Raw genomic sequence first — 94,828 nt, 5'->3', positions numbered from 1 at the left:
CCCGGCGCGATGGTCTGCGGCCCCGGCGTCACCGCGATGCCGCGGTCGGCGAGCAGCGTGTCCTCCACCGTGACATTGCTGAGCGTCACGGCACCGGTGTTCTTCACCACGAAGGAATAGCTGATCGTCTCGCCCAGATCGATGCGGTTATCCCCGTCGAGGTCGTTGAGCGTGCCGGTCTTGTCGATGGTCAGTCCGGGCGTGATCTCGGCAATGACCTCATAGGAATCGGGCTCGCTTTCGACGGGCGTGTTGTCAGGCGTGACGCCCTTGGCGACCGCCGTGTTGAGCACCTTGCCGGCGTCGATGTCGGCCTGGTCTGGCGTGTAGGTGCCGTGGAACACGAAGGTTCCGCGCGGTCCCAGCACTTGCGGGCCTTCCACGACCGCCACTAGCGGATCGTCGATCGTGACGTTCGAGAGCGTGACCTTGCCCGTATTGGTGACGGTGAAGGTGTAGGAGATCGTCTCGCCGAGATCGAGGAGCTGGTTGCCGTTGCTGTCGTTGAGCGTGCCCTGCTTCTCGAGAACGAGCCCCGGCGCCTGGTCGGGCGGCACCGTGTAGGAATCGGGCTCGCTCCGCACCGTATCGCCTGACGGAACCGTGCCGATGGCATGGGCGGTGTTCTTGACATTGCCTGCGTCGATATCCGCCTGGACGGGCGTATACGAGCCATGGAAGGTGAACGTACCGCCGGGCAGAAGCGTCTGCGGGTCTTCGACCACCTTCACGAGTGGATCGTCCACGGTCACACCGGTTAGCGTGACATTGCCGGTGTTCTTGACGAGGAACGTATAGGTGATGTCCTCGCCCTCATCGATGAGGCCATCGCCGTCCTTGTCCTGGAGCGTGCCGGTCTTGTCGATGGTGATGCCGGGCGTGCGGTCAGGCGGCACCTGGCTGGTGTCTTCGGGGCTTTCGACGAGGTTCCCGTCGGGGTCAGAACCCGTGGCGGTGGCCGTGTTCTTGACCATGTTGCCGTCAATGTCGGCCTGCGTAGGCGTATAGACGGCGGTGAAGACCGCCTGTCCGCCGGGCGCGAGCGTCTGCGGACCCGGCGTTACGGAGATGCCGCGCGCGGCCAGCAGGTCGTCCTTTACGGTGACGCCGACCAGCGTGACATTGCCGGTGTTGCGCACGGTGAAGGTGTAGGTGATCGTCTCGTCCGGATCGATCTTGTTGTCGCCGTCCTTGTCGTTGAGCAGGCCGTCCTTGTCGATGGTCAGTGCGGCGCTCTGGTCGGGCGGCACCGTTTCCTCGTCGGGGTTGCTCTCGACCGGATCAGCTGACGGCGTCACGCCCTTGGCGGTGGCGGTGTTCCTGACTTCGCCGGCGTCGATTTCGGCCTGTACGGGCCTGTAATCCGTCGCCGTGAAGACGAAGCTCGCGCCGGGCGCCAGCGTTTGCGGGCCTTGCACGATAGTCACGCCCGCCGCCGTCAGCTTCGGATCGTCGACCATGACGTTGTTGAGCGTCACGGCGCCGATATTGGTGACGCGGAAGGAATAGCTGACCGTCTCGCCCGGATCGATCTTGTTGTCGCCGTCGAGATCGTTGAGCTTGCCGATCTTGTCGATGAGCAGCCCGGCATTTTGCGCGGGCGGAACGGTTTCCGTATCCGGATCGCTGCGGAAGGGGCTGCCCTGCGGCGTCGTGCCCGTGGCCGTGGCCGTGTTGACGACCTGGTTCGCGTCGATTTCCGCCTGCTCAGGCCGGTAGCTGCCGGAGAGGTGGAAGGTGAAGCTCTGGCCGGGCGCCAGCGTCTGCGGAGTCTCGACAACGCTCAAGCCCGCCGCCGCCAGCTTCGGATCGTCGACGGTGACATTATTCATCGTCACCGTACCGGTGTTCGTCACCGTGAAGGTGTAATCCACCGTCTCGCCGGGGCCGACCTTGCCGTCATTATCCGTGTCGTTGAGCGTGCCCACCTTGTCGATGGTGAGGCCGGGTGTCTGCTGCGGCGGCACGGTCTCGCTGTCGGGATCGCTTTCCACCGGCGTGCCCGATGGCGTCTTGCCGATGGCTTTCGCCGTGTTCACGACATTGCCCGCGTCGATGTCGGTCTGCGTGGGCGTGTAGGTGGCGGTGAAGGTCACCACGCCGCCGGGCGCCAGCGTCTGCGGGCCGGGATCGATGCTGATGCCGCGGTCGGCCAGCAGCGTGTCCTCGACGGTGACGTCGGTGAGCGTCACCGCGCCGGTGTTGCGCACGATGAAGCTGTAGCTGATCGTCTCGCCCAGATCGATCCTGTTGTCGCCGTCGAGATCGTTGAGCTTGCCGATCTTGTCTATGGAGAGGCCCGGCGTCTGGTCGGGCGGCACCCGCTCCGAATCCGGATCGCTGCGATAGGGCGTGCCCGATGGCGTGTTGCCTGTCGCCGTCGCAGTGTTGATCACGAGGTTGGCGTCGATTTCCGCCTGCTCCGGCTGATAGCTGCCGGAGAGATGGAAGGTGAAACTTTGGCCGGGCGCCAGCGTCTGCGGGGTCTCGACCACCGCCAAGCCCGCCGCCGTCAGCTTCGGATCGTCGACGGTGACATCAGACATCGTCACGGTGCCGGTATTGGTGACGGTGAAGGTGTAGTTCACCGTCTCACCGGGATCGATGACATTGTCGCCATCCGTGTCGTTGAGCGAGCCCACCTTGTCGATGATCAGGCGCGGCGTCTGGTCGGGCGGCACGGTTTCCGTGTCGGGCTCGCTGTCGATGGGCGTGCCTGATGGCGGGGTGCCCGTGGCATGGGCCGTGTTCACGACATTGCCGGTGTTGATGTCCTCCTGCGTCGGCGTGTAAGTGCCGTGGAAGGTGAACGTGCCCTTCGGCGCAAGCGTCACCGGATCTTCCTCGACCTCGACCAACGGGTCGTTGACCGTGACATCGGTCAGCGTGACCGTGCCGGTATTGGTAACGAGGAAGGTGTACGAGATCGTCTCGCCGAGATCGATAAGGCCGTCGCCGTCCTTGTCGTTGAGCGTGCCCTTCTTGTCGATGGTCAGGCCCGGCGTCCGGTCGGGCGGAATGGTGGCCGTGTCCTCGTTGCTGTCAACGGGATCGCCAACGGGCGGCGTGCCGGTGGCGGTCGCCACGTTCACGACATTGCCGGCATCGACATCGTCCTGCGTGGGCGTGTAGGTGGCCGTAAAGGTCGCCTTCCCGCCGGGCTCGAGCGTCTGCGGGCCCGGCGTGACCGTGATGCCGTTCTTCTGCAAGAGGTCGTCATTGACGGTGACGTCGGTCAGCGGCACGTCGCCCACATTCTCGACGACGAACGTATAGGTGATCGTCTCGCCGAGATCGATGAGGTTATTGCCGTTGAGGTCGTTGAGCTTGCCGGTCTTTTCGAGCTTCAGCTCGGGCGCCTGGTCGTTATTGATGATCGTGCAGATCGCATTCTGCCCGTTCACCAGCGTCAACTCGCTATTGGTGAGGATCGTCTCCGCGCCGCCATCGATGGCGCAGCTATAGGTGCTGGCGAGATAGCCCGGCTGGTTGTCCTCACCCAGGACGAAGGTACCCGAGGGAACCGAGGCGTTGGTGACCGCCGGCTCGCCCATCTTGCCCTGGATGACGGTCGTCAGCGGCGACTTGCCCGTCGCGCGCAGGGTGAAGTCGGTGGGGACAGCGGTGCCCTTCTGGTCGTTGATCACTTCCTTGCGCAGCGTGATCTTCGGCTGGCAGATATTGCCGGCATCGATCTGCGCCATGAAGCCGCCCACGCCGCCGGTATTCCGCGTGTGGACGATGATCTCGTTGAGGCCGGTCTTGAAGTTCCTGTTGAGCGTGCCGGACGCGCCCCTGCCGGTGGCATAGGCCGAGGTTGCGGAGATGCCCTGCGCAGCGCCGTTCACATAGACCTGAACGACGTTGTCGTCGGCGTAATAGTTCATCTTCAGGCTGAGCGATGCCGGATCGACAGCCGAATCCAGATTGAACACATAGCGGTAATAGGCGTCGTATGGTCCGTTGGGAGTGCCGTTGGCGCTGCGCGCAATCCAGCGCGCGTTGGCGTAAGGCGAGGTCGCCCATCCCGAGTTCGGGTTATCGACGATGGTTGCACCGGAGTAAGCGGAAACAGGGGGCAGCGTCCCGGTCGTGTTGGAGGCAACCTGCCAGTAGGTATCGAAGCCGCTCGGCTTGGTGCCGCCCGCGCCATTATAGGCGGTGTTGAAGAACGCGCCCGGCGTCGTACAGGAGATCGTCTCCGGGAATTGCGGCGTATAGGGCGGCGTCGGCGTTTCCACCGAGCATTCCGTGCAATCCGCCGGCACGTCGCCGCCGCTGACGAGGTTGCGGATCTGCGAGATGCCGAGCGGGATGGGCGCAGCCATCGTCAGGTCGATCTCGACCTCGACCGTTCCGCCCGCAGGCACTTCCGGCACGCGCAATTGCACCGTGGACGCACCCGCCACCGGAGCGGTGAATCCATCAGCGCCCGAGACGCGGGTCATGGTCGCGCCGTTCGGGATGTTTTCGATGAAATCGAAATCCTTGAAGCTGGCGCCGCTCTCATGGGTGAGCGTCACCCGGTAGGTGAGGACTTCACCCGCCTCGGCCACATTGTTGGCATTGATGCTTTCGTTGATGAGCTCTTTCTTGACCCTGACGACCGGCTGGCTGTCGGGAGGCATCACGACCGTGTCGGGCTCGCTCTCGATCGGGTCGCCCACGGGCGGCTTGCCGGTGGCCGTCGCAACGTTGGTGACCTGGCCTGCCTCGATGTCGTCCTGAACGGCCGTATAGGTGGCAGTGAAGGTCACCTCGGCACCGGGCTGCAGCGTCTGCGGCCCCGGCGTCACCGTCACGCCAGCGCGGGTGAGGAGATCGTCCTTCACCGTCACCTCGGTCAGCGGCACATTGCCGGTGTTCTTGACGAGGAAGCTGTAGGTGATGGTGTCACCGGCATCGACGAAGCCGTCGCCGTCGCGGTCGTTCTTGAACGCGCCGGTCTTATCGAGCGTCAGCGACGGGTTCTGGTCGTCATTGACGATGGTACAGATCGCGTTCTGCCCGTTTGCGAGCGTCAGCTCGTTATTCGTGAGAACCGTGGACGCACCGCCATCGACCGCGCAGCTATAGGCGCTCGCGACATAGCCGGGCTGGTTCACTTCGGCGAGCGTGTAGGTGCCCGCGGGAACGGGTGCATTGGTAATGGCGGTATCGCCCACCACGCCCTGTATGGCATTTGTGAGCGGCGATTTGCCCGTTGCGCTCAGGGTGAAGTTTGCCGGTGTGGCAGTGCCTTCCCCGTCATTGATCACCTCCTTGCGCAGCGTGATCTTCGGCTGGCAGATCGCGCCCGCGCTGATCTGGCCCATGAACGCCTGAGCGCCCGGACCCGACTTCACATGGACGATGATCTCGTTCGCCCCGGTCTTCCAATTGCGGTTCATCGAACCGGCGGCGACACCGTTGGCGGCGAAGCCTGCGTAGAAATACGGGTCCGACGCTCCGAAATTCGACCGGATGTTCTGCGCGACGCCATTTACCCAGACCTGGTAGACGGCATTGTCAGCATAATAGTTCATCTTGAGGTCGAGACTCTTCGGATCGACCGCGGAATCGAGATTGAAACGGAAGCGATAGAAGATGTCGTAATTGACGTTGTTGGGTACGTGCAGAGTGTTTGCGGCGTGCGAAATCCAGTTCGCATTGCCGAAAGGCGACTTGATGTAATTGGCCGGCGTGGTGGACGCGACCGTGGCGCGGCCCCAGGTGAGGCCGGCGGGCGGAGCGCCGGTCACAGCCGTACGCGTCAGCGCCACTTCCCAATAGTCGTCCGTGCCGCTCGCCTTCATGCCGCCCGCGCCATTATAGGCAGTGTTGAAATAGGCGCCTTCGGTCGAGCAGGAGATGGTGGGAGGCGAAACCGGCGTATAGGGAGGCACCGGCGTCGATACCGAGCATTCCGCGCAATCCGTCGGCACATCGCCGCCGCTGATCTGGTTGCGTATGTTGGACACGCCGAGCGGGATGGGCGCGGCGACCGTCAGATCGATCTCCACTTCCGCCGTGCCGCCGACAGGCACTTCCGGCACGCGCAATTGCACCGTGGACGCGCCCGCCACCGGGTCGGTGAAGCCATCGGCGCCCGAGACGCGGGTCATGGTCGCGCCGTTCGGGATGTTTTCGATGAAATCGAAATCCTTGAAGGCGATGCCGCTCTCATGGGTGATCGTCACCTTATAGGTGAGCACCTCGCCCGGCTCGGCGATATTGTTGGTGGTGACGCTCTCGCCAACCAGCTCCTTCTTGACGCGCACCTTAGCCTCGCCGGGCTTATTGGTATCGGTGGCGCTGTTGTTGGAGGGGTCGGAATCCATCAGCGCGGCGGGCGGCGTGACGGTGGCCGTATTGACGAGATCGCCGGTGAAATCCGCCGGCACGCTCATCGTCATCTGGTAGGTCAGCGATGCGCCCACGGGCAGGTCCGCCGTGGTCGACATGGCGCCTGTGCCGCTGGGCGCGCCGCAAACCGCCCCGCCGGTGGCGTTGCCGCAGGTCCAGCTGGCCGTGGTGATGCCCGCGGGAAGCGGGTCGCTGACGACGGCATCGGTGACGGCGCTCGGTCCGTTATTGGTGACTGTTATATTGTAGGTGACGTCAGTGCCCGGCCCATATTCCGCCGCGCCGTCATCCTTGGTGATGGCGAGGTCGGTCGCTGACGTGTTGGTGAAGCGGCAGAGAATATCCGCCTGCGGCCGCACATTCGCAGCCGGAACGGTAAGCGTCGGCGACGCGAAACTGCCGATGACGGTCGGATTGCCCGTCCCGCCCGCGTTCCGGTCGGTACAGACCACCGAGCCAAGGCTCCAGCCGGCAGGAACGGTCTCGCTCAGCACCATGGCGGTGCCGGGGTGCGCACTATAGGCGGGTGACGCAACGGCAGTGCCGGGAGCCGTGGTGGTCAGCGTGGTCGAGGGCACCGCCGCGCCGTTCGCCTGCACCACATTGCTCATGTTGAAACTGAAGCTGCCCGTGCCGTTCTGGCTCACCTTCTCCATGGTGAGGCAAGCAGGGCGGGTGTAGAGGTGGTGACCGATGTAATCGCTGAGCGATACATTGCTCGAGGTCAGGGTGATGGATTTGACCGTCCGCTCGGAATTACCCTGAAGAAATGCGCCCTGACGGTCCGGCCCGGTCCGGACATAGGTCAGCACACCGCCGCTATAGGCAAGCTCGCCGCTCGTGCGAACGAAGTCGGCTACCGTAGCGGTGCCGCCAGACCCGAGTGTGATCCGCGCGGAGGCCGGGGTGGTCTTGTACTGCTCCGCATAATAGTCATAGACCCAGAGCCGTATCCAGTTCGCCGGAACAGGCTGGGCGAACGTCCAGGTCAGCGTGTAATCTCCACCCTTCGTGGCCCAGGGTATGCCATCGGCATCCTGAAAACCATTGGGGGCGGATTTTGTCACCGTGCCCGTGACGCCCATCGGGGCAAAGGAGAAAGTCGCGCCTTGCACCACCTGTCGCGGAGAGCACGCGCCCGAAACCGGCGGGGGCGCGACCGTGTCCGTATCGCTGGCGGTGTTGTTGGTGGTATCAGTGTCGGTAACGCCCTCCGGTGGCGTCACCGTGGCGGTGTTGGTCAGCGCGCCGCTATAGCTCGCCGGTATGCCCATGCTGAACGCATAAGTGACGGAGCTGCCTGCCGGCAGATCCGCCGTGGTGTCGAGCGAACCATTACCACTCGCCGCGCCGCAGACCGCGCCGCCAGTGGCATTTCCGCAGGTCCACATGCCCGTAAAGCCCGCAGGCAAGGGATCGTTGACCTTCGCGCCGATGACATCTTCCGGCCCGTTATTGCTGACGACGATGGTGTAGCTTGCATCGAGACCCGGCGTATAGGTCGTAACGCCATCGTCCTTGGTGATGGACAGATCGGCCTTCGTCTCGGTCACCGTCAGCGTGGCGCTGCCGCCCGGCACCAGATTGCCGACGCTGGACGACATGTTGCTGGCGTCGTTGGTATAGCTGCCTGCCGCATCGGCCTTGACCGGGACGGTGATCGTGCAGGTGGCCCCTGACACGACGCTGATATTGGACGCGCGTATCGCGGTCGCGCCTTCCGCCAGCGCCCCGCCCGCGCCATCAGTGACCGAGAGGCTTCCGCAGGCGCCATTGGTCGTGAAAGCATCCGAGGCAACCGTCATGCCCGCAGGCAGATTGTCGGTGAAATCGAGCGGCGTCAGCGTGACCGATGTCGACTGGTTGGGATTGGTGATCGAAAAGGTGAGCTGGCTCGTCTGGCCCGCAACGATGGTGGCCGGGCTGAACTGCTTGGTCAGCGGCGCGGTCGGGAAGGAGATGCTCCAAGACATGCCGTCATTGGTGCCCGCCGCGCCGGGCGTACCGGCAGCAGGATTGGAATTGTGGTTCATCGTCAGCGACTTGACCAGGCCCGAAGCCGGGGTCAGGCGGAACGAGCCGCAAGCGCCATGGATCGTGTCTGTCGCACTCGCGCCGCAGCCATTGACGGTCGAAGTCTGGAGGACGTTGTTCAACGTCGATCCGGAGACATCCATGTAGGCATTCTTGACGATTGTCTGGAGGCCGACCGCCGCGCCTGATGTGGTGGTGCCGGTGACCACCATCCGCGAGGCATCGAGATTATAGGCATGAAAGATCGGTGCGATCAGCGGCTTGTTGAAGACGAGATTTGAAACGAAGCCGTTGCCGCCCACCACACAGCCATTCGCCATCAGCCCGGCGGCGGTGAAATCCGGTTCGAAATATGTGACGACGTTATCATAGGCATTCAAATTCGACGCGACCGCCGCGCCGCCCATGAACGGACAATTAGTGGACTGAGCCGTACCGGAAACCGATGTGATGGTCTGGACGGCGCTGACGCCCGGGTCGCCGTAAGGACTACTGCCCCACGTAAAAGTGCGGGTGGAGCCGACTGTGGAGCCGACGCCCGCGATGCTCGACGGCCATGCCTGCGCCGGAGCTTCCGCAGCATTCACATCGCTCACGGAGACGAAAGCAGCCAGCATCGCCATGGCAGGCATGAAGGCTTGCTTTGCAATGGCGGGCTTGAAACGGCGCACCATCGTCGGCAGCAGGGCAAAGTGAAACATGAGCGATCCCCTCGAATGCGAACCCATCCGAGACCCGCGTCACCTCCTGCAAAGGGCCGTCCAAACCCAGGCAGCCGCCACTTGCCGCCCGATTCGCTTCCGGCCGAGGCTTCTCGAGCATCGGATAGTCAATCAAGGGGTAGGAAAAGACTGATTTGCGCCGGGCTGTATTTCAACATCCTATGGTTTTCATAAGCATTAACTGAAAAAGGGAGTTCGAACGAAAGGCGGCGTTAACAACAGGTTAATAGAGGGGCAAGAATTTGCGAGGAAGCGTTTGGGATGGGTGGGAGGCCGGAGGAACGGCGGATGTCAAATATTGACATAGAACCCCCGGTGGAGGACACTTCGATCAATATCCCGATAAGGAGATGGGTCCATGGCCAGCAGCCTGCATGTGAGTTTGCCCGACGAAATGCGTGCTTTCGTCGATATGCGCGCCAATGGGAAAAGCCAATACACCACGCCGAGCGAGTATATACGCGCGCTTATCCGCGAAGACATGGCGCGCGAGGAAGACCGCCGTTATGCCATTCGCTCGCTGTTACGGGCAGAAGAAGAATTCCGGCGCGGAGAGATGATGCCTCTTTCGGCTCTGGACGAAGTTGACGCGGAACTGGACGAAGAGCTGCGCTAGTGGCTGCTCATGTCTATATTTTACCGACCGCGCTGGATAACTATCGTCTTGCCATCAGGGAAACGGCCCGAAAATGGTCTCCCCAACAGGCAAAGAAATATGGCCGCTTGCTTCGAGCCGGGTTTGACCGCATTCCAGAAGCGCATCAACGTGTAAAGAACAGGAAAGACGAGCGCGCCGGGAATTCGCTATTTCGGCTTTACAAGATCGAGCATCACTATGCAGCCTACATAGCGGTTGACGATGCAACCTTCGTAATCGCTGCGGTTTTGCATGAGCGGATGGACATTCCGGCGCAGTTGCGGGCCATCGAGCGCTTGACCGACATGGAGTACGAAGCCCTGATGGGCCATCCTCGCCCGAAGCGCTGAGCCGCCGCCCTATTTCCGGCCGCGGATCACGGAAGGGGTTTTCCCCTTCACCTTCTTCATCGCCGTGGTCAGATGGCTCTGGCTGGAGAAGCCGCTCAAATAGGCGACCTCGGCGATCGGCATGTCGCGCTGGGCGAGCAGCCTTTCGGCATAGGCGAGGCGCAGATTCAGGAGATAGCCATAGGGCGCCTGCCCGAAGGTTTCGGTAAAAGCGCTGATGAAATGGCTGGGTGAAAGATCGCAGATCTCGGCGAGATCGGCCACGGTCAGCTTCCGCGCAAGATTTTCGCGCATGAAAGACTGCACCTTCTTCGCATTATAACGGGAGAGCTCGGTCTTGAGCTTTGCCGGCGATTTCTCGTCCATGTCCATCGCACGAACCGCAATGTCGCGGCTGAGACCAGCCTTGCCCCGGCCCTCGACGGAACTGGACGATACCTGATTTGCCGTTGTCACTTTATTTTGAACCGCCCCGGTTGCCACTTCGGAACCGGCCGCCCCCTGGCAAACCGATTCCCCGCCCACATCTTATATTTAAGTATATTCGCATTCTCTGTAAATTGGCAAGAAATTGGGGATAGTTTGGCGAATTTGTGGCAGGTCAAGGAGGCGAGGCCGTGGATGGGAAATAGGGGCGCATCAATTCGCACTTGACCCGCTCCTCACATCGGGAGATGTTTCCAAGATTCGTTCATACAACTCTAAGGGGCGGGGTGGAGACAGGCAGAGGAGGCCCTTCGGCATGGATTACAGCAACCGCTCGATTACCGATGTACAGGTTTCCGGATTGCGGCATCATGAAGGTTCCGATGGCATGACGGTAAGCGGCGTGGTGCGGCTCCAGCTCTCCGCCGGAGATGGCACCGAATTCGGCCCCTGCGCCACCATCGAGCTTGCCGCCGATCTCCCCGAGAACGCCACCTTCGTCGATGCCGAACGCCAGCTCCTCGCCGGTGCCATCGGCGTCCTGGCCCGCCTCGCCTCCTTGAGCCCCGAGGAAGCCAGCGCCGAATTGCAGAAAAGCCGGTTCCGGGACTATCTGCCGGCAACGCCGTAAAATGGCGCTCTAACCGGTCATTCCCCCGACACCCGCCAGATCACGTCGCCCACATCGTCGGCGACGAGCAGTGAGCCGTCCGGGCCGATGGTCACGCCGACCGGGCGGCCGTGGGATTCTTTCTCGTCGGCAGAGAGGAAGCCGGTGAGGATATCCCGCGCCGGTCCGGACGGACGGCCATTCTCGAACGGCACGAACACCACTTTGTAACCGGCAAGCGTGCTGCGGTTCCAGGAGCCGTGCTGGCCGATGACCATGCCGTCGGGGAAACCGGGCAGCGTGCCCGCCGGCATCCAGCAGAGACCGAGCGAAGCGGTATGGCCGCCCAGCGCAAAATCCGGCCGGATGGCTTTGGCGACCAAAGCAGGATCCTGCGGCACGCGGTCGTCCACCGTCTGGCCCCAATAGCAATAGGGCCAGCCATAGAACCCGCCCTCCTCAACCGAGGTCAGATAATCGGGCGGCGTCTCGTCGCCCAGCCCGTCGCGCTCATTGACCACGGTCCAGAGCGTTTTCGTCGCCGGCTCCCAAGCCATGCCGACCGGGTTGCGCAAGCCGCTGGCGAAGATGCGCGTCTTGCCGGTCTCGATGTCGAGCTCATGGATCGCCGCCCTCCCCTCCTCGGCTTCCATGCCCTCTTCGGCGATATTGCTGAGCGAGCCGACGCCGATATAGAGCTTCCTGCCGTCAGGGCTCGGCAGCAGGCTGCGCGTCCAGTGGCCGCCGGGCTTCAGTTCGTTGAGCTTCTTGCCGGAGGCCGTAATCCGGGTTTCGCCGGACTTGTACGGGAACGCTACGACGCCATCCGTATTGCCGACATAGAATGTCTCGCCCAGCAGCGCCATGCCGAAGGGCTGGTTGAGGCCGGCGAGGAAAGTCTCGCGCGTTTCGGCAACGCCGTCTCCGTCAGCGTCGCGCAGAAGCGTGATGCGGTTGGCGCTTTCGCCCACCGCGCCAGCTCGCTTCATGGTGCTGTATTGCGCATAGTCGAAGACCGAGCGTATGCCGCCCGGCGTGCTCAAGGCCTCCGCCGTCAGCACATCGCCATTGGGCAGGACATGGATCCAGCGCGGATGCTTCAAGCCGCGCGCGAAGGCGTTGACCTTGAGGCCGGGTGCGGCCACCGGCGTCTCATGCTCCGCCCAGCCCTTGGCGGTCGGCATTTTCAGCGTCGGGATTCCTTGCGGCTTGGCGGGAGGAATGGCCGGCGCGGTGCCGAAAGCCTGCACCTTCGGCCCGTCCTTGCGGTGGCGCAGATAGACCGCCGCATCGCCCACCACAGCCACAAAGCGCGCGAAAACATCCGTAAAGCCCATAAACCCCTCCATATCGTTGCGGCGGAGTTTATGGGATAGGCGGTCAGAAATCCAGAGTAAGAGCCGCGCTCAGGCGCACATCGCCTTCAGCGCCTCCGGCCTTGCGATGATTACATTGCGCGCGCCGTCAAGGCGGATCTGGCCGCTGCGGCGGAACTTGGAGAAAACCCGCGAGACGGTCTCGATGGTCAGGCCCAGATAATCGCCGATATCGGTGCGCGACATGGGAAGCTCCACCTGCGGCACCCCGCCCTGCCGGTCGGCCATATCGAGAAGGAAGGCGGCCACGCGCTCGGCGGCGTTCTGGCGACCGATAACGAGAAGATGCTCTTGCGCCCGCACCAGCGCCGACACCGCTGCCGAAAGGACATTGCCCGAGAGGTCGGGCTCGACGGGCATGCGGTGGACCCGGATGGCCGAATTGCACAGCGCCTCGGCGAAGAACCGGTGATGCCCTTCGGACTCGAACCCGAACACTTCACCCGGCAGGTGGAAAGCGCTGATCTGGCGGCGTCCGTCCGAGAGGAGGCGATAGATGCGGACGGCTCCGAACTCCACCTGATAGAGCGCGGTCGCCCGCTCGCCCTGCGCGTAAATCTCCTTGTTCGGCGAATAGAAGAGCAGCTGATGCGGTTGCGCGGCCACGAAGGGCTTGGGCATCTGTCTGGAAGCGGTTTCGCTGTAAGCAAGCATCCTGGAACCTCCGATTGGGTGGCCCATCAGTGGCCCGGATCGCCGCGCGAAGAAATTCGGTTATGCCCGTACGGGATACTACTTAGACAGTTCGCCGCATGGTCTTGGAAGTCCGCAGCTTCTACGCATCATGCTGTGGCTCGCCATCGCCCAGCGCATGACGCACCGCCTCGACCAGCGTGCGCCCGAGAAGCGGCTTCTCCACCAGGCGGACGGGATGGCCCACAAGGGTACCTTCGGCGTGGTTGACGAGCAGCACGACGGGCCGCCCCAGCGTGGAAAGCGCGGGCAGGTCGCCCGGCTTCGCCGCCACGGCGCGGTCGTCGGCGACGATGCAGCCATAGCGGATGATGTCATCAGGATGCGGCAATTGCCCCGCCACCTCGACGCGATGCCCCTCCGCTTCGAGAACGAAGCCCAGCGACTGCCGGAAAGCAGAATCCGCCGCGACGACGAGAATGGTGGTACCGATCAGCAAGGCAATGTCCTGGTTTGGCTGGGAATGCGCCATTCGACATCATGTCCAGACGCAACCCAAACCCGCCTTGCGATAAATCAAAGTTTGCGCGCCGGTGTTCTTGCGCAATTTGAAACGGAATCGCGGGGCAACCCCCTCTGCCCTGCCGGGCATCTCCCCCTCAAGGGGGAGATTAGCCTTCATAGACGCACGGCATCAATCGCAAGGGCTGCAGAATGAGCGGCGGAATGTCGTGTCAGCCAATCTCCCCCCTTGAGGAGGAGATGCCCGGCAGGGCAGAGGGGGGTTACTGTCCCGCCAACGCTTCCATCTAAAAACTAAATACCCTACCCACCCTCGCGCACTTCCAGCACCATCCGCACCAGCTCCGGCAGGTTCCGGGCCTGCATCTTGCTCATGACATTGGCGCGGTGCACCTCGACCGTCCGCGGGCTGATATCGAGATCGTAGGCGATGGATTTGTTGGGAAGCCCGGCGACGATGCCCTCCATCACCTGCCGCTCCCGTTCGGTGAGCAGGTCGAAGCGCGTGCGTATGCGGGCGGCCGTGTCGCTGTCGCGCGGCTTCTTTTCCAGTTCGGTCACCGCACGGCCGACCGCTTCGAGCAGAACTTCATCCTCGAACGGCTTTTCGATGAAGTCGAGCGCGCCCGCCTTCATCGCCTCCACCGCCATCGGCACGTCGCCATGGCCGGTGATGACGATTGCCGGCAGCATCGCATTCTCCTCGCGCAGGCGGCGCAGGAGATCGAGGCCGCTCATCTCGGGCATCCGCAAATCGGTGATCAGGCAGGCATTGTCCAATTCCTTCGCGATGGCGAGGAAGGCTGGCGCCGAGGCGTGGACGCGCGCCGCATAGCCCGAAACCGTCAGGAGGAACGCCAGCGACTTCCTCACCGCCTCCTCGTCATCGACGATATGGATCACAACTTCACTGCTCATGGCCTGCCCGCTCCTTGACCGCAGGGAGAGTGAAGCGGAAGCTCGCCCCTCCCTTCTCATTGCGCCGCATCGTCAGCTCTCCTCCATGAGCCTCGATGATCCTTTTCGATATCGATAGCCCTATTCCCATGCCGCCCGGCTTGGTGGTGACGAAGGGCTGGAAAAGCTGTGCGACGATTTCCTCCGAGACGCCGGGGCCGGTATCGGAGATTTCCACCATGACTTCGCCCTCGCTGACAGGCTCGGTGCGCACCACCAACTCGCGCTGCGAGCTTTCCTTCATCGCGTCCATGGCGTTGCGCATCAGATTGATCAGCACCTGCTGGATCTGCACCCGGTCGACCAGGAACAGCGTCTGCTCCGCCTTGAAATCGAAGATCGTCCTAACCCCCAGCTCCCGCGATCCCACCAGCGCCAGCGCGCCCGCCTCCTCAATGAGCTTGTGAAGGTCCTCCGGCTTCTTCTCGGTTTCGCCGCGCGTGACGAACTCGCGCAGGTGACGGATGATCTGACCGGCGCGTAAGGACTGCCGTGCGGTCTCTTCCAATGCCTCGCGCATGCGGGAGGCAAGCGCGTCGTCCATGTTCCGCAAGAGGCGGATGCATCCTTGCACATAATTGGCGATTGCGGAAAGCGGCTGGTTCAGTTCATGGGCGAGCGTCGAGGCCATTTCGCCCAGCTCGTTGAGGCGCGCGAGGCGGGCAAGCTCGCCCTGGATTTCCTCAAGCCGCGCCTCGGATTCGGCGCGTTCGGTGAGATCACGGATGAAGCCGGTGAAGAACACCTGCCCGCCGGTCTTCATCTCGCCCACGGCGAGCTTCATCGGAAAGGTGGAGCCATCTTTGCGCCGTCCGACAACAATGCGGTCGATGCCGATGATCCGGCGCTCACCCGTATTGAGATAACGATCGATATAGCCGTCATGCTGGGCCTGATAGGGCTCCGGCATGAGAATCTTGATATTCTGGCCGATCGCCTCGGCTTCCGTATAGCCGAACTGTCGGATCGCCGCCTTGTTGAAGGACATGATAATGCCACGCATATCGATCACGACGGTGGCGTCGGGCACCGTGTCGAGGATCAGCCGCAAATGGGCTTCACGGGAATTCAGGTTCCGCCGGGCCTGACGGTATTTCAGCCCGGTGTAAACAACGAATCCCAAGAGGACAAGGTCCACCAGGAGCCATGTCATGTCGAAAACGGTCAATTCCTGTCACTCCGCAATGCGCGGCATTCTTAAGGCCCGCGACCGGAATGACCAACATCAAAAGATGAGATATTGTGCCGCGCCCCCGGGAGGGTGGTGACGAGAGTTGCGGAATTGTGTTTTGACGGAATCGCGAGGCAACCCCCCTCTGCCCTGCCGGGCATCTCCCCCTCAAGGGGGGAGATTGGCCTTCATCAATGTGCGGTGCCAATCGCAAACGTCGCAGAGTGAAGGCGGAGGGTAGCGTCAGCCAATCTCCCCCCTTGAGGGGGAGATGCCCGGCAGGGCAGAGGGGGTACTGTCCCGCTAACGCTTCCGTTTAAAAAATGCTCTAAAAACTGGCGACTACTTCCCCAGCCATGGCGTCGAAGGGCTCCAGAAGATGACATCCGCTCCCAGATAATCGTCGGCGAAGCGGATGAACTCATCCTTGGTAAAGCGCTTGCCGGTTTTGGGGTTCGTGTAGGTCAGCGTCGGCTGCTGCACGGCAAAGGCGGCAAGGTCGAGTTTGCCCTTGTAGCGATGGAAGAAGGGATAGGAATTCTTCATCTGCGCCTTGCGGAAGGGCACGATGTCGGGTCCGCCAAGCCCGATCCGGTGCGCCGCCGCATAAGCGAAAATGCGGCCCATATAATCATGATCGTTGTCCCATTCGCATGGCCAGAAATTCACATATTGCACGACATGTGATTTGGTAAAGGCAGCTCTCGCCGCTTTCAGGTTCGCCATTTCCGCGTTGAAATAAGAATCGCAGCTGAAGCCGGATTTGTCGTGTTTCTGGTCGATATCCACAGCCGTTTCCGGCAGATTGATGCCGAACACCCGGCCGTCGAACTTCGCGGCCAGCGCCTTTAAAAGCGCCTGATAGCGTTCGCGTACCGCGGGGTTCCATTGGATTGCCACCCAGCCTTGCGCAGGCGCTCCCATCCCGGGTTTATCCGTCTGCGCTACGAGACCGCCGCCATATTGCGGGTCCGTCAGGAGATAATCGGGAATATTCCGGTCGCCGGGCGAAAAGAAACGGTCCTGTATCTGGATGAAAAGCTTCTTATGCACAGCATTTGCAGCGGCAAGATCGCTCTCGATATGCGAAAAATCATACTTCCCTTTCGCCGGTTCCAGCGACTTCCAGGTGTAAACGACCTGCGCGCCGCCGATATCGGGACGGTTGAGAAGTGTCCGTGCGCCTTCAAGAGCGCCGGAGTCCAGAAAGAGAAAATTCGCCGGCACGGCGGCGGCTGCGCTGCCGAGCGCCAAAAAAACCGTCAGGGCCGCGCTTGAGAGGATCAGCTTCATGTTTCCTCCAGAAGCGCAGCAAACGCTTAAGACAAGCCGGAATTAAGGCGGTGAGGCGGCAGATTCCAGCCAGGCTTGAATGCCGCGCGCGGCGGCCTTGCCCGTGGCGAGGCAGGCGCTCAGGAGATAGCCGCCGGTGGGCGCTTCCCAATCCAGCATCTCCCCGGCGGCGAACACGCCCGGAAGCGGTTTCAGCATGTAATCCTCGCCGATGCTCGTCCATACGATGCCGCCCGCCGAGGAAATGGCCTCCTCGATGGGGCGCGGTTGCAGAACGGGAACCGGCAGCGCCTTGATGATGCGGGCGAGATGTTCAGGATCGAAACCCGTGGATTCAGGCATTACTTGTCGCACCAGCGCCGCCTTGACGCCTTCGAGCCCTGCCCCTTTGCGCAAGCGGTTGGAGAAGCTCGTCTTCGCGCCCTGCCGGGCAAGGTCACGCGCGAGGCGGTCACGCGTGCGGTCCGGCGTAAGGTCGAGATGGAGCGCGGCGCTGCCTTCCTTTTCCAGCCGATCGCGCAAGGCTGCGGCGTGCATATAGACAAGACCGCCCTCGATGCCATCTAGCGTCACCACGAACTCGCCTGAAATCGTGCCTGCGTCCGAGGTCGCTAGCACCGATTTCACCGGCGCGCCGGCGAAGCGCTCCGCGAAATTGTTAGTCCAGCCGGCATCGAAACCGCAATTGGCGGGGCGAAGCGTGTTGACCTCCACGCCCCTGTTCCTGAGCGGGGACGCCCAAGCGCCATCCGACCCGAGCCGCGGCCAGCTCGCGCCGCCAAGCGCCAAGAGCACCGCGTCGCTCTTCACGATTTTCTCGCCATCCGGCGTGCTGAAAATGCAGCCTTCGTCCGCAAATCCCTGCCAGCGATGGCGGGTGAGGATCGTCACCCCCTGCCCTGCCAGCCTCGCCAGCCAGGCGCGCAAAAGTGGCGAGGCCTTCATCATCGTTGGGAAGACCCTGCCCGACGACCCGGTGAAGGTCTCGATGCCGAGCCCTGCCGCCCAGGCGCGGATGTTGGCAGGCGTGAAATCATCGAGCGCGGCGCGCAATCGTTCGGAAGCCGCGCTAAAGCGAGTCAGGAACCGCTCGTGTTCCTCCGCATGGGTGATGTTGAGGCCCGATTTTCCCGCCAACAGGAATTTTCGCCCTACGGTCGGCATGGCGTCATAGACCGTCACGCCATAGCCCCGCGCGGACAGGACCTCCGCCGCCATCAGCCCGGCCGGACCGCCGCCGATGATCGCAATCTGCTTTTTACTCATAAATGCTGCTCTGCCCTGCTAGAGGCCGCGCGGACCATGCCGGGCGAATGGCCGACCACCCGCTTGAAGGCCCGGCTGAACGCCGCCTGCGACCCATAGCCCAGGCGATGCGCCACGCTTTCGATGGGGAGCTTTTCGCGCCCGATCCATTGCGCGGCGAGGCGCATGCGCAGTTCCGTCAAGTACCGCACCGGCGTCATGCCGGTGACTTCCAGGAAGCGCTCGGCGAAGACGGAGCGGGAGGTGCCCATTTCCGCCGCCAGTTCTGCCACCGTCCAGTCGCGGCCCGGATCGCGGTGCAGCGCCGCGATGACGCGGCTCAGCTTGGGATCGCGCAGCGCATCGACCCAGCCCGTCGCATCGCCGCAGCCGCATTCCACCCAGCCGCGAACGATCGACGCGGAGACGACATCCGCCAGCCGCGCCAGAATTCCGGCATAGCCCGCGCGCTCCATCCGCGCCTCGCGCTCCATGGCCTCGAGCATCGGCAATATTTCCGGCTGCCGCCCGAGCAGCGTGCCGACATGCATCATCTCGGGCATGAGCGAGACGAGCGGATGCATGGCGCCCAGATCGAAATCCATGCAGCCGCTGAAGATCACAGCATCCGTCGACCGGCAGGTCTCTTCCTTGCAAGCTTTGATGGCACCGACCGTCGCGCAAAGCGGAACCGCTTCATAGGTGACGATGTCGCGGCTCGGCAAATCCGGCGCGGAGAGCAGTTCGTGCCGCCCGCCGCGCGGCAGAAGCACCGCATCCTGCGAATCGAGCTTCTGCACGGTTCCCGCTGCCGTGCGCACGATCACCGGGCCGCGCGCCACGAAATGGAACTGCGCCCTTCCCTCCGCCTCGCCATAGCTGATGCCGAAGGGCGGGGACATCTGAATCCGCCGGTATTGAATGCCGTTGAGGCGCATGCCCAAGAGCAGTTCGCTGATGAGATCAGGCGAAGGCTGCGGGCGTAAGGCAGAGCGAGTTTCGGACTTTTGATCAATCATTCCGGATTTGTTGGCATAGAAAGTCCGAAATGTCCATCCTATCCTTGTTGCGACGCACAATATCGGACGGGGACCGCGACGACGAAGGATAGAGATCCAAGGCGGATTTATATCCTTCCTGCATAGAAGCAATCGAATTTATGCGGCTAATCGTTCGTCCCCGGCCTTCATATTGTCCACTGTCTTCAGAAAGGACGTTTCTTCCATGAACGAATGGACACCACCATCCCTATCTGGCGACGCGCCGGCCCGGGAAAAACCGGCCTGGGCGGCGGTCGCCTCCATGACGCTCGGCGTGTTCGGCCTGGTTACGGCGGAGTTCCTTCCCGCCAGCCTGCTGACGCCGATGGCGGCGGAGCTGCATGTAACGGAAGGCGCGGCAGGGCAAGCCGTGACCGCGACGGCGATGGTCGCCCTTGTCACAAGCCTGCTGGTCGCGACGGTGACGCGACGCTTCGATCGCCGCCACGTGCTTATGGCCTTCTCGGTCCTTTTGATCATATCCAATTTTCTGGTCGCCTTCGCGCCCAGCCTGCCCATCCTGATCGCGGGCCGCGTCCTCCTCGGCATCGCCCTTGGCGGGTTCTGGACCATGGCTGCGGCAATCACCATGCGGCTTGTGCCCGAAGCGCTCATTCCCCGCGCGCTGTCGATCCTCTTCAGTGGCGTCTCCGCAGCCACGGTGCTGGCCGCGCCCATCGGCAGCCTGCTCGGTGAGGCCATGGGCTGGCGCGGCGTCTTCCTCATCGCGGCAGGTCTTGGCGTGCTGACGCTCATCGTCCAGTTCGCCGCATTGCCCTCGCTTGCGCCGACCGGCTCGGCCCGGCTGCGTACGCTCGTTGACGTGCTGCTGCGCCCCGGCGTCGGGCTGGGCATGCTCGCCCTCACGCTGGAAATAACCGGGCATTTCGCGCTTTTCACCTATGTCCGCCCTTTCCTGGAGACGGTGACCGGCGTCGGCATCGCCTCGATCTCCGCCATCCTCCTCGGGTTCGGCGTCGCCAATTTTCTCGGCACCTATCTGGGCGGCATGATGCTGGAGCGGAATTTGCGCCTTACCCTTTTCACCATGCCGCTGATGATGGGCATTCTCGGGCTGGGCCTGACCATTGCCGGCAGCGCGCCGCTTCCCGCCGCTGCGATGATCGCCCTCTGGGGTCTCGCCTTCGGTGCCGTGCCGGTTGCCTGGTCGACCTGGCTCACCCGTACCGTCCCCGATGAGGCGGAAACCGGAGGCGGCCTCCTCGTCGCCGCCTTCCAACTCGCGATTGCTACCGGAGCCGGGCTCGGCGGCGTCATCTTCGACGCGGGCGGCGCGACCGGCGTCTTCACGGCGGGCGGCAGCCTCCTGCTGGCAGCGGCGTTGATGATCGGGCTTGGCGTACGCACCAGAGTGACCGCAGCCGCGGCGGCCTGACGGGATTGAGACAAAAACGGAAAGCGCCCCTGCCGGGCGCTTTCCTCAAGCCGATATCAACACACCACCCGCTGCGCCGATAAGAACGACGGCCCATGGCGGGCAGTTCCACGCCATGAGCAGAACGAAGCAGGTGAGCGCCAGCGCGAATTCCCGCGGCCCGGTGATCGCGCTGGTCCAGACAGGATTATAAAGCGCCGCGCCGAGAATACCGACGACCGCCGCATTGGCGCCGCGCATCAGCGCCTTTGCACCCGCCTTGCCGCGAAACGCATCCCAGAAGGGGATGATCCCGACAAGCAACAGGAAGCCGGGCGCAAAAATGGCGGCAAGTGCGATCATTGCACCCCAGAGCCCATTGGGCTCCGTATTGAGGACCGCGCCGAGATAGGCGGCGAAGGTAAAGAGCGGCCCCGGCACAGCCTGCGCTGCGCCATAGCCGGCAAGAAACCGGCTTTCAGCCACCCATCCCGAGCGCACCACCTCCGTCTCGAGCAGCGGCAGCACGACATGGCCGCCGCCAAACACCAGAGATCCCGCGCGATAAAAGGCATCGAAAACCGAAAGCCCCTGGCTCGAAACGATCCCGGCCAGAAGCGGCAGGCCGATAAGCAAGGCGAAAAACGCCGCGAGACACAGCGCCCCCGCCACGCGCGAGACCGGGAAACGGATATGCCCTCCGGCGGTTTCGCCGGAAACACGGCACAACACAAGTCCGGCAAGCGCGCCGAGGAGGATGGCGGCAATCTGTCCGAACGATCCCGCTACTAATGTCACGACAAGCACGGCGCCAAGCGCGATTCCGGCGCGGGTCCTGTCCGGGCATAGGGTCTTCGCCATGCCGAACACAGCCTGTGCGACAATGGCCACGGCAACCACTTTGAGCCCGTGTATGATCCCCGAACCAACCGGCCCGCCGAACAGATCCGCGCCATAGGCGAAGAGAATGAGCAGCGCCGCCGAAGGCAGGGTGAAAGCCGTAAATGCCGCGAGCGCGCCAAGCGGGCCGCCGCGCATGAGGCCGAGCGCGAAGCCGGTCTGGCTCGATGTCGGGCCGGGCAGGAACTGGCAGAGCGCCACCAAATCGGCATAGATTTTCTCATCGATCCAGCGGCGGCGCACCACCAGCTCGTCACGAAAATAGCCCAGATGCGCAATCGGGCCGCCGAAGGAGGTAAGGCCCAGTTTCAGGAAAGCGGAAAATATTTCCGTCACCCGCCCACGCCCGCCCAGGCGTTCCTCCGCCGCCGCTCTATCGTTCATGCCATATCCCCGTTTTCGGGGAAGCTATTCTAGTTTTGTGACACTTGTCCAAGCGAAACGGCGACATTCACCGCGGCGGCGACGAGCACCATGTTGAAAAAATAGGAAACGATGCCGTGGATGAGATTGGTCCGGCGCATCTCAGTGGTCGTAATCGCGGTATCCGATGTTTCCGCCGCCATGCCGATCACATAGGCGAAATAGAGGAACTCTATGCCGCCGGGCTCTTTGCCGCCCTGGAAGGCGAGACCGCCTGCATGCTGGCCGCGCCTGCCGCCTTTCCTCCCCGCTTCCCTCCAATAGAGATGCCCGTAATGAACCGCGGCCATCATATGCAGCGCCAGCCAGCCGAGCGGCACCGCCGCAAGCGTGAGAGTAAGTTCAAGCGGGTCGAAACGCCGGGGCGAATTGATGAAGACGAAGAGCGAACCGACCGCAACAACCACCGCGCCGAAGGTGAGCGTAAAGATGAGCCAAACCGGCTCGTCGGACCGCGCGATGCTGCCCCGCAATTGCTCCGGCGTCGACCCCAGCATTTTCGGCAGGGTAAGCGCCAGATAGGTGACAAAGAACATATCGACCGTGACCGCATAAGCGATATGCGGCGCAAATAACAGGCTCGCCGCCAGCACAAGAAATCCGATAGCGGCGGCGAAATAAAATGTATTGTGCCTGCCGTTCAATCCATACTCCGGTAAATATTCGAAACATGGAAACGCTAATACCGTCTCCTTCAATAATCGTTTACATTATTCCAAATTTCACGGATCTCTTTCGAGACCAGATCATCTGGCCATATTAACCTTATTACGTTTCTATGTTCGCCCCAATCAAACCCTGGTTTGGCGGATGACGATATAGACGCCATGGGATTCATACGCGCAGGATATCCGGCTCGTGTTGTATTGAGGCACGCCATCGATCGAGATAAGCCCTTTGGAGAGTATCCTGGATATAGGGCTTGGTCCCATCGAAAAGATGATAAATTCACCCCTATTGATACTTCCCTGCGAGGTGATCTCAAACATTCCACTGGGATAAACCGTGTTGAAGAAATCGAATGGCTGACCATTCCCAAAGCCTTCGAATTTTACCTGGGCTGCGCCTCCTCCAAGAATAAATTGCGATCCCTGCTCAACCGAAACGGAATCGAACATCAATTGTAGTGTGACCGTATCCACCACCTCGATGCGGCTATCACCCTGAAGTGTTAGGAAGGGGCCTGCGAGAAGGCCTGTTGATGCTCCCGCCAGGCGGATACTGGACGTATACAGGATCATTCCTTGCTGGGGATCGAGGCATCGCGTCATCCAGTTCAATGAATAAGTCGAGCCGCCGCTGTTGGAGTTCACATAAACAGTCGCGTTGATCAGTCCAAAAACGGATTGAGAGACGACCCGCATTCGCGCCATGCCGGAGATATTAATTTCAGCAAAGTCCTCCTCGTCCTGGGAAAGGCCGAATGTGTCACAAAAGAATTCAGCGACCGCGGCGTCTTTGAGCGTTAAAACAAACACATCTCCGGTGTACACGACCAGGGCACTGGCATCGGGTGTTTTCCTCGCCGTAAAAGTAGCACTATTTTCTACAGTTAATTTCACTGCCGGCAACATTCCGCCCTCGAAGGACAATACCGCCCATGCGCTAGTACATTCATAAACGAGGTTGCCATTCCTCACGAGGATGGTGGTCGGCTCGTCCGAATCACCGAAGCCCCAGATCGTATCGCCCGGCTGCGGAACCTGAAGAATAAGCGTCGAAAAAGCAGCATCCATCGTGAACGATTTTCCTGCTACCTTTTTAAAGCTCTCTGGCGTGCCCGACAGAGTCAGGTCATCTCCATTATAGGTCTGGTCCGCATTCGGATCCCATTGAAAAGCGGCTTCATTGGCCATGGCGTCCTCCCTTCGGAAACAGTCGGCCTCTATTACAAGGCATATCGTAACACGTCTGTTTGTAATTAGAAATTGTATATATGCGGCGCACAACCATAAATTTATGAAACCTTATGCCTCCACGCCGGAACTTGCACGCAGTTCCCGGAGTGGCGCAGAGTCCTCTCCTCACAATATCGTTCATGGAAGTTGAGCCCGCTTCATGCATTTTTCCACCGGGCGGTGACAGGGCTTGGCGGCGAACAGCCCCCATTCCCCCACCATGTACATGGATGGAGGCGGAAGACTTATAGTGCATTACATCAGTAAAATTACGCCACCATCAGCAATCATGTAATAATAATTGGGAGATGGAGGGTTAACTATGCAGCCAGAACCGTGATTTACATGGGATTTTTTATGCGAAAATAGGGGGACTATTTTCCAAAACGGAGTTATCCCATGAAACTGAAATCTCTCTCCGCCCTTCTTCTGTCCGCGACGGTTGCTTCTTTTGTCGTGGCGCCCGTAACGCAGGGCTTTGCCCAGACCCCGGCGCCGCAGACGCAGGCTCAGGACAAGGGTGCCACGCCAGCGGACAAAAATGCCGCGGCGTCGAAAGCCGCTCTGGCTGAGAAGCTCTCGCCGCAGCAGCAGGCTGCCATGAAGAAGCTGGATGTGGTTTCCGACGAGGGCTATGCCGCGGTTCGCGGAATTGCCCTTGCCAGGCTAGCGATTTTCCAGGGCACACCCGACCGCGCCAAGACCATCCTGAAGGCGGTCAAGGAGAATATCGACAAGGCGCAGGCCGGCACACCCGACCTGGTGCAGAAGCTCAAGCAGGCGAACAGCTCGCAGGACGAAATTGCCGCGGTGCAGTCGGGCCAGGTTCCGATCGATTTTTCCGTCGGCATCAATGACGATTACAATGTGACGCCGGAAAAGGCGAAGCATGTCGAGAATGCCAACAAGCACCTTGGCAGCGGCAAGACCCAGGAAGCGATCCAGGAATTGAAGCTTGCCGAAGTCAACATCTTCGTCACCGAGACCGACGCAAAGCTTCCGGCTCTTGCCAAGGTGGTCGAGACGGCGATGAACGATCTCGACAAGAAAAATTATTATGAGGCGAATCTCAGCCTGATCAAGGCTGATGATGCCATTTCGGTCCGGTCGCTTACCGAGAACGAGCCCAGCACCGCGAGCACGGGAAAGCAGCCGGCAAAGCCTGCTGCTCCGGCCGCCCCCGCGGCGCCCGCTCCGGCGACCAAGCCCGCCCAGTAAGCGGGGCTAACCTCAAGACGGCCGGGCGACATCCCGGCCGTCTTCGCCTCTTGACGTGCGGCGCGGCGCTGCTAAGTAAAAAGAACCCCGCCTCCAGGCATCGGACCGCGGGATGAACAAAGGTGCCGGGCCCCTCTGGCGAGAGTTTACGGCGCTCTCGTGATGTCGGTACCGCCAGCAAAATCAAGCCGGCGGAATTAGCTGCTATGAAAACTTGTCTCATGCTTCACGCATGTGCCTTCCCACGCGCGACTGTTTTTGGGGAGGCCCGTCGGTGATGCTTCATTATTTCAAATGGGCGTACATCGTCACCATCGTTGGGTTGATCCTCGGCGCGTGGCTCGGATGGCAATCCACCGGGACGCTTGCAGGCATCGCCTCGACCTTCTTCATCTGCGCCGTGCTCGCGGTGCTCGAAATCTCGCTTTCCTTCGACAACGCCATCGTCAATGCCAACAAGCTCAAGGACATGACGCCGGTCTGGCAGCAGCGCTTCCTGACCTGGGGCATTCTCATCGCGGTCTTCGGCATGCGGATCGTCTTTCCGCTGCTCATCGTGGTCATTGCCGCCAAGATCGGCCCCATCGAGGCCGTCATCCTCGCCGCGAGCCGGCCAGAGGAATATGCGCGGATCATGCATGAAGCGCATTTGCCCATCGCAGCCTTCGGCGGCACATTCTTGATGATGGTCGGCCTCACCTATTTCTTCGACCATGAAAAGGACGTGCACTGGATAAAATGGCTCGAAAGCCGGATGGCCCGCTTTGCGACCGTCAAGGGCATCGAGGTCGCCTTCGTGCTGGCGCTCATCCTCGGCTTTTCGAGGCTGCTCCCGCCGGAGCAAGCGCAAACCTTCGTTTATGCCGGCATCTATGGCCTTTTGACCTTCCTCGGCGTGGAAGTCATCGGCGGCCTGCTCGACGCCTCGCAGAAAACGATGAGCGAGGCGGCCAAGGGCGGTCTCGGCGCCTTCCTCTATCTGGAAGTGCTGGACGCGAGTTTCTCCTTCGATGGTGTTATCGGCGCGTTCGCGCTGACGCAAAACCTCTTCATCATCGCCATCGGCCTCGGCATCGGCGCGATGTATGTGCGCTCGATGACGATCATGCTGGTGGAAAAGGGCACGCTCGCCGAATACCGCTATCTGGAGCACGGCGCCTTCTACGCCATCCTGATCCTGTCGGTGGTCATGTATTTCCAGACGCTGATCCACATTCCGGAAGTCATCACCGGCCTCGGCGGCGCGGCGCTGATCGGCATCTCGCTCTGGTCGTCGATCCGCTATAACAGGCAGCAGCAGGCGAGCGCCTGATCTACGCGCGATAATCATGAGGACAAGGCCCGGCGGGAACGCCGGGCCTTGTTTCATCTGAGGGTATCGACGGTAAGGGCCTAGAGGGGTCTTTTAGCCGCCTTTCATTCAACGGCGGGAAATTAAACAAAATTGCTAACTCGCATTCTTAAATTGGAAGAGTAATTTACCCCGGCTGATTGCCCGCAGAGGGCAAAGGAATACCCTTTCAGGAATTGAAAATTCGAGGGTATTCATGAAACGATCGCGCTATTTCACCGGTATCGGTTTCGCCGCAATCGCTGCCGCCAGCCTTGCGCTGTCAGGCGCCAGAGCGCAGGAGCCCGTGAAGGGCGGGACGCTTATCTATCTGGAGCCGCTGGCCCATACCAATCTCTATCCGCCGGCAGGCGGGTTCTATCCCAATGGCGGCGTCCTCAACCAGATCACCGACAAGCTGACCTGGCAGAACCCTAGGACGTTGGAGATCGAGCCGTGGATCGCCGAATCCTGGGAGGTCAATGCGGACGCTACGGAATACACTTTCAAAATCCGTCCGGGGGTGACTTTCTCGGACGGCACGCCGCTCGACGCTGCGGCGGTGGCGAAGAATTTTGACGTCTATGGTCGAGGCAACAAGGAGCTGAAATATCCGGTCTCCGAAGTCGTCAACAATTACGACCGCAGCGAAGTCATCGATCCGCTCACCGTCAAGTTCTACTTCAAGAAGTCATCTCCCGGGTTCCTGCAGGGAACATCGGTCATCGGTTCCGGCCTCGTTTCGCCGAAGACGCTGGAACGGCCGTTTACGGAACTGGGCGATGCGACCAAGATCATCGGTTCCGGCCCGTTCGTGGTGGACAGCGAAACGCTCGGCAAGGAGCTGACGCTGAAGGCGCGCGAGGATTATAACTGGGGTCCCAGATCCTTATCCCATCAGGGCCGCGCTTATCTCGACGGTATCAAATATATCATCACCGGCGAGGACAGCGTGCGCATCGGCGCGCTGCTGGCGGGGCAGGCCGATTTCATCCGCCAGATCCAGGCCTATGATGAGCCGCAGGTGAAGGCGCAGGGCTTCCCCATCTATGCCGCCCCGACACGCGGCGTGAACAACAGCGTGGTGTTCCGTCCGGATAACGCGCTGGTGACCGATGTGAAGGTGCGCCAGGCGCTGCTCCATGCCACCAACAGCGGCGAGATCATCGCCACGCTGTTCTCTGAAAATTATCCGCGCGCGACTTCGATCATCGCTTCGAATGCGATCGGCTATACGGACCAGTCCGGGAAGCTCGGCTTCGACCTCGAAAAAGCCAAGGCGCTGCTTGACGAGGCCGGCTACAAGCCGGGGCCTGACGGCATCCGCGAAAAGGACGGCAGGAAGCTCATCCTGACGGCCTATGAATCCCCGCCGCAGCCGCAGAACCGCGCGACGCTCCAGCTTCTCGCCCAGCAATGGGAAAAAGTGGGCGTCAAGCTCAACGTGCTGGCAGGCGATGCAGGCAGCCGCACCATCGACGATCTGGACCCGCAGAAGACGCCCGTTTCGCCCGCCATGGTGGGCCGCGCTGACCCTGATGTGATCAAGAGCCAGTACCACCCGAAGAACCGCGACGTGCTGCGCCAGAAGGATGGCGGCAGCGACAAGGTACAGAGTTTTGCGGATGAGAAGCTGAACGCGCTGCTCGACGGCATCGCCTCGGAACCCAACCGCGAGAAGCGTCTGAAGCTGGTCGATGACGTTCAGGCCTATGTGCTCGATCAGGCCTATGCGATCCCGATCTTCGAGGAGCCGCAGGTCTATGCCGGCGCACCCTATGTCAAGGGCGTCGCTTTCGAGGCGGTCGGACGTCCGAGTTTCTACAGCGTTTGGCTGGAAAAGTAGGGTTTAAGCCCCGCTATCGGTGCTGATGGCGGGGCCAATCGTGGCAATAAGGAGGCAACAGCATGGCGAAATATGTTCTTTCCCGGATAGGACAGGCCGTCATCGTGCTCTGGGCGGCGTTCACGCTGTCCTTCATCCTCCTGCGGGCTTTGCCGGGTGATGCGGTGTTGATCAAGTTCCTCAACCCGGAATATGGTCTCAGCCCCGAACAGATCGCCGACATCCGCGCCGCCTATGCCTCCGATACGCCAGTCATCACGCAATATGTTCACTCGCTGGCTAATTTCCTGCAAGGGCAGTTCGGCTATTCGATACAGGCGGGCGTGCCGGTTTCCGCCCAGCTTGCCACCAATATTCCGGCCACGCTGAAGCTTGCTTTTCTCGGCTTCGCTGCCGCGGTTCTTCTCGCCGGACTGATTGCCTTCCTCTCTTCTACCTTGCCCTTCCGCTGGCTGCGTAACTTCGTCCAGTCGCTGCCGCCGCTTTTCATTTCCGTGCCGGTTTTCTGGCTCGGCATCATGCTGATCCAGATCTTTTCCTTCCGGCTGAAGCTCGTCTCCGTCATCAATCCCGGCCCGTGGGAAAGCCTGATCCTGCCGGTGCTGGCGCTGGCGGTGCCGATCTCCGCGCCGCTGGCGCAAATCCTGATCCACAATCTCGATGAGATCGAAACAAGGCCCTTCGTGGCGGTGGCGCGGGCCAAGGGCGCGTCACGCCTGCGCGTGCTGTGGATGCATGTGGCGCGCAACGCCGTTCTTCCCGTCCTCACTGTCGCGGGCGTGCTCTTCGGCGAATTGCTGGCGGGCGCGGTCGTCACCGAAACCGTCTTCGGTCTCAACGGCATCGGCAGCCTCACCGTGAATGCGGTCAACAATCAGGATGTCGCGGTCCTGCAGGCCATCGTCGTCTTCTGCGCCGCCGTCTTTGTGCTCGTCAATCTGGCGGTGGACCTCGCCTATCCCTTTCTCGATCCGCGCCTGAAAAGCGCCACGGGAGCAAGATCATGAGCAGCTTAGAGACCCTCGGTTCCGGTTTTCCAGCCGTAAAAGATGATTTAGCCCATCTCCCCGGCCGCAGATCCTTCCTCGCGCGCGCCGGGAAGTTCCAGCCCGGCCTCGCCGTCGCATGGTTCATTCTGGCGACAGTGCTACTTTGGGCCATCGTCCCCAGCCTCTTCACCAGCTACGACCCGTTGCAGAGCGTCCCAGGCGGACAATTGAAACCGCCCAGCAGCCTTCACCTGCTCGGCACGGATTCGCTTGGCCGCGATCTCTATGCCCGCATCGTCTATGGGGCGGTGCATTCGCTCTCCGGCGCACTGGCGGCTGTCGGCGTCGGCTTTGCGGGCGGTATCCTGCTGGGGCTCATTGCGGGTTCCACCGGCGGGCGCGTCGACGATATCATCATGCGCGCGGTCGATGTGCTCCTCGCCATCCCCACGCTGCTCCTCTCGCTCAGCATCATCATTCTCACCGGCTTCGGCACCCTCAATGTCGCCATCGCGGTCGGAGCGACGGCCATCGCCGGTTTTGCCCGTCTCACGCGCTCGGAGGTGATCCGCGTCAGGCGCGCCGAATTCGTCGAGGCCGCTTTCGGCAGCGGCGGCACATTCCTCAGCGTCCTCTGGCGGCACATCCTGCCGAATTCGCTCACCTCGGTCATCGCCTATGCGGCGGTGCAGTTCGGCTGGGCCATCCTGCAAATCTCGACCCTCGGCTTCCTCGGCTACGGCGCACCGCCGCCGACGCCGGAATGGGGGCTTCTGATCGCGGAGGGACGCAATTATGTCGCGACCTCCTGGTGGCTCACCGCCATTCCCGGCCTCGTGGTCGTCGCCGTTGTGCTTTCCGCCAACCGCATCAGCCGCTCCATCGGGAGGCAATCATGACCGCTCCGGTTCTCGAAGTCTCCGGCCTCCATGTCGCCTATGGCGATGGTAGCGGATTCACCCGCGTGGTGCATGACGTTTCATTCACTGTCGCCCCCGGCGAGGTGGTGGCTCTGGTGGGCGAAAGCGGCTCGGGCAAGACCTCGACCGCGCAGGCGATCATCGGCCTGTTGCCGGAAAATGGCCGGATCGAGAAAGGCGCGATCCGCCTCAACGGAACCGATATCGCTGGATGGAGCCAAAAGCGGCTCAATGCCATCCGCGGCGCGGTGGTGAGCCTCGTGCCGCAAGACCCGTCGAACTCGCTCAATCCGGTGCTTACCATCGGCGCGCAAGTGGCGGAAATCCTGAAAATCCATGGCCGCGCCACGGGCAAGGACGCCTATGCCGAGGCCGTCGCGCTTCTGCGCCATGTCGGCCTGCCGCAGCCCGAATTGCGCGTGCGCCAATATCCGCACGAGCTTTCCGGCGGCATGCGCCAGCGCGTGTTGATCGCCATCGCCGTGGCGCTGCGCCCGGCGCTCATCATTGCCGACGAGCCGACATCAGCACTCGACGTAACGGTGCAAAAGCACATTCTCGATTTGATCGACAACTTACGCCGCGAATACGGAACCGCGGTCCTGTTCGTCACCCATGATCTCGGCGTCGCCGCCGACCGGTCCGACCGGCTGATCGTCCTGCAGAACGGCCGCATTCAGGAACAGGGCCGCACCGCCGACATCCTCGCCGCGCCACAGAACGCCTATACGCGCCGTTTGTTATCGGACGCACCTTCCCTAGCTCCAGCCGTACCGCGCGTTACGCCCCTCAATGCTGCTCCCGGCGAGGCGGTCACGGTTTCCAATCTCGTGCAGGAATTCCGCATTGGAAACAGCAGCTTCCGCGCGGTGGACGATGTCTCCTTCACCGTACCGCGCGGTACGACGCACGCCATTGTCGGCGAATCCGGCTCCGGCAAGACCACGACCATCCGCGCCATCGCCGGTTTCCAGAAACCGGATAGCGGCAGGATCACGGTCGAAAATCTCGATGTCGGCGATCTCAAGCGCGAGAGCCTGCGGCAGTTCCGCCGCTCGGTCCAGCTCGTCTACCAGAACCCGTTCGGCTCGCTCGATCCGCGCCAAAGCGTGTTTTCCATCGTCGAGGAGCCGCTGCTCAATTTCGAGCCCACGCCCAAGGCGGAGCGCCGCGCGCGCGTCGAGGCGATCATCGACCGGGTCGGCCTGCCGAAAGCAGCCTTGGAACGGCGGCCCCATGCGCTCTCGGGCGGGCAGCGCCAGCGTGTCGCCATTGCCCGCGCGCTGGTGCTGAAGCCGAAAGTGGTGATCCTCGATGAAGCGGTTTCCGCCCTGGATGTCACCGTACAGGCGCAAATCCTCGCGCTGCTTGCGGAATTGCAGCGCGACCTCGGCCTCACCTACCTCTTCGTCTCCCACGACCTCGCCGTCGTCCGCCAGATTGCCGACACCGTGTCGGTGCTGAGAAGCGGGCGGCAGGTCGAATATGGCCCGGTGGAACAGATCTTCCAGAACCCCGCGAGCGATTACACGCGCGAGCTGATCGACGCCATTCCGGGCAAGAAATTCCCCCACCCGATTGCAACAGCAGGATAAGATCATGTCCGAAACATCAGGGCAAAAACGCCTCGGCTTTTTCACCCGTCTTCTCGATGACGCCGAACCCGGCGAGCGCTACCGGCTGGCGGCGGAACAGATCGGCCACGCCGAAGCACAGGGCTTCGACAGCGCCTGGATCGCGCAGCACCATTTCCATGCCGATGAGGGCGGTCTCCCTTCGCCAGCGGTTTTCCTTAGCTCTGTCGCGGCGCGCACCTCGACCATTCGGCTCGGTACGGGCGTCATCACCCTCTCCATGGAAAACGCCATCCGCGTGGCGGAAGACACCGCCGTTCTCGACCTTCTCTCGGGCGGGCGCCTCGAAGTCGGGTTCGGCACCGGGGGCACTCGGGAATCCTTCGAGGCCTTCGGCATCGACGCGGACAAGCGCGGCGAAGTCTACGCGAATAATCTCAAAATCGTGCGTGACGGCTGGGCCGGGCATGATCTTGGTGGCGGCAACCGGGTCTATCCCTCTGCCCCGCATCTTTTGAACCGCATATGGCTTGCCACCTTCTCCGCCACCGGTTCCAGACTGGCGGGCGCAAGCGGCGACGGGCTGATGCTGTCGCGCACGCAGCCGCGCCCCGCCGATCAGCCGGACGCGACGCTGTGGGACATTCAGAACCCGATCATCGACGCCTATCTCGCCGCGCTTCCCGATGGCCGCGCGCCGCGCATTCTCGGCTCGCGCAGCCTTTTCGTCGCGGAAGATCGCAAACGCGCCCTGCAACTCGCCGAAGCGGGGCTGACGCGCGTCGCCGATAAATTCGCCGCGCTCGGTCATCGCATTCCGGGCCGGACGGTCGAAGACCTGATCCGCGCCCTCGACAGCCATGTCGGCACGCCTGACGACGTCATCGCCTCGCTGAAACAGGATACGGCGCTGGCGAGGAGCACGGATATCGTCTTCCAGGTCCATTCCATCGACCCGCTGCATGAGGACATCCTGCGTTCCATCGAGCTGACGGCCCGGTACGTCGCCCCGGCGCTGGGCTGGCACAAACAATCTCCATCCCGCCTCGCGGCGGCAGAATGAAAGTGCAATCATGAGTGAACATGCTGATATCATAGACCATCTGGCCGGCGTCGATGCCGCCTCGCCGCTCGAGGCGCTGCGCGCCCGCCGTCCCATCACAAAGGCGAACGCGCAGGCGAGCTGGAACGCGCTGTTCGAGCCCGTCTCACCCAGCGATGTGACGCTTGCGGAGCGTTTCGCAGTGGCGCTGTTCGTCTCGCTTCTGCATGGACAGCGTGAGGCGGCGGAATTTTATGCAGGAAAGCTCAGGGCGCTGCCCGATGGAACGCCGCTGGCGGATATCGTCACCGTTCTCGCCGATGAGGCCGCAACGACCGGGCCTTACGGCGATTATCCTGCCGGCCCGCTCTCAGCCGAGAACAAGCCGGGCCTTGCCTTCTCGGTTGCCGGAAAAGAGCGGGCCATTGTCGAAGAGCGCCTCGCGGCGGCGCTGGAGCATAGCCATCTCCTGGTCTTCCATCCCCGCGACGCCAATCCCGCACGCTTGCAAAAGCTGCTCGACGCGGGGTGGACTACCACCGGCATCGTCACGCTGTCGCAACTCGTTTCCTTCCTCGCCTTCCAGCTTCGCGTCGTCAGCGGGCTGAAGGTCCTCGCCGACGCCTGAGAGAGAGCCATGACCGAAACAACAATCGAACCGGCAGTCGAAAACGCGCCTGATAGTTTCACGCAAGCCAATATCGGCTGGACGCCATGGCTGACGCCGCTTGCCGAAGAGGACCTGACCGACCGCCACCGCACCGCGCTCGTCGACCCCGCCCGCGTCAAGTCGCCCTATTTCATGCTGCTTGCCCGCGATCCGGACATTCTGGAAGCGCGCACGAAGACCGACAAGGACATCTTCTATAACACCGCCGATGGCCTTCCGCGCGCGGAGAGGGAGCTGGCGGCAACGGCGGCTTCCCGCCTCAATGGCTGCATTTTCTGCGCCTCGGTGCATTCGCGCTTCGCCTCGCACCACTCCAAGCGGCACGAGGACGTGCAGCGCCTGCTCGACGAAGGCGTCGAGACGGACCTTGGCGAGCGTTGGAACGCGGTCGTCGCCGCTTCAGCCGCCCTAACCGCGACCCCGCCCGCCTTCGACCGGGATCACGTGGCGCGGCTGCGCAATGCCGGGCTGACGGACGAGGAAATCTCCGACGTCATCCACGGCGCGGCCTTCTTCAACTGGGCCAACCGTCTGATGCTTTCGCTGGGCGAGCCGACGCCGGAGGGGTAAGCGTCGCGGACGGCGTGCTGCAGGTTTGGTCTACTCAGCCTGCGGCACGGCTTTATTCTTCCACTCGGGCAGCGGAAAGATCCGGTCGTAAGCCCAATTGAACACGAAAGCGTAGCCCATATAGAAAAGCGCGAATGAGACATCCATGATGAAGGCCTGCCAGAACGATACGCCAAGATACCAGGCGATGAACGGCATCAGCACGACCAGAAGGCCGCTCTCGAACAAGACCGCGTGGAAAACGCGCATGAAAGCGCCCTTCTCGGTAGTCCCCGAAAGGCGCTGAAGGACCACGTCGAACAGATAATTATAGACGAAATTCCATGTCGTCGCGATCGTCGCGCTGACGAGGCTGACCATGCCGATATCATGCATAGGCATGTGAAACGCCAGCGCGCCAAGCGGCGTGACGAGCAGGAGTCCGATGATTTCAAAGCTGAGTGCGTGACGGATACGGTCGCTGACGGAGCGCATTTTCCAACCTCCGGAAAGCTCGGGTCGTCCCGAGCAAACGAGCCCGATAAACGGGGGAGGTCGTCCTCACTTTCAAGGGGGCTATATAACGGGTTTGCCCGCATTTTCAACCTGTGTGCCTCACCCGGCGCTGCCAGAACGGCTGGTCGAGCCAGCGGGGCTGAAGGCGATAGTAAAAGTCCCGTTGCGAGACATACGCGGCCCAGAGCTGGCGCTGCTGCTCGTCATATTGATCGATGAATGCGTTGCGGCTGCCCGATGCCGACATGCTCTGCGTGTCGTCGGCCAACGCATAATGGATCATGTGCCCGGCATGGCTTCCACTTTTGAGCGCCTTGTCGATGCCTTGCGACGATAGCGGATCATAGGCCTGCGCCGCGTCGCCCACCGCCATCCAGACGTCACCGCAGAATTCCCGCAGTCGCTGGCTGCCCGCCGGGGCGCCGCGAATGGCTGCCGAGGCGCGATAGCCCCTCTCCTTGAGCAAGGGCGCGATATGCTTGGTGTCCTGGAGAAGTTCATCAAAGCCCTGTTGCGATGCCGCCAGCCTCGCCGCCGGCAGATCCCTGTCCGAATGGAAAACCACCAGGCGCCGGCTTGTCTGTCCATCCACGGCCGGCAAGCGGTTGGTATACCACCAGCCATGCGGCGCGGCCTCGATCCTGGTGTAGCGATCGTCGTCCTCCCCACTGCAGGAGAACCATTGCGCATAGGCGAACAGGCGATCGTCATTGTGAAGGGCCGGGATGCTGAGCGCCCTTGCCACGACGGCCTGCCGTCCGGAGCAATCGACGAGGCAACGGGCGTCCACCTGCTGTACGCCCGTGGGCGAAGCAAACGTCAGCCGCCAATGGGCAGAACCGTTATCGATGCGCGCGCAGGAACGGAGGCTCACGCCCTCAAGCAGGGTTGCGCCTGCCGCAACCGCTTTTGCACGCAGGGCGTCGTCGAAGGCCAGACGGTCGATGCATAGGCCATGGCCCGTCGATGAGAAGAAGAAATCCGCGATTTCAGTCTGCTCGCTCGCCCATAGCGAGATATTTCCCGCCGTGCGAAAAAGGCCGGCAGACTGCTCTTGCCCGATTTCTCCGAGGAAATGCTCGACCAGTCCGAGCGAGGACGGCGGCAGGGATTCACCCAGTTTGAAACCCCTCGCCTCCCGCTTCTCGACCATCAACACATGCCAGCCATAGGCGGCCAGCGTGATGGCGGTTGCGGACCCCGCGGGCCCGGAACCGACAATGACGGCATCCCACACGGCATCGGTCCGGCCGGGCATGGCCTGCACGGCCTATTTCTTCTTGACCACCGCCGGGGCCACGATCCTGGCCGGCGGCTTGTCCAGCGCCGGGTTACGCTCCTGTTCGACGAACACCATCTCGCCATTGTCTTTCAGATAGGTGCCGTCGTCGCCCCTGACGGGCATCACCATCCCCAGCTTCGACCAGGCATAGGGCATCTGGTTGTAGCCATCGGTGGCGGATAGCGGCTCGCCTTCTTGGTCATAGCCGCGAAACCATTCCTTATAGGTGCGGGTCTTGTTCTTCTGGTCGTAATCGAAAACGATATCCGGCCGCTGGACCGGCCACCATGCCGTGTTGCAGGACCAGAAATCGCCCTGCCAGGGGCATGACATATAGGCCGCGAGCGAGCCGGGCTCGATATCCTTACCCACCCGGAAGGCTTCGGCGAAATTCTCCCGGTAGATGATCAGATAAGGAAACTCGATGCCCGGGTGGAAGCCGCCGCCGATGGTGGGCTCCAGCGCCGCCTCATCCAGCGCGCGTGGCTGCGCGGCCACCGGCAGGGCTTCGAGCTCCTGAGGCTCCGGCGGGGTGCCCACTTCAAAGTTGCCGTCCGCCCAATCCTTCATGTGGTTGAGCTGCAAGCCGGTGAGGCTCAGGAACTGGTTGGGGAAGCTGTTGCCCAATTGCTGGTTCTGCAACGGCTTGCCCGCCGTGCCCCACAGCTTGGGCATCTTCCAGTCTTCCTCGTCGCGCTTGAACTCAGCATTCTGCCAACTGGTCGGGCGCTCGGGCGGCGGCGGCATCAGCGAGTCGACCAGACGCCCGTTATTTCCCGCCGCATGGCGCATCAGATTATAGACCATCTGCCGCGTCGGCTGGCTGTTCGCGCCCGGATCGGTGAAAGAGGCCATGTAGGTGCTATCGAGCAAATTGCCGGGCTGCTTCGGTCCATGGGCCGCGCCGTCGGTTTCCGGCGTCACGCCCGCCGCCTCGGCGCTCACCCAGCCATAGTTCACCGCCTTGGCGAAGATCGGATAGACATCGCGATAGAAATTCGTTTTCTGCCCGGCATAGGGATACGCCTCGGGAAACGCCTCATAGACGCGATCCAGTATCGACACCACATGATACATGTGCGGCGCATATTTCGGCGGCGCGGTGACGATCCAGGCACCGGCATGCGGGTTGCGCGTACCTTCGTCCGCTTCGGAGGCGACGCCGTCACGCGTGCTGAGGACGGTGCCGTCCCGCAAGGTGACCGTCACGTCGATTTCGCCGCCGCAGGTGTCGTCCCACCATCCCGGCACATTGAAATAGGCGAACTGGTTGGTGAGCGCGTTTTTGCCGCCCTCCGGGCCGTTCGGCGGATCGACCGTCATGCTTGGATTCGACAGCGCCACCTTGGGTGTCGTGACGCAGCCGCTTTTCCCCGCCCCCGGAATGAAAAGCAGGCGATGATTGGAATCGAGCCGCAATCGTCCGAGCTCGATATCTTTCGCGGGCTTGTAGGTGACCTTGACGTCCTGGGACCGGTCTTTCGGTGTAAATCCTTCGAAGCGCAGGGCGCCCGGCAGCGTGCCGTTAGTAACACCGGTAAAGACATCGCCTTTCATGACAACAGGCTCATCCTGGCCCGGCGCAATGGTGTGCACACCCGGGTCGATGATGAGCTGGGTGCGCTCGATCGGCTTCAGGCCGGGCTGGATCGACGGATTACGCAACTGGTCCGGATCGAACAGATAGGCGCCCTGAAAGGCATAATTCGCCGCCTTCATGTTCCGCACATGAACCCGCCAGCGGAGGGACCTCACATGATGGACGAGGCCTGTAGCGGAGGTGAGCTCGGCGACGACATTGCCGTCGGCATCGTAGCCATAGACCCGGAATCGCTGCGCCTGGCGTTTCAGCCGGGCATTGCTGTCGCGGTATGTCCCGCCCTTGGGCCCCGGGCCATTGCTTCCGCCGGGATCTACCACAATGCCCGGTGCTTCGGGGCCGATGTAGAATTCGTCGCTGTCCCCCAGGCGAGCAACGCCGATGCCGGGATGAATGCGAATGCTCTTGATCGTCTGGGCCACGGCTCAACCTCTAAAAATCAGGCGCTGAAACTTAAGCGAAACGAGGGTTGCTCAGAGAAGACCGAATGATCTCCCACTCCTGCAAATCGGCGGAGGCCACCGCATAGCGGTTACCGAAATGCTCGATCTCGGCGTAGGTCAGCCCGTTTGACTGGGAATAAGACAAGACCGAAAACCCGCCGCCGAAACCCGCCTTGATCGATTTCTCAACCTGCAAATCGAGACCGGCGGTCAGCTCGCTACCCGTGCCCCCATCTGCGGCAGAGGCGGCCACCGGAAGCGGCATGACAGAAACCGCAACACATCCCTTGATAAAATCCCGACGTCTGATGCCCATTTCACGACCTTTGCGCGTATATCTTCGTTATAATACTGCATAATATTTTCGCCATTAATATCTATATAATACTTTACTCTATTCACTGTATTTTGAAGCAATTTGTATAATTGAAGGAATTATCTGCGAAGTACTGTGCCGTTGTTGTCATGGATACGGAGAGGAATGGATCCCAGTGACAAGCACTGGGATGACGAATGGGTTGGCTGTTCTCGATAATCTCCAGCCGTTCGTCTTCCACAACGGTTGTTAGTCGGGTGAAAGCATCTCCACCCCGTCATCCCAGTGCTTGTCACTGGGATCCATTCCTCTACTGCAAAGTTTCACCAACGGCGAAGATCAAGCTTCGCTTCTCGATATAAAATATATGACCACTCCCGCATGAAGCGGATGCGGGCGTTGCTTGAAAAGGAAAAAAATCAGGCCGGGACGGCTTCCGCTTCCGGCTGCGGCCATCGTTGCAACGCTTCGCGTCCGGCGTCGGTCAGGCCATAAACGCCTCTGTCAACCCGCTCGAACCAGCCATAGACATTCGAAAGCAGGATCTTGCCCGCGTCCGGTACGTCGGCTCTGATGTCGCGCACGCGCAGCGGACCGGATGCCAGCGCCGCCGCGCAGGCAAGTGCCTGCTGACGGTAGGCGGTCATGACGGGCATGCGCGTGCTTCCGCCTACGGCCGGGTCGCCGCGCCGCTTCTGGTGTTCGCGCATGAGCCTCGAGCGCCGTTTCGGATCGGCGCGGGGCATTGGCGACACGGAGCCGACGATAATGCTGACCTCGCCGTCATCGGAAACGCCGAGCATGCCGATCCCCAGCCTGCGGCACAGATGGCGATAGCGCTTGTCGGCCTCCCGCCCTTTGCCCTTGGCGGACACGCGCGCCGCGATCCACACCTCGTCGGCGGCAACCGCCCGGTCGACGGCCTGCAGTATGAGCTCCAGATTAAAACTCATTTTCAATTCGCAGATCACGACGACAGGAGGATCGCCATCGCTCAAGCCGACGAGATCGCAGCCGCCGACTTCGCCCTTGACGACGTAGCCGGCCTTTTCGAGAAAGGCTTTGACGGGCAGATAAAGCGACGTTTCCATATGCCTAGCGCTTTTGAGGGCGATTCGGCCTTAAATTACATCGTTCCGCCGCCCGAAGCACGATCCCGAAAAGTCAGAGCGGGGCGCTCTATCTCTTGCAAACCCCGCCGGTATCCAGCGGGGTTTGTCTTCCAGCTTCACGCCTGGAGCGCGGTCACCACCACTTCGATGAGCGCGCCGCCGCCGAGATCCGCGACGCCGACCGTGGCGCGAGCGGGGAGATTGTCACCGAAGATTTCGGTCCAGACCGCATCCATTTCCTTCTTGTGCGAGAGATCGGTGACGAAGATGGAGGCAGAAACGACCTTGGTGATGTCAGTGCCCGCTTCCTTGAGATAGGCGGCGATCTTACCGAGGATGTTGCGGGTCTGCTCGCCCATAGAGACGCTGGTGTCGTCGGCAATGGTGCCGCCGATGAAGACGAAGCCATTGGCTTCCACGGCGCGGTGCATGATGGGCGTGCGGATGTTGCGGGTGATCGTCATGGGATTTTCCTCTTTCTCAGGTTTGGGATGGGGTGAAACGGCCGATGGAGAGGCCATCGATGGGGGTGACGGTTTTGCCGGTGGCGATCAGTTCGGCCATGACGGCCCCGGCAGCGGGGCCGAGCTGGAAGCCGTGCAGCGAGAAGCCGAATTGGTGATAAAGCCCCTCATGGCGCACGCTGGGGCCAAGCACGGGGAGATCGTCGGCCATGCGGGCCTCGATGCCTGCCCAAGCGCGCACGATGGTCGCCTCGCGCATGACGGCGAAGAGTTCGAACACCGTCGCCGCGCTTGCCCGCAGTTTGCGCCAGTCGAGCACGGTTTCGTTGGTGTCGGGGTAGGCCGTCCCGAGATGTCCGCCGCCGATCAGCACAGTGCCATTGCGAAACTGCTTGAAGGAGAGTTTGCGCCCGCGAAGAATGACCACCGGCTTGATGAATTCCGGCACGCGCGACGTGATCATCAGCATCGGCGCGACGGCCTTGAGCGGCACCGGCTCGCCGAGATCAGCGGCGATGCGCCCGGCCCATGCGCCCGCCGCGTTGACCAGAACCGGCGCCTCAAACGTCTCGCCGCCTGCATCGACTCGCCAAAGGCCACGCTCGCGGCGAATATTCGTCGCGGTTACGCCCTCGCGGACGGTCGTTCCCAACTGTTCCGCCTTGCGGCGGAAGGCGGTGGTGGTCCGGGCCGGATTGGCCGCCCCGTCGCGGCGCGAGACGATGCCGCCGGGGCAGGTTTCGGCGACGGCGGGAACAAGGCGGCGCAGTTCTTGGGCGTCGATCAATTCCTCGTGGGTGAAGCCATGCTGGTTCAAGTCCGCGACCCGGGCGCGGCACGCCTCCAGCTCTTCCTGGTTTTCGGCGACCAGAACCTGACCGTGATTGTCGAAGCCGCAATCGTCGTCGAGAATATCCTCAATGCGCTCCCATATATCCATTGAGCGGATGGAGAGCGGGATTTCGGCTATGTGGCGGGCAAGCTGGCGCACGCCCCCGGCATTCACGCCGGAGGCATGGCGGCCCGCATAGTCTTTTTCGATCAGCACCGGGCGGACGCCATTGAGGCACAGATGCAGGGCCGTGGAACAGCCATGAATCCCGCCGCCTATGACGATGGCGTCCCTCCGGGTGATCATCAGCGCACCACCGCCTTCACCGCCTCGTCGGTCTGCGGCAGTGCGGCGAGTTCGGAGAGCATGATCGGCTTGACCGGCGCGCGCAGGCGGTAATAGCCGATTTCGTCAGGCGTCTTGCCGCGCGCCTCCGCCATGAGTTCCGTCACCGTCAGACCGCAGAGCCTGCCCTGGCAGGGGCCCATGCCGGTGCGGCGATAGGCTTTCAGCTGGTTCGGTCCCGTGGCGCCGACCGCGACGCTGTCGCGGATATCCTGCGCCGTCACCTCCTCGCAGCGGCAGACCACGGTGTCGCCCGAGGGGATGCGAAACTGTTTCGCCGGGCGGAAGAGAATATCGAGGAAGACACGGCCTTTCTCGGCCTTCGCTACCGCAGCCTTCAATTCGATCATGCCGGGCAGGTTGGCTCCCGCGCCTGGTTTCAACGCATCGATCGCCGCCCGCGCGGCGACACGCCCGCGCGCCACTGCCGCCAACGCGCCGCCGATGCCCGCGCCATCGCCGGCAATGGAAATGCCGGGCACCGAGGTTTCGGCGTTGCCGTCGAGTTCGGGTGTCCAGCAGAGCTGAATATCGTCCCAGCGGTGCTTCACCCCCGCCGACATGGCGAGGTTGACATTGGGCACGACGCCCTGATGCAGCAGCAGCACATCCACCGGAACAGTCGTCTTTTGGCCCTTTGCCTCGAAGGTCACATTTTGCACCCGGCCTTCACCGGATGCGGCAAGGCCGGTGACGCCGCTGATGACGCGCACCTTGGACCGGACCTCCCGCATCATCGCAAGGCCCTTGAGAAAATAGGGCGAGGTGAGGAAGGGCACCGCATGGGGCAGCGCGCGGCGGTAATTGCCCCTCTCCGTCGTGTCGAGCACAAGGTCGATCTTGCCGCCCATGCGCAGGATCTGCGCGGTGAGCAGCCAGAGCAGCGGCCCCTGACCGGCCACGACGGTCCGCCCATCCGGCAGAAGGCCGGAAGATTTCAGCACCGTCTGCGCCGCGCCTGCCGTCATCACGCCGGGAAGCGTCCAGCCGGGAATGGGAAATGGCCGCTCCAGCGCGCCGGTGGCGATGATGACGCGCTTCGCCCGGACAAGCCGCGCGCCGCCGCCGACCGAAATGCCAATCTCCAGATAGCGATCAAGGCTCCAGACCGTCGCGCCGTGCAAGATTTCCGCTCCACTCCCGCGCACATCCTCCACCAGCGCCTGCCCAGCCCAGTAATCCTTGCCGAGCAGCGCCTTGTCCTGAACCGGCGTGGTGGTGATGGCGCGCCAGACCTGGCCGCCGGGGCCCTGGTTTTCATCGAGAAGCAGGGTGGAAAGTCCGGCTTTCGCCGTCAGCGCCGCCGCTGCGAGACCGGCAGGTCCTGCGCCGATGACGGCTACATCGTATTCGTCCCGCGCGGGTGTCATCGCCCGATCTCCCTCTTGCCCTTCTGGATTTCGATTGTCATGCCCTCGCGCACCGGCACGAGGCAGCCTTGCCGGTTGCCGACGCCGTCGATGGTGACGAGGCAGTCGAAGCAGACGCCCATCATGCAATAGGGCAGGCGCGGTGCACCGCTGACGGCGGTGCGGCGGCGGACATCGAAGCCCGAGGCGATGAGCGCGGCGGCGACCGTGTCGCCTTCACGCGCGACGACGGGTCGGCCTTCGACCGTGATCGTGACCGGCTTTCTCCGGTCCTGTTCCATGCGTTTGAACATGCAGGTTTCTCCCATGCCCATGCGTCAGTAATAGCCGCTCGAACCGGCTTCGTTTTTCTGGAAGCGTCTTGCCGTGAAGCTCCCGAGCCTTGCTGAATCCAGCTGGCCCGCAGCGATCATCGGCGCGATTTCGTAAGCGTGGTTGGCTGCGAGTGTCACGCCGGAATGGCAGCAGGCGACGAAGGCGCCGGGGCAGGTTTCCGACTGTTCGTAGATCGGAAAACCATCCTTCGGCATGACGCGGATGCCGGACCAGCTGCGCACCACATTCAGCCGTCCCAGATGCGGGAACATGCGCCGGGCGCGGTCGGCCATGACTGACGTGATGCCCTTGTTGGTGACGGTGTCATCAAGCAAATCTTCCTTGCTGTCGCCGATCATGACAGTGCCCTCGTCGGTCTGCCTGATGGTCGCGACCGGATGCGGCATGAAAGGCTGGGTGCGTTCGGTGACGATGATCTGCCCGCGCGTCGGCCCCATCGGCGCTTCCAGCCCGACCATCGGCGCGAGCGTCTGATTGGCATTGCCCGCCGCCAGCACGACCTTGCCGGCGACGATCTCGCCTTGCGCCGTTGCGAGACGGAAAGCGCCGTTTTCATAGGCGATCTTCGAAACCGCGTGCTCGGGCCGGTATTCGACCTTGAGATGGGCCAGCCCGGTATGCAGCGCACGAAAGGTGCGCAGCGAATTCACATGGCCGTCGAGCGGGCAGAAGCTGCCGCCGGTCACATCAGGACCGATATGGGGCAGCATTTTCCTGACCTGATCATGGTCGAGAATTTCCACGTTATAATCAACGCCGCCCTGCGCGCGCAATTTGCGGAAGATTTCGGCGCGGTGTTCCAGTTCCTCGTCATTCAAGGTCAATTGAAAACCGCCATTCTGCTGCAGGCAGACATCGAGGCCGGTCTGTTCCTTCAGTTCGGCCGCGAGCCTCGGCCAGATTTTTGCACCATGCACGGTCCAGCCGGTATAGGCGGGCATGCCGAGGCCTTTGGACTGCACCCAGACGAGGGCGAAATTGGCCCGCGAGGCGCGCTTGGCGATGTCACCCTCATCGAGGACGCAGACCCTCTGCCCGATGCGCCCCAGGCCCCAGGCTATGGACGAGCCCAGCAACCCGCCGCCGACGACGGCGACGTCAAACTCCCTAACCATCTTCTTTATTCTCCTTATCTGGTCCGGTCGCTATGCCCGGCGAGCACCCGGTCGAGTCCGTAGAAGCGGTCGAGCAGGATCAGCGCCGCCATGGTGATGGCGATGACGCAGGCGGAAACGGAGGTGACGAGCGGATCGATATTGTCCTGCACATAAAGGAACATGCGGACGGGCAGCGTCTCGGTGCCGGGGGCGGCGAGAAAGATCGTCATGGTGACCTCATCGAAGGACTGGATGAAGGCGAGCGCCCAGCCGCTGACGACGCCGGGCAGGATGAGCGGCAGCGTCACCCGGCGGAACAGGGTCCAGCTTGTCGCGCCGAGCGAGATGGCGGCCATCTCGACCGAACGGTTCATGCCTGTTGCCGCGGCTAGCGTCAGGCGCAGCGCGAAGGGGAACACGAGGATGATGTGGGCGATGATGAGCGCCGTGAACGTGCCGCCGATGCCCGCTTGCGTGAAGAAACGCAGGAAAGCGATGCCCAGCACAACATGCGGGATCATCAGCGGCGAGAGGAACAGCGCCGACAGCGCCTCCCGCCCCGGAAACTGATGCCGCGCGATGGCGAGCGCCGCGGGGATGGCGAAGAGAAGCGCGATGGTGGAAGACGCCGCGCCGAGCCACAGGCTCATCCAGAACGCATCGATGAACTCCGGATACTGCGCGATGGCGCGGAACCAGCGCAGCGAGAAGCCGCCCACCGGCAGGGACAGGAACCCCTCCGGCGTGAAGGCGACAAGGCAGACGACGACGATCGGCGCGAGCATGAAGATCACGAAGACCGTGTGGAAGATAAGGGCGAGCGGGCCGTTTTTGCTCATCGGAAAGCCTCCGCGTAACGGCGTTCGATCAGGGCATTGCTGCTGACGACGATCAGCACGATGGCCACCAGCAAGAGCACGGCGACGGCCGCGCCGAGCGGCCAGTCGAGCGTGTTGAGGAATTCGTCATAGGCGAGCGTTGCCGCCACCTTCAGCCGCCGTCCGCCGATGATCGCCGGGGTGGCGAAGGCGCTGGCGCAGAGCGAGAAGACGATGATGCTCCCTGAGAGAATGCCCGGCATGATCTGCGGCAGGATGATGCGGCGGATAATCGTCAACGGCCCGGCGCCCAGCGACATGGCGGCGTTTTCGATCTGCGGGTCCACCCGCTGCAGCGCCGCCCAGACGGAGAGCACCATGAAGGGCATCATCACATGGGCGAGCGCGATGATGACGCCCGTCTCGGTGAACATAAAAGGGATCGGCGTATCGATCAGCCCCGCCGACATCAGCGCCTTGTTGGCGATGCCATTCTGGCCGCCGAAGAGCAGCGCCCAGCCAAGCGTGCGCGCGACGACCGAGATCAGCAGCGGTCCGAGGATGATGAGCAGGAACATGCCCTTCCACGGCGCGCGCATGCGGTTGAGGATATAGGCTTCCGGCGCACCGCAAATCGCGGTCAGCAGCGTCGCCAATATGGCGATGCGGAAGGTGCGCAGGAACATCTCGTGGAAATAGGAATCCGACCAGATTTCCCGCCAGTTATCGAGAACGAACACCGTTTCGATGCCCGTATATTGCCCCCATTTGTGGAAGGAGAGCATGAGCGTCATGACAAGCGGGATCAGCACCACCGCGATAAACAGCGCCAGCGCCGGAAGGATCAGCCGCCACGGCACGGGGGAACGGGCTTGTGCGGCGGCGCTCATCGGCCCGTCTCCTCGCGGCGCAGGCCCATGTCCGCCTCGCGCCAGACGAGGCGCACGTTTTCGCCCTCCTCCGGCTGCGTCTCGCCGTCGTTCTGGCGCACGACGATGGCCGGGCCGCATTCGGTTTCGCACTGGAAGAGCCAGTGATTGCCCTGGAAGATGCGGCTGGTAACGCGGGCCTTGAGGCCGTTCTGCTCAGGCGGGGCAAAGCCCACTTTCTCCGGCCGCACCGTGACCACCACCGGGCCGGACGGTCCTGCCGGAGCCTCAAATTCGCATGAGCCGAAGACGAGCTTTTGCGCCCGGATTTCCCCGGGGAACTCGTTGGTCTTGCCGAGAAATTGCGAGACGAAGGCGGAGCTTGGGCGCTCATACGTCTCCTGCGGCGTGCCGATCTGCTCGATGCGGCCTTTGCTCATCACGACGATCCGGTCCGACAGCGCCATGGCCTCGGTCTGGTCATGGGTGACGAGAACGGTAGTGGTGCCGAGATTGCGCTGGATCTGGCGCAGTTCGATCTGCATATCCTCGCGCAGCTTGGCATCGAGATTGGAAAGCGGCTCGTCGAGAAGCAGCACGTCCGGCTTGATGACAAGCGCGCGGGCAAGCGCCACGCGCTGCTGCTGCCCGCCCGACATGCGGCGCGGATAGCGGTCGCCATAACCGTCAAGCCCCACCATCGCCAGGGCATCACGCACCTTCGCCTCCCGCGTCGCACGGTCGACACCCCGCATTTCAAGCCCGAAGGCGATGTTTTCCGAAGCGGTCATATGCGGGAAGAGCGCATAGCTCTGGAAGACGATGCCGAGGCCGCGCCGGGCAGGCTTTGTCGCGATCAGATCGCGCCCGTCGAGATGGATGGAGCCCGCGGTCGGGTCGACGAAACCGGCGATCATCTGAAGCGTGGTGGTCTTGCCGCAGCCGGAAGGGCCGAGCAGCGAGATGAACTCGCCCTTTTTCACCGAGAGGGTGAAGTCTTCCACGGCGGTGTGGTCGCCGAAGCGCTTCTGGACATGGTCGAGTGTGAGAAAGGCCATGTGTGGGGGTGTTTCCTGCAATAGGTGAACCGGAGGACGGCGGCCATGCAGCCGACGCCGCTTGCCTGTTGTTCAAAAGAGCGCTGTCAGCGCTCCACCTCGCGGTTCCAGCGCTTGGTCCAATCCTCGCGTTGCGGGTTGATGGCGGCCCAATCCGGGTTGTAGAGCGCGCTCAGATGCTCGCCGGTGGGCGCGATTTTGCCCAGCCCTTCCGGAATCTCGACCTTCTTGTTGACCGGGCCGTAGCCGTAATCGCGCAGGAGGACGAGCTGCACCTTGGGCTCCAGCATCGCCTTGATGAAATCCGAGGCGAGCGGCGAGGCGTCCGGCTTCTCTATCGGGCAGGCGGAGGCGAGGAGCGTCACGGCGCCTTCTTTGGGATAAACGAAATCGACCGGGAAGCCCGTATTGACAAACGACTGGACGCGGCCCGTGCCCCAGACGGCCAGCGCGGCCTGACCGGACTGGAACAGCTCGGTCATCTTACCCGGCGAAGGCTCATAGGCGAGCACATTGGGGTTGACCTCTTCGGTCATGATCTTGAAGCCCGGCTCGATATCCTTCTCGCCGCCGCCATTCATCTTGGCGAACATCAGCAGCGTATAGAGCCCATATGTGTTGTTGATCGGCGGAATGACGATGAGGCCCTTATATTTCGGGTCCTTGAGATCGTTCCAGGAGGTGGGCGCGGGCCAGCCCTTCTTCTCGAAATAATCCTTGTTATACATCAGCCCTGTGGCGACGAGGCCGACCGCAACGGCGCGATCATCCTTGAAGCGGGCCGCGTCATGCAGATCCTCGGTCGCAAGGCTATCGATCTTGCCGCAGAAGCCGAGGTCGATGGCCTGATACATCGGGCCGTCATCGAGGAGGGCCACGTCGATCTGCTGGTTACCCTTCTGAGCCTGGAGCTTGGCGAGCGTATCGGTCGAGTTGCCGGCGATATATTCGACCTTCACCCCATGCTTCTTTTCGAAATCCGGAATGACTTCATCGCGCATCGTCTTTTCGAACGTGCCGCCATAGCCGGCGACGTAGAGCGTCTTGTCCTGGGCTGAGGCTGCCCCAAAGCTTGCCAGAAGCGCAAGGGCGCTGACAGCCGCGAATATTCCAGATCGTTTCATGAGTGTCCCTCTCATTTGTTGTCTATCATTGGCACTTTTTGAATTTTTCGAATGTGCCGTTCCCATGAAACGCAACATTCCAAACGCAGGCTTGACCGTCAAATTCATAATGGTACGCTTTGCATAACCAGATATTATGAGGAGCCGCATGGCGCGGGTGAATCTGAGGCAGGTGGAAGCCTTCCGGGCGGTGATGCTGTCGGGCAGCGTCACGGCGGCGGCAAGCGTCATGGGTGTGACCCAACCGGCGGTGAGCCGGATGCTGCGCGACTTGCAGGGCGCGCTCAAAATGCCGCTGTTCGAAAAGAAGGGCAGCGGCCTGGTGCCGACCGCGGCGGGCAGCGCGCTTTATACCGAGGTGGAGCGGTCGTTCCACGGGCTCGACCGTATCGTCGCGGCGGCGGAGGAAATCCGCACCCGGCGCACCGGCATGCTGCGCGTCGCCGCGCTACCGGCGCTCGCCAACGGGTTCATGCCGCGCTTCGCCGGAGCGTTCCTGATGGAACGACCCAATCTGAACTTCTCGCTGTTCGGCGTGATTTCGCCCATCGTGGTGGACTGGGTGCTCAATCTTCAATGCGATGTCGGTTTTGCCGAGGTGCCGATTGCCCATGCCGGGCTGCCGACCGTCCAGATGCCGGCGCTGCCCCGTGTCGCCGTCGTGCCTGAAGGACACAAGCTCGCGGAAAAACAGGTGATCACGCCTGACGATTTCGAGGGCGAGAACTTCATCTCGCTCACCCACGGCAGTTCAAGCCGCCACCTGATCGACAATATCTTCGCCCGGCACAATGTCTCGCGCACCTTGCGGGTGGAAACGGCGCTTTCCGAAATCATGTGCGGCATGGTGGCATCGGGCCTCGGCGTCGCAATCTGCGATCCCTTTACCGCAGCGGAGTTCTCCGGGCGCGGCGTCGTCAGTCGCCCATTCTTACCCCGCATCGATTTCGACTTCGCCGCCGTCTTCCCCCCGCAACGCGGCCCGTCGCCGGTGGCGACGGATTTCGTCAACGCCTTCGCCGGGCATGTAAGGCAAAGCGTGGCACGATAGGGCCACGGGGAGTGAATTTACCTACGACGTAGCGCCTTGCAGCGACTTGCCATCCCGGTCGAAGATGTGAACATCCTTCGCCGCAGCCGCCAGCGTGATTTTGCCCCGCTTCTGCACATCGGCGTCTCCCGGCAGCTTGGCGATGAACGGTTCTCCCCCGAATCCCAAATCGATATAGGCAAGCTGCACTTCGCCCAATTGCTCCACATAATCGACGGTGCCCTTGAATGTCAGCGGCGCACTTTCGTTTTCTGCGAGGAACAAATCTTCCGGACGAACGCCGAAACTGACATCAGCGCCCTGCCGAGCCGATGAGCTATGCATGGGCAATGTCGCCACCCCGCCGGTCGCAAGTTTCACCGTCGTTGCGGCTCCCGTCGCGGTGATCGAAGCGGGCAGAATATTCATCGCCGGTGAACCGATGAAACGGGCAACGAACAGATTAGCCGGCTTGCGGTAAAGCTCCATCGGCGCTCCCACCTGCTCGATGCGGCCATCCCGGAACACCACAATGCGGTCGGCGAGCGTCATGGCCTCGACCTGATCATGGGTGACATAGATCATGGTCGTATCGGGCATGGTTTCCTTGAGCTTGGCGATCTCGATGCGGGTGGCGACACGCAGGGCGGCGTCGAGATTGGAAAGCGGCTCATCGAAAAGGAAGACCCTGGGGTCACGCACGATGGCGCGGCCGATGGCGACGCGCTGGCGCTGGCCGCCCGAAAGCGCCTTCGGCACCCGTGCCAGATAATCGGTCAGTTGCAGAATATCGGCGGCACGGCGCACGCGCCGCTCGATTTCGGCCTTGCTCATCCCGGCGATCCTGAGGCCGAAGGCCATGTTCTCGAAGACCGTCATGTGCGGATAAAGCGCATAGGACTGGAAGACCATCGAGATGCCCCGCTTCGACGGCGGCACATGGTTCATCAACGCCCCGTCGATGCGCAATTCGCCCGCCGTGATCGGCTCCAGCCCGGCAATCGAGCGCAGCAGCGTGGATTTTCCGCACCCAGAAGGGCCGACAAAGACGATGAACTCGCCCGATTTGATCTCGAGGTCGATGCCATGCAGCACGTCGAGGCTGGCATAGGATTTGCGAATGTTCTTCAGGCTCAATCCGGCCATGTTCCCGCTCCTTTTATGATCCCGTTCCGGGACGGCTTATTCGCTACTGTTCCCGGGCATGAAACCGGCGACGAATTCCGTCAGCCGGTCCGCCCTTTTGTTCTGGATTTCCAGATCGTTCTTGCGGCGGACCGCCCGGCGCACCAGCTTTGCGCCGAGATAGCGGAACGGCTCCGGCGGCAGGGCCTTGCGCCGCTTCAAGCCGACCAGCCCGCTGGCGCTCCAGCGGTCCTGCCGTTCCAGTACGAGGCTGGCGAGGATGCGGCCTGCCACGGGCGTCTGGGCAATACCGGTGCCGTTGAAGCCCATGGCGTAGAAGACGTTGGGATGTTCCCTCAGATGATCGAAGACCGGCACATGCTCCGCCATGCAGTCGATCGGCCCGGCCCAGTCGTAATCGACCGCAACGCCGCGCAAGGCGGGATAGACGCGGTGGAGTTCGCGCTTGTTGTCGAACCCGCGTTCGGGGCTGCGGTTGAAGCTGGCGCCGAAATCGTCGCGAAAGGCAATGTTGCCTGAGCCGCGCCCGAATATCACCCGCCCCGCGGGCGTGCGCTGGTAATAGAGCACATGGGCCTGCGCGTCGCAGATCGATGCGCCATTGCTCCAGCCGATGCGGTCGAGCAATTCCGGCACCGGCGCGGTGGCGATTACCTGGCTGGCGACGACATAGAGATGGCGGCGCAATTCGGGAATGGCGGCGAGCCAGGCGTTGGCCGCAAGCACCACTTTCTCGGCTTTCAAAGCGCCGCCGGCCGTGCGCAACTCGCATTGCCTTCCGGGCAAAATCCCGAGAACGGGGGTTTGCTCGTGGATGACGACGCCGCGCGACAGGGCAAGATCACGCAAGCCTGCCACGAGCTTCGCGGGTTGCACGGTTCCCGCTCTCTCCTCGATCATACCGGCATAGGAGACGGGCGAGCCGGTCACGCGCTCGATTTCCGCCGCGTCTAGGAAGCGGAACCGGTCGATGCCGAGGCCTCTCGTCGTCTCGAACGCCTTTTCCCACGCACCTTCCTGTGCGATGGAGCTTGCCGTCCAGAGCCAGCCATCGAGCCGGAGATCCATGTCTATGACGCCGCTCGCCTGCAGCGCCGCAAGCTCCTCGATCGCCCCGGCGGTATCGGCACAAAGCTGGCGGGCTTCCTCGATGCCGGTCACGGCGGCGATCTGGTCGATCTCGGCAAACCAGCTATGCACCTGCCCGCCATTGCGGCCCGACGCGCCGGAGCCGCAAAAATCGGCTTCCAATATCGTCACCCGCGTCTCGGGGGACTGTTCCTTGATGCGCAGCGCCGTCCAAAGCCCGGTATAGCCGCCGCCGACAATGGCGATATCCGTGTTCGCCTCGCCCTTGAGCGGCCCGGTCTTCGGCCCCGCACCGATATCCTGCAGCCAGAAGGAGCGGTCTTCCCGCGCGGCGATATCAGGCTGCCGCAAACGAATTTCGGCCATGTCAGACGTCCTCCACCTGCCGGATGATTTCCACGTATTTTTCCCTGAGCCAGCCGGGGATGGGCTGAACGGGCTGCGGAAAGCCGCCCGGATGCATGCATGTGTCCGCTGCCTTTGCCGCCGCATGACGCAGCGCCGCTTCCGCCTCCATCTTTTCGAAGAGATAAGCGGTCAGGAAAGCGGCGATGAAGCTATCCCCGGCGCCGCATGTATCGACGGGTTCGATGTCGAGCGCGGGAGCAAAGAAAATTGCCTGCCCATCATGGAAGAAGGCGCCGCGCCGCCCGCACGTCACCAGTACCTGCGCGGCGCCGGATCGGTGCAAGGCCTCGATCAGCGGCTCCACCGGAATATCTGGATCATCCGGCCCGGAAGCGAAGACGAGCGGAACGCCCGCAAGCGAGAGGGCGAAATGCGCGGTCGAGACATCGACGCTGAAGGCAATGCCGTCGCTGACGAGCCTGCGCACCAGCCTTTCATCGGCATTGGTGCCGAGATGCACCCAATCGGCGTCCCGCATGGCCTGATAGCGCTGGTCGTCGGGGATATAATCGATACCGACGCCCAGCGATTCCAGCAGGATTTTCCGCTCGCCCGCTTCGTCCTTCAGCAAGGTCACGGCGGTATCGCCGGGCCGGATTTCCACATCCGCGCGCGCGAGGCCGGTGGGTGTGAGTGCGTCCAGCACTACCTCGCCTTCGGGATCGCCGGCCACAGCGCCGAAATACCGCCCGTTCCAGCCATTGCGCTGCCATTGCACGGCGACATTGAGCGCATTGCCGCCCACGGTCACGGTATCCTTGGAAAGCGAGACGTCGAGGCAATTGTCGCCGACCGCGACAAGTTTCGGTTCGTGCTTCATGCGGACTGCTCCGCACTACCGAACCAAGGCCGCGCGGCCTCCAGATTGCGCTTCCACGCGGCAACCGGATCGAGCGCATAGGACGCCTGTCCTAGCGGCTCGAAGGTCATGGTGCCCGAGAAGCCCGCCTCACCTAATTCCTGCAGATATTGCCCGAGCGGCAGATCGCCGTCGCCCCAGACGAGATGGCCGGACGGGGTTCCATCAACGATATGGACATGGGTGAGCCTCTCGCTGAAGAGCGCTATATAATCGGCGATGCTATCGCCCGCTGCGGCCATGGCGACGAGATCCAGCACAATGTCGATATTGTCCGCGCCGATCTCGTCGAAAAAGCGCTTTAGCCCGCGCGCATCGGTGACGATATTGCTTTCGGTACGCTGAAGCGGCTCGAGCAGGCAGCGGATGCCGAGACTTCCGGCATAGTTTGCAATCTGGGAAACAGCTTCTACCGAGCGCGCCCATGCCTCTTCCGCCGGCTCGTTCTCGAATCCGCGGCCCGGCGTCAGGAACAGATAGTCCGCCCCGAGCCTCGCGCATATGTCGGCCCCGCGGCAGAAGCGTTCGATGCTGGCTTCGCGCAGCTCCTGATCGCCCGAGGCGATGTTGATGGGATAAAGCACCTGCTCCGGCGTATAGGCCCGCACGGACAGACCGTTATCGTCAAGGATGCGCGCGACATCATCGAGCCTGCGTTCGCTCATATGAAAGAGATCGAGATGCGGCGCGATCCCCCAAAGCTCCATCCGGTGGAAGCCGAAGTCACGGAGCGCGGCGGCCACATTCTCGAAAGGAAAATGCTGGAAGGCAAAGTTTGCCCCTATCAGCTGATCCGGTTTCAATTTGGACATGTCATGCCTTTCAGAGACTATTTGCCGATGCCTTCCGCGAGGCCGCGGATGAAGTAGCGCTGGGCCGCGAAGAAGGTGATCACAATGGGAAGGGCCGAGATGGTCATGGCCGCGAAGACCACGGCATAGTTGGTGCCGTGCTTCGCCATGATAGAGGTGAGCCCCACCGGCAGGGTTTGGACATCGGCGCCGCTGGTGAAGATCATCGCGAAGAGATATTCGTTCCAGGCGAAGAGCACGTGCAGGATGACGCAGGAGACAATGATCGGCTTGCACAGCGGCAGGATCACGCGCCAGAAGATCTGGCTCTCGCTCGCCCCGTCCATGGTCGCCGCCTCATCAAGATCGCGCGGCAGGTCGAGCATGTAGGCGCGGATGAGGAAGGTGGTGAAGGGGATGCGGAACGCCGTATAGAGCAAGATCAGCGCCCAATAGGTGTTGTAGAGCCCAAGGTCCTGCATCATCCGCACCAGCGGGATGACCGCCACCGTCGGGCTCAGCATCAGTCCGCCAAGCACGATGGCGACAAAGAGCGGCTTGCCCGGCATCTTCGAGCGCGTCAGCCCATAAGCCGTCCAGGCGCTGATGAGCACGGTGGAGACCGCCGAGGCAAGGGTGACGATGACGCTGGTGGCGACGTAATTGCGCACGCCCTGGTTCCAGGCGGCGACATAGTTCTCCCATGTCAGGCGCTGCGGCAGGGCGAAGGGATCGCCGAAGATTTCCGCATTGCTCTTGAAGCCGTTCAGCGCCATCCAGACGAGCGGATAGAGAACGACCACGCCAAGGCAAACCAGAAACACCACAAGGCATGTCCGGCCAAGAAGGGCAAAGAAATGACCCGACCGGCTTTCGTTGTAATGGTCAACCATTGTCACAGCTCGACCCTCCGGCGTTTCGTGTACCAAAGCTGGGCGAAGCCGGTCGCGAGCGTCACGATGAAGATGACAGCGGCGATCGCGGCCCCATAGCCGAAATTGTTTTCGATAAAGCCCTGCTGATAGAGCCATGTGCCGAGAACCTGGCTGGCATTGTTCGGCCCGCCGGCGGTCATCACCATCACCTCGTTGAAAACCTGGAACGCGCCGGTGATCGTGACGATGATCATCAGCCCGGTCATTTCCCGCGTCAGCGGGAAGGTGATATTCCACAAGCGCCGGAGCGGGCCTGCCCCATCCATGATGGCGGCGTCGTAGAGCTCGCGCGGGATTTTCTGGATGGCAATGGCGAAAAGCAGCGTGGAATAGCCGAAGCCCTGCCACTGGCTCATCGCGATGATGGCGTAGATCGCCGTGCTCTCATCTCCCAGCCACGCCCGCGCCAGGCTGCCGAGACCAACAGCTCCAAGCGCGGCGTCGAGGAGCCCGGTCCCCGGCTGGTAGATGAAATAAAACAGCAGGCCCGCCACGGTGATCGATATGGCCGATGGCACGAAATAGATCGCGCGCCAGAAGCGCCGCCATCTCTCATCCTGCAAGCCCTCGATGAGCGCCGCAAGGATGAATGCGCCGAACACCTGGAAGACGACGGACAGGAGTGCGTAGAGCGCGTTGTTTCCCAGCGCCGTCCAGACCACCGGGTCGTCCATGAGCCGCTTGTAATTGGCGAGGCCGACATTGGTGGTCTCGCCGGTGAAAATATCCTGATCGGTGGTGCTGACGAGGAAATTATCGACGATCGGATAATAGACGAACCACGCAATAATGATCAGCGCCACCGCCACCCAGCGGAGCGAATAAAGGGCGGACAGGGCGGATGTGCCCTTCCCTGCCGCCCCCGCGATGGAGCCGTAGGCTACGGCTCCATCGGCTGTGCTTTCCCTGTTCAAGGCCATCGGCTTATCTGCCCTATGCAGGTCACTTGGCTGCCTTCGCAGCGTCCTTCACCTTCTCGATCACCTCTTCCGGCGTCATGGAGCCGCCGATCAGGGCCTGCAGGCCGGAGAGCCATGCAGCGGCGATGCGCGGCGGGTTGGCGGTGTCGAGCCAGGGCATCAGATATGAGGCGGAGGCGATGTCCTTGAGCCCGCCGACGACGGCCGGGTTCATCTTCGCCGGGTCCACGCCGCCGATGGTCGCGCTCGGCTGGCCATAGGGCGGGGCGGAGAGGCGGCGCGCATTTTCCGGCGAGGTGACGAACTTCATGAAATCGATGGCCAGCGGGATGTTGTCGGAGGCCGTGTTGATCATATAGCCTTCCGGCGCGCCTTCGATGGCCTTGGGATCGCCCTTCGCGCCTTCGGGCACCGGGAGCACGAAATAGCCGAATTCATCCCGCTTCACTGCACCCTCAGGCGCCGTGCTCTGGTCGAATTCGATGATCTCCTGATAATACATCGCCGACTTGGCATTGACGAAGGCCTGATGTGCCGAGGCATAGGAGGTGCCGTTGGTCGCGGCACCGTCCGTGCAGCGGTCGATCAGCTCCTTCAACTGCTTCAGCGTTTCCACATAGCCCGGATCGGAATAGTCCGCTGTCTTCTGATCGAAATCCTTTTCGAGCGTTTCGCGCGGGACGTTATAGGCAAGCAGCTGCCCTGCGAAGTGAACCGCTGGCCAGCCCTCCTTGTTGCCGAAGGAGATCGCCGTTTTGCCCGCCTTACGCAAAGCATCGCAGCTTTTCAGAAGCGCGTCGAAATTCTTCGGCTCGCTTAATCCCAGCTCCGCGAACATGGTCTTGTTATAGCCCATGAACTTGGCGTCGAGATAAAGCGGGATGCCATAATATTTGCCGTTGTACTGAAAGGCCGAGACGGCGGCGGGGGCGAATGTCTTGCCCCATTCGGTATCCGGCCCGATGACCTTGCTCAAATCGACGGCGCGCTTTCCGCGCACGAAATTGCCGCCCCAGCTTCCGGTCCAGGTGAAATAGATGTCCGGCAGGGAATTGGAAGCCACCAGCGCCTTGGTCTTGCCCTTCACGCTGTCGTCGCTCTCCTGGATGAGCTCGACCTTCACATCAGGATGGAGCTTCTCATATTCCTTGGCGAGATTGACGAAATAGGGCGAAAGGAGCTGCAAACCGAATTTGGTCAGGACGCTGAGCGTGCCCTTATATTCCACTTGCGCCCCCGGTTCGGCGACGACTTCCTTGCCCGCTTGGGCAAAGCCCTGGCCCACGCCACCCACGGTGAACGCGGCCAGGGCGATCGACAGGATTTTCGTTCTGCGTTTCATGTTTCAGTTCCCTTCTGTGGTTTCTTTTTGTGTTTAGTATTCGACGCGCTTGTAATAGCGCCGGGTGGTCAGCGGATGGTCGCGCAGCACCTCCAGATGCGCGCTCAGCCGCTCGAGCAGCGTTGCCAGGATGACCGGGGAAATCAGGCTGCGGACGGAAGGCGAAATGCCCGGCAGTTCGACGGAGGCGCTATCGAGAACCCTCACCTTGTCGGTGTAGCGCTTGGCGAAGTTTTCCACCCGGTCCGACAGCGGACGATAGGCGTCCTCGCCCTTGAAGACGAAAACGCTGACGCCCGGCTCGACGAGCTCCAGCGTGCCGTGGAAGAAATCGGCCGCATGGACGGGCCGCGTGCGGATCCACTGCATTTCCTCCAGAATGCACATGCCGTAATAATGCGCCTCCGGCCAGACCGAGCCGGCACCGGTGAAGATGTGGTAGGTCTCGTCCTTGATGTCCTTCGCCAATTGCGCGGCGGCGGGCTCGAAAGCGGCCTTGGCATCGACGAGCAGGGCGGGAAGCTTCTTCAATTCCTCCACCGTGGCGTCGTAATCGGCATATTCGCCCCGTTCGGCGAGAAGCGCCAGGACGATCAGCAGGGTCTGCAGATAGAAGGACTCCGACGACGTATCGTCCTCAGCGAAATTGGTGAAATTGAAATCCGCCTCGCGGGCGAGCGGCGTATCGGCATGGCCCGTCAGGGACAGGGTTTTCACGCCTTTCGCTTTCAGGAACGAAAGCAGTTGCACGCTCTCCTTCGTCGTGCCCGAGAGCGACGGAAGAATAGCGAGCGCCTTTTCATCCAGCCCTGCCGGCGGCTTGATCACCGTCTGCGCGGGAAAGGCCGCCGAGACCGGGAACAGCGACGCGCCTGCCGCGAAATCGATTGCCGGCAGGGTCAGGAGCTGGACGCCGCCCGTGCCCATGAAGAAGACGCGTTCGAGCCCTTCATCAAGCAGCTGGCGCATCAGCGGGCGCATTTTATCGGCGATAGCGACAGCGCCGCTCTGGATTTTGACGAAGCGCTCTTTGTCGAAGTTGAGCATAAAAACCTTCCCATCTGGTAGTCGCAAGGCAAGGCGATCCCGTTCGCTGAAAGGCGTATTTCGCCCCAGCGTCCAGCCGGCCAAGCCAACGGATGCAAATCTATGAGATCGATCTCATACGCATATGAGCACATGTTTTGCCGGTTTTGGCAAGAGCCAATCGCGACATTTTTTTAAGGCCGCTTATGCGCCTTCGCGGCGGGAGACGGAGCCGCGGACGATCAGCCGCGTGGGGAAGCTGACATTTCTCGGCGCGTCCTTCTTGCCTGACAGCCGGTCGATCAGCATTTCCACCGCGAGCGGGCCGATATCGGCGATGGGCTGCGCGACGACCGTGATCTGCGGGTCGGTGAAGGTGGCGAGATTGAAATCGTCGAAGCCGATGACGGAGACATCCTTGGGGATGGAGAGTCCCATGGCGCGCAAGCCGAGCAGCGCGCCCTGCGTCATCAGGCTGTCCACGGTGAACAGTGCGGTGGGCGGGTTGCGCTGGCTGAACAGGCGGATCGTCGCCTCGACAGCATGTTCGACAGTGGAACGGGACACGCTGATCAGCGAATCATCGAGCCCGATCCCATGCGCCTCCAGCGAGTTGCGATAGCCGGCCAGACGCTCCTGCGAGGTGAAGATACGCGTCTCATCCTGCAGGAGACCGATACGCCGGTGCCCGTTCCTGATGAGATAATCGATCGCCTGCCGCGCGCCGCCCTCGTTGTCGACGACGACGCTGTCGCACGCGAGGTTCTTCACCGCGCGGTCGATGAGGACCACCGGCACCCCTTCCCGCACCAGCTCTTCCAGATGGGCATTGTCGTCAGCCGATGTGGGCGCCACGATGAAGCCGCGAATGCTCAGGCCCCGCAAGCTCTCCAGCAGCGCCTTTTCCTGCGCGGTGTCTTCCTCGCTGCTGGCGATCAGGAGATTATGACGGCGCTTTCGCAACTCCACTTCAAGATCATGGGCGATGCGGGCGAAGAACGGGTTCTGGATATCGCCGAGCACAAAGCCGATGATCGGCAGCTGCCCGCGTCGCAGCGCCTGCGCCACGCGGTTCCCGCGATAGCCGAGCCGTTCCGCCGCCTCCTGCACGCGAAGCGCGGTCTCGTCGCCCACATAGCCATAGCTGTTGAGCGCCCGCGCCGCTGTGGCGCGCGACACCTTGGCCTCCGCGGCGACGTCCTTGAGAGTTACCACGGACCGCTTCAATCGAATTCTCCCGATTCACCAACGAACACCGAACCTTATCGCATCTGCAGGCTAAGGTCGTGGGGAAGAATGGGTAGGTTACGAATGTTGTAAAGCAAAACTTTCCGGTACGCCGTTACGGAGCCGGATAGAACTGACGCCCGTATGGGTGAGGAAACTTTTGACATTTGTCAATTGATGTGAATATTGTCAAAATAAACAAAACCGAGGAATTCCATGCCGATCAGGTCCACCGATCAGATCCTGCATAAGGCCGCCTGGCTCTATTATACCCATGGCATGCGGCAGGATGAGGTGGCGAAGCATCTCGATATTTCGCGGGCGTCGGTAGCCACCTATTTGCGCAGGGCGCGCGAGATGGGAATTGTCACCATCTCCACCTCGACGCAACTTTTTTCGAACGATGTGCTGGCGCGCGAGCTGGAAGATGCCGCGGGGCTCGATGCCGTCTGGATCGTGCCGGAGGATCGCCAGGCGCTGGATCCGGCGGCTGAAATGCCTGTCGTCGCGGCGGCGGTGTTTCTCGAACTCATCAACAAGGGCGACCGGATCGGCGTCGCCTGGGGCCAGACCGTTTATCACATTGCCGATGTCATGCCCTATGCGGATCTCCAGGGCGTCAAAGTGATGCAGCTTTGCGGCAATCTGGGCGCGCCCTATGCCTTCCGCCCCGACCAATGCACCACCGAAATCGCGCGCCGGCTGAATGCCGAGGGCATCAATTTGTACGCACCCCTCGTGCTGAGCAGCGAAGAACTGGCAGAAGCACTGCGGCAGGAGCCGGTCGTGCGCGACCAGCTCGCCGGCATTCCGCAGTGCCAGCTGGCGCTTTATTCGGTCGGCGGCATCGAGGCGGACAGTCATCTGGTCATGTGCGGCGCGCTGACCGCCGAGGAGATGCATGCGGCGGGGAAAATTGGCGCAGCGGGCGTCATCGCGGGGCAATTGATCGACGGGGACGGCCAATGGCTCGATTGCGCCTATAACAGGCGTTGCATTTCGGCTGACCTTGGATCGATCCGGGCCATCGCCAAGCGGATGATGGTGGTGCAGGAGGACAATAAGTTCCACTCGCTCGTCGCGGCACTGCGCGGCGATCTCGTCTCGCATCTCGTGGTGACCGCCTCGATGGCACGTCGGCTCCTCAAGCATGGGAAGCTGACGCGGGCGGCCTAGAGCAGATTGTGTTTTGACGGAATCGCGAGACACCCCCCTCTGCCCTGCCAACGTTCCGTTTAAAAAGAAAATACTTGTCCAATATTATAACGAACGTTGGGTGCTCCACGCTGTACGCTTCGGCGAGTTCAACGGCTTATTTTAGCCGTACTTTAGCCGTATGAAATTGTCTGAAATACGCAATATATACCTAGAAACATATTTATACCTACAGTTGCGCAGGATTATGCCGCGCTGATCGGGCGCTAATTTTGAGTGCACTCATTACCTAGGGAGGTCCGCTATGGTTATCAAAGTACTTTCTGTTTCTGCCGTCCTTGTCGCTCTGTCCGCTTATGGCGCACAGGCAAAGGTCGTCACTGGTAAGGTGGTTGCATATAATCCGCCCTACGAAACGCTCACCTTGGAAGGCGGCGATTCCTATGCCGTGCGGCCTGGGTGGAAGCCAGTCGTTCATGTCGGTGACCGTGTCGTGGTTACCTCCGCCGATAATTACAACGGCACACATTTCGCCGATTATGTCCGAGCGGTCGAGACGAATGGGTTAATTCATTATGGCCACGCCGGCACGATGGCGCGTTTCTGATAGGTTGTTTCGGCGTTGCATCAGATAAAAAGCGGCTCCGGGGGAGAGCCGCCAGTTTCGTTTGCCGACTATTGATTATTGTTTCAGCCAAGTCCGGACGGAAAAATTCACATTTTTCCTGGATTTGGCCCTACGGCTTCGGCATCCATGCGGGCATGGCGACATCGGCATGGGCGAATTGCGGCATCTTCGCCGCGAGTTCTTCCATGTTCTTGATGTCGTTCTCGTTGAGATCCGCCTGTGTGATGAGGGTCGGCGGCACGATCACGCTTTTGCCGGGGTCTTCTCCCGTCAGAAGCATCGCCAGGGCGCGTACCGAGACCTGCCCGACCACGGCAGGGTTCGTTGCGGCGGTGGCGGCCCAGGCGCTGCCCGGCTCACGCATCGCCGCGATGTCTGAGGTCGAGATATCGGCGGAGTAGATTTTGACGCTCGACGAAAGCCCCGCCTCGTCGACCGCGATCTTCACGCCCTTGGCGAATTCGTCATAGGGAGCGAACATCACGGTGATGTCAGGATTGGCCGAGATCACCGAGCGCGCCTGATTGGCCACCGAATTGGCGATTGGGTTATCCATCGTGCCGAACATCGCCTTTTCCTCGATGCCGGGATATTTCTTCTTGAATTCCTTCCACGTCTCGTCGCGGCGGTCGAGCGGCGCGATGCCGGCGACATAGACATAACCGGCCTTCCAGCTCTCGCCATTGTCTTTGATCGCCTGCTCCAGCGCGAGGCGCGCAAGATCACGGTCGGACTGCTCGATCTGCGGAATCTTGTCATTCTCGACATTGACGTCGAAAGCGACGACCTTGATGCCCGCATCGACGGCGCGCTTCGCGGCTTCCTTCATGGACTCGGTCAGGCCATGCTGGATGATGATGCCGTTGACGCCCATGGCGATGGCCTGATCGACCATATCCGCCTGCAGCGCCGCATCCTGGCGGCTGTCGAGCACCCGCAAATCGACGCCCAGCGCCTTGGCCTGCGCCTCGACGCCCGCCAGATAGGACTGGAAGAAATCGCCCGTCGAGAGATAGCGCACCAGCGCGATCTTCACATCGCCCGGCTTGTCGAAGGGCGCGGGCTTGTCGGCGGCCTGCGCCATCCCGCCCAGCATCGTGGCCCCGATCAGCGCAAGCCCGAGCTTGGCCACGGTTCTTCTCGTTAACGACATACGCATATCCTCCCAGTTGCGTTTTTCATGCCTATTTTCTTCGTCCCGAAAGGGCGAAGGTGAAGACAAGGGCGACGACCAGCACCGCGCCCTTGACGAAATCCTGCGTGTAGTAAGGCGCGTTCATCATGGTGAGCCCTTGCAGCAGCACGCCGACGAACAGCGCGCCGATGGCGGTGCCGAAGGCATTGGGCTTGGCGGCTCCGAGCACGGCGAAGCCGATCAATGCGGCGGCCACGGCGTCGAGAAGCAGATTGTTGCCCGACGCGATATCGCCGCGTCCCAGCCGGGCGGCAAGCAGGATGCCGCCGATAGAAGCGAAAACGCCCGAAATCACATAGGCCCAGATCTTGTAGGCATTGACCGGCGCACCGGCTAATTCCGCCGCCCGCTCATTGGAGCCGACCGCATACATCATGCGGCCGAAACGGGTGTATTCGAGGAAGAACCAGATCGCGAGCGCCAGCACGATCAGGATCACCACCGAAACCGGCACCAGATTTGGCAGGATAAAATCGAAACGGTGCCGCCCCAGCGCCAGAAAAGCAGGAGAGAAAGTGCCGCTCGCAACCGAGCCATCGGGCAGCGTCATGCCTGTCGCGATGGAGCGGCCCTCGGTCGGGATGCGCTGGAGCCCCAACAGCAGGAACATCATGCCGAGCGTGGCGAGCAGGTCCGGCACGCGCATATAGACAATGAGCACGCCGTTGATGAGGCCGACAATGACGCCGATGGCGAGGCAGACGAGCGTCGCGGTCAGCGCGTCGCCGCCCATCACCACCATCACATAGGATGAGGCCATCATCGCTGTCGTCGCGACGGAGCCGATGGAAAGATCGAACCCGCCGACGACCAGCGTCGCCGTCACGCCCAGCGCCAGAATGCCGGTGATGGACACCGATTGCAGGATGAAGACCGCGCTTTGCGGCGAGGCGAAGCCGCTGGTCGAAAGGCAGAAATAGACGATCAGCCCGAGAAGAAGCGCGAGAAACCCATATCGAATCGCGATATAGCGCAACGAGGCGGATGGGGCCGCCTGCGGTTTCGGCGTGGTGTGTTCGATGCTCATGTCAATCAACCATGGTTCGTGGGGCCGCATTTGTTTGCGCGAGGGAATGACGCCCTGCTATTTCCGCAAGCAGCCTCTCGACATCGAGCCCGGCATTACGGTGCTCGCCGACGATGCTGTGCTCCGACATGACAAGGATACGGTCGGCAATCTCAAAGACTTCGTCGAGCTCGGTGAGAAAAACGATGGTGCCGCGCCCCGCCGCCGAGGCGCGCAGCTTCTGCGCAATGTCGCGGCGTGCAGCGATATCGACGCCCTGAAAGGGCTCATCCAGCACGAGCAGGCGCGAAGCCCGTGCGAGCCAGCGGCCGACCATCACTTTCTGCTGATTGCCGCCGGAGAGCGTATGCATCGCGTCGCGTTCGCAGCGGCACACGACGCCCAGCGCCTCGATCTGCCGGCGGGCCAGCGCGCGCTCCTTTTTCCGGCTGAGGACACTGAGGCTCGACAGGGACCGCAGGAAAGGAAGGCTGATATTTTCCTCTATGCTGAAATCTGGAACGATGCCGTTTTCTCCCCGGTCCTTGGCGACGAGAAATACGCCCTGCCGGATGGCGGCAGCCGGGCTTGCCGGCGAATAGCCCTTGCCGTCCAGTTGCATCTCGCCGCCGAGCGCCGGACGAACGCCGAAAAGCGTCTCGGCGAGCGCCGTCTTTCCCACGCCGACAAGGCCGGTGACTGCGACGACCTCGCCATCGCCCACCGTCAGTGAGAATGGCCGGGATCCTTCGTTTATAACGAGATTGCGGGCCTCGAAAATCGGCTTGGAAGCAGGCCGAACCTCGATCCGGTCCTTGCCGATTTTCTGTCCGAGCATGGCGTTGACTGCCCCTTCATAATCGAGCTCCGGCCCTTCGAAAACGCCGGCGATACGCCCGTCGCGTAAGCTCACAATGCTGTCGGCAAGCCGACGGATGTCTGACATGCGGTGCGAAATGTAGAGGATGGCGACACCCCGCGCGCGCAGACGATCGATGAGCGCGAACAGCCGGTCCGCCTCCGCGCTCGACAATGAGGACGTCGGTTCATCCAGGATCAGCACCTTCGGCTCGTGCGCCATGGCGCGGGCAATCGCCACCATCTGGCGGTCGGCCAGCGAGAGACCGGAAATCCGGGCGTTGAGGTCGATGGCAAGCCCGACGCGGCCCGCGACCTTGGTGGCCTCCGCGCGAACCTTGCGCGGATTGAACAAGAGGCCCGCTCCGCGCCCGTTGAGCCGGTCCAGCGTCAGGTTAGTGGCGACATCAAGATCGGCCACCACGCCGTCATTGATGCTCTGATGCACGGTAACGACGCCCGCCCGGATCGCCTCCGCAGGGCGCGAGGGCGAGAAATCGGCGCCCCCCAGCGACATGGTGCCGGCGTCGCGGGCGTATACGCCGCTGACGACTTTCACCAGCGTCGATTTCCCAGCGCCATTGGCCCCCATCAGCACCGTCACGGCCCCGGCCCGCAAGCCGAGATCAATCCCGTTCAGCACGCGAAACGGGCCGAACGATTTGCGCAAGGCTTCGATACGGAAAACGTAATCGTGTCCCATCTGCTCCTCCCGATATGGGACTTAAAGCCCGATTTTAGCAAATGTCAATCCAGTTGACATTTGACAGAACGCTGATTTACCAATTGTAGCCGGGCGCAGGCGATGTGGGAGGCATCGGCCTTGCAGCGCGTATCGGCTTTTCGAAATGCGGTTCTGATTTTCGGGCTGAAGCCGGAACGGGCATTTGCCGCCAATGTCAGGGGAGGAAAGCATGAATGGTTTTGAGGCGCTTGAAGCGGCCACCTTACCGGGGCGGCTGGGAAGCCACCCGCAACTGCGGCAGCGGATCGGCGAGGACATTGCCCGCTGGGATGTGCGCGAGGTAGGCGACGGCAACCTCAATCTGGTTTTCATCGTCAAGGGCGATGCCGGGGCGGTGATCGTCAAGCAGGCGCTGCCCTATGTGCGGCTCGTCGGCGAAAGCTGGCCGTTGCCGTTGAAGCGGTCTTTCTTCGAATATCACGCCCTCATCCGGGCGGCGGAGCGAAATCCGGGCAGCGTGCCGGAGGTCTATCACTTCGACCAGGACCAGGCGATCATCGTCATGGAATATCTTGTCCCCCATGTGATCCTGCGGCGCGCACTGATCGAAGGCCGGCAACTGCCGAAGATAGGAACCGATCTCGGCCTCTATCTGGCGCGCACGCTCTTTCGCGGCTCCGACCTCGCCATGACGCCGCGCAAGCGCAAGGAGGATCTGGCGCTTTTCGCCGACAATGCCGAACTCTGCGACATCACCGAAAACCTCGTCTTCTCGGACCCGTATTTCGAGGCCGCGCTGAACCGCCATACCAGCCCGTATCTCGACGCGCTGGTAGCGACGCTGCGGGCCGACCGCGATCTGAAAGTGGAAGCCCAGCGGCTGAAACATCTCTTCGCGTCGAACGCCGAAACCCTGCTCCACGGCGACCTCCACACCGGCTCTGTCATGGTGACAGAGGACGAAACCCGCGTGATCGATCCCGAATTCGCCTTCTACGGCCCCATGGCCTTCGATGTCGGCATGCTGCTCGCCAATTTCTGGATGAGCTATTTCTCGCAAACCGGACATGAAGCCGGCGGCAGCCGGGACGCCATGCGCGCCTATCTTCTGGACACGGTGGCAACTGTCTGGGACAGTTTCCGGACGGAGTTCTCTTATCTTTGGCGCACCGAGCGCACAGGCATGCTCTACCAGAAATCGCTTTTCGAAGATCAGGGCGACAGCCTTGGAGCGGAACAGGCGCTGGACGAGATGATCCACACGATCTGGACCGATGCGCTGGGTTTTGCTGGCATCGAGACCCACCGCCGCATTCTCGGCCTCGCCCATAATGCCGATTTCGAAACCATTGGGGATGAACGGCTTCGCGCCGAATGCGAGGCGAAGGCGCTCAAATTCGGGCGGCACCTCGCCGTCAACAGGCGCCGTATCCACAGCATCGCCGAGGTCAATGCCCTGGCCCGGCGGCTTGAAAGAGAGGAAATCCGATGAAAGTCGGCAATCGCCATTACCGCACGATCTGGCTGAATGACGACGGACAGTCGGTCGATATCATCGACCAGCGCTGGCTGCCGCACGAATTCCGGATCGTGACGCTGCGGACAGTCGACGAGGTGGCAGTCGCCATCCGCGACATGTGGGTGCGCGGCGCGCCGCTCATCGGCGTCACCGCCGCCTATGGCATCGCCATCGCCATGCGAGCGGACCCAAGCGACGAGGCGCTGGACAAGGCGTGGGATCATCTTCACGAGACGCGCCCGACGGCGATAAACCTGCGCTGGGCGCTGGATGAAATGCGTGAGTTCCTGCGGCCTCTTCAACCGGAAAGACGCGCGACAGCGGCCTATGAAAAGGCTGCCCGGATTGCGGACGAAGACGTGGAGCTCAACCGCAATATCGGCCGCAACGGGCTTGACGTGATCCGCAGGATTGCCGCCGGCAAAAAGCCGGGCGAGCCGGTCAATATCCTCACCCATTGCAATGCCGGCTGGCTGGCGACGGTCGATTACGGCACGGCCACCGCGCCGATCTATCTGGCAGCGGAAGAAGGCCTTCCCGTCCATGTCTATGTGGACGAAACGCGCCCGCGCAATCAGGGCGCACAGCTGACCGCATGGGAACTGAACGGCCATGGCGTCCCGCACACACTCATCGTCGACAATGCCGGCGGGCATCTCATGCAGCACGGACAGGTGGATATAGTGATCGTCGGCACGGACCGGACCACCGCCAATGGTGACGTCTGCAATAAGATCGGTACCTATCTCAAGGCGCTTGCCGCCCACGACAATGGCGTGCCCTTCTATGTCGCCCTGCCCTCTCCCACCATCGACTGGACCGTGCATGACGGCGTCAAGGAAATCCCCATCGAGGAGCGTAACGGCGACGAGGTGCGCTTCGTCCAAGGGCGCGATGCGCAAGGCAATATCGCGCTGGTGCGCATTTCGCCCGAAACCAGCCCGGCGGCGAACCCGGCCTTCGACGTGACCCCGGCGCGGCTCATCACTGGTCTCATCACCGAGCGCGGCATAGCGGATGCCTCGCCGCAGGGCCTGCAAGCGCTCTTTCCGGAACGGAATTGATACGATGACCCTTCTCAATCATCGCAAGACGGAAGATATCGCCGCCGGCATCCGCAGGCGCGTCTTTCTCCACACCATGCGCCACAATGGCGGCTATCTGAGCCAGGCCTGCTCGGCGGCGGAGAGCCTTGCGTTTCTCTATAATGAGGCGCTGCATCTGGGCGAGCCGACCTTGCCGAAGATTCCGCTGCCCTTTGCCGGCGTGCCCTCCGCGCACAACCCGCAAGCCTTCACCGGCGCGGGCTATCATGGGCCTTTCGCGCCGGAGTTCGACCGCTTCATCATCTCGCCTGCCCACTATGCGCTGGTCGTCTATTCCGCGCTCATCGAAGTGGGGCGGATGGACGAGCATGCGCTCGATCATTTCAACCGCGACGGCAGCTCCGTCGAGATGATCGGCGCCGAACACAGCCCCGGCATGGAGGTCACCACCGGATCACTCGCGCAAGGGCTTTCCATGGCCTCGGGCATCGCCTTCGCACGCAAGCGCAAGGGCGAGCCGGGAAAAGTCTGGGTCTATATGTCCGATGGCGAGTTTCAGGAAGGGCAGACTTGGGAATGTCTCGCCGCCATGAGCCATCACAGGATCGACAACATCAGGGTGGTGGTCGACGTCAACCGCCAGCAATGCGACGGGGCGATGGAATCGGTCCTCGACCTCGGCGATCTGCCCTCGCGCGTTTCCGCCTTCGGCGCCACCTGCCGCTCGGTTGACGGTCACGATCTCGACCAGTTGCGTGAGGCGGCGGGCAGCGCCGAGACCGGCAAGCCGCTCGTCATCCTCGCCAACACCTCGCCCTTTCAGGGCATGCCCTTCCTTCAGCGGCGCTTTCCGCGGCTGCATTACGTGCGGTTCAAGACAAGGCAGGAGCGCGACGAGATGCAGGCGGCAATCGCCGCCGAGCTCGGGCTCAACGAAGCAGAAATTGCAAGGGGCTGATCATGGTGGAAATCGTCAACCGGCCCTATGCGGGCGCTTTCGAAACGTTTGCCGCTGCGCGGCCCGAGGTGCTCTGCCTTTCGGCGGACCTGACCTCCTCCTGCGAGGTGGACGGCTTTCGCGACCGGCATCCGGAACAGTTTCTCTCGCTCGGCATGGCGGAGCAGAACATGCTCTCCTTCGCGGGCGGCCTTGCAATGCAGGGCTTCCGCCCGTTCATCCACACTTTCGCGGTGTTCCTTTATCGCCGTCCCTATGACCAGCTCATCAATTCCATCGCCTATTCCAACCGCAAGGTACGGCTGATGGGCTTCCTGCCCGGCATCACCACGCCGGGCGGCATAACCCACCAAGCCATCGAAGATATCGCGGTCATGCGTGCGATCCCGAACATAACGGTGCTCGAAACCGGAGACGCGACGGAAGTCGAAACCGTTCTCGAGGTGGCCGACAGCATCGATGGGCCCGTTTATGTGCGGGTCTTGCGCGGCGAGGTGCCAAGGCTGTTCTCCTCGCCCTTCGAATTCAATCGCCTGCGAACGCTCAGCGAAGGAGACGACATACTGGTGCTGACCTCAGGCATCTGCACGGAAGAGGCGCTGCGGGCGACGGCGTTGCTGAAATCTCGCGATATAAGCGTGCATCATCTCCATGCATCGACCTTGAAGCCTTTCGACCGGGAGGGGCTCCTTCAAGCCCTCAGAGGCAAGAAGGGCGTGGTGACGATGGAGAACCATACGATCGTCGGCGGCCTTGGCTCGCTCGTCGCGGAAATCCTCGCGGAGGAAGGGCTGGGCATCCGCCTGCGCCGCCTTGGCCTGCAGGATACTTTTGCCCATGGTGCATCGAAGCCATACCTCATGAAGAAATACGGCCTCGACGCGGGCGCATTGATCGGCGCGGTCGGCCAGCTTCTCGGTCGCGACATCGCCTTTGATGAGACGGAACTGCAATCGGTGCGGCTCGACGCGGTGCATTCGGCGCAAAAGGCGGAGGCGCTTTGATGGCGCGGTTTTCGGTCACTTACTGGATAGGGAGCAAGGACGAGGCAGAAGCGCGGGCGAGAGCAGCTGAAATCGCAGTGGAGCAGACCGTCGAGATCCCCGATGATATCGTGCCGGAAGGCTATGTGCGCGATGAAATCCTTGGGCGAGTCGAGGACGTCACACCGGCACCCGGACAAAGAGGCGGCTATTTCGCCCGCATCTCCTATAGCGATGACGATATCGGCGACGATTTTCCGCAGCTTCTCAACGTCATCTTCGGCAATTCCTCGATCCGTCCGGATTGCCGGGTGGAAAGCATGATCCTCTCCGAAGGCATTCTTGCCATCTGCCAAGGCCCGCGTTTCGGGCCGGAGGGCCTGCGCAAGCGCGCCGGAATCGCGAACGGGCCATTGCTCATGTCGGCGATCAAGCCGGTTGGCCTTCCAGTCGCCGCGCTTGCCGATCTTGCCCATCGGTTCGCGCTCGGTGGCGTCAATTATATCAAGGATGACCACGGCCTCGCCAACCAGAAGACATCGCCTTTCCGGGAGCGGCTGAAAGCCTGCACCGACGCCGTGGGAGAAGCGAACGCCAAGACGGGTGGCAAGAGCCTCTACGTGCCCAACATCACAGGACCGGCGGAACTGATCCTCGATCGCGCCTTAGCCGCGCAGGAGCAGGGCGCGGGCGGCGTCATGCTCGCGCCCTCTCTCACCGGCTACGACGCTGCACGAATGCTGCGCGCGCGGGCGGATTTCAATCTGCCGATCATCTCGCATCCCGCCTTTGGCGGCGCTAATATTATCACGCCGACAACCGGCTTTTCCCACGCCTTCTTCTTCGGCACGCTGCAAAGGCTGATGGGCGTCGACGCGGTCGTCTACCCCAATTTCGGCGGCCGCTTCAGCTTTTCGCGCGAGGAGTGCCTCTCCATCGTCTCCGGCTGCTCGGAACCGCTCGACGGTCTGCCCCCAGCCATGCCCACGCCGGGCGGCGGCATGACGTTCGAGCGCATTCCCCAGATGGTGTCCACCTATGGGGACAATGTCATGTACCTCATGGGCGGCGCGCTCCTGCGCGAGCAGGACGATCTTCCGGGGGCATGCAAAAGATTGCGGAATCTTCTTCACGGTCAACTCAAGGTATAAATTGCTGTCCGGATCGTCCCGCCGGCATGGTGCGGGCCGAACTGAGCGTCTAAAGCCTGCGCCGCTTATGCTATGCCCCCTTCGTGCCGAGCGGCTGGAACAAGGTGGCGATATCATCCGCGTTTAGCGCGAGCGGGCCATGCTCGCCGCCTTCGAAGAGGGCATCCGCCAGCGCCTGCTTTCTTTCCTGAAGTTCCCGCGATGGCCTGTTCGACCGTGCCTTCCGTGATCAGCCGGTAGACGAATACCTTCTTATCCTGCCCGATGCGGTGAACGCGGTCCATGGCCTGGCGCTCGACGGCCGGGTTCCACCACGGATCGTAAAGGATGACCGTGTCCGCCGCCGTCAGCGTCAACCCGACCCCCGCCCGCCTTAAGGCTAATGAGGAAAATCGGGGCGTCTCCCGACTGGAAGCCCGACACGACCGTATCACGATCGATAGTATCGCCGGTCAGCCACGCATAATTCCATCCTTGCGCCTTGACGTCCGCCTCGATCAGCCGCAGCATTTCCACGAATTGCGAGAACACCAGCACCCGTCGCCCTTCGGCGATGAGCGTGGTGAGCAGCTCCATCAGGCGCGTACGCTTGGTGCTCTCGGTGGCGGTTTTCGCTGCGTCATGCTTCAAGAGGAGCGGGTCGCAGCAAATCTGGCGCAGCTTCAGAAGCGCGTCGAGAATGGTGATCTGACTCGCCGCCACACCGCGCTCGGCGATGGCCTTGCGAACCCTTTCATCCATGGTCAGGCGGATCGATTCATAGAGGGCGGCCTGCCGCCCTTCCAGTTCGATAAGTTCGGTGATTTGGGTCTTCTCCGGCAGGTCGAGGGCCACCTGTTCCTTCGTGCGCCGCATCAGGAACGGCCTGATCCGGGCGTTGAGTTCGGATTGCGCCCGGGCGTCACCATGCGTTTCGATGGGAACCAGAAAGCGCGAGCGGAAGGTTTTGCGGTCGCCCAACAGGCCGGGAATCAGCCAGTCGAAAATCGACCAGAGGTCGAGAAGCGAGTTTTCCATCGGCGTGCCAGTCAGGGCGAGGCGCATCGCAGATTTAAGCTCCCTTATCCTCTTGGCGATGGCCGAAGCCGGGTTCTTCACCGTCTGTGCCTCGTCGAGCACGACGATCTCCCAGTCGATAGCGGTAAGAACGGCGTGGTCACGGTTGAGTAGCGGATAGGAGGTGATGACGGCGTGATGGCTGGCAATGGCGTCGAAGTTCTTCTGCCGGTCGGGCCCGTGGAGCACCAGGATTTTCAGGTCCGGCGCGAACTCATTCGCCTGACGCCGCCACGCACGGACGAGGCTCGTGGGTACCACGAGCAGGCTCGGGCGCGCAGGGGTCGTCGGCCCCAGATGCCGCTCGGCCAGAAGCGCGAGCGTCTGGACCGTTTTACCCAGCCCCATATCATCAGCCAGAATGCCTCCGAAGCCGGTTTCGCTTAGAGAGCGCAGCCAGCCGAATCCGGTCTTTTGATACGGACGCAATGTCACCCGGAACATGCGCGGCGGGTCGACTTCCTGATTCTGGCCGAGCGCCTGCAGCTTTTGCCCCAGAGCGCGCAATTCCGGACCGGCTTTGAAAGGAATGCCGCAGCCTTCAGCGCTTCGACGAGCTGAAAGGCCCGTCCCGCCTCCGCCGGATGGAACCCGTCGAGTAGACCGATAGCCGATAGAAACACCCGCAGCAGCGGTATGAGGGACGAGGCCTCCAGGGATACGAAACGCCCGTCCTCCAATTGCGGGAAGAGCGTCAGCTCCTCCAGAATGGCGCTAACCTGATCGTCCCAATCCGGTGCATCAGGATTTAGAAACGCCAGTTGCTCGAGCAATTGCCTGATAATCGGCAGGAGATCGAGCTCGCCCTCCCCGACCTGAAGCCGGACGCCCATGGAAAACCAGTTGCCGGATGCTCCACCTTGGGATTCGGTGATGCCATTGATCTCGACCGGACCGTCATAAACCTTATACGGCCAGTCTTCCGCAATCTCGATCCGCCAGCCTTCCCGCCGCAAGGCAGGCAGGGTGCGCGTCATGAACCGAAGAGCGCCGGTTTGCGGAGCCGAATATCCGAAAATCTCCACCTCGTCGGCCATCATCTCACCGATGGACAACATCGTCTCGTCGAGAGAAAAATAGAGGTCCGTCTTGCCGGCGGACCGGTCCGGCATTTCCATTATATCCTCGGCGAACTCGGCGCCCGCGTCCAGCAGGCGGTCGAAGGCCCGCCTTTCCGCGTTTTCATCGCGCAGCAAGGTGATGGCCTTGCCGTTTTCGAGGAACCGTTCCTCGCCGCCCGGCCCGTCGCGGACGATTTTGCCGTCATAATCGAAGGAAAGCCGCAGCGTCGGCAGATAAACCGTTTCCCGCGCCAAGCGATAATAATTCTCTTGGGTCGCCCTGGTGGTGAAAAGCCGCAAGATCGGCACAGGCTCGCGTCCGTGCCGGCTTTCCGTTTCGATCCGCTGCGGCACGGGGATCGCGGCCATTGGCATATCCAGAAGCACGCGCGTGACCTCGGATGCATAGGCGGCGGGAACGGCCGGCGCCTTCAAAAGCAGCGGCACCACAGGAGCCGGCACATCGAACAGGAGCGGGCCGATTTCCCCCGTTTCAGGATCAAATATAGGCCGGGGGATCGATCCGAAGGGGGACAAGCTGCCGCCCGTCTTTTCCCGTTACCGCCAGCCGCTGTTCGCCCTGTCTCTGAGGCTGCCATTGGAAGGCGCCTTCGCGGCTCGTCCCGGAATGCAAAACCGGGCCGCCGGGTTCGCGCCAGCGCCCGCGGCCGGTCGCGGCGCCGCCGGATGAATTTCGCGACATTCCGGGTGTCGATCCGTGAGAGTTCATACGCTTTTGCTGTGGTGCTGAAGCTCCCGTCCTTGAGGAGATGTCCTTTCATCGTCTCAATGGCCAGCCGTCCGCCATCGGCCTTCACGATATAAAGAAGCCGGTCGCGTATGTTCTGCGGCCAGATATCCTGATCGGGTGGTTGCGATTGCGCGGCCTGCAAATCGCCAAGCCAGGAGGAAAGCTGCGGAGGAAGCTTGTTCGCAGCAGGTTTTTGTACCTCGCGAGGGTTCGTTGGAGCGGTAGAAGGAAGAAAACGAGAACCTCTCGACAAAAGCGAGTGGCAGACGGCCGCGACGTGCTTGCAATTATGGCCGATGGGACAGGTACAGCCGCCCGAAACGGAGTCGATTGCGCCTTGGCTCTTGAGCGCAAACCGGATTGTCTGCCGGTAGACGTTGCGGCCGCTGCCGCGTACCGAACCCGCCGCAATCTGGTTCGTCTCGTCCATGGAGGCGGTAAGAACACGCCCTTCGCGCGCATAGGCGACGCCCCGCGACCAAGTGGCCGTCTCGAAGAAATCCGCGAACTGCGATTGCGTGAAATCCATCCGATCCGGCTCCACTGCTCCGCCACCATAATCCGCCTTCTGCATAGCGATATTCTTCCGGACCTCCAGCAGGTAAAGTGCTCGCTGCTTACTCATTGATGACTCTGGAATGCGAGCTTTAAAGGGGTTACCGTTCGTTACGAAGCGGCCATGTCACCGTTGAGGCGGAGACTCGGCGCCCCTGCCCGCAAACTCATCCGGCAAATCACTGAGCATCTCCACCAGGCGAAGCGCCTGCCTCAAGTGAGGCGCATCGATCATCCGGCCGTTCAATTGCAGCACGCCCTGCCCCGGGTGGGCAGCGAAGGCGGCAATGACTGCGCGGGCATGGGCGATTTCTTCCTCGCTTGGTGTGAAGGCAGCATTGATTACCGGTATCTGGGCGGGATGAATGGCCATCATGCCGGTGAAACCATCTCTGCGGGCGGTCCGGGCGTAGCGCGCAAGACCTTCCAGATCGCGAAAGGCGGGATAGACCGTCTCGATTGCCAGGACACCGGCGGCATGCGCTCCGAACAATGTCAATGAACGCACCATCTCGTATGGCGGCGTGTAGCGCCCGTCATCCTCGCGCGAGGTGACGGCGCCGATTGCGGCGGGGAGGTCTTCCGCTCCCCATGTCAAACCGGTTAAAAGCTCGGCGACTTCGCGGTAGGTTCCGATCTGGAAAATAGCCGCCGCGGTTTCCGTTGCAATCGGTAGGATTGGAATGCCTTTCGCCTCGGCCGCAAGCCTTCGCACGCTTTCCGCGCCTTCGGCTTTGGGGAGGACAAGCGCATCGGGGCGGGCATCCAGCACGGCCTTGAGATCGTCATCCAGCAGGCCGCTATCCAACGAATTGACGCGGACGAACAATCTTGGGCCACGCTCGGCCTTACGTAGGAATGAGGCTATCTCCGCCCGCGCGGCAGGCTTGGCGGGCAATGCCACCGCGTCTTCCAGATCGAGGATCAGGGCATCCGCGCGGGCATGCAGCGCCTTTTGCATCCTGTCCGGCCGGTCTCCCGGAACGAACAGCAGGGAGCGCAGCCTCATTCGGGCCTCCGATGCACAAGGGCGGACCGAAGGCACCGGCACACTACCTCATCCCGCTGGTTGAGAAGTTCATGCCGGAAGGTGACGATACCCGCAGCCGGGCGCGAGCGGCTTGCTTTCAGCTCGACGATTTCCGTTTGCGCACGCAGCGTATCCCCGATGAAAACCGGCTTTGGCATCACCACCTTGTCATAGCCGAGATTTGCCACCAGCGTGCCCAGCGTCGTATCGGCGACGGTAAGGCCGATCATCAGGGCGAAAGTAAATGTGCCGTTGACGATGATCTGCCCGAACTCGCTCGCCTTGGCGGCCTCCACATCCAAATGCAGCGGCTGCGGATTATGCGTCATGACCGTGAAGAGGAGATTGTCCGTCTCCGTCACCGTGCGGCGGATTTCGTGGAAAATCCTGTCGCCGACCGTCCAGTCCTCGAAATAACGCCCGGCCATTATCGCGTCCCTTCGACCCGGATGAGAAGGCTGCCTTCGGCGATCTGCATTCCCTCCGATACGGTGATCTCAGCGACAACGCCATCAAACGGGGCGCTCAGCACCTGCTCCATCTTCATGGCCTCGATGACCGCCAGCGGCTGGCCGCGCTTGACCTTGTCGCCTTGGACAACCGGAACGGAGATGACGATCCCCGGCATGGGAGCCAGAATTGCCCCATCCGCAGTCCCAGCCACGGCGGAATCGGCACGGCGCAGGGCGGCGGCGGTCCGCGCGGGTTCGGCGTTAATGCGAAAACCGGTGAGCGCTTGCCAAGGGTTGTTGGCCTTTGGAGCTATCGGCGTAGCGGGCTCATCGGGGGAAATGAGATCCGGCAGATGGCGTTCGATGAAGCCGGTATCCACCTCCCCTGCCAGAAAGGCGGGGTGCCGCAGCGTCCGGGTGAGAAAGGCGGCGTTTGTCTTCACCGGTGCGATTTGAACCTCAGCCATCCCATCCGCCAGCTTCGTTGCCGCCTCGTCGCGGGAAGGCGCATGGCTGACGATTTTCGCGATCATCGGATCGTAATGCGGGGTGATTTCGTCCCCCTGCTCGACCCCGCTGTCTATCCGCAAGCCGCCGGGCAGGCTGAAATGCTCCAGCGGACCGGTCGAGGGCAGGAAACCATTCGCAGGATTTTCCGCATAAAGCCGCGCTTCCATGGCTGAGCCATTAATAGACAATTCATCCTGTTTGAGAGGCAGCGGCTCGCCGGAAGCAACCCTGATTTGCCATTCGACCAGATCCTGTCCGGTAATGGCCTCAGTCACCGGATGCTCCACCTGAAGCCGTGTGTTCATTTCCATGAACCAGACGCGGTCGGCGCGCAGCCCTTGCGAGGCATCGGCGATGAATTCGATGGTGCCCGCCCCGACATAATCCACCGCGCGCGCGGCCTTGACCGCAGCCCGGCATATCGCCTCCCGGATTGCGGCATCCATGCCGGGCGCGGGCGCCTCCTCCACCACCTTCTGATGGCGGCGCTGGAGCGAGCAGTCGCGCTCGAAAAGATAGACGACATTGCCGAAACTATCGCCGAATATCTGCACCTCGATATGGCGCGGGGACAGCACATATTTTTCGATGAGCATGCGGTCATTGCCGAATGCGGCCGCCGCCTCGCGCCTGCAGCTTGCCAGCGCGCCCCGAAAATCCTCTTTCCTGTCGACCCGCCGCATTCCCTTGCCGCCGCCGCCCGCCACAGCCTTGATAAGGACAGGGTAGCCGATAATGTCCGCCTCCTTTTGAAGGCGGGCTTCACTTTGATCCTCGCCAAGATAGCCCGGCGTGACCGGCACGCCCGCCGCGCCCATCAGGGCTTTTGCCGCATCCTTCAATCCCATGGCGCGGATGGCAGCGGGAGGCGCGCCGATCCAGACGAGACCGGCGCCGATGACAACTTCGGCAAATTCCGCATTCTCGGAAAGAAAGCCATAGCCGGGGTGAATGGCCTCCGCTCCCGTCTGTTTCGCCGCGTCGAGGATACGATCCTGCCGAAGATAGCTCTCCCTCGCCGCCGCAGGCCCGATGCAAACACCTTCATCAGCCTCGCGGACGAAAGGCATCCCGCTGTCGGCCTCGGAATAAACGGCAACCGTGCGAAGCTTCAGCCTGCGCGCGGTCCTGATGATCCGCCGCGCAATTTCCCCGCGATTGGCGATGAGGAGGCTTTCAATCACCGTTCACCCCTTCCGTCCGCACCTTATTTGCGGTGTCGAAAAGCCCCTCACCCTTACCCTCTCCCCCTGAATTACGGGGAGAGGGGGACATCGGCGTTATTGCTTTATCCTTCTCCGTTGCGGCCAGGCACAGCGGGAGAAAAACAAGACACCAACGGTCAACGTCCCCCTCTCCCCGCGTGCGGGGAGAGGGTAAGGGTGAGGGGCAACACGATTTCATCACATCAACGCTTTTCTACATCCTGAACACACCGAACTGAGCGCGCGGCGGAATGGGGGCGTTGAGCGTCGTCGCGAAGGCGAGACCGAGTATATCCCGCGTCTGGGCGGGATCGATCACGCCGTCATCCCACATGCCGGCGGTAGCATAATAGGGGCTGCCCTCCTCCTCATATTTCCGGCGGATGGATTCCTTGAAGGCTTCGGCCTCATCTGGCGTCCAGCTCTCGGCCTTGTGATGCACCGTGGCGAGCACGGATGCCGCCTGTTCGCTGCCCATGACCGAGACGCGGGCATTGGGCCAGGTAAAGAGAAAGCGCGGCTGGTAGGCGCGTCCGCACATGCCGTAATTACCGGCCCCAAAGCTGCCGCCGATGACGAGCGTAATCTTGGGTACGGAAGCGGTCGCCACCGCCGTGACAAGCTTCGCGCCATGCTTGGCGATGCCTTCCGCTTCATATTTGCCGCCGACCATGAAGCCGGAAATGTTTTGCAGAAAGAGAAGCGGGATACGCCGCTGGCAGGCAAGCTCGATGAAATGCGCGCCTTTGACCGCGCTTTCCGAGAAGAGAATGCCATTATTGGCAAGGATGGCAACCGGAATGCCCCATATCCGGGCGAACCCGCAAACGAGGCTGGTGCCGTAAAGCGCCTTGAATTCCTGCAACTCAGATCCATCGACGATGCGGGCAATAATTTCATGCACATCATAGGGTGTGCGAAGGTTAGGCGGGACAATGCCGTAGATTTCCCTCGGGTTGAATTTGGGCGGCCGCAGCTCGGCTATGTCGATATCGGGCTTTTGCGGCTGGCCGAGGGTCGCAACAATATCCCGGACGATCAGCAGGGCGTGTTCGTCATTTTCGGCGACATGGTCGACGACACCGGACTTGCGGCCATGGACTTCCGCTCCACCCAGTTCCTCTGATGTGATGATCTCCCCTGTCGCCGCCTTCACCAAGGCCGGGCCGCCCAGAAAGATCGTGCCCTGCCCGCGCACAATGACGGATTCATCGGCCATGGCGGGCACATAGGCCCCGCCCGCCGCGCAGTTGCCCATCACGGCGGCAATCTGGGCGATGCCGTCGGCTGAAAGCCGGGCCTGATTATAAAAAATCCGCCCGAAATGCTCTTTGTCGGGAAAAACCTCGGCCTGATGCGGCAGGTTCGCGCCCGCGGAATCGACAAGATAGAGGCAAGGCAGCCGGTTCTCGGCGGCGATCTCCTGCGCCCGCAGATGTTTCTTCACCGTCATTGGAAAATAAGCGCCGCCTTTGACGGTCGGGTCGTTGGCGACAACCATGCATTGCCGGCCCGATACCCGGCCGATGCCGGCGATGAGGCCCGCGCCGGGGGCCTCGCCATCATACATGCCATCGGCGGCCAGTTGACCGATTTCGAGAAAGGGCGAGCCGGGATCGAGAAGCCGCTCCACCCGGTCACGCGGCAGCATCTTGCCACGGGCGGCATGGCGCTCGCGGTGCCGTTCCGGGCCGCCCAGGGCGGCAGCGGCGACCCTCGCCCGGAGATTATCGGCGAGCGTACGGTTATGCGCCGCATTCCCCGCGAAAGTCTCGGAATTCGTATCGATCAGCGACTGCAGTTCCGTCATAGGCCGATCACCTCCCGACCGATCAGCATGCGACGAATTTCGTTCGTTCCGGCGCCGATGTCGAGAAGTTTCGCGTCGCGCCAGTAACGTTCCACCGGCCAATCCTTGGTATAGCCGGCGCCGCCCAGCGCCTGGATCGCCTGTTCCGCCACCCGGACGGCGGATTCCGAGGCATAAAGGATAGCCCCCGCCGCGTCATGGCGCGTGGTTTTGCCGGCATCGCAGGCTCTTGCGACCGCATAGACATAGGCCTTTGCCGAATTCAGCGCGACGACCATGTCCGCCACCTTCGCCTGCATCAATTCGAAGCTGCCGATCGGCGCGCCGAACTGTCTGCGTTCCCGCACATAGGGCAGCACAACATCGAGGCAGGCCTGCATGATGCCGAGCTGAATGCCCGACAGCACCACCCGCTCATAATCGAGCCCGGACATCAGCACTTTCACCCCGCCATCCAGCGGCCCCAATATATTCTCCTGCGGCACGAAGCAGTCGTTAAACACCAGTTCCGCCGTCGGCGAGCCGCGCATGCCGACTTTGTCGATCTGCTGGCCGATGGAGAAACCCTTAAAGCTCTTTTCGATGAGAAAGGCGGTAATGCCCCCGGCGCCCGCATCCGGCTTCGTCTTGGCGTAGACCACCAGCGTTTCGGCATATGGCGCATTGGTGATCCAGAATTTCGTGCCGTTGAGGCGAAAGCCGCCCTCCACCGCGTCGGCCCGCAGTTTCATGGAGACGACATCGGAGCCAGCCCCCGCCTCCGACATCGCGAGGCTTCCGACATGCTCGCCCGAGATGAGACCCGGAAGGTATTTCTGCTTCTGCTCGGGCAAACCCCAGCGGGCAATCTGATTGATGCAGAGATTGGAATGCGCGCCGTAGGAAAGGCCGACGGAAGCGGAGGCGCGGCTTATTTCCTCGCAGGCCACGACGTGTTCGAGATAACCTAGCCCCAGCCCGCCGAATTCCTCATCAACTGTTATGCCGTGGAGACCGATCGCTCCCATTTGCGGCCATAACTCCTTGGGAAACCGGTCCTTTTCGTCAATCTCGCGCGCAAGCGGCGCAATCCGCTCGCTGGCGAAACGAGCAGTGGTTTCGCGGATGGAGTCCGCCATTTCCCTCAGCGCGAAATCCAGATCAGGCATCGGCTCCATCTTCCCGCACGAGCGTTTCCGGCACTTCCAGCAGCGCCTTCACCCGCTGGATGAATGTCGCCGCATCCCAGCCGTCGATGACGCGGTGATCGAAGCTTGAGGAAAGATTCATGCATTGGCGCGGCACGAATTCATTGCCGTTCCAAACCGGTTTTGTGGTGAGTTTGTTCACGCCGATGATGGCGACTTCCGGATGGTTGATGATCGGCGTCGAGACCAGACCACCGAGCGCCCCAAGCGAGCTGATTGTGATGGTCGAGCCGGAAAGTTCTTCGCGGGTCGCCGAACCGTTGCGGGCCGCTTCGGTCACCCTCGCCATTTCCGCTGCGCAATCGCGCAAGGCCAATGTCTCGACATGCCTGACGACGGGTACCATGAGACCGGAAGGCGTCTGTGTCGCGATGCCTATATGTATAGACTTATGCTGAAACATCACCCCCTTTTCATCATCGAAGAGGGTGTTGACCACCGGATGGTCTTTCACAGCCATGGCTATCGCTTTCATGAGGAAAGGCAGGATCGTGAGCTTTCCGCTGCCCTCCTCGTTCAGCCGCGCCCGCAGTGCTTCCAGCGCGGTCATGTCGACTTCCTCGACATAAGTGATATGCGGAATGCGGCTCGCCGCGAGTGACATTTTCTCTGCGATCCGCCGCCGCAGGCCCGTGATCTTGATCTGCGTTATCCCATCATTACCGGATGCAGACGCACCCTCGCCTTGCTGCAGGAACCGGTCGAAATCCTCATTGGTAATGCGCCCGCCGGGGCCGGTTGCCTGCACATCGCGCAAATCCACCCCGGCTTCCTTTGCCCGCTGCCGCACAGCCGGAGAAGCCAGCGGCATCGCGTCGGCGCGCTGCGATGAAGCAGGTGCTGTTTGTGACTTTGTAGCTTCGGAAGCGCCGAAGGCCGGTTCAGGGGCCTCCATCGGCTGATTTCCCCCGGTCTCGATCCTGATCAGCGGAGCATTGATCGCGATCTTTTCGCCGACATCTCCCCCAAGCCAGGTGACGGTTCCGCTGACGGGCGACGGAATCTCGACGGTTGCCTTGTCGGTCATGACGGAGGCGACCATCATATCTTCCCGGACGGAATCGCCGATCTTGACGTTCCATTCCACCAGTTCCGCCTCGGCGAGGCCTTCGCCGACATCCGGCATCCTGACGATATGTTCCATTCTCAAGCCTCCAGAACTTTAAGCATGGCGCGGCCAACGCGCTCCGGACCGGGGAAATAATCCCATTCCTGCGCGTGGGGATAAGGCGTGTCCCAGCCGGTGACACGGGCAATCGGCGCTTCAAGATGATAGAAACAGTGCTCCTGAACGAGGGCCGTGAGTTCGGCTCCAAAACCCGATGTCAGCGTCGCCTCGTGGACGATCACGCACCGGCGCGTTCTGGAAACCGACGCGACGATGGCATCGAGGTCCAGCGGCAGCAGCGAACGCAAATCGATCACCTCGGCATCAACCCCGAAATCCTCCGCAGCCGAAACGGCGACATGCACCATGGTGCCATAGGCGAGCACCGTCAGCGCGCTTCCCTCCCGCACCGTTTCCGCTTTTCCGATGGGAATAGCGTAATGCCCGTCCGGCACCTCGCCCCTGGGATGGCTCGCCCAGGGCGGAACAGGCCTGTCGGGATAACCCGCGAATGCGCCGTTATAGAGTCGCTTCGGTTCGAGAAAGATCACCGGATCGGGGTTTTCGATGGCCGCGATCAGCAATCCCTTGGCGTCGTAAGGGGTGGAGGGGATGACGACCTGAAGCCCGGCGACATGGGTAAACAACGCCTCCGGGCTTTGGCTGTGGGTTTGCCCGCCGAAAATCCCGCCGCCGGTCGGCATCCGAATGACGAGGGGACAGGTGAAATCCCCGTTCGAGCGGTAGCGGATGCGCGCGGCCTCCTGCACGATCTGGTCATAGGCCGGGAACATATAGTCGGCGAACTGGATCTCCACGCAAGGCCGAAGGCCATAGGCCGCCATGCCGATGGCGGTGCCGACAATGCCGGATTCGTTGATCGGCGTATCGAAGCAGCGCGAAGTGCCATATTTCGCCTGCAGGCCCTGCGTGCAGCGGAAAACCCCGCCGAAATAGCCCGCATCCTCCCCGAACACCACGACATCGTCATCTCGCGCCATGGAGACATCCATGGCATTGCGGATGGCCTCGACCATGGTCATGCGTGTCATGTCAGTCGCCCGCCTCCTGTCTTTGCCGCTGGAGATGCGGCGGCATATCCGCGTAAACGCCTTCGAACATGTCGCCGATCGAGGGCCGCTCGCCGGAGTGGAGCGTTCCCAGACTCTCCGCCTTTTTCTGCGCCTCGATGATTTCGCTGACGATTTCGCTCTCCGCCTGGATGTGCCGCTCCTCGGACCAGACGCCCTTGGCGATGAGATGGTCTTTCAGACGCTTTATCGGATCGCCCAAAGGCCATGCCTCGAACTCGTTCTTCGGCCGATAGGCTGAGGGATCGTCGGAGGTCGAATGCGGCCCGGCCCGGTAGGTGACATATTCGATGAGCGTCGGGCCGAGATTCCGCCTTGCCCGTTCCGCCGCCCAGGACGCGACCGCATGGACGGCGAGATAGTCATTGCCATCCACCCGCAGGGCCGGAATGCCGAAGCCAAGCCCGCGCGCGGCGAAAGTGGCCGCGTCGCCCCGCGCGATGCCCTCGAAAGTCGATATGGCCCATTGGTTGTTGACGATGTTGAGCATGACGGGCGCATGGAAGGTGGAGGCGAAGACCATCGCGGAATGAAAATCCGATTCCGCCGTCGCGCCGTCGCCGATCCAGCCGACGGCGATTTTATGGTCGCCCTTGATCGCAGACGCCATCGCCCAGCCCACGGCCTCGACGAATTGCGTCGCCAAATTGCCGGATAGCGTGAAAAAGCCATGCGCTTTGGAGGAATAAAGGATTGGCAATTGCCGTCCGCGCAGCGGATCGCCCTTGTTCGAGAAAATCTGGCACATCATGTCGATGAGCGGATAGCCCGAGGCGATCAGCAGCCCCGCCTGACGATAGGTGGGAAAATTCATGTCCCCGTCGCTGAGGGCCTCACGCACCGCGCAGGCTATCGCTTCCTCGCCAAGATGCGGCAGGTAGAAGGAGGTCTTTCCCTGCCTTTGGGCAAGCAGCATGCGGGCATCGAAGGCACGCAGCACCATCATATGCCGCAATCCCTGGAGGAGTTGCTCGTCCGTCAACCCGCCGCTCCATGGGCCAACGGCCTTTCCCTCGTCATCGAGAACCCGGATGATGGGATAAGCGAGGTCCCTGATATCGTCAGCCCGCGCATCCACGGGAGGGCGGCGAACGGAACCGGCCTCCGGCACTTAAGCTGGAAAAATCCGGCGCCGCGCCGGGACGAACCGCCGGCTCGGGGACATGGAGGCTCAAGGGAACATTTGCGCTCATAGTATCCATCCTCCAGCCCTCTCAGATTCGCTCGACCGCCATCGCGGTCGCCTCACCGCCGCCGAGGCAGACGGCGGCCATCCCGCGCTTGAGATCGTAGCGTTCCAGCGCCGCCAGCAGCGTAACGACGATCCGCGCTCCGGACGCGCCGATGGGATGACCCAGCGCACAGGCACCGCCATGAATGTTCATCTTGTCATGGGGGATATCCAGATCACGCATGACCGCCATCGGGACCACGGCGAAGGCTTCGTTGACTTCGAACAGATCCACATCCGCAAGCCGCCAGCCGGCTCGCTCCGATAGCTTTCGTAGAGCGCCGATGGGCGCGGTGGCAAAGAGGTTGGGCGACTGGGAATGCGTGGCATGCGCGACAAGGACGGCGAGCGGCGTAAGGCCCCGTCGCTCCGCCGCCGAGCGCCGCATGAGGACGAGCGCCGCCGCGCCATCCGAAATAGACGCGGAACTTGCGGCGGTAACGGTTCCATTCTCCCGAAAGGCGGGACGAAGGGACGGAATCCGCTCCGGGCTCGCCTTTTCCGGCTGCTCGTCGCGGTTAACCTCTGCCCTGCCCTTGGCCGCGGATACCGCCACTATTTCCGTATCGAACGTGCCGCCATCGACCGCCTTTCGGGCGCGATTGAGCGACGTGACCGCATAGGAATCCTGGGCCTCGCGGGTGAACTGGTAAGCCTCCGCGCATTCCTCGGCGAAACTTCCCATCAATCGTCCGGTGTCATAGGCGTCCTCGAGCCCATCGAGGAACATGTGGTCGATGAGCGCCCCATGGCCCATCCGGTAGCCGGACCGCGCGCGTTTGAGAAGGTATGGCGCATTGCTCATGCTTTCCATGCCGCCCGCGACGACAACGTCTATCGTCCCGGCGGCAATCTCATCATGGCCCAGCATCAGGGCTTTCATGCCGGAGCCGCAGACCTTGTTCACCGTCACCGCGCCACAGGAATGGGGGATACCCGCCCCAAGAGCGGCCTGCCGCGCCGGTGCCTGTCCCAGCCCCGCGGGCAGCACACAGCCCATGACCGTTTCATCGATGTCTTCGGAAGGAACAGCGGCACGCTCGATGGCCGCCCGGATGGCCACGGATCCGAGCTCCGGTGCGGTGACGTCCCTGAGGCTGCCCTGAAACGCGCCCATCGGCGTGCGTGCCATGCCGACAATAACGACCGGGTCCGCGGCTTCACCCATCGCAAGCTCCTCCTCCTGCCGATAAGCGCCATTACTCTAGCAAAGTTCGGGCCTGCCACACCGTTTGTTTGCACTAACAAAGCAGTCAAAATATAATCTGTTTGCACCAAAATGGAGGTTCAAATTACTCCAATGTCGCACGCCTCAGATCTCGATAAATTCGACCAGAGAATCCTAAGCGAGCTCGCCTCCGACGGCCGCATGAGCTGGCGTGATCTGGCCGCGAAAATCGGGCTGTCGCTGTCCCCGACGATCCGGCGCGTACGCCGGCTGGAGGCGATGGGCATCATCAAGGGATATTTCGCCGCCGTCGATCAGGCGCGGCTCAACGGCGCGATCGGCGTTTTCATAACTGTCACGCTCGAGCGACAAGTCCGCAACATGCTTGCGGATTTCGAGGCGAGCATATGCTTGATGCCGGAAGTGGTGGGAGCCTATCAGATCAGCGGAAGCTCGGATTATCTCATCCATGCCATGGTGGAGGATCTGCCTCACTACCAGACGCTGTTGGACAGTATTACCGCCGTGGAAGGCGTGGCGAAAATCCAGTCCAACTTTGTCGTGAAGGCGTTCGTGCAACGCAAAAGGCTGGCGGAAGGAGGAGAAATCCTGCAGTGAGCGAAGGAGGCTTCGCTCAAAACAATCGCAGATCAAGCGAAAATGCCTGCTGGCTGACAATCCGGATATCGGCGGCGGCCGGATGCGTGTGATTTATCAGGACGTTCAAATCCGGCGAATTGGCGACGGGCACGATTGCAGAAGGGACGCGCAGCAATAGAGTTGAACGCCCTCGTGCCATGTATCGCCCCGTTTCTGGCTCCACGTCTCATATCGACGCCAGTCGGGCGGGAGGTCGGCGAGCCCGATATCCTCGACCGGTACTGAATCGGGCAGCTCATATGTGACTTGCCGTCTGGCAACCATATGGTGCGCTTATTGCTTGTTGCTCATCCGTTTCAGCGATACGCTATGTGTCCAACAAAGCCCCGATCTTCCCGCGCGGCACCGCTCCTTCGCCACGTTGTCAGCTCCCCTTCCATGCGGCGTGACTTGGCGCCCTCGCCGCTGTTCAGACCTCAGCCTGCAGGAAACGCTCCGCGAGCCGTGCCCACATCGCTGCCCCGACTGTCAGACTGCCATCGGCGAAATCATATTTCGGGCTGTGCAGGATTGCTGAATTCATGCCATTGCCGAGGCGCAGGAAACTGCCCGGCTTATGTTCCAGGAAATAGGCGAAGTCCTCGCTGCCGGGGATCAAATGACAGGTCGATACCTTGTCGGCGCCGACCAGTTCTTCGGCGACCATGCGGGCAAAGGCCGTCTCGGCTTCTGAGTTCACCACGACCGGATAACCGCGTTCATAGGCGATCTCGATGGTGGCATCGTGGCCTTCGGCAATGGAGCGGGCGAGCTTGGTGATACGCGCCTCGAGCAGGTCGCGGATTTTGGGCTCGAAACAGCGTACGCTAAGCGCCAGCTTCGCATATTCGGGAATAACATTGACCGCTTCACCCGCCTGGATCGTGCCGACCGTAACGACGGCGGTCTGAGTAGGGTCGACATTGCGCGACACGATCGTCTGCAGCGAGACGACGAGATTGCAAGCGACCACGACCGGGTCGATGGTCAAATGCGGGCGCGAGGCGTGACCTCCCCTCCCCTTGATGGTGATATTGACCGTATCGGACGAGGCCATCATCGGCCCGGAACGCGTGAGGATCGTGCCTTCCGGAGCGCCCGGATGGTTATGCAGGCCGAAGATAGCGTCGATGGGGAAGCGTTCGAACAGGCCGTCCGCGATCATATTTTGCGCGCCACTTGGGTGGCCGTTTTCTTCCGCCGGCTGGAAGATCAGCGTCACGGTGCCGTCGAAGCGCCGCGTTCTGGCTAGATATTCCGCAGCGCCCAGCAACACGGTCGTATGGCCGTCATGACCGCAGGCATGCATTTTTCCGGACACCGTGCTGGCATAGGGAAGCCCGGTTTCCTCCATGATCGGAAGAGCGTCCATGTCGGCGCGGATACCGATGCTCTTCCTGCCCGTGCCGTTCGTCAGCCGAGCGACCACGCCATGACCGCCGACATTGCGCGTTACCTCATAGCCCCAGCCTTCCAGTTTCTCCGCGACGAAGCGGGCCGTTTCCGCCTCTTCCAGCGAAAGTTCAGGATGCGCATGTAGATATTGGCGCGTCGCTCTCAGTTCCGCCTCCATCGGCTCGAAATCCGAAACGCGGGCGTATTGATTGTCGTTGAGCATGAAATCCATCCGGAAATTACAGAAAGCGGGATAGGAAGGCTTGCGTGCGCGGATGCCGCGGGTTGCCGATTACATCTTCCGGCTTGCCCATCTCCACAATATGGCCGCCATCCATGAAGACTACCCGGTCGGCAGCTTCGCGCGCAAAGCCGATCTCGTGGGTGACGACGATCATCGTCAGTCCTTGGGCAGCAAGGTCGCGCATGGTGGACAGCACTTCGCCGACGAGTTCAGGGTCGAGCGCCGACGTCGGCTCGTCGAATAGCATCAGCTTGGGCTTGATCGCCAGGGCCCGGGCGATGGCAACGCGCTGCTGCTGGCCTCCTGAGAGCTGGCGCGGATAGCTTTCGGCCTTTTCGGCAAGCCCCACCTTTTCCAAGAGCCGTATGGCATTTTCAATGGCATCCTTGCGGCTTTCGCCATGAACGCCGACGGGCGCCTCGATGATATTCTGCAGCACCGTCATGTGCGGATAGAGGTTGAACTGCTGGAACACCATGCCGATCTTGCGGCGCTGGCGCGCAATGCCGTTGGAGGAAAGCTTCACCAGCCGGTTGTTGCGCAGCTTATAGCCAATCTGCTCGCCATCCACCTCTATATAGCCTTTCTGGATGGCTTCGAGGTGATTGATACAGCGCAGGAAAGTAGACTTGCCCGAACCGGAAGGCCCGAGAATGACCACGACCTCTCCTGGCCGCACGTCGAGATCTATACCCTTCAGCACCTCGAGTTGCTCGAAGGACTTATGGACATTGCGGGCCTGAACCAAAGGCCTGACATTATCGATGGGGGTCAATGGCTTGCCTCCTCGGTTGCCGTCGGCTTGGCGACCGCGCCGTTGCGGCGGTCACTGCGACCGTAATAGGCCTCGATATAGCTCTGGCCGATATTGAGGACCGACGTGATGAGCAAATACCAGAGCACCGCGACCAGAAGCATCGGTATGATCTCGAAGGTCCGGTTATAGATCGACTGCACCGAGTAAAGCAGGTCCGCCATGGCGATGACGCTGACGAGCGACGTCGCCTTGATCATGCTGATCAGTTGGTTGCCGGTAGGCGGCACGATGGAGCGCATGGCCTGCGGAATGATGATCCGCCAGAGCGCGCGGGCTCGGGTCATGCCGAACGCTTCCGCTGTCTCGGCCTGGCCGCGATCGACGGAGAGGAGGCCGCCGCGGATGATTTCCGCCATATAGGCAGCTTCGTTGAGCGCGAGGCCGACAATGGCCGCCGTCATCGGCGTGATCACGGCATTCGTATCCCAACTGGTAAGTGTCGGGCCGAATGGAATGGAGATCGACAGCTGCGGAAATAGCGTCGACATATTGTACCAGAAGATCAGCTGCACGAGCAGCGGCGTTCCGCGGAAGAACCAAATGAACAGCGAGGCGAAGGCGCTTGCCAGCCGGTCGCTCGACATCCGAGCGATGGCGATGACGAGGCCGATCGCGATGCCGAGGAGCATGCCCACCACCGTCAGGCCCAGACTGACATAGAGGCCTTTGATGACAGTGGGATCGAAGAAATATTTGATAACGATCGGCCAGCCGAAATTCGGGTTGTTGGCGACGATCCAGGCAAAATTGGCAACGACAAGCGCTACGACGATCCAAAGAACGAGCCGGCCGGTCCGAAATGGGGTGTGGGCGGTGGCGACGTCCCGGAAATCAGCGCCGCCCGGCGGCGGCGCTTGTCTGAGGGCGGATTCGTTCATTTCGGCAACTGGCCTCCCAGATTGATGCCGGGCTGCTTCAGCATGTTGTTCTCAAGACCCCACTTCTTCATGATCGCCGCATAGGTGCCGTTGTCCATCAGCACTTTGATCGCGTCACGCAGCAGCGGGCCCAATTCCGAGCCTTTGGGCACAACCGCGCCCTGGTAGAGATCATCGAAGCCGTTCTTCTCGCCGACGCCGGTCAGTTCAAGCTGGCCGCCTGCCTGGGAAACGAAGTAAGTGAGCGGCGCCTGCGATGAGAAGAAGGCATCCGCGCGCTTCGAGCGCACCGCCAGGATCGAGCTCGGCTGGTCCGTATAGGACTGCACCTCGACCGGCTGCTTGCCGTCGGCCTTGCACTTTTCCGACTGGGCCTGGATGACGCGCTCCGCCGAACCACCGGCCATGACGGCAATGCGGTTGCCGCAGGCAGTGTCGAGCGAGACGATGCCCTTCGGATTGCCCTTCTGGACGGCGAAAACGACAAATTCCTGTACCCAATCGACGAAATCATTTGCCTCCTCGCGGCTCTTGAAGTCGCCGACCGGTCCGAATGCGAATTGGTATCGACCGGAGTTAACGCCGGCCAGCAGCGCAGGAAGGCCGCCAACGGTCGCATGTTCGATCTTGATGCCGAGAAGCTGGCCCAGCGCCTCCGTGAGGTCCTCGCTCGCGCCATCCATCTCGGTCCCGGTCACGATCTCATAGGGAGGAAAGGAACCGTTGTTGACCGAGATCATCTTACCCTCGGCGCGCACCTTTTCCGGCAGGCGCGCACGAAGCGCCTCGTTGACTGTCTGCTTCGGGATTGCGGCATCCTGGGCAAGCGTGGGGCTTGTCAGCATGAAACCGGCGAGAACGGCTGAAGCGATCAATTTCGAATGCATGGTATTCCCCTTTTTGTCTGTTTCGGTCGGTCGCGGTTAGTCGGATTTGTCGAAGAGGTCAGCTGGTCCCTTTTGCGTGCGCGGGAAAAAGCTCGACGGGAGTGAGTACGCGGGGAAGAATTCCCTGCTCGTGGAGTTCGGTCGCGAAATCGGCGATCATCTTTTCGTTTTCCTCAAGCCCGCTGATATTCCAGTTTGGCGGCAAATCGGAGGCGCAGCGGCGCAGCTCATCGATCATCCAGGGGGTCGTGTCGGCATATTTCTCGCGCTTTTCGAGCCAAATGCGCTGCGATTCATCGATCAGCGCGCTGAGTTCGTCCAGGACCCAGGGATGGTCCCGGACAATTTCGGCCTTAAAGCCGATCAGATGCATGCCGGGCACGTAGCCGACCGCGTTGAAGTAATCGACTTCCGACGCGCGATAATCATCGAGAACCGGACGGAAGGGCGAGTCCTTGTCGAAGAAGCCCTTCGGCATGAACGGCGTGAAGATGGCGTCGAGACCGCCTTCCTTCAGCAGATCGACCATTGGCCGCTCGCCCGGCGCGGCTTCGATCCGGCCCGTCCGGCCGAACCCGTCCAACCGATCGGTGATGGGATGCGCCTCGGTGAGACGCCCGGCATACCACATGGCATCCTCGACACCGACGCCCTCCCGCCGGCAAGCCGCGCGGGTCCAGGTATTGCCGGAATCGCGCCATCCCGTGACACCGATCTTCTTGCCGGCGAGGTCCGAAAGCTGGCGGATCGGGCTTTCCTTTGAGGTGATAATGCAGCGATGACGGAAGCCGCGCATGATGAAATTCGGCATGCCGACCACGCTGTGATCCCCATCATGACGAAGCTGCGCGTAGCGGCTGAAGGACATCTCAGCCGCGTCATGGGCCTCATCCTTGGCGATATTGGGAACAAGCGTGCCGACGCGGTCCACCTCTATACCGAGACGTGGGGAAGAGACATCCCCCAGGACCAGCGGGGTCATGTAGTCCCAATCACGAAGAGCAAGGCGAAGTTTCAGGGGCATTTCGAGGCTCACAATTTTGTCGATACCTCGAAATTAAATGTCCACATTCTAGATCACAAATGTTATTATGTTATTGAACATTTAAAGGCGAAACAAAATGCACGAGAGCATCGCGGCCACGTGGCTCGCGGAAAAAATCAGCGACCGGACGATGCGTGGAATTGCGTTAGAAACCAGTGCTCTGGTGCGAGCGGGGCTTCTTCCTGTCGGCACGCGCCTGCCGGCCATTCGCGACATCGCCTATGAACTCGGCGTCAGCCCCGCAACGGTTTCCGAGGCATGGAGCGAGCTGCGCCGACAGAAGATCATTGCCGGACGCGGCCGAAACGGCACATGGGTCTGCGGGGAGCGCTTTATTGCCAAGCCGGAACGGCTTGCCAGCGCGGGCAATTACGCAGCGGGCGTGCTGGATCTCTCAATGGCGGTGCCAGACACGGCTTTGCTGCCGCCGCTGGCGGAAGCCATGGCATACGGCACCTCGATCGCTGGGCTGAACAGTTATGAGAGAAGCCGCATCGTTCCGGAACTTCGGGACGTCGTGTCGGCGCATTGGCCCTATGCGCCGGAAGCCTTCCTCGTTACCAATGGCGGCTATAATGCCGTCTATACGACAGTGCATGCCCTGGTGCGGCCCGGTTCGGTCGTCGCGGTCGAACACCCGACCGCAATGCGACTCCTCGATATCCTCGAGGATCTGGGCGTCAAAATCGTTCCCGTGCTGTGTGATGCGCAAGGGCCGCTGCCGGATTCGCTCCGCCTGGCGATGAAGGAGCGTCCCGCCGCCTTCCTTTTCCAGCCCCGGCTTCACTCCGTTACGGGCCAGACTGTCAGCCGCGAGCGCATCGACCAACTCGGCGACGTCCTTGCAGAAAGCGATACGCTGATTATCGAAGATGACGGTATCGGTGATATTTCCGGGGCCTCGCTCGTATCGCTAGGGTCGCGTTTTCCCCACCGCACGATCCGCATCCTCTCCTATTCGAAGACCCTCGGACCGGATCTTCGTCTCGCCGTCCTGTCGAGTTCGCTCTCCATCGTCGAGCAGATCCAGTCCTATCGCGCGTTCAGCGCCGGTTGGACCAGCAGGATCCTGCAGGGCGCGGTGGCTTGGCTTCTGCGCGATGCCACGACACGTGAGATAATAGCGAAGGCCCGGATTGCCTATCAGGAGAGGCGGGATCGCCTTGCCACGGCACTCAGCACGCGAGGAGTCGAAACCCTGCCGGGCAGCGGGCTCTGCCTGTGGGTTCCGGTCGCTTCGGAGCCCTTCGCCATGGTCACGCTCGCCGCCAGAAACATCGCCGTGGTGCCGGGCAGCAAATTTTCCATCTTGCCAAGCAACCATATCCGCGTCGCCACAAGTACCCTCACCGACCGCACCGACGAAGTCGCCGATGCCATCGCATTGGCCCATAGACTATAGGCGGAAAGACGGCTTGAAATGATCCGGTTATACTTTAGCAGCCGAACGAGTCAGGCGATCGATGGAGAACGCATCAATGGCGGTGCATGATGTTCCATAAATTGCCAGTTCGGCCAGCACAGCCCCGACAGCTGGTCCGAGCTGGAATCCGTGGGCACAAAACCCGAAGGCGTGATAGGCATTGGGTGACGACAGGCTCGGTCCGATGACCGGCAGACCATCCGGCATGAAACCTTCGATTCCAGACCAAAAGCGCACGATCTTTGCCTTTGCCATGAATGGGAAAAGCTCGATGGCAATCCTGGCGGCCTTGGCCAAACCCGGAAGGCTCACCTTGGTCTCGTTATGATCGATATCCACCGGCGCGCGGTGGCCTCCACCGATCAAGACCGTGCCGTTGGCAAATTGCTTGAACGACAGGGAGCGTCTCACAGCTCCGACAACAGGGGCGACCATTTTAGGCAGGCGCGCGGTCACCATGAGCATAGATCCGTTGGGCGCCAGGGGGACTTTGTCGCCAAGCTGTTCTGCGATGCGCGCACCCCAGGCGCCCGCGCAATTGAGCAGAACCAGTGCCCGGAACCGGCTTCGGTTCCCGGTTGTGACGGTCCAGCCGCCATCTTTGCGCGTTATTGCGACCGCGGCCATCTTTTCGTGGAAAGTGGCACCGGCCCGCACGGCTGCTAGTTTGAAGGCCACTGTGGTTCGGTAGGGATTGGCGTAGCCGTCATTGGCGACAAGCGCCGCGCCAACGCAGCCGGATACCAGAGCAGGCAATCGCTCATATAGCTCGTGACGGTCGATGATCTCTTCAGCATAGGGCAAGCCGAGCTGCGACACTGCTTGGGCGCGGGTTCGCAAGTGCTCCAGATCCTGTTCGGTTTCGGCGACACGGATCTGGCCGACTGGCAGGAATCCGCAATCCTCACCAAGCAGCTCCTCGATGTTGAGCCATATCGCCTTGGCCGCTACCGATAAAGGCAATTCCGCGAAATGGCGGTTAAGAGTGCGCACGCCTCCTGCATTCACGCCAGAGGCGTGGCGACCCACATAATCCTTTTCCAGCACATGGACCGAAACGCCTTCGCGAGCGAGATAAAAGGCTGCCGCCGCTCCTTGTATGCCGCCACCGATAATGAGCACGTCGCTTCCGATTTCCATTCAGGCGCTTCCCGGCCTCTCTGCGAGTGATGCAAGTTCGGTAAGCAGAACAGGATAGACCGGAGGGCGCGCTCGCAGCGGCGCGACAGTATCTCTGTCCCTTCCATGACCAACGATTGCGCCAAGCGTCGGGGCACACATGCGGCCTTGGCAGGGTCCCATGCCGCAACGCTGCTCGCTCTTGAATTGGTTGATATCGAAGCCGCCTTCGCGGGCGAACATCTGGGCTTCGCCAGCCTTCACACTCTCGCAACGGCAAATCACCGTTTGGGGGTCTGACGGGATTCGCGCCGCATCGGATGGCCGGTAGAGAGTATCGATGACAAGCCGTGCGGCGGCTTTTTGCTTCAACTGTGTTTTTAGGGCTGCGGCTTGCCGTCGATAAGTTTCATCATCAATCCGGTCGATATCATGGGCCGCAGCGAGGGCGGCAAGCCGCCCACTCAGCGGCGCGCATTCCGCGCCGCGAATTCTTGCCGCATCTCCGGCGAGCAAAATGGTCCGTTCGGATGTCCGCCCCTCATCATCGGTCTCGATTCGCCAGCAGCATTGATCATCATCCCAGACCCGGCGGCATCCGGCTGCCGCGGCAAGCGGCGCATTGGGTATAACGCCTTGATGTAAAAAGAGGTTTTGCGTGGCTAAATGCCGCCGCCGTCCGGCATGCCGGAACGCTATCGCCTCTAGGCAATCTCCTCCCAACGCGCGGATATCGCTGGCTCCGAAGTAAATCGGCACGCCGGCACGGCGAATGCGCCAAAGCATCTTGAGGCCGGTCGCGAGGAGGCGATGGCCGGATACGAGACTCTTGGGGCGGGCCAAAGCGTCCAAATAGTGCGCCAGTGGGGTCGTGTCGATCACGGCCCTGACCGATACGCCCAGGTCGACATATTGGGCCGCCACCAGCAGTAGCAACGGACCGCTACCGGCGAACACCGCGCCGGGTGCGGCGGATTAACGAAGCCGGCGACCATTTGCAGCGTCGTTGTCTTCCCGCAACCGGACGGCCCGAGAAGGGACAGAAACTCACCGCGCGCGACATCGAATGTCACGGCGTTGACCGCGGCGAAACCGCCGTAGTTTTTACTCAGTCCGTCGAGTTGCAGAAAAGTCATCGTAATTTACCGGAACATTGGATGGGGCACCAGCCTTCAACGCTCGACTTCGCGGGTCCAGCGCTTCGTCCATTCCGCACGCATGGAGTTGACCCATTTCCAATCGACCGGGATGAGTTTCGAAATCGCCTCTTGGCCGTACGCGACGGTTTTGGCGACGTCCGGCTCCAGCGTGACCGTGCTGTTCGTCGGGCCCACCCGGCATCCCTGGCCAGCATCGCCTGTGCCTGCGGTGTAAAGAACTCCTGAAGCAGCTGCTGTGCAAGTTCGGGAACATCGATGCCGGCGACGGGGCAAATAGCGGTCTGAAGCGCAACGGCTCCTTCCTTGGGAGTAACGAAGGCCACGGGAAAACCTGTCTTGGCGAGCGCCTGTGCGCGACCGCTGCCCCAAACACCAAGTAACACTTCGCCGGTCTGGAAAAGTTCGGAAATTTTTCCCGAGGAGGTCTCGAAGCTGAAAACGTTCGGAGCCACCTTGTCGGTCATATAGCTAAATGGCGGGTCGATATCGCCCGCCGGGGCATTCAGCACTTTTGACAGCGCCAACAGCGCATGAAGGCCGTAACTGTTGGTGATCGACGGGATGAGCACCTTGCCTTGAAAGGCGGGATTGGCCAAGTCTGTCCAGGAGGTCGGCGCCGGCCAGCCCTTGCGCTCGAATTCCTCGCGATTATAGGCAAGGCCGGTCGCGACGATACCGATACCCAGCGATTTTCCTTTGCCATTGGCCTTGGCGATGGGATAAAGCTTGTCCAGCGCTGGAAATGGCTCGATGGGACGGCACAAGCCGAGCGATACGGCCTGCTGCATAGGTTCGTCATCGAGGATCGCCAGATCAATCTCCGGATTTCCCTGTTGCGCCTGGAGTCGCGCCAGATTGCTGGCGGATGTGCCCGCCACATACTCAATTTTCACATTATGCTTTTCGGCAAACGGGGCGAGGATCTGTTGCTTGATCACAGCCTCACTCGATCCGCCGTAACCCGCGACATAGAGCACCTTCTGCGCCCATGTCGGTGTGACGGTCGTACCGGCCATGACAACGGAGAGCAGGAGCGGCTTCCAGCATGAGAAAATGTTGCCGCACTGAAGGATAGAGTTGGATTTCATCAAAGTGTTCCCGTCTTTTTCTTTTCTTATTTTTGAAGACTTGTCGCAGCCAGACATGAATGTCAAAGTCGAATTATGACCGAGTCTATTCCTTCAGCGCATGGTTTTGCGCTTGGCTCCATGAATATTCGGCAGCTAGGGCGTAGTGACAATTTAATGATTTTACGATTCCCAAGGAATGGCAAATCAGATTCAACACTGGCTTTTGGAGGCTGGTGTGGAAGGCGAGATACTTCGGGATGATCAGTGGGAGCGGCTACGGGACTTTGTACCGGGCGGGCGTA

At 61.7% G+C, this 94,828-nt stretch carries 81 protein-coding genes and 3 pseudogenes; 23 read left to right on the top strand and 61 right to left on the bottom strand.

What is annotated here, in order from left to right; all coding sequences use genetic code 11:
* The coding region (locus tag ACOWVG_RS17715) for a DUF7507 domain-containing protein (protein WP_420963660.1) at positions 1-9,080 on the bottom strand (9,080 nt) is incomplete at its 3' end.
* A 379-nt stretch (positions 9,081-9,459) separates the two neighbouring features.
* Here ACOWVG_RS17715 and ACOWVG_RS17710 point away from each other — a divergent pair.
* The gene (locus tag ACOWVG_RS17710; RefSeq protein ID WP_420963659.1) at positions 9,460-9,717 is read left to right on the top strand and encodes a ribbon-helix-helix domain-containing protein; all 258 of its coding nucleotides are present in this window, start codon (positions 9,460-9,462) and stop codon (positions 9,715-9,717) included.
* Positions 9,717-10,088, top strand: a complete 372-nt coding sequence (locus tag ACOWVG_RS17705; RefSeq protein ID WP_420963658.1) for a type II toxin-antitoxin system RelE/ParE family toxin — start codon at positions 9,717-9,719, stop codon at positions 10,086-10,088. Before ACOWVG_RS17710 ends, ACOWVG_RS17705 begins: the two co-directional genes overlap by 1 nt.
* A 9-nt stretch (positions 10,089-10,097) precedes the next feature.
* Here ACOWVG_RS17705 and ACOWVG_RS17700 read toward each other — a convergent pair whose 3' ends face one another.
* The gene (locus ACOWVG_RS17700; protein ID WP_420963657.1) at positions 10,098-10,544 is read right to left on the bottom strand and encodes a helix-turn-helix domain-containing protein; all 447 of its coding nucleotides are present in this window, start codon (positions 10,542-10,544) and stop codon (positions 10,098-10,100) included.
* A gap of 286 nt (positions 10,545-10,830) precedes the next feature.
* Here ACOWVG_RS17700 and ACOWVG_RS17695 point away from each other — a divergent pair, with 286 nt between their 5' ends.
* Positions 10,831-11,145, top strand: a complete 315-nt coding sequence (locus ACOWVG_RS17695) for a hypothetical protein (RefSeq protein ID WP_420963656.1) — start codon at positions 10,831-10,833, stop codon at positions 11,143-11,145.
* A gap of 17 nt (positions 11,146-11,162) precedes the next feature.
* Here the strand turns inward: ACOWVG_RS17695 and ACOWVG_RS17690 are convergent, their stop codons facing one another.
* From ACOWVG_RS17690 to ACOWVG_RS17655, 8 genes and pseudogenes are all read right to left on the bottom strand, one after another.
* Positions 11,163-12,461, bottom strand: coding sequence for a PQQ-dependent sugar dehydrogenase (locus ACOWVG_RS17690; RefSeq protein WP_420963655.1), 1,299 nt, complete (start codon positions 12,459-12,461; stop codon positions 11,163-11,165).
* A gap of 69 nt (positions 12,462-12,530) precedes the next feature.
* Entirely contained in the window at positions 12,531-13,154 is a 624-nt protein-coding gene (locus tag ACOWVG_RS17685; RefSeq protein ID WP_420963654.1) for a helix-turn-helix domain-containing protein, read from the bottom strand.
* A gap of 121 nt (positions 13,155-13,275) precedes the next feature.
* Complete coding sequence (locus ACOWVG_RS17680; RefSeq protein WP_420963653.1) at positions 13,276-13,665, bottom strand: DNA-binding response regulator; 390 nt, start codon at positions 13,663-13,665, stop codon at positions 13,276-13,278.
* 293 nt (positions 13,666-13,958) lie between these two features.
* Entirely contained in the window at positions 13,959-14,573 is a 615-nt protein-coding gene (gene fixJ, locus ACOWVG_RS17675; RefSeq protein ID WP_420963652.1) for a response regulator FixJ, read from the bottom strand.
* Positions 14,563-15,783: pseudogene (locus tag ACOWVG_RS17670) on the bottom strand (PAS domain S-box protein); the annotation flags it as partial. The gene fixJ and the pseudogene ACOWVG_RS17670, both read right to left, overlap by 11 nt.
* A gap of 342 nt (positions 15,784-16,125) precedes the next feature.
* Positions 16,126-17,076: a hypothetical protein gene (locus ACOWVG_RS17665; RefSeq protein WP_420963651.1), complete on the bottom strand. Its 951-nt coding sequence runs from the start codon at positions 17,074-17,076 to the stop codon at positions 16,126-16,128.
* A gap of 42 nt (positions 17,077-17,118) precedes the next feature.
* The gene (locus ACOWVG_RS17660; protein WP_420963650.1) at positions 17,119-18,342 is read right to left on the bottom strand and encodes a TIGR03862 family flavoprotein; all 1,224 of its coding nucleotides are present in this window, start codon (positions 18,340-18,342) and stop codon (positions 17,119-17,121) included.
* Positions 18,339-19,340 carry an AraC family transcriptional regulator gene (locus ACOWVG_RS17655; protein WP_420963649.1) on the bottom strand — a complete coding sequence of 334 codons (1,002 nt, stop codon included), beginning with the start codon at positions 19,338-19,340 and terminating at the stop codon, positions 18,339-18,341. The genes ACOWVG_RS17660 and ACOWVG_RS17655 overlap by 4 nt, the downstream gene beginning before the upstream one ends.
* A gap of 205 nt (positions 19,341-19,545) precedes the next feature.
* Between ACOWVG_RS17655 and ACOWVG_RS17650 the strand changes: the two genes are divergently transcribed.
* Positions 19,546-20,757 carry an MFS transporter gene (locus ACOWVG_RS17650; protein WP_420963648.1) on the top strand — a complete coding sequence of 404 codons (1,212 nt, stop codon included), beginning with the start codon at positions 19,546-19,548 and terminating at the stop codon, positions 20,755-20,757.
* 45 nt (positions 20,758-20,802) lie between these two features.
* On the opposite strand, the gene chrA is transcribed toward ACOWVG_RS17650, so the two are convergent.
* From chrA to ACOWVG_RS17635, 3 genes are all read right to left on the bottom strand, one after another.
* On the bottom strand, positions 20,803-22,020 hold the full coding sequence (gene chrA / locus ACOWVG_RS17645) for a chromate efflux transporter (RefSeq protein ID WP_420963647.1): 1,218 nt from the start codon (positions 22,018-22,020) through the stop codon (positions 20,803-20,805).
* A gap of 29 nt (positions 22,021-22,049) precedes the next feature.
* Complete coding sequence (locus tag ACOWVG_RS17640) at positions 22,050-22,703, bottom strand: DUF1345 domain-containing protein (RefSeq protein WP_420963646.1); 654 nt, start codon at positions 22,701-22,703, stop codon at positions 22,050-22,052.
* Between the two features lie 147 nt (positions 22,704-22,850).
* Positions 22,851-23,915 carry a hypothetical protein gene (locus tag ACOWVG_RS17635; protein WP_420963645.1) on the bottom strand — a complete coding sequence of 355 codons (1,065 nt, stop codon included), beginning with the start codon at positions 23,913-23,915 and terminating at the stop codon, positions 22,851-22,853.
* A 441-nt stretch (positions 23,916-24,356) separates the two neighbouring features.
* Between ACOWVG_RS17635 and ACOWVG_RS17630 the strand changes: the two genes are divergently transcribed.
* From ACOWVG_RS17630 to ACOWVG_RS17590, 9 genes are all read left to right on the top strand, one after another.
* Positions 24,357-25,175 carry a YfdX family protein gene (locus ACOWVG_RS17630; protein ID WP_420963644.1) on the top strand — a complete coding sequence of 273 codons (819 nt, stop codon included), beginning with the start codon at positions 24,357-24,359 and terminating at the stop codon, positions 25,173-25,175.
* Between the two features lie 277 nt (positions 25,176-25,452).
* On the top strand, positions 25,453-26,487 hold the full coding sequence (locus ACOWVG_RS17625; protein WP_420963643.1) for a DUF475 domain-containing protein: 1,035 nt from the start codon (positions 25,453-25,455) through the stop codon (positions 26,485-26,487).
* A gap of 235 nt (positions 26,488-26,722) precedes the next feature.
* The gene (locus tag ACOWVG_RS17620) at positions 26,723-28,351 is read left to right on the top strand and encodes a TIGR04028 family ABC transporter substrate-binding protein (RefSeq protein WP_420963642.1); all 1,629 of its coding nucleotides are present in this window, start codon (positions 26,723-26,725) and stop codon (positions 28,349-28,351) included.
* A gap of 62 nt (positions 28,352-28,413) precedes the next feature.
* Positions 28,414-29,358, top strand: a complete 945-nt coding sequence (locus tag ACOWVG_RS17615; protein ID WP_420963641.1) for an ABC transporter permease — start codon at positions 28,414-28,416, stop codon at positions 29,356-29,358.
* A complete protein-coding gene (locus ACOWVG_RS17610; protein WP_420963640.1) occupies positions 29,355-30,239 on the top strand; it encodes an ABC transporter permease in 885 nt (294 codons plus the stop codon). Before ACOWVG_RS17615 ends, ACOWVG_RS17610 begins: the two co-directional genes overlap by 4 nt.
* Positions 30,236-31,855, top strand: coding sequence for a dipeptide ABC transporter ATP-binding protein (locus ACOWVG_RS17605; protein WP_420963639.1), 1,620 nt, complete (start codon positions 30,236-30,238; stop codon positions 31,853-31,855). The genes ACOWVG_RS17610 and ACOWVG_RS17605 overlap by 4 nt, the downstream gene beginning before the upstream one ends.
* 4 nt (positions 31,856-31,859) lie before the next feature.
* Positions 31,860-32,897: a putative FMN-dependent luciferase-like monooxygenase gene (locus ACOWVG_RS17600; protein WP_420963638.1), complete on the top strand. Its 1,038-nt coding sequence runs from the start codon at positions 31,860-31,862 to the stop codon at positions 32,895-32,897.
* A gap of 10 nt (positions 32,898-32,907) precedes the next feature.
* Positions 32,908-33,504 (top strand): CMD domain protein, encoded by a 597-nt coding sequence (locus ACOWVG_RS17595; protein WP_420963637.1) that lies wholly within the window; start codon positions 32,908-32,910, stop codon positions 33,502-33,504.
* A gap of 9 nt (positions 33,505-33,513) precedes the next feature.
* Positions 33,514-34,116, top strand: a complete 603-nt coding sequence (locus ACOWVG_RS17590; RefSeq protein ID WP_420963636.1) for an alkylhydroperoxidase domain protein — start codon at positions 33,514-33,516, stop codon at positions 34,114-34,116.
* A gap of 30 nt (positions 34,117-34,146) precedes the next feature.
* Here ACOWVG_RS17590 and ACOWVG_RS17585 read toward each other — a convergent pair whose 3' ends face one another.
* From ACOWVG_RS17585 to ACOWVG_RS17520, 14 genes are all read right to left on the bottom strand, one after another.
* Positions 34,147-34,590 carry a PACE efflux transporter gene (locus ACOWVG_RS17585; protein WP_420963635.1) on the bottom strand — a complete coding sequence of 148 codons (444 nt, stop codon included), beginning with the start codon at positions 34,588-34,590 and terminating at the stop codon, positions 34,147-34,149.
* A gap of 106 nt (positions 34,591-34,696) precedes the next feature.
* Entirely contained in the window at positions 34,697-35,869 is a 1,173-nt protein-coding gene (locus tag ACOWVG_RS17580) for an NAD(P)/FAD-dependent oxidoreductase (RefSeq protein WP_420963661.1), read from the bottom strand.
* A 12-nt stretch (positions 35,870-35,881) separates the two neighbouring features.
* Complete coding sequence (locus ACOWVG_RS17575) at positions 35,882-37,915, bottom strand: LodA/GoxA family CTQ-dependent oxidase (protein WP_420963634.1); 2,034 nt, start codon at positions 37,913-37,915, stop codon at positions 35,882-35,884.
* A 31-nt stretch (positions 37,916-37,946) separates the two neighbouring features.
* Entirely contained in the window at positions 37,947-38,252 is a 306-nt protein-coding gene (locus tag ACOWVG_RS17570; RefSeq protein WP_420963633.1) for a twin-arginine translocation pathway signal protein, read from the bottom strand.
* A 419-nt stretch (positions 38,253-38,671) separates the two neighbouring features.
* On the bottom strand, positions 38,672-39,343 hold the full coding sequence (locus ACOWVG_RS17565) for a DUF2161 domain-containing phosphodiesterase (RefSeq protein WP_420963632.1): 672 nt from the start codon (positions 39,341-39,343) through the stop codon (positions 38,672-38,674).
* A 137-nt stretch (positions 39,344-39,480) separates the two neighbouring features.
* On the bottom strand, positions 39,481-39,828 hold the full coding sequence (locus ACOWVG_RS17560) for a RidA family protein (protein WP_420963631.1): 348 nt from the start codon (positions 39,826-39,828) through the stop codon (positions 39,481-39,483).
* A gap of 16 nt (positions 39,829-39,844) precedes the next feature.
* Positions 39,845-40,966 carry an NAD(P)/FAD-dependent oxidoreductase gene (locus ACOWVG_RS17555; protein ID WP_420963630.1) on the bottom strand — a complete coding sequence of 374 codons (1,122 nt, stop codon included), beginning with the start codon at positions 40,964-40,966 and terminating at the stop codon, positions 39,845-39,847.
* A complete protein-coding gene (locus ACOWVG_RS17550; protein ID WP_420963629.1) occupies positions 40,966-42,375 on the bottom strand; it encodes an NAD(P)/FAD-dependent oxidoreductase in 1,410 nt (469 codons plus the stop codon). The genes ACOWVG_RS17555 and ACOWVG_RS17550 overlap by 1 nt, the downstream gene beginning before the upstream one ends.
* The gene (locus ACOWVG_RS17545) at positions 42,372-42,668 is read right to left on the bottom strand and encodes a (2Fe-2S)-binding protein (RefSeq protein WP_420963628.1); all 297 of its coding nucleotides are present in this window, start codon (positions 42,666-42,668) and stop codon (positions 42,372-42,374) included. Before ACOWVG_RS17545 ends, ACOWVG_RS17550 begins: the two co-directional genes overlap by 4 nt.
* 24 nt (positions 42,669-42,692) lie before the next feature.
* Positions 42,693-43,826 (bottom strand): NAD(P)/FAD-dependent oxidoreductase, encoded by a 1,134-nt coding sequence (locus ACOWVG_RS17540; protein ID WP_420963627.1) that lies wholly within the window; start codon positions 43,824-43,826, stop codon positions 42,693-42,695.
* Between the two features lie 14 nt (positions 43,827-43,840).
* Positions 43,841-44,647, bottom strand: coding sequence for an ABC transporter permease (locus ACOWVG_RS17535; RefSeq protein WP_420963626.1), 807 nt, complete (start codon positions 44,645-44,647; stop codon positions 43,841-43,843).
* Complete coding sequence (locus tag ACOWVG_RS17530) at positions 44,644-45,516, bottom strand: ABC transporter permease (protein ID WP_420963625.1); 873 nt, start codon at positions 45,514-45,516, stop codon at positions 44,644-44,646. Before ACOWVG_RS17530 ends, ACOWVG_RS17535 begins: the two co-directional genes overlap by 4 nt.
* Positions 45,513-46,553, bottom strand: a complete 1,041-nt coding sequence (locus ACOWVG_RS17525; RefSeq protein ID WP_420963624.1) for an ABC transporter ATP-binding protein — start codon at positions 46,551-46,553, stop codon at positions 45,513-45,515. Before ACOWVG_RS17525 ends, ACOWVG_RS17530 begins: the two co-directional genes overlap by 4 nt.
* Before the next feature lie 86 nt (positions 46,554-46,639).
* On the bottom strand, positions 46,640-47,677 hold the full coding sequence (locus ACOWVG_RS17520; RefSeq protein ID WP_420963623.1) for an ABC transporter substrate-binding protein: 1,038 nt from the start codon (positions 47,675-47,677) through the stop codon (positions 46,640-46,642).
* 148 nt (positions 47,678-47,825) lie between these two features.
* On the opposite strand from ACOWVG_RS17520, the gene ACOWVG_RS17515 reads away from it, so the two are divergent.
* Complete coding sequence (locus ACOWVG_RS17515; RefSeq protein ID WP_420963622.1) at positions 47,826-48,728, top strand: LysR substrate-binding domain-containing protein; 903 nt, start codon at positions 47,826-47,828, stop codon at positions 48,726-48,728.
* A gap of 21 nt (positions 48,729-48,749) precedes the next feature.
* Here ACOWVG_RS17515 and ACOWVG_RS17510 read toward each other — a convergent pair whose 3' ends face one another.
* The 9 genes from ACOWVG_RS17510 to ACOWVG_RS17470 all read right to left on the bottom strand — a co-directional run bounded on the left by ACOWVG_RS17510 (position 48,750) and on the right by ACOWVG_RS17470 (position 58,450).
* Positions 48,750-49,853 (bottom strand): ABC transporter ATP-binding protein, encoded by a 1,104-nt coding sequence (locus tag ACOWVG_RS17510; protein WP_420963621.1) that lies wholly within the window; start codon positions 49,851-49,853, stop codon positions 48,750-48,752.
* 36 nt (positions 49,854-49,889) lie between these two features.
* Positions 49,890-51,308 carry an NAD(P)/FAD-dependent oxidoreductase gene (locus ACOWVG_RS17505; RefSeq protein ID WP_420963620.1) on the bottom strand — a complete coding sequence of 473 codons (1,419 nt, stop codon included), beginning with the start codon at positions 51,306-51,308 and terminating at the stop codon, positions 49,890-49,892.
* Position 51,309: 1 nt separating this feature from the next.
* Entirely contained in the window at positions 51,310-52,170 is an 861-nt protein-coding gene (locus ACOWVG_RS17500; protein ID WP_420963619.1) for a PfkB family carbohydrate kinase, read from the bottom strand.
* Positions 52,167-53,021 carry a sugar phosphate isomerase/epimerase family protein gene (locus ACOWVG_RS17495; RefSeq protein WP_420963618.1) on the bottom strand — a complete coding sequence of 285 codons (855 nt, stop codon included), beginning with the start codon at positions 53,019-53,021 and terminating at the stop codon, positions 52,167-52,169. Before ACOWVG_RS17495 ends, ACOWVG_RS17500 begins: the two co-directional genes overlap by 4 nt.
* Before the next feature lie 17 nt (positions 53,022-53,038).
* Positions 53,039-53,893 carry a carbohydrate ABC transporter permease gene (locus ACOWVG_RS17490; RefSeq protein ID WP_420963617.1) on the bottom strand — a complete coding sequence of 285 codons (855 nt, stop codon included), beginning with the start codon at positions 53,891-53,893 and terminating at the stop codon, positions 53,039-53,041.
* 2 nt (positions 53,894-53,895) lie between these two features.
* Entirely contained in the window at positions 53,896-54,855 is a 960-nt protein-coding gene (locus ACOWVG_RS17485) for a carbohydrate ABC transporter permease (RefSeq protein WP_420963616.1), read from the bottom strand.
* Between the two features lie 22 nt (positions 54,856-54,877).
* Entirely contained in the window at positions 54,878-56,197 is a 1,320-nt protein-coding gene (locus ACOWVG_RS17480) for an ABC transporter substrate-binding protein (RefSeq protein ID WP_420963615.1), read from the bottom strand.
* Positions 56,198-56,230: 33 nt separating this feature from the next.
* Complete coding sequence (locus tag ACOWVG_RS17475) at positions 56,231-57,244, bottom strand: SIS domain-containing protein (RefSeq protein WP_420963614.1); 1,014 nt, start codon at positions 57,242-57,244, stop codon at positions 56,231-56,233.
* Positions 57,245-57,427: 183 nt separating this feature from the next.
* The gene (locus ACOWVG_RS17470; RefSeq protein ID WP_420963613.1) at positions 57,428-58,450 is read right to left on the bottom strand and encodes a LacI family DNA-binding transcriptional regulator; all 1,023 of its coding nucleotides are present in this window, start codon (positions 58,448-58,450) and stop codon (positions 57,428-57,430) included.
* A 216-nt stretch (positions 58,451-58,666) separates the two neighbouring features.
* Between ACOWVG_RS17470 and ACOWVG_RS17465 the strand changes: the two genes are divergently transcribed.
* Both ACOWVG_RS17465 and ACOWVG_RS17460 read left to right on the top strand, forming a co-directional pair.
* On the top strand, positions 58,667-59,626 hold the full coding sequence (locus ACOWVG_RS17465; protein ID WP_420963612.1) for a sugar-binding transcriptional regulator: 960 nt from the start codon (positions 58,667-58,669) through the stop codon (positions 59,624-59,626).
* Between the two features lie 283 nt (positions 59,627-59,909).
* On the top strand, positions 59,910-60,212 hold the full coding sequence (locus tag ACOWVG_RS17460; protein WP_420963610.1) for a hypothetical protein: 303 nt from the start codon (positions 59,910-59,912) through the stop codon (positions 60,210-60,212).
* Positions 60,213-60,342: 130 nt separating this feature from the next.
* Here ACOWVG_RS17460 and ACOWVG_RS17455 read toward each other — a convergent pair whose 3' ends face one another.
* From ACOWVG_RS17455 to ACOWVG_RS17445, 3 genes are read right to left on the bottom strand one after another with little or no spacing between them, the layout of a single operon-like run.
* A complete protein-coding gene (locus ACOWVG_RS17455; protein WP_420963609.1) occupies positions 60,343-61,386 on the bottom strand; it encodes a substrate-binding domain-containing protein in 1,044 nt (347 codons plus the stop codon).
* 31 nt (positions 61,387-61,417) lie between these two features.
* The gene (locus tag ACOWVG_RS17450; RefSeq protein ID WP_420963608.1) at positions 61,418-62,455 is read right to left on the bottom strand and encodes an ABC transporter permease; all 1,038 of its coding nucleotides are present in this window, start codon (positions 62,453-62,455) and stop codon (positions 61,418-61,420) included.
* A gap of 1 nt (position 62,456) precedes the next feature.
* A complete protein-coding gene (locus tag ACOWVG_RS17445) occupies positions 62,457-63,995 on the bottom strand; it encodes a sugar ABC transporter ATP-binding protein (RefSeq protein WP_420963607.1) in 1,539 nt (512 codons plus the stop codon).
* Between the two features lie 211 nt (positions 63,996-64,206).
* On the opposite strand from ACOWVG_RS17445, the gene mtnK reads away from it, so the two are divergent.
* From mtnK to ACOWVG_RS17420, 5 genes are read left to right on the top strand one after another with little or no spacing between them, the layout of a single operon-like run.
* The gene (gene mtnK, locus ACOWVG_RS17440; RefSeq protein ID WP_420963606.1) at positions 64,207-65,469 is read left to right on the top strand and encodes an S-methyl-5-thioribose kinase; all 1,263 of its coding nucleotides are present in this window, start codon (positions 64,207-64,209) and stop codon (positions 65,467-65,469) included.
* Positions 65,466-66,560, top strand: a complete 1,095-nt coding sequence (gene mtnA / locus ACOWVG_RS17435; protein WP_420963605.1) for an S-methyl-5-thioribose-1-phosphate isomerase — start codon at positions 65,466-65,468, stop codon at positions 66,558-66,560. The genes mtnK and mtnA overlap by 4 nt, the downstream gene beginning before the upstream one ends.
* Positions 66,561-66,564: 4 nt before the next feature.
* Complete coding sequence (locus tag ACOWVG_RS17430) at positions 66,565-67,500, top strand: transketolase (protein WP_420963604.1); 936 nt, start codon at positions 66,565-66,567, stop codon at positions 67,498-67,500.
* Positions 67,501-67,502: 2 nt separating this feature from the next.
* Entirely contained in the window at positions 67,503-68,504 is a 1,002-nt protein-coding gene (locus tag ACOWVG_RS17425) for a transketolase family protein (protein WP_420963603.1), read from the top strand.
* Positions 68,504-69,634: a RuBisCO large subunit C-terminal-like domain-containing protein gene (locus ACOWVG_RS17420; RefSeq protein WP_420963602.1), complete on the top strand. Its 1,131-nt coding sequence runs from the start codon at positions 68,504-68,506 to the stop codon at positions 69,632-69,634. Before ACOWVG_RS17425 ends, ACOWVG_RS17420 begins: the two co-directional genes overlap by 1 nt.
* Before the next feature lie 113 nt (positions 69,635-69,747).
* Here the strand turns inward: ACOWVG_RS17420 and ACOWVG_RS17415 are convergent, their stop codons facing one another.
* From ACOWVG_RS17415 to ACOWVG_RS17355, 13 genes and pseudogenes are all read right to left on the bottom strand, one after another.
* Positions 69,748-69,990, bottom strand: coding sequence for a helicase-related protein (locus ACOWVG_RS17415; protein ID WP_420963601.1), 243 nt, complete (start codon positions 69,988-69,990; stop codon positions 69,748-69,750).
* Complete coding sequence (locus ACOWVG_RS17410; protein ID WP_420963600.1) at positions 69,887-71,197, bottom strand: DEAD/DEAH box helicase; 1,311 nt, start codon at positions 71,195-71,197, stop codon at positions 69,887-69,889. The genes ACOWVG_RS17415 and ACOWVG_RS17410 overlap by 104 nt, the downstream gene beginning before the upstream one ends.
* Positions 71,122-72,120 (bottom strand): hypothetical protein, encoded by a 999-nt coding sequence (locus tag ACOWVG_RS17405; protein ID WP_420963599.1) that lies wholly within the window; start codon positions 72,118-72,120, stop codon positions 71,122-71,124. Before ACOWVG_RS17405 ends, ACOWVG_RS17410 begins: the two co-directional genes overlap by 76 nt.
* Before the next feature lie 62 nt (positions 72,121-72,182).
* Positions 72,183-73,127 (bottom strand): SWIM zinc finger family protein, encoded by a 945-nt coding sequence (locus ACOWVG_RS17400; protein ID WP_420963598.1) that lies wholly within the window; start codon positions 73,125-73,127, stop codon positions 72,183-72,185.
* Positions 73,128-73,184: 57 nt separating this feature from the next.
* On the bottom strand, positions 73,185-74,066 hold the full coding sequence (locus tag ACOWVG_RS17395; RefSeq protein ID WP_420963597.1) for an HpcH/HpaI aldolase/citrate lyase family protein: 882 nt from the start codon (positions 74,064-74,066) through the stop codon (positions 73,185-73,187).
* A complete protein-coding gene (locus ACOWVG_RS17390; RefSeq protein ID WP_420963596.1) occupies positions 74,063-74,515 on the bottom strand; it encodes a MaoC family dehydratase in 453 nt (150 codons plus the stop codon). The genes ACOWVG_RS17395 and ACOWVG_RS17390 overlap by 4 nt, the downstream gene beginning before the upstream one ends.
* On the bottom strand, positions 74,515-76,233 hold the full coding sequence (locus tag ACOWVG_RS17385) for an acetyl/propionyl/methylcrotonyl-CoA carboxylase subunit alpha (RefSeq protein ID WP_420963595.1): 1,719 nt from the start codon (positions 76,231-76,233) through the stop codon (positions 74,515-74,517). Before ACOWVG_RS17385 ends, ACOWVG_RS17390 begins: the two co-directional genes overlap by 1 nt.
* Before the next feature lie 235 nt (positions 76,234-76,468).
* Entirely contained in the window at positions 76,469-78,064 is a 1,596-nt protein-coding gene (locus tag ACOWVG_RS17380) for a carboxyl transferase domain-containing protein (RefSeq protein WP_420963594.1), read from the bottom strand.
* Positions 78,061-79,212, bottom strand: a complete 1,152-nt coding sequence (locus tag ACOWVG_RS17375) for an acyl-CoA dehydrogenase family protein (RefSeq protein ID WP_420963593.1) — start codon at positions 79,210-79,212, stop codon at positions 78,061-78,063. The genes ACOWVG_RS17380 and ACOWVG_RS17375 overlap by 4 nt, the downstream gene beginning before the upstream one ends.
* Positions 79,205-80,395 carry a dihydrolipoamide acetyltransferase family protein gene (locus tag ACOWVG_RS17370; protein ID WP_420963592.1) on the bottom strand — a complete coding sequence of 397 codons (1,191 nt, stop codon included), beginning with the start codon at positions 80,393-80,395 and terminating at the stop codon, positions 79,205-79,207. Before ACOWVG_RS17370 ends, ACOWVG_RS17375 begins: the two co-directional genes overlap by 8 nt.
* 2 nt (positions 80,396-80,397) lie before the next feature.
* The gene (locus tag ACOWVG_RS17365; RefSeq protein ID WP_420963591.1) at positions 80,398-81,411 is read right to left on the bottom strand and encodes an alpha-ketoacid dehydrogenase subunit beta; all 1,014 of its coding nucleotides are present in this window, start codon (positions 81,409-81,411) and stop codon (positions 80,398-80,400) included.
* 1 nt (position 81,412) lies between these two features.
* A pseudogene (locus ACOWVG_RS17360) lies at positions 81,413-82,643 on the bottom strand (3-methyl-2-oxobutanoate dehydrogenase (2-methylpropanoyl-transferring) subunit alpha).
* Positions 82,644-82,664: 21 nt separating this feature from the next.
* Complete coding sequence (locus tag ACOWVG_RS17355) at positions 82,665-83,849, bottom strand: acetyl-CoA C-acyltransferase (RefSeq protein WP_420963590.1); 1,185 nt, start codon at positions 83,847-83,849, stop codon at positions 82,665-82,667.
* Between the two features lie 132 nt (positions 83,850-83,981).
* Between ACOWVG_RS17355 and ACOWVG_RS17350 the strand changes: the two genes are divergently transcribed.
* Positions 83,982-84,467, top strand: a complete 486-nt coding sequence (locus tag ACOWVG_RS17350; protein ID WP_420963589.1) for an Lrp/AsnC family transcriptional regulator — start codon at positions 83,982-83,984, stop codon at positions 84,465-84,467.
* A gap of 451 nt (positions 84,468-84,918) precedes the next feature.
* Here ACOWVG_RS17350 and ACOWVG_RS17345 read toward each other — a convergent pair whose 3' ends face one another.
* The 5 genes from ACOWVG_RS17345 to ACOWVG_RS17325 are packed head-to-tail and all read right to left on the bottom strand — an operon-like array spanning position 84,919 to position 89,733.
* Complete coding sequence (locus tag ACOWVG_RS17345; protein WP_420963588.1) at positions 84,919-86,106, bottom strand: M20 aminoacylase family protein; 1,188 nt, start codon at positions 86,104-86,106, stop codon at positions 84,919-84,921.
* A 16-nt stretch (positions 86,107-86,122) separates the two neighbouring features.
* Complete coding sequence (locus ACOWVG_RS17340; protein ID WP_420963587.1) at positions 86,123-86,902, bottom strand: amino acid ABC transporter ATP-binding protein; 780 nt, start codon at positions 86,900-86,902, stop codon at positions 86,123-86,125.
* Positions 86,899-87,822, bottom strand: coding sequence for an amino acid ABC transporter permease (locus ACOWVG_RS17335; protein WP_420963586.1), 924 nt, complete (start codon positions 87,820-87,822; stop codon positions 86,899-86,901). Before ACOWVG_RS17335 ends, ACOWVG_RS17340 begins: the two co-directional genes overlap by 4 nt.
* Positions 87,819-88,709, bottom strand: coding sequence for an ABC transporter substrate-binding protein (locus ACOWVG_RS17330; RefSeq protein ID WP_420963585.1), 891 nt, complete (start codon positions 88,707-88,709; stop codon positions 87,819-87,821). Before ACOWVG_RS17330 ends, ACOWVG_RS17335 begins: the two co-directional genes overlap by 4 nt.
* Positions 88,710-88,767: 58 nt before the next feature.
* Positions 88,768-89,733, bottom strand: a complete 966-nt coding sequence (locus tag ACOWVG_RS17325) for a nitrate ABC transporter substrate-binding protein (RefSeq protein WP_420963584.1) — start codon at positions 89,731-89,733, stop codon at positions 88,768-88,770.
* 97 nt (positions 89,734-89,830) lie between these two features.
* Between ACOWVG_RS17325 and ACOWVG_RS17320 the strand changes: the two genes are divergently transcribed.
* Positions 89,831-91,156 (top strand): PLP-dependent aminotransferase family protein, encoded by a 1,326-nt coding sequence (locus ACOWVG_RS17320; RefSeq protein ID WP_420963583.1) that lies wholly within the window; start codon positions 89,831-89,833, stop codon positions 91,154-91,156.
* 27 nt (positions 91,157-91,183) lie between these two features.
* Here ACOWVG_RS17320 and ACOWVG_RS17315 read toward each other — a convergent pair whose 3' ends face one another.
* The 4 genes and pseudogenes from ACOWVG_RS17315 to ACOWVG_RS17300 form a co-directional block, all read right to left on the bottom strand.
* Entirely contained in the window at positions 91,184-92,317 is a 1,134-nt protein-coding gene (locus tag ACOWVG_RS17315) for an NAD(P)/FAD-dependent oxidoreductase (RefSeq protein WP_420963582.1), read from the bottom strand.
* Positions 92,318-93,232: a hypothetical protein gene (locus ACOWVG_RS17310; protein WP_420963662.1), complete on the bottom strand. Its 915-nt coding sequence runs from the start codon at positions 93,230-93,232 to the stop codon at positions 92,318-92,320. It lies immediately after the preceding gene.
* A 35-nt stretch (positions 93,233-93,267) separates the two neighbouring features.
* Positions 93,268-93,432: pseudogene (locus tag ACOWVG_RS17305) on the bottom strand (ATP-binding cassette domain-containing protein); the annotation flags it as partial.
* Positions 93,429-94,544: an ABC transporter substrate-binding protein gene (locus ACOWVG_RS17300; RefSeq protein WP_420963581.1), complete on the bottom strand. Its 1,116-nt coding sequence runs from the start codon at positions 94,542-94,544 to the stop codon at positions 93,429-93,431. The pseudogene ACOWVG_RS17305 and the gene ACOWVG_RS17300, both read right to left, overlap by 4 nt.
* Between the last annotated feature and the right edge of the window lie 284 nt (positions 94,545-94,828).

Source organism: Brucella sp. IR073 (genome assembly GCF_049065735.1).
In the GTDB taxonomy this organism is placed as follows: domain Bacteria; phylum Pseudomonadota; class Alphaproteobacteria; order Rhizobiales; family Rhizobiaceae; genus Paramesorhizobium.
Note: the sequence above shows the minus strand (reverse complement) of the source record. Positions and strands in the feature narration are given on the sequence as shown.

Bases quoted from the DNA above. Each gene is read 5' to 3' on its own strand.
- ACOWVG_RS17710 (WP_420963659.1), top strand. From the start codon at position 9,460: ATGGCCAGCAGCCTGCATGTGAGTTTGCCCGACGAAATGCGTGCTTTC.
- ACOWVG_RS17695 (WP_420963656.1), top strand. From the start codon at position 10,831: ATGGATTACAGCAACCGCTCGATTACCGATGTACAGGTTTCCGGATTG.
- ACOWVG_RS17690 (WP_420963655.1), bottom strand. From the start codon at position 12,461: ATGGGCTTTACGGATGTTTTCGCGCGCTTTGTGGCTGTGGTGGGCGAT.
- ACOWVG_RS17685 (WP_420963654.1), bottom strand. From the start codon at position 13,154: ATGCTTGCTTACAGCGAAACCGCTTCCAGACAGATGCCCAAGCCCTTC.
- ACOWVG_RS17680 (WP_420963653.1), bottom strand. From the start codon at position 13,665: ATGGCGCATTCCCAGCCAAACCAGGACATTGCCTTGCTGATCGGTACC.
- fixJ (WP_420963652.1), bottom strand. From the start codon at position 14,573: ATGAGCAGTGAAGTTGTGATCCATATCGTCGATGACGAGGAGGCGGTG.
- ACOWVG_RS17665 (WP_420963651.1), bottom strand. From the start codon at position 17,076: ATGAAGCTGATCCTCTCAAGCGCGGCCCTGACGGTTTTTTTGGCGCTC.
- ACOWVG_RS17660 (WP_420963650.1), bottom strand. From the start codon at position 18,342: ATGAGTAAAAAGCAGATTGCGATCATCGGCGGCGGTCCGGCCGGGCTG.
- ACOWVG_RS17655 (WP_420963649.1), bottom strand. From the start codon at position 19,340: ATGATTGATCAAAAGTCCGAAACTCGCTCTGCCTTACGCCCGCAGCCT.
- ACOWVG_RS17650 (WP_420963648.1), top strand. From the start codon at position 19,546: ATGAACGAATGGACACCACCATCCCTATCTGGCGACGCGCCGGCCCGG.
- chrA (WP_420963647.1), bottom strand. From the start codon at position 22,020: ATGAACGATAGAGCGGCGGCGGAGGAACGCCTGGGCGGGCGTGGGCGG.
- ACOWVG_RS17635 (WP_420963645.1), bottom strand. From the start codon at position 23,915: ATGGCCAATGAAGCCGCTTTTCAATGGGATCCGAATGCGGACCAGACC.
- ACOWVG_RS17630 (WP_420963644.1), top strand. From the start codon at position 24,357: ATGAAACTGAAATCTCTCTCCGCCCTTCTTCTGTCCGCGACGGTTGCT.
- ACOWVG_RS17625 (WP_420963643.1), top strand. From the start codon at position 25,453: ATGCTTCATTATTTCAAATGGGCGTACATCGTCACCATCGTTGGGTTG.
- ACOWVG_RS17620 (WP_420963642.1), top strand. From the start codon at position 26,723: ATGAAACGATCGCGCTATTTCACCGGTATCGGTTTCGCCGCAATCGCT.
- ACOWVG_RS17615 (WP_420963641.1), top strand. From the start codon at position 28,414: ATGGCGAAATATGTTCTTTCCCGGATAGGACAGGCCGTCATCGTGCTC.
- ACOWVG_RS17610 (WP_420963640.1), top strand. From the start codon at position 29,355: ATGAGCAGCTTAGAGACCCTCGGTTCCGGTTTTCCAGCCGTAAAAGAT.
- ACOWVG_RS17605 (WP_420963639.1), top strand. From the start codon at position 30,236: ATGACCGCTCCGGTTCTCGAAGTCTCCGGCCTCCATGTCGCCTATGGC.
- ACOWVG_RS17600 (WP_420963638.1), top strand. From the start codon at position 31,860: ATGTCCGAAACATCAGGGCAAAAACGCCTCGGCTTTTTCACCCGTCTT.
- ACOWVG_RS17595 (WP_420963637.1), top strand. From the start codon at position 32,908: ATGAGTGAACATGCTGATATCATAGACCATCTGGCCGGCGTCGATGCC.
- ACOWVG_RS17590 (WP_420963636.1), top strand. From the start codon at position 33,514: ATGACCGAAACAACAATCGAACCGGCAGTCGAAAACGCGCCTGATAGT.
- ACOWVG_RS17585 (WP_420963635.1), bottom strand. From the start codon at position 34,590: ATGCGCTCCGTCAGCGACCGTATCCGTCACGCACTCAGCTTTGAAATC.
- ACOWVG_RS17580 (WP_420963661.1), bottom strand. From the start codon at position 35,869: ATGCCCGGCCGGACCGATGCCGTGTGGGATGCCGTCATTGTCGGTTCC.
- ACOWVG_RS17570 (WP_420963633.1), bottom strand. From the start codon at position 38,252: ATGGGCATCAGACGTCGGGATTTTATCAAGGGATGTGTTGCGGTTTCT.
- ACOWVG_RS17565 (WP_420963632.1), bottom strand. From the start codon at position 39,343: ATGGAAACGTCGCTTTATCTGCCCGTCAAAGCCTTTCTCGAAAAGGCC.
- ACOWVG_RS17560 (WP_420963631.1), bottom strand. From the start codon at position 39,828: ATGACGATCACCCGCAACATCCGCACGCCCATCATGCACCGCGCCGTG.
- ACOWVG_RS17555 (WP_420963630.1), bottom strand. From the start codon at position 40,966: ATGATCACCCGGAGGGACGCCATCGTCATAGGCGGCGGGATTCATGGC.
- ACOWVG_RS17550 (WP_420963629.1), bottom strand. From the start codon at position 42,375: ATGACACCCGCGCGGGACGAATACGATGTAGCCGTCATCGGCGCAGGA.
- ACOWVG_RS17545 (WP_420963628.1), bottom strand. From the start codon at position 42,668: ATGTTCAAACGCATGGAACAGGACCGGAGAAAGCCGGTCACGATCACG.
- ACOWVG_RS17540 (WP_420963627.1), bottom strand. From the start codon at position 43,826: ATGGTTAGGGAGTTTGACGTCGCCGTCGTCGGCGGCGGGTTGCTGGGC.
- ACOWVG_RS17535 (WP_420963626.1), bottom strand. From the start codon at position 44,647: ATGAGCAAAAACGGCCCGCTCGCCCTTATCTTCCACACGGTCTTCGTG.
- ACOWVG_RS17530 (WP_420963625.1), bottom strand. From the start codon at position 45,516: ATGAGCGCCGCCGCACAAGCCCGTTCCCCCGTGCCGTGGCGGCTGATC.
- ACOWVG_RS17525 (WP_420963624.1), bottom strand. From the start codon at position 46,553: ATGGCCTTTCTCACACTCGACCATGTCCAGAAGCGCTTCGGCGACCAC.
- ACOWVG_RS17520 (WP_420963623.1), bottom strand. From the start codon at position 47,677: ATGAAACGATCTGGAATATTCGCGGCTGTCAGCGCCCTTGCGCTTCTG.
- ACOWVG_RS17515 (WP_420963622.1), top strand. From the start codon at position 47,826: ATGGCGCGGGTGAATCTGAGGCAGGTGGAAGCCTTCCGGGCGGTGATG.
- ACOWVG_RS17510 (WP_420963621.1), bottom strand. From the start codon at position 49,853: ATGGCCGGATTGAGCCTGAAGAACATTCGCAAATCCTATGCCAGCCTC.
- ACOWVG_RS17505 (WP_420963620.1), bottom strand. From the start codon at position 51,308: ATGGCCGAAATTCGTTTGCGGCAGCCTGATATCGCCGCGCGGGAAGAC.
- ACOWVG_RS17500 (WP_420963619.1), bottom strand. From the start codon at position 52,170: ATGAAGCACGAACCGAAACTTGTCGCGGTCGGCGACAATTGCCTCGAC.
- ACOWVG_RS17495 (WP_420963618.1), bottom strand. From the start codon at position 53,021: ATGTCCAAATTGAAACCGGATCAGCTGATAGGGGCAAACTTTGCCTTC.
- ACOWVG_RS17490 (WP_420963617.1), bottom strand. From the start codon at position 53,893: ATGGTTGACCATTACAACGAAAGCCGGTCGGGTCATTTCTTTGCCCTT.
- ACOWVG_RS17485 (WP_420963616.1), bottom strand. From the start codon at position 54,855: ATGGCCTTGAACAGGGAAAGCACAGCCGATGGAGCCGTAGCCTACGGC.
- ACOWVG_RS17480 (WP_420963615.1), bottom strand. From the start codon at position 56,197: ATGAAACGCAGAACGAAAATCCTGTCGATCGCCCTGGCCGCGTTCACC.
- ACOWVG_RS17475 (WP_420963614.1), bottom strand. From the start codon at position 57,244: ATGCTCAACTTCGACAAAGAGCGCTTCGTCAAAATCCAGAGCGGCGCT.
- ACOWVG_RS17465 (WP_420963612.1), top strand. From the start codon at position 58,667: ATGCCGATCAGGTCCACCGATCAGATCCTGCATAAGGCCGCCTGGCTC.
- ACOWVG_RS17460 (WP_420963610.1), top strand. From the start codon at position 59,910: ATGGTTATCAAAGTACTTTCTGTTTCTGCCGTCCTTGTCGCTCTGTCC.
- ACOWVG_RS17455 (WP_420963609.1), bottom strand. From the start codon at position 61,386: ATGTCGTTAACGAGAAGAACCGTGGCCAAGCTCGGGCTTGCGCTGATC.
- ACOWVG_RS17450 (WP_420963608.1), bottom strand. From the start codon at position 62,455: ATGAGCATCGAACACACCACGCCGAAACCGCAGGCGGCCCCATCCGCC.
- ACOWVG_RS17445 (WP_420963607.1), bottom strand. From the start codon at position 63,995: ATGGGACACGATTACGTTTTCCGTATCGAAGCCTTGCGCAAATCGTTC.
- mtnK (WP_420963606.1), top strand. From the start codon at position 64,207: ATGAATGGTTTTGAGGCGCTTGAAGCGGCCACCTTACCGGGGCGGCTG.
- mtnA (WP_420963605.1), top strand. From the start codon at position 65,466: ATGAAAGTCGGCAATCGCCATTACCGCACGATCTGGCTGAATGACGAC.
- ACOWVG_RS17430 (WP_420963604.1), top strand. From the start codon at position 66,565: ATGACCCTTCTCAATCATCGCAAGACGGAAGATATCGCCGCCGGCATC.
- ACOWVG_RS17425 (WP_420963603.1), top strand. From the start codon at position 67,503: ATGGTGGAAATCGTCAACCGGCCCTATGCGGGCGCTTTCGAAACGTTT.
- ACOWVG_RS17420 (WP_420963602.1), top strand. From the start codon at position 68,504: ATGGCGCGGTTTTCGGTCACTTACTGGATAGGGAGCAAGGACGAGGCA.
- ACOWVG_RS17405 (WP_420963599.1), bottom strand. From the start codon at position 72,120: ATGGCCGCGATCCCCGTGCCGCAGCGGATCGAAACGGAAAGCCGGCAC.
- ACOWVG_RS17400 (WP_420963598.1), bottom strand. From the start codon at position 73,127: ATGAGTAAGCAGCGAGCACTTTACCTGCTGGAGGTCCGGAAGAATATC.
- ACOWVG_RS17395 (WP_420963597.1), bottom strand. From the start codon at position 74,066: ATGAGGCTGCGCTCCCTGCTGTTCGTTCCGGGAGACCGGCCGGACAGG.
- ACOWVG_RS17390 (WP_420963596.1), bottom strand. From the start codon at position 74,515: ATGGCCGGGCGTTATTTCGAGGACTGGACGGTCGGCGACAGGATTTTC.
- ACOWVG_RS17380 (WP_420963594.1), bottom strand. From the start codon at position 78,064: ATGACGGAACTGCAGTCGCTGATCGATACGAATTCCGAGACTTTCGCG.
- ACOWVG_RS17375 (WP_420963593.1), bottom strand. From the start codon at position 79,212: ATGCCTGATCTGGATTTCGCGCTGAGGGAAATGGCGGACTCCATCCGC.
- ACOWVG_RS17370 (WP_420963592.1), bottom strand. From the start codon at position 80,395: ATGGAACATATCGTCAGGATGCCGGATGTCGGCGAAGGCCTCGCCGAG.
- ACOWVG_RS17365 (WP_420963591.1), bottom strand. From the start codon at position 81,411: ATGACACGCATGACCATGGTCGAGGCCATCCGCAATGCCATGGATGTC.
- ACOWVG_RS17355 (WP_420963590.1), bottom strand. From the start codon at position 83,849: ATGGGTGAAGCCGCGGACCCGGTCGTTATTGTCGGCATGGCACGCACG.
- ACOWVG_RS17350 (WP_420963589.1), top strand. From the start codon at position 83,982: ATGTCGCACGCCTCAGATCTCGATAAATTCGACCAGAGAATCCTAAGC.
- ACOWVG_RS17345 (WP_420963588.1), bottom strand. From the start codon at position 86,106: ATGCTCAACGACAATCAATACGCCCGCGTTTCGGATTTCGAGCCGATG.
- ACOWVG_RS17335 (WP_420963586.1), bottom strand. From the start codon at position 87,822: ATGAACGAATCCGCCCTCAGACAAGCGCCGCCGCCGGGCGGCGCTGAT.
- ACOWVG_RS17330 (WP_420963585.1), bottom strand. From the start codon at position 88,709: ATGCATTCGAAATTGATCGCTTCAGCCGTTCTCGCCGGTTTCATGCTG.
- ACOWVG_RS17325 (WP_420963584.1), bottom strand. From the start codon at position 89,733: ATGCCCCTGAAACTTCGCCTTGCTCTTCGTGATTGGGACTACATGACC.
- ACOWVG_RS17320 (WP_420963583.1), top strand. From the start codon at position 89,831: ATGCACGAGAGCATCGCGGCCACGTGGCTCGCGGAAAAAATCAGCGAC.
- ACOWVG_RS17315 (WP_420963582.1), bottom strand. From the start codon at position 92,317: ATGGAAATCGGAAGCGACGTGCTCATTATCGGTGGCGGCATACAAGGA.
- ACOWVG_RS17300 (WP_420963581.1), bottom strand. From the start codon at position 94,544: ATGAAATCCAACTCTATCCTTCAGTGCGGCAACATTTTCTCATGCTGG.